112 protein-coding genes, 1 pseudogene and 1 riboswitch (1 of these 114 running past the window's edge) are annotated in these 115343 nt (G+C 30.4%); of the genes and pseudogenes, 105 read left to right on the top strand and 8 right to left on the bottom strand.

Annotated features, from left to right (window positions below):
* The 12 genes from L1S49_RS04405 to L1S49_RS04350 all read left to right on the top strand — a co-directional run.
* On the top strand, nucleotides 1-89 hold the 3' end of the coding sequence (locus L1S49_RS04405) for a TIGR03960 family B12-binding radical SAM protein (RefSeq protein ID WP_238902715.1). 1765 nt of this gene lie to the left of the window's left edge; only the last 89 of its 1854 coding nucleotides appear in the window; its start codon lies beyond the left edge, outside the window; the stop codon is at nucleotides 87-89.
* A complete protein-coding gene (locus tag L1S49_RS04400) occupies nucleotides 73-777 on the top strand; it encodes a TIGR03936 family radical SAM-associated protein (protein ID WP_238902714.1) in 705 nt (234 codons plus the stop codon). The genes L1S49_RS04405 and L1S49_RS04400 overlap by 17 nt, the downstream gene beginning before the upstream one ends.
* A gap of 11 nt (nucleotides 778-788) precedes the next feature.
* Entirely contained in the window at nucleotides 789-2216 is a 1428-nt protein-coding gene (locus L1S49_RS04395; RefSeq protein WP_238902713.1) for an Rne/Rng family ribonuclease, read from the top strand.
* Nucleotides 2217-2373: 157 nt separating this feature from the next.
* On the top strand, nucleotides 2374-2685 hold the full coding sequence (gene rplU, locus L1S49_RS04390; RefSeq protein ID WP_021800629.1) for a 50S ribosomal protein L21: 312 nt from the start codon (nucleotides 2374-2376) through the stop codon (nucleotides 2683-2685).
* A 2-nt stretch (nucleotides 2686-2687) separates the two neighbouring features.
* Nucleotides 2688-3059: a ribosomal-processing cysteine protease Prp gene (locus tag L1S49_RS04385; protein WP_238902712.1), complete on the top strand. Its 372-nt coding sequence runs from the start codon at nucleotides 2688-2690 to the stop codon at nucleotides 3057-3059.
* A 4-nt stretch (nucleotides 3060-3063) separates the two neighbouring features.
* Nucleotides 3064-3363, top strand: a complete 300-nt coding sequence (rpmA, locus tag L1S49_RS04380; RefSeq protein WP_021800631.1) for a 50S ribosomal protein L27 — start codon at nucleotides 3064-3066, stop codon at nucleotides 3361-3363.
* A gap of 190 nt (nucleotides 3364-3553) precedes the next feature.
* Nucleotides 3554-4858, top strand: coding sequence for a GTPase ObgE (obgE, locus tag L1S49_RS04375; protein WP_238902711.1), 1305 nt, complete (start codon nucleotides 3554-3556; stop codon nucleotides 4856-4858).
* A 17-nt stretch (nucleotides 4859-4875) separates the two neighbouring features.
* Nucleotides 4876-5172 (top strand): ribosome assembly RNA-binding protein YhbY, encoded by a 297-nt coding sequence (gene yhbY / locus L1S49_RS04370; RefSeq protein ID WP_073018169.1) that lies wholly within the window; start codon nucleotides 4876-4878, stop codon nucleotides 5170-5172.
* Nucleotides 5172-5783, top strand: a complete 612-nt coding sequence (gene nadD, locus L1S49_RS04365) for a nicotinate-nucleotide adenylyltransferase (protein ID WP_238902710.1) — start codon at nucleotides 5172-5174, stop codon at nucleotides 5781-5783. The genes yhbY and nadD overlap by 1 nt, the downstream gene beginning before the upstream one ends.
* Before the next feature lie 2 nt (nucleotides 5784-5785).
* Nucleotides 5786-6367, top strand: a complete 582-nt coding sequence (yqeK, locus tag L1S49_RS04360; protein ID WP_238902709.1) for a bis(5'-nucleosyl)-tetraphosphatase (symmetrical) YqeK — start codon at nucleotides 5786-5788, stop codon at nucleotides 6365-6367.
* Between the two features lies 1 nt (nucleotide 6368).
* Complete coding sequence (locus tag L1S49_RS04355; protein ID WP_073018176.1) at nucleotides 6369-7628, top strand: LCP family protein; 1260 nt, start codon at nucleotides 6369-6371, stop codon at nucleotides 7626-7628.
* Nucleotides 7629-7646: 18 nt separating this feature from the next.
* Complete coding sequence (locus L1S49_RS04350; RefSeq protein WP_238902708.1) at nucleotides 7647-8540, top strand: RluA family pseudouridine synthase; 894 nt, start codon at nucleotides 7647-7649, stop codon at nucleotides 8538-8540.
* Nucleotides 8541-8564: 24 nt separating this feature from the next.
* Here the strand turns inward: L1S49_RS04350 and L1S49_RS04345 are convergent, their stop codons facing one another.
* The gene (locus tag L1S49_RS04345) at nucleotides 8565-9842 is read right to left on the bottom strand and encodes a D-alanyl-D-alanine carboxypeptidase family protein (RefSeq protein ID WP_238902707.1); all 1278 of its coding nucleotides are present in this window, start codon (nucleotides 9840-9842) and stop codon (nucleotides 8565-8567) included.
* Between the two features lie 130 nt (nucleotides 9843-9972).
* Here L1S49_RS04345 and L1S49_RS04340 point away from each other — a divergent pair, with 130 nt between their 5' ends.
* The 8 genes from L1S49_RS04340 (at nucleotide 9973) to rlmD (ending at nucleotide 16854) form a co-directional block, all read left to right on the top strand.
* The gene (locus L1S49_RS04340) at nucleotides 9973-10608 is read left to right on the top strand and encodes a ComEA family DNA-binding protein (protein ID WP_238902706.1); all 636 of its coding nucleotides are present in this window, start codon (nucleotides 9973-9975) and stop codon (nucleotides 10606-10608) included.
* An 89-nt stretch (nucleotides 10609-10697) separates the two neighbouring features.
* Nucleotides 10698-10901 (top strand): DUF350 domain-containing protein, encoded by a 204-nt coding sequence (locus tag L1S49_RS04335; RefSeq protein WP_073018184.1) that lies wholly within the window; start codon nucleotides 10698-10700, stop codon nucleotides 10899-10901.
* A gap of 202 nt (nucleotides 10902-11103) precedes the next feature.
* Nucleotides 11104-11220: riboswitch (SAM riboswitch) on the top strand.
* Between the two features lie 132 nt (nucleotides 11221-11352).
* Nucleotides 11353-12315 (top strand): methionine ABC transporter ATP-binding protein, encoded by a 963-nt coding sequence (locus L1S49_RS04330; RefSeq protein ID WP_238902705.1) that lies wholly within the window; start codon nucleotides 11353-11355, stop codon nucleotides 12313-12315.
* A 1-nt stretch (nucleotide 12316) separates the two neighbouring features.
* A complete protein-coding gene (locus L1S49_RS04325) occupies nucleotides 12317-12958 on the top strand; it encodes a methionine ABC transporter permease (RefSeq protein ID WP_238902704.1) in 642 nt (213 codons plus the stop codon).
* Between the two features lie 20 nt (nucleotides 12959-12978).
* Entirely contained in the window at nucleotides 12979-13776 is a 798-nt protein-coding gene (locus L1S49_RS04320) for a MetQ/NlpA family ABC transporter substrate-binding protein (protein WP_238902703.1), read from the top strand.
* 638 nt (nucleotides 13777-14414) lie between these two features.
* Entirely contained in the window at nucleotides 14415-15029 is a 615-nt protein-coding gene (locus tag L1S49_RS04315) for a superoxide dismutase (RefSeq protein ID WP_238902702.1), read from the top strand.
* 146 nt (nucleotides 15030-15175) lie between these two features.
* The gene (locus L1S49_RS04310) at nucleotides 15176-15478 is read left to right on the top strand and encodes a hypothetical protein (protein ID WP_238902701.1); all 303 of its coding nucleotides are present in this window, start codon (nucleotides 15176-15178) and stop codon (nucleotides 15476-15478) included.
* 23 nt (nucleotides 15479-15501) lie between these two features.
* A complete protein-coding gene (rlmD, locus tag L1S49_RS04305) occupies nucleotides 15502-16854 on the top strand; it encodes a 23S rRNA (uracil(1939)-C(5))-methyltransferase RlmD (RefSeq protein ID WP_238902700.1) in 1353 nt (450 codons plus the stop codon).
* Between the two features lie 83 nt (nucleotides 16855-16937).
* Here the strand turns inward: rlmD and L1S49_RS04300 are convergent, their stop codons facing one another.
* Both L1S49_RS04300 and L1S49_RS04295 read right to left on the bottom strand, forming a co-directional pair.
* On the bottom strand, nucleotides 16938-18104 hold the full coding sequence (locus L1S49_RS04300) for a site-specific integrase (protein ID WP_238902699.1): 1167 nt from the start codon (nucleotides 18102-18104) through the stop codon (nucleotides 16938-16940).
* A gap of 222 nt (nucleotides 18105-18326) precedes the next feature.
* Complete coding sequence (locus L1S49_RS04295; RefSeq protein ID WP_238902698.1) at nucleotides 18327-18794, bottom strand: helix-turn-helix transcriptional regulator; 468 nt, start codon at nucleotides 18792-18794, stop codon at nucleotides 18327-18329.
* 142 nt (nucleotides 18795-18936) lie between these two features.
* Between L1S49_RS04295 and L1S49_RS04290 the strand changes: the two genes are divergently transcribed.
* From L1S49_RS04290 to L1S49_RS04230, 13 genes are all read left to right on the top strand, one after another.
* Nucleotides 18937-19128: a helix-turn-helix transcriptional regulator gene (locus L1S49_RS04290; RefSeq protein ID WP_238902697.1), complete on the top strand. Its 192-nt coding sequence runs from the start codon at nucleotides 18937-18939 to the stop codon at nucleotides 19126-19128.
* 186 nt (nucleotides 19129-19314) lie between these two features.
* The gene (locus L1S49_RS04285) at nucleotides 19315-19527 is read left to right on the top strand and encodes a helix-turn-helix domain-containing protein (RefSeq protein WP_238902696.1); all 213 of its coding nucleotides are present in this window, start codon (nucleotides 19315-19317) and stop codon (nucleotides 19525-19527) included.
* A 13-nt stretch (nucleotides 19528-19540) separates the two neighbouring features.
* Entirely contained in the window at nucleotides 19541-20338 is a 798-nt protein-coding gene (locus tag L1S49_RS04280; protein ID WP_238902695.1) for a helix-turn-helix domain-containing protein, read from the top strand.
* A gap of 10 nt (nucleotides 20339-20348) precedes the next feature.
* Complete coding sequence (locus L1S49_RS04275; RefSeq protein WP_238902694.1) at nucleotides 20349-21623, top strand: DnaB-like helicase C-terminal domain-containing protein; 1275 nt, start codon at nucleotides 20349-20351, stop codon at nucleotides 21621-21623.
* 13 nt (nucleotides 21624-21636) lie between these two features.
* Complete coding sequence (locus tag L1S49_RS04270) at nucleotides 21637-21885, top strand: hypothetical protein (RefSeq protein WP_238902693.1); 249 nt, start codon at nucleotides 21637-21639, stop codon at nucleotides 21883-21885.
* 12 nt (nucleotides 21886-21897) lie between these two features.
* The gene (locus tag L1S49_RS04265) at nucleotides 21898-22035 is read left to right on the top strand and encodes a hypothetical protein (protein WP_238902692.1); all 138 of its coding nucleotides are present in this window, start codon (nucleotides 21898-21900) and stop codon (nucleotides 22033-22035) included.
* Nucleotides 22036-22070: 35 nt separating this feature from the next.
* On the top strand, nucleotides 22071-22433 hold the full coding sequence (locus L1S49_RS04260; protein WP_238902691.1) for a hypothetical protein: 363 nt from the start codon (nucleotides 22071-22073) through the stop codon (nucleotides 22431-22433).
* A 22-nt stretch (nucleotides 22434-22455) separates the two neighbouring features.
* Nucleotides 22456-22863 carry a helix-turn-helix domain-containing protein gene (locus L1S49_RS04255; RefSeq protein ID WP_238902690.1) on the top strand — a complete coding sequence of 136 codons (408 nt, stop codon included), beginning with the start codon at nucleotides 22456-22458 and terminating at the stop codon, nucleotides 22861-22863.
* Nucleotides 22864-22983: 120 nt separating this feature from the next.
* Nucleotides 22984-23190 (top strand): hypothetical protein, encoded by a 207-nt coding sequence (locus tag L1S49_RS04250; protein WP_238902689.1) that lies wholly within the window; start codon nucleotides 22984-22986, stop codon nucleotides 23188-23190.
* Between the two features lie 404 nt (nucleotides 23191-23594).
* Entirely contained in the window at nucleotides 23595-24428 is an 834-nt protein-coding gene (locus L1S49_RS04245; protein WP_238902688.1) for a hypothetical protein, read from the top strand.
* Between the two features lie 15 nt (nucleotides 24429-24443).
* Nucleotides 24444-25049 (top strand): hypothetical protein, encoded by a 606-nt coding sequence (locus L1S49_RS04240; protein ID WP_238902687.1) that lies wholly within the window; start codon nucleotides 24444-24446, stop codon nucleotides 25047-25049.
* A gap of 82 nt (nucleotides 25050-25131) precedes the next feature.
* Nucleotides 25132-25635, top strand: a complete 504-nt coding sequence (locus L1S49_RS04235) for a hypothetical protein (RefSeq protein ID WP_238902686.1) — start codon at nucleotides 25132-25134, stop codon at nucleotides 25633-25635.
* A gap of 132 nt (nucleotides 25636-25767) precedes the next feature.
* Nucleotides 25768-26124 (top strand): DUF1670 domain-containing protein, encoded by a 357-nt coding sequence (locus L1S49_RS04230; protein ID WP_238902685.1) that lies wholly within the window; start codon nucleotides 25768-25770, stop codon nucleotides 26122-26124.
* Nucleotides 26125-26334: 210 nt separating this feature from the next.
* On the opposite strand, the gene L1S49_RS04225 is transcribed toward L1S49_RS04230, so the two are convergent.
* Entirely contained in the window at nucleotides 26335-26499 is a 165-nt protein-coding gene (locus tag L1S49_RS04225; protein ID WP_238902684.1) for a hypothetical protein, read from the bottom strand.
* A gap of 101 nt (nucleotides 26500-26600) precedes the next feature.
* Between L1S49_RS04225 and L1S49_RS04220 the strand changes: the two genes are divergently transcribed.
* The 6 genes and pseudogenes from L1S49_RS04220 (at nucleotide 26601) to L1S49_RS04190 (ending at nucleotide 31866) form a co-directional block, all read left to right on the top strand.
* A complete protein-coding gene (locus L1S49_RS04220) occupies nucleotides 26601-26816 on the top strand; it encodes a hypothetical protein (RefSeq protein ID WP_238902683.1) in 216 nt (71 codons plus the stop codon).
* A 73-nt stretch (nucleotides 26817-26889) separates the two neighbouring features.
* Complete coding sequence (locus L1S49_RS04215) at nucleotides 26890-27351, top strand: hypothetical protein (RefSeq protein ID WP_238902682.1); 462 nt, start codon at nucleotides 26890-26892, stop codon at nucleotides 27349-27351.
* A gap of 48 nt (nucleotides 27352-27399) precedes the next feature.
* A pseudogene (locus L1S49_RS23180) lies at nucleotides 27400-27873 on the top strand (HNH endonuclease); the annotation flags it as partial.
* A 295-nt stretch (nucleotides 27874-28168) separates the two neighbouring features.
* On the top strand, nucleotides 28169-29410 hold the full coding sequence (locus tag L1S49_RS04200) for a PBSX family phage terminase large subunit (RefSeq protein WP_238902681.1): 1242 nt from the start codon (nucleotides 28169-28171) through the stop codon (nucleotides 29408-29410).
* A 13-nt stretch (nucleotides 29411-29423) separates the two neighbouring features.
* Entirely contained in the window at nucleotides 29424-30923 is a 1500-nt protein-coding gene (locus L1S49_RS04195) for a phage portal protein (protein WP_238902680.1), read from the top strand.
* Nucleotides 30916-31866, top strand: coding sequence for a phage minor head protein (locus L1S49_RS04190; RefSeq protein WP_238902679.1), 951 nt, complete (start codon nucleotides 30916-30918; stop codon nucleotides 31864-31866). Before L1S49_RS04195 ends, L1S49_RS04190 begins: the two co-directional genes overlap by 8 nt.
* A 41-nt stretch (nucleotides 31867-31907) precedes the next feature.
* Here the strand turns inward: L1S49_RS04190 and L1S49_RS04185 are convergent, their stop codons facing one another.
* Nucleotides 31908-32120, bottom strand: a complete 213-nt coding sequence (locus tag L1S49_RS04185) for a hypothetical protein (protein WP_238902678.1) — start codon at nucleotides 32118-32120, stop codon at nucleotides 31908-31910.
* Nucleotides 32121-32308: 188 nt separating this feature from the next.
* On the opposite strand from L1S49_RS04185, the gene L1S49_RS04180 reads away from it, so the two are divergent.
* From L1S49_RS04180 to L1S49_RS04095, 18 genes are all read left to right on the top strand, one after another.
* The gene (locus L1S49_RS04180; RefSeq protein ID WP_238902677.1) at nucleotides 32309-32908 is read left to right on the top strand and encodes a phage scaffolding protein; all 600 of its coding nucleotides are present in this window, start codon (nucleotides 32309-32311) and stop codon (nucleotides 32906-32908) included.
* Between the two features lie 16 nt (nucleotides 32909-32924).
* The gene (locus tag L1S49_RS04175; RefSeq protein ID WP_238902676.1) at nucleotides 32925-33734 is read left to right on the top strand and encodes a hypothetical protein; all 810 of its coding nucleotides are present in this window, start codon (nucleotides 32925-32927) and stop codon (nucleotides 33732-33734) included.
* 40 nt (nucleotides 33735-33774) lie between these two features.
* A complete protein-coding gene (locus L1S49_RS04170) occupies nucleotides 33775-34332 on the top strand; it encodes a hypothetical protein (RefSeq protein WP_238902675.1) in 558 nt (185 codons plus the stop codon).
* Complete coding sequence (locus L1S49_RS04165; RefSeq protein ID WP_238902674.1) at nucleotides 34332-34661, top strand: head-tail adaptor protein; 330 nt, start codon at nucleotides 34332-34334, stop codon at nucleotides 34659-34661. The genes L1S49_RS04170 and L1S49_RS04165 overlap by 1 nt, the downstream gene beginning before the upstream one ends.
* Nucleotides 34658-35098 (top strand): HK97-gp10 family putative phage morphogenesis protein, encoded by a 441-nt coding sequence (locus L1S49_RS04160; protein ID WP_238902673.1) that lies wholly within the window; start codon nucleotides 34658-34660, stop codon nucleotides 35096-35098. Before L1S49_RS04165 ends, L1S49_RS04160 begins: the two co-directional genes overlap by 4 nt.
* Complete coding sequence (locus tag L1S49_RS04155) at nucleotides 35095-35457, top strand: hypothetical protein (protein WP_238902672.1); 363 nt, start codon at nucleotides 35095-35097, stop codon at nucleotides 35455-35457. Before L1S49_RS04160 ends, L1S49_RS04155 begins: the two co-directional genes overlap by 4 nt.
* Nucleotides 35458-35461: 4 nt before the next feature.
* Entirely contained in the window at nucleotides 35462-36067 is a 606-nt protein-coding gene (locus tag L1S49_RS04150; RefSeq protein ID WP_238902671.1) for a hypothetical protein, read from the top strand.
* 41 nt (nucleotides 36068-36108) lie between these two features.
* A complete protein-coding gene (locus L1S49_RS04145) occupies nucleotides 36109-36510 on the top strand; it encodes a hypothetical protein (RefSeq protein WP_238902670.1) in 402 nt (133 codons plus the stop codon).
* A complete protein-coding gene (locus L1S49_RS04140; protein WP_238902669.1) occupies nucleotides 36471-36785 on the top strand; it encodes a hypothetical protein in 315 nt (104 codons plus the stop codon). The genes L1S49_RS04145 and L1S49_RS04140 overlap by 40 nt, the downstream gene beginning before the upstream one ends.
* A gap of 8 nt (nucleotides 36786-36793) precedes the next feature.
* Nucleotides 36794-38434 (top strand): hypothetical protein, encoded by a 1641-nt coding sequence (locus L1S49_RS04135; RefSeq protein ID WP_238902668.1) that lies wholly within the window; start codon nucleotides 36794-36796, stop codon nucleotides 38432-38434.
* On the top strand, nucleotides 38428-39138 hold the full coding sequence (locus tag L1S49_RS04130) for a distal tail protein Dit (RefSeq protein WP_238902667.1): 711 nt from the start codon (nucleotides 38428-38430) through the stop codon (nucleotides 39136-39138). The genes L1S49_RS04135 and L1S49_RS04130 overlap by 7 nt, the downstream gene beginning before the upstream one ends.
* Before the next feature lie 43 nt (nucleotides 39139-39181).
* Complete coding sequence (locus L1S49_RS04125) at nucleotides 39182-39385, top strand: BhlA/UviB family holin-like peptide (protein WP_238902666.1); 204 nt, start codon at nucleotides 39182-39184, stop codon at nucleotides 39383-39385.
* Between the two features lie 18 nt (nucleotides 39386-39403).
* A complete protein-coding gene (locus L1S49_RS04120) occupies nucleotides 39404-39583 on the top strand; it encodes a hypothetical protein (protein ID WP_238902665.1) in 180 nt (59 codons plus the stop codon).
* Between the two features lie 315 nt (nucleotides 39584-39898).
* Entirely contained in the window at nucleotides 39899-40231 is a 333-nt protein-coding gene (locus L1S49_RS04115) for a helix-turn-helix domain-containing protein (protein WP_238902664.1), read from the top strand.
* A 14-nt stretch (nucleotides 40232-40245) separates the two neighbouring features.
* The gene (locus tag L1S49_RS04110) at nucleotides 40246-40383 is read left to right on the top strand and encodes a hypothetical protein (protein WP_238902663.1); all 138 of its coding nucleotides are present in this window, start codon (nucleotides 40246-40248) and stop codon (nucleotides 40381-40383) included.
* A 354-nt stretch (nucleotides 40384-40737) separates the two neighbouring features.
* Nucleotides 40738-42531, top strand: a complete 1794-nt coding sequence (locus L1S49_RS04105; RefSeq protein WP_238902662.1) for a prominin family protein — start codon at nucleotides 40738-40740, stop codon at nucleotides 42529-42531.
* Between the two features lie 244 nt (nucleotides 42532-42775).
* Entirely contained in the window at nucleotides 42776-43261 is a 486-nt protein-coding gene (locus L1S49_RS04100; RefSeq protein ID WP_238902661.1) for a hypothetical protein, read from the top strand.
* A gap of 276 nt (nucleotides 43262-43537) precedes the next feature.
* Nucleotides 43538-44053: a YfbU family protein gene (locus tag L1S49_RS04095; RefSeq protein WP_238902660.1), complete on the top strand. Its 516-nt coding sequence runs from the start codon at nucleotides 43538-43540 to the stop codon at nucleotides 44051-44053.
* Between the two features lie 52 nt (nucleotides 44054-44105).
* Here the strand turns inward: L1S49_RS04095 and L1S49_RS04090 are convergent, their stop codons facing one another.
* Entirely contained in the window at nucleotides 44106-44312 is a 207-nt protein-coding gene (locus tag L1S49_RS04090) for a hypothetical protein (protein WP_238902659.1), read from the bottom strand.
* A gap of 223 nt (nucleotides 44313-44535) precedes the next feature.
* Here L1S49_RS04090 and L1S49_RS04085 point away from each other — a divergent pair, with 223 nt between their 5' ends.
* The 21 genes from L1S49_RS04085 to L1S49_RS03990 all read left to right on the top strand — a co-directional run bounded on the left by L1S49_RS04085 (nucleotide 44536) and on the right by L1S49_RS03990 (nucleotide 63258).
* Nucleotides 44536-44937 (top strand): hypothetical protein, encoded by a 402-nt coding sequence (locus L1S49_RS04085; RefSeq protein ID WP_238902658.1) that lies wholly within the window; start codon nucleotides 44536-44538, stop codon nucleotides 44935-44937.
* A 170-nt stretch (nucleotides 44938-45107) separates the two neighbouring features.
* Nucleotides 45108-46634 carry a hypothetical protein gene (locus tag L1S49_RS04080; protein ID WP_238902657.1) on the top strand — a complete coding sequence of 509 codons (1527 nt, stop codon included), beginning with the start codon at nucleotides 45108-45110 and terminating at the stop codon, nucleotides 46632-46634.
* A gap of 116 nt (nucleotides 46635-46750) precedes the next feature.
* A complete protein-coding gene (locus L1S49_RS04075; protein WP_238902656.1) occupies nucleotides 46751-47242 on the top strand; it encodes a hypothetical protein in 492 nt (163 codons plus the stop codon).
* A 375-nt stretch (nucleotides 47243-47617) separates the two neighbouring features.
* On the top strand, nucleotides 47618-48283 hold the full coding sequence (locus L1S49_RS04070) for a RelA/SpoT domain-containing protein (protein ID WP_238902655.1): 666 nt from the start codon (nucleotides 47618-47620) through the stop codon (nucleotides 48281-48283).
* 15 nt (nucleotides 48284-48298) lie between these two features.
* Nucleotides 48299-49021, top strand: coding sequence for a type II toxin-antitoxin system antitoxin SocA domain-containing protein (locus tag L1S49_RS04065; RefSeq protein WP_238902654.1), 723 nt, complete (start codon nucleotides 48299-48301; stop codon nucleotides 49019-49021).
* A 132-nt stretch (nucleotides 49022-49153) separates the two neighbouring features.
* Nucleotides 49154-49447: a hypothetical protein gene (locus L1S49_RS04060; RefSeq protein ID WP_238902653.1), complete on the top strand. Its 294-nt coding sequence runs from the start codon at nucleotides 49154-49156 to the stop codon at nucleotides 49445-49447.
* 18 nt (nucleotides 49448-49465) lie between these two features.
* Nucleotides 49466-49762, top strand: a complete 297-nt coding sequence (locus L1S49_RS04055; protein WP_238902652.1) for a hypothetical protein — start codon at nucleotides 49466-49468, stop codon at nucleotides 49760-49762.
* Between the two features lie 632 nt (nucleotides 49763-50394).
* A complete protein-coding gene (locus tag L1S49_RS04050) occupies nucleotides 50395-51471 on the top strand; it encodes an HD domain-containing phosphohydrolase (RefSeq protein WP_181601259.1) in 1077 nt (358 codons plus the stop codon).
* 73 nt (nucleotides 51472-51544) lie between these two features.
* Complete coding sequence (locus L1S49_RS04045) at nucleotides 51545-52171, top strand: non-canonical purine NTP pyrophosphatase (protein WP_238902651.1); 627 nt, start codon at nucleotides 51545-51547, stop codon at nucleotides 52169-52171.
* 45 nt (nucleotides 52172-52216) lie between these two features.
* Entirely contained in the window at nucleotides 52217-52780 is a 564-nt protein-coding gene (locus L1S49_RS04040) for a TetR/AcrR family transcriptional regulator (RefSeq protein ID WP_238902650.1), read from the top strand.
* 115 nt (nucleotides 52781-52895) lie between these two features.
* Entirely contained in the window at nucleotides 52896-54074 is a 1179-nt protein-coding gene (locus L1S49_RS04035; RefSeq protein WP_238902649.1) for an acetyl-CoA C-acetyltransferase, read from the top strand.
* A 392-nt stretch (nucleotides 54075-54466) separates the two neighbouring features.
* Nucleotides 54467-54667: a cold-shock protein gene (locus L1S49_RS04030; protein ID WP_021800652.1), complete on the top strand. Its 201-nt coding sequence runs from the start codon at nucleotides 54467-54469 to the stop codon at nucleotides 54665-54667.
* Nucleotides 54668-54835: 168 nt separating this feature from the next.
* Nucleotides 54836-54967 carry a hypothetical protein gene (locus tag L1S49_RS23175; protein ID WP_275299520.1) on the top strand — a complete coding sequence of 44 codons (132 nt, stop codon included), beginning with the start codon at nucleotides 54836-54838 and terminating at the stop codon, nucleotides 54965-54967.
* Between the two features lie 198 nt (nucleotides 54968-55165).
* Nucleotides 55166-57010: an HD-GYP domain-containing protein gene (locus L1S49_RS23385; protein WP_238902648.1), complete on the top strand. Its 1845-nt coding sequence runs from the start codon at nucleotides 55166-55168 to the stop codon at nucleotides 57008-57010.
* Between the two features lie 495 nt (nucleotides 57011-57505).
* Nucleotides 57506-58231 carry an amino acid ABC transporter ATP-binding protein gene (locus L1S49_RS04020; protein ID WP_073018238.1) on the top strand — a complete coding sequence of 242 codons (726 nt, stop codon included), beginning with the start codon at nucleotides 57506-57508 and terminating at the stop codon, nucleotides 58229-58231.
* Nucleotides 58232-58254: 23 nt separating this feature from the next.
* Complete coding sequence (locus L1S49_RS04015; RefSeq protein ID WP_073018240.1) at nucleotides 58255-59055, top strand: transporter substrate-binding domain-containing protein; 801 nt, start codon at nucleotides 58255-58257, stop codon at nucleotides 59053-59055.
* Complete coding sequence (locus tag L1S49_RS04010) at nucleotides 59055-59783, top strand: amino acid ABC transporter permease (protein ID WP_083553444.1); 729 nt, start codon at nucleotides 59055-59057, stop codon at nucleotides 59781-59783. The genes L1S49_RS04015 and L1S49_RS04010 overlap by 1 nt, the downstream gene beginning before the upstream one ends.
* A complete protein-coding gene (locus tag L1S49_RS04005) occupies nucleotides 59780-60427 on the top strand; it encodes an amino acid ABC transporter permease (RefSeq protein ID WP_238902647.1) in 648 nt (215 codons plus the stop codon). The genes L1S49_RS04010 and L1S49_RS04005 overlap by 4 nt, the downstream gene beginning before the upstream one ends.
* A 247-nt stretch (nucleotides 60428-60674) precedes the next feature.
* Entirely contained in the window at nucleotides 60675-61481 is an 807-nt protein-coding gene (gene modA, locus L1S49_RS04000) for a molybdate ABC transporter substrate-binding protein (protein WP_238902646.1), read from the top strand.
* Nucleotides 61482-61511: 30 nt separating this feature from the next.
* A complete protein-coding gene (gene modB / locus L1S49_RS03995; protein WP_034856592.1) occupies nucleotides 61512-62210 on the top strand; it encodes a molybdate ABC transporter permease subunit in 699 nt (232 codons plus the stop codon).
* Nucleotides 62194-63258, top strand: a complete 1065-nt coding sequence (locus L1S49_RS03990; protein ID WP_238902645.1) for a sulfate/molybdate ABC transporter ATP-binding protein — start codon at nucleotides 62194-62196, stop codon at nucleotides 63256-63258. The genes modB and L1S49_RS03990 overlap by 17 nt, the downstream gene beginning before the upstream one ends.
* Before the next feature lie 43 nt (nucleotides 63259-63301).
* On the opposite strand, the gene L1S49_RS03985 is transcribed toward L1S49_RS03990, so the two are convergent.
* Nucleotides 63302-63997, bottom strand: coding sequence for an NAD(P)/FAD-dependent oxidoreductase (locus L1S49_RS03985; RefSeq protein ID WP_238902644.1), 696 nt, complete (start codon nucleotides 63995-63997; stop codon nucleotides 63302-63304).
* A gap of 71 nt (nucleotides 63998-64068) precedes the next feature.
* On the bottom strand, nucleotides 64069-64614 hold the full coding sequence (locus tag L1S49_RS03980) for a hypothetical protein (protein ID WP_238902643.1): 546 nt from the start codon (nucleotides 64612-64614) through the stop codon (nucleotides 64069-64071).
* A 148-nt stretch (nucleotides 64615-64762) separates the two neighbouring features.
* Here L1S49_RS03980 and L1S49_RS03975 point away from each other — a divergent pair, with 148 nt between their 5' ends.
* The 27 genes from L1S49_RS03975 to L1S49_RS03845 all read left to right on the top strand — a co-directional run bounded on the left by L1S49_RS03975 (nucleotide 64763) and on the right by L1S49_RS03845 (nucleotide 114573).
* Nucleotides 64763-64936, top strand: a complete 174-nt coding sequence (locus L1S49_RS03975; protein WP_156337811.1) for a hypothetical protein — start codon at nucleotides 64763-64765, stop codon at nucleotides 64934-64936.
* A 9-nt stretch (nucleotides 64937-64945) separates the two neighbouring features.
* A complete protein-coding gene (locus L1S49_RS03970) occupies nucleotides 64946-65575 on the top strand; it encodes a hypothetical protein (protein ID WP_238902642.1) in 630 nt (209 codons plus the stop codon).
* Nucleotides 65576-65596: 21 nt separating this feature from the next.
* Nucleotides 65597-65968, top strand: coding sequence for a hypothetical protein (locus L1S49_RS03965; RefSeq protein ID WP_073018254.1), 372 nt, complete (start codon nucleotides 65597-65599; stop codon nucleotides 65966-65968).
* A 21-nt stretch (nucleotides 65969-65989) separates the two neighbouring features.
* Nucleotides 65990-68413 carry a glutathionylspermidine synthase family protein gene (locus L1S49_RS03960; protein ID WP_238902641.1) on the top strand — a complete coding sequence of 808 codons (2424 nt, stop codon included), beginning with the start codon at nucleotides 65990-65992 and terminating at the stop codon, nucleotides 68411-68413.
* A 2-nt stretch (nucleotides 68414-68415) separates the two neighbouring features.
* Entirely contained in the window at nucleotides 68416-68967 is a 552-nt protein-coding gene (locus L1S49_RS03955) for a hypothetical protein (protein ID WP_238902640.1), read from the top strand.
* A 66-nt stretch (nucleotides 68968-69033) separates the two neighbouring features.
* On the top strand, nucleotides 69034-69294 hold the full coding sequence (locus L1S49_RS03950) for a GIY-YIG nuclease family protein (RefSeq protein WP_073018260.1): 261 nt from the start codon (nucleotides 69034-69036) through the stop codon (nucleotides 69292-69294).
* A 93-nt stretch (nucleotides 69295-69387) separates the two neighbouring features.
* Nucleotides 69388-71163, top strand: a complete 1776-nt coding sequence (locus L1S49_RS03945; protein WP_238902639.1) for a cache domain-containing protein — start codon at nucleotides 69388-69390, stop codon at nucleotides 71161-71163.
* A gap of 129 nt (nucleotides 71164-71292) precedes the next feature.
* A complete protein-coding gene (locus L1S49_RS03940; RefSeq protein WP_238902638.1) occupies nucleotides 71293-73755 on the top strand; it encodes a heavy metal translocating P-type ATPase in 2463 nt (820 codons plus the stop codon).
* 26 nt (nucleotides 73756-73781) lie between these two features.
* Nucleotides 73782-73985, top strand: a complete 204-nt coding sequence (locus L1S49_RS03935) for a cation transporter (protein ID WP_343073969.1) — start codon at nucleotides 73782-73784, stop codon at nucleotides 73983-73985.
* A 119-nt stretch (nucleotides 73986-74104) separates the two neighbouring features.
* Entirely contained in the window at nucleotides 74105-76129 is a 2025-nt protein-coding gene (locus L1S49_RS03930; RefSeq protein WP_238902636.1) for a sodium-translocating pyrophosphatase, read from the top strand.
* Between the two features lie 128 nt (nucleotides 76130-76257).
* Entirely contained in the window at nucleotides 76258-78480 is a 2223-nt protein-coding gene (rnr, locus tag L1S49_RS03925) for a ribonuclease R (RefSeq protein WP_238902635.1), read from the top strand.
* Nucleotides 78481-78635: 155 nt separating this feature from the next.
* Nucleotides 78636-79538 carry a hypothetical protein gene (locus L1S49_RS03920; RefSeq protein ID WP_238902634.1) on the top strand — a complete coding sequence of 301 codons (903 nt, stop codon included), beginning with the start codon at nucleotides 78636-78638 and terminating at the stop codon, nucleotides 79536-79538.
* Complete coding sequence (locus L1S49_RS03915; protein ID WP_238902633.1) at nucleotides 79538-81529, top strand: metallophosphoesterase; 1992 nt, start codon at nucleotides 79538-79540, stop codon at nucleotides 81527-81529. The genes L1S49_RS03920 and L1S49_RS03915 overlap by 1 nt, the downstream gene beginning before the upstream one ends.
* A gap of 80 nt (nucleotides 81530-81609) precedes the next feature.
* The gene (locus tag L1S49_RS03910) at nucleotides 81610-82752 is read left to right on the top strand and encodes a YibE/F family protein (RefSeq protein WP_238902632.1); all 1143 of its coding nucleotides are present in this window, start codon (nucleotides 81610-81612) and stop codon (nucleotides 82750-82752) included.
* A gap of 186 nt (nucleotides 82753-82938) precedes the next feature.
* The gene (locus L1S49_RS03905) at nucleotides 82939-84954 is read left to right on the top strand and encodes a methyl-accepting chemotaxis protein (protein ID WP_238902631.1); all 2016 of its coding nucleotides are present in this window, start codon (nucleotides 82939-82941) and stop codon (nucleotides 84952-84954) included.
* Between the two features lie 80 nt (nucleotides 84955-85034).
* The gene (gene smpB, locus L1S49_RS03900) at nucleotides 85035-85505 is read left to right on the top strand and encodes an SsrA-binding protein SmpB (protein WP_021800678.1); all 471 of its coding nucleotides are present in this window, start codon (nucleotides 85035-85037) and stop codon (nucleotides 85503-85505) included.
* Between the two features lie 104 nt (nucleotides 85506-85609).
* On the top strand, nucleotides 85610-87094 hold the full coding sequence (locus L1S49_RS03895; protein ID WP_238902630.1) for a hypothetical protein: 1485 nt from the start codon (nucleotides 85610-85612) through the stop codon (nucleotides 87092-87094).
* Between the two features lie 354 nt (nucleotides 87095-87448).
* Nucleotides 87449-94006 carry a glycoside hydrolase family 2 TIM barrel-domain containing protein gene (locus L1S49_RS03890; protein ID WP_238902629.1) on the top strand — a complete coding sequence of 2186 codons (6558 nt, stop codon included), beginning with the start codon at nucleotides 87449-87451 and terminating at the stop codon, nucleotides 94004-94006.
* A 172-nt stretch (nucleotides 94007-94178) separates the two neighbouring features.
* Nucleotides 94179-98363, top strand: coding sequence for a fibronectin type III domain-containing protein (locus L1S49_RS03885; protein WP_238902628.1), 4185 nt, complete (start codon nucleotides 94179-94181; stop codon nucleotides 98361-98363).
* A gap of 331 nt (nucleotides 98364-98694) precedes the next feature.
* Nucleotides 98695-104247 carry an LPXTG cell wall anchor domain-containing protein gene (locus L1S49_RS03880; RefSeq protein ID WP_238902627.1) on the top strand — a complete coding sequence of 1851 codons (5553 nt, stop codon included), beginning with the start codon at nucleotides 98695-98697 and terminating at the stop codon, nucleotides 104245-104247.
* Between the two features lie 191 nt (nucleotides 104248-104438).
* A complete protein-coding gene (locus L1S49_RS03875) occupies nucleotides 104439-105200 on the top strand; it encodes a MurR/RpiR family transcriptional regulator (RefSeq protein WP_275299519.1) in 762 nt (253 codons plus the stop codon).
* A gap of 120 nt (nucleotides 105201-105320) precedes the next feature.
* On the top strand, nucleotides 105321-108737 hold the full coding sequence (locus tag L1S49_RS03870) for a fibronectin type III domain-containing protein (RefSeq protein WP_238902626.1): 3417 nt from the start codon (nucleotides 105321-105323) through the stop codon (nucleotides 108735-108737).
* A 324-nt stretch (nucleotides 108738-109061) separates the two neighbouring features.
* A complete protein-coding gene (locus L1S49_RS03865) occupies nucleotides 109062-110540 on the top strand; it encodes an aminotransferase class III-fold pyridoxal phosphate-dependent enzyme (RefSeq protein WP_073018291.1) in 1479 nt (492 codons plus the stop codon).
* 31 nt (nucleotides 110541-110571) lie between these two features.
* Nucleotides 110572-111705 (top strand): class II aldolase/adducin family protein, encoded by a 1134-nt coding sequence (locus L1S49_RS03860; RefSeq protein WP_238902625.1) that lies wholly within the window; start codon nucleotides 110572-110574, stop codon nucleotides 111703-111705.
* Between the two features lie 5 nt (nucleotides 111706-111710).
* Nucleotides 111711-112361, top strand: a complete 651-nt coding sequence (locus L1S49_RS03855; protein ID WP_238902624.1) for a TetR/AcrR family transcriptional regulator — start codon at nucleotides 111711-111713, stop codon at nucleotides 112359-112361.
* Between the two features lie 46 nt (nucleotides 112362-112407).
* Nucleotides 112408-114006, top strand: coding sequence for an FGGY-family carbohydrate kinase (locus tag L1S49_RS03850; protein WP_238902623.1), 1599 nt, complete (start codon nucleotides 112408-112410; stop codon nucleotides 114004-114006).
* A gap of 126 nt (nucleotides 114007-114132) precedes the next feature.
* Nucleotides 114133-114573 carry a GtrA family protein gene (locus tag L1S49_RS03845; protein WP_238902622.1) on the top strand — a complete coding sequence of 147 codons (441 nt, stop codon included), beginning with the start codon at nucleotides 114133-114135 and terminating at the stop codon, nucleotides 114571-114573.
* Nucleotides 114574-115343: the final 770 nt, after the last annotated feature.

Below are 115343 nucleotides of genomic sequence, written 5' to 3'. Positions count from 1 at the left end.
CTCAAAACTGTAGACTTGGATGTACTGGTTGTGGAATAAATGTAAACTTTAAGGAAGGGAAGTGTTTTGCAGGTGCGATATCTAATTAAGTTCACAAAAGAAGGAAATATAAAGTTCATATCTCATTTAGATTTAATGAGATCTATTCAAAGAGTAATTTTAAGAAGTGAATTAGATGTTGAATACTCTAAGGGCTTCCATCCTCATATGGCTTTATCTATAGCTCAGCCTTTATCTGTTGGAATAAGTTCTGTTGGTGAATATATGGACTTAGTTTTAAAAAATCCGATGGATGAAAAAGAAATTATAGAAAGATTAAATCAAAATACTTTAGTTGGAGTAAGATTTTTAGAAGCTAAAGGAATAGAAGTTATACCAAACACTAAAAAGGTTCCACAATCTATGGCAATGGTTGATCAAGCGGTTTATACTATAAAGATCAAGTACACTGATATAAAATCAGCAGAGGAAGAGTTTAAAGAACTTTTAGGAAAAGATGAATGGATTATAACTAAAAAGAATAAAAAAGGTGAAGAAAAAAGTGTTAATATAAGACCTTTTATAAAAGATATAAAATATTGGGTTAAAGATGATTATTTAGTATTAAATACAAGGATAAGTTGTGGTAGTAGAGAACATCTTAATACAGAGGCATTTGTTAACTATATAAAAGAAAATACTCCAAATGTTAATAATGAAGCTTTTGTAGATATTAACAGAGAAGAGATGTACGCTGAAATTGATGGTAAGTTGCTACCTTTATATAAGATAGTATAGAAGGTGTAAAAATGAGAGCAATATTTATAGAAAGAAGCGAAGACATATTAAGAATTGCTATTAAAGAAAATAGTGAATTAACTGAGTGTTTTGTAGAAGAAGAAACCAAAGAACCATTACCAGGAGAAATTTACAAAGGAATAGTTAAGAGTATAGTTCCAGCTATTAAATGTGCGTTTGTAGATATAGGGTATGAGAAAAATGCTTTTATGAGCTTAAGTAAAGAAGTGAGACTTAAGCAAGGGGATGAAATAGTAGTTGAAGTAATAAAGGAAGCTATTGGAGATAAAGGGCCAAAGGTTATTATGGATTTTTCATTGCCTGGGAAATATTCAGTTATAAACTCTAAAGGAAAAGGGATAAATATTTCTAAAAGAATAGAAGATGAAAATAGAAAAGCTGAATTGCTTAAGAATATAAAATCCTTTGAAGATGCAGCAGTTACGATAAGAACAAGCGGAGCTTATTGTGAAATAGAGAGTATAATAAATGAATTATATGAACTATACGAAGAGTATAAAACAATAAAACAAAAAGCGAAGTATCATAAAAATCCTCAAAAACTATATGGTGATAATCCATTATTACATAAAATTCTAAGAGATAAGATGGATAAAAAAACTAAGAAGATATATGTAAATAAAGAAGAGGATTATAAAGTTGTTTTGAAGTATCTAGAGGAAAAACAAGACATTCAGGTTGAACTATATGATCAAAAAAGAACTCTATTTGATTTCTATGGAATAGAGAGGGAAATACTTTCCTTAAGACATAATAAAGTTAATCTTAACTGTGGTGGATATATAGTTATAGATAAGACAGAAGCTATGCATGTTATAGATGTAAACTCTGGAAAAAACACTAAGGGAAAAAATCGTGAAAAAACTGGAGAAGAAACCAATAAGGAAGCAGCAAAAGAAATTGCAAGGCAGATAAGAGTAAGAAATCTAGCGGGTATAATCCTTATAGATTTTATAGATATAACAAGCGAAGAGTCTAAAAAAGAAATTTTAGATATTTTAAGAAGTGAACTTGAGAGTGATAAAAATAGAACTCAAGTATTCCCGTTTACGGAGCTTAATTTAGTCCAAATATCTAGGAAAAGAAGTGGCAGAAGTATATTCGACATGATTGAAGAGAAATGTTTAACCTGCAATGGTATGGGAGAAAGACTGGCACTTTCTTATGTAAGTATATTAATAAGAAATGATATAATAAAGTTTAATGGAGAGAACTCTATTAGTGATTTTTATATACAAATAAACTCTCAATATGAATCTTTAATAAAAGAAGATTTATTTAAGTTTTTAACTAAAATTGAAGCATTAGATTGCAACATCTACATAAACTATGTACATGAAGTTGAATATTTCAAAGTTGAGCCTCTTTTATTTAAAAATCAGATAGAGAATGTAGAAAAATATTTAATTACCCTATAATATAAGATTAAATGTCCAATATTATGAAAACTTTTCTTTACAAAGTATAAGCTATATGATAGAATTTCATAGTAACCGCACATAACAGGTTTTTAATTAAAACAAAGTTAAATCTTTGTACCTAAAATGGCGAGACCGTAATGAGGAGGTGTTTTTAATGTACGCAGTATTAACTACAGGGGGAAAACAATACAGAGTTCAAGAAGGAGACGTTCTATTCGTTGAAAAATTGAATGCTGAAGTTGACTCAACAGTTGAATTTAACGAAATCTTAGTTGTATCTAACAACGGTGAAGTTAAAGTTGGTAAACCAGTGGTTGAAGGTGCAAAGGTTGTAGCTAAAGTATTAGCTCAAGGAAAAGCAAAGAAAGTTGTAGTTTTCAAGTATAAACCAAAAAAAGACTACAGAAGAAAAGCTGGACACAGACAACCTTACACTAAGATCCAAGTTGAAAAGATCGAAGCTTAATTATGATTAAAGTAGTAATTAAATTTCAAGATGATAATATAATTGCAGTTGATATAAAAGGTCATGCTGTTAGAGATGCTGAAGCTGTTATAATAGGTGAAGCTTACGATATGGTATGTAATTCTGTATCTGTACTTTCTCAAAGTTTACTTATAGGCTTAGAGAATGTATTGAAAATAAATTGTAGTTATGAAATCTATGATGGATACATAAGCTTAGATTTAAGCGATATAGAGAAAGAGGAATTATTAAAGGCACAAGTGCTTTTAAAAACCTTTGAACTTAGCTTAGAAAGTATAATGATATCCTTAGAACAAAGTTTTGGAAAAAATAAACGTGATAAATATATATTTCTTTTAAAAGAGGAGGTGTAACACCATGTTAATAATGAACCTTCAATTGTTTGCTCATAAAAAAGGAGTAGGTAGCTCTAAGAACGGTAGAGATTCTGAATCTAAAAGATTAGGAGTTAAATCAGCAGATGGTCAATTTGTTTTAGCTGGAAACATCATAGTTAGACAAAGAGGAACTAAAATCCATCCAGGTACAAATGTTGGAAGAGGTAAAGATGATACTCTTTTTGCAAAAGCTGATGGACTTGTTAAATTCGAAAGAGTGGGTAAAGATAAGAAAAAAGTTTCTGTTTACCCAGTACAGGTTGAAGAGATAGCTGAATAATTTACTCAGTAGCAAAGCACCCTAAGTTAGGGTGCTTTTTTAAATTTATTACAAAAGTGGCTTAAGAAAAAAATAAGTTATTTGTAACTCTTATGTATTTGCAAAATAAATTTCCATGTTGTAATATTTAAGAGATTAATAAAAAAATACCTGTTAATAATATATATAGAAAATAAGGTAAGGTGATTATATGTTTATAGATACAGCCAAAGTTTTTCTAAAATCTGGTGACGGTGGAAATGGTTCTATATCTTTTAGAAGAGAAAAGTATGTTCCTCTAGGTGGACCAGATGGAGGAGACGGTGGAGACGGCGGAGACATAACATTTGTAGTAGATACCAATATGACTACTCTTTTAGACTTTAAATATAGTAGAAAGTTTATAGCTGAAAGAGGCGTTAATGGTTCGGGTTCTAAATGTTATGGAAAAGATGGAGAGGATTTAATAATTAAGGTTCCAATGGGAACTATTATTAGAGACGTAGAAACTAATAAAATTATGGTAGACCTTTCTCATCCTGGAGATTCTTATAAAATCTGTAGGGGCGGAAAAGGTGGAAAAGGTAATGCTAAATTTGCAACACCTACAAGACAAGCGCCTAACTTTGCAGAACCTGGAATGCCAGGTGAAGAAAGATGGGTATTATTAGAACTTAAACTTTTAGCAGATGTAGGTTTATTAGGATTCCCTAATGTAGGAAAATCAACATTGCTTTCAATAGTTTCTAAAGCTAGACCAAAGATAGCTAACTATCATTTCACAACTTTAAAACCTAATTTAGGTGTAGTTAGTGTACCGGGAATAGAACCATTTGTTATGGCAGATATACCAGGTATAATTGAAGGAGCTTCAGAAGGTGTAGGCCTAGGAATAAAATTCTTAAGACACATAGAAAGAACAAGACTACTTATACATGTAGTAGACATATCAGGAGTTGAAGGAAGAGATCCTATGGAAGACTTCCTAAAGATAAATGAAGAACTTAAAAAATATTCTATAAAACTTTGGGATAGACCTCAAATCGTTGTGGCAAACAAAGCAGATATGTTATACGATGAAGAAGTATATACACAGTTTAAACAAAAACTAAATGAAATGGGATATGATAAAGTATTTAAAATGTCAGCTGCTACTAATACTGGAGTAGAAGAAGTTATAAAAGAAGCTGCAAGAATGCTTCAAAGTATTCCAGTTATGGAACTTGAAATCTCTAAAGAAGACATGTATGTACAAGAGGAAAGAAGATTTACTTATGAGATTAGAGTTGAAGAAGGCGAAGAAAACGAAGATGGTAACAAGGTAAATGTCTATGTAATAGAAGGTAGCTTCGTAGATAGACTATTAACTGCTGTTAATGTTAATGATGCAGACTCGTTAAGATATTTCCACAAAGTTCTGAAAAATAAAGGAATTTTAGATGAACTTAGAGAAATGGGAATAGAGGATGGAGACTTCGTTAGACTTAATGACTTTGAATTTGAATACTTAATGTAATAAGAAGGGATGATTTTATGATAACTAGTAAGCAAAGAGCTTATTTGAGATCTCTTGCAAATAATATAGATCCTATATTCCAAATAGGTAAAAATGGTATAGAAGAAACCTTTATAAAACAGGTTGAAGATGCCTTAGAAGCAAGAGAATTAATAAAGATAAAAGTACTTGAAAACTCAGGATTAGAGACAAGGGAAGCCTCTGACATAATATGTGAAAAAGTAGGATGTGAAGGCGTTCAGGCTATAGGCAGTAAATTGGTACTTTACAAACAAAGTACTAAAAAACCTAAGATAGAGTTAAAGACAAAATAATGAAGAAAATTGGTATATTGGGGGGGACTTTTGATCCTCCTCATAATGGCCATATATATATCGCAGAACAAGCCTACAAAAGATTAAAGCTAGATAAAATTATTTTTATGCCTGCCGGAAGTCCTCCTCACAAAACTCATAAACAGATTACAGATGAAAATATAAGATATAAAATGGTTAAGCTTATTACAGAAGGTTATCCTTATTTTGATGTAAGTGATTACGAAATAAGCAAGGGTGGATTAAGTTATACTTATCTTACATTAAAACATTTAAATGAAGTAAATAAAGATTGTAAGTTTTACTTCATAGCTGGAGCAGATAGTTTACTTCAGCTAAATAACTGGAGAAATGTACAGGGAATATTGGATAATGCTGCCTTAGTGGTGTTTGGTAGACCTGGTTTTCCTAAAGAGAAATTATTAGAAGAGAAAAAGAAAGTTGAAGAAAAATACAATCATGATATTATATATTTGGACTTATTAGAATTAAATATATCGTCTTCTCAAATAAGAGAAGAAATAGAAAATGGGTTGCCTATACCTGATGAAGTGTTAACAGAAGAGGTAAGGGAGTATATTGGATATATGGGATTATATAAGGAGAGATAATTATGTGGAGTAATGAAGAGATACTAGAATATCTTAAAGAGAATTTAAAAGAGAGTAGATATGAACACACACTAGGTGTAGTTAAGACAGCTAAAGCATTAGCAAAAATAAATGGTGTTGAAGAAGAAAAAGCAGAACTTGCAGCTTTAATTCATGATAGTGCTAAAAATATGCACATTAATTCTATGAAGAAGATGCTAGAGGAAAATTTTGAGCAAATAGATGATATAGAAGAGAAAACACCTCAGCTTTTACATGGAAAAGTTGCAGCGATTATAGGTAAAAATATAATGGGCATTGAAGATGAAGAAATATTGAGTGCAGCAGCTTATCATACAACAGGTAAAGGAAATATGACGCTATTAGAAAAGATAATATATATAGCTGATTATATAGAGCCTAACAGGGTTTATCCTGGCGTTGAAGAGTTAAGAAAATTAACTTTTGAAGACTTGGATAAAGGTGTGATAGTGGGATTAAATAATACCATAAATTATATATTAAAACAAGGTGGACTTATTCATCCTAATACTATAGAGGCTAGGAATTATCTTATCATTAATGGTAAGGGAGGCTTAGAATAGTATGGATAACGGTGAAGAATATAGAAACAAAAAGAAAAAAGCCTACTACGAAAAACAAAGAAAAAGACGATTGATGATTATGAGTGGTGTATTGACTGCAATAATAGCAGCAATTGTTTTTACTGTTATTTACTTTTATAATTTCTTTGGGAAATTTAGTACAGATGGGGTTTCAGTAGCTCCAAATGAAGTAAAGGCAAAAGAGCCTGTTAATATACTTGTACTTGGATTAGACATAGGAGATGTTAATCAAAAGGATAATGAAAGCATAAAGAGAACGGATACTATTATGGTGCTTCATTATGAACCTAAAAATAATGCAGCAAGTCTTATTTCAGTTCCTAGAGATATGTTAATAAAGGTTAATAAAAAAAATAACAAGATAAATGCTGCTTACGCTATAGGAGGAGAAAAACTCATACAAAGCGAGGTAGAAAAACTTATAGAAGCAGATATTAACTATATTGTAAAAATAGATTATGAAGGATTTAGAGCTCTGGTAGATGCTGTTGGCGGAGTTGAAATGTATATTGAAAGAAATATGTATTATGATGACGATGCTCAAGATCTTCATATTAGATTCAATAAAGGGGAAACTGTTCTTTTAGATGGAAAAAAGGCAGAAGAATTCTTTAGATGGAGAAAAAACAACGATGGAACAGGTTTTGCAAATGGAGACTTAGATAGAATAGAAAATCAGCATAAGTTCATAAATAAGCTTATAGAAAAATGTACATCACCAGCTATAATTACAAACATAAAAGGAATACTAGATGTGTTGCCTGCCTATGTTAAAACTAATATGTCACCAAGTAAGATTATCTCTTATGGTTTAGGGCTTAAAGATTTAGATAAAAGCAATGTAACTACAGCTACTTTACAAGGAGATCTTAAAACTATAGGGGGAGCCTCCTATGTGGTATACAATAGAAATATGAATATTGAAACCCTTGGATTACTAAGTGGATCAGAGGCTAGTAATGGAACTATAAAGAAGAAAAACTTAAGGATAAATATCTTAAATGGAACTAGAATTACAGGATTAGCATCAAGGATGTCGGAAAATTTAAAAACAAAAGGTTACAGTGCTATAGACACAGGTAATACTCAAGAAAGAAGTAAAACTATTATAAAAACTAATAATAAGGAAATGGGAAAGCTTATAGTAGAGGATTTAGGAACTGGAACCATTCAAGATTTAGATGATAATCCTCAAGGATACGATGCAGTGATATTAATTGGAAGCGACTATAAAGAATAGATTTATTAAGGAGCAAAAATGAGTAAGATACAAAAGACAGTACCAGCTGAGTATGATAAACGAAAAATAAGAGAATATTTAAAAGAAGATTTAGGTTTATCAACAAGGCTAATAAGAGGGGCTGCTTTAGATAAACGAATATTAGTAAATAAAAAAGCGGTAAAAATGAACTATATGGTATCAGAAGGTGAACATATAGTAGTTATATTAGATAAAGAAGAGAGCCAGAATATAGAACCAGAAAAAATGGATTTAGATATTGTATATGAAGATGAGGATATTATAGTAATAAACAAAAAACCATACATGGTTGTGCATCCTACTAAAAGCCATTTTAATGGAACTTTATCTAATGGAGTTATGTATTACTTTAAAGAAACAGGACAAAATTCTATTGTTAGACTTGTGAGCAGACTAGATATGAATACATCGGGGCTTATAATTATTGCTAAAAATCAATTTGCACACATGCAGCTCTCTAAAGAGATGAGAGAAGAGCATTTCCAAAAAAGATATTTAGCTTTAGTTCATGGTAACTTAAAAGAAAGAGAAGGTACCATAAATAAACCCATTTATAGAGAAAGTGATGATGTAATAAAGAGAGTTGTAGACCCTAGAGGGCAGGAAAGTATAACTCACTATAAGGTTTTGGAGAGATATGAAAATGCTGACCTAGTAGAATGTCTTTTAGAAACAGGAAGGACTCATCAGATAAGAGTTCACCTAAGTTATTTAGGAAACCCTATTTATGGAGATTTTCTATATGGGGAAGAGGAAGATGAATTAATACCAAGGCAGGCTCTTCATGCATATGGATTAGATTTTTATAGTCCAAGAACAAGAGAGAAATTAAGTCTAAGAGCAGAAATGCCCGGCGATATGAAAGAACTTATAGAAAAAATTAAAAAATAGAGCATTTGCAAAAAAGCAAATGCTCTATTTTCTCATCTTCTTATTAAATATATTAGGATATTTTGCTTTAAGTTTTTTTCTCTTAATATGATTTTTATATTTAAGAAGGAAAAGAATTCCTAAAAAACTGCCTACTGATAAAATTACAGGAAGTGAATTTTTGTTTAAAATACTTTCCTTTACTGTTGTAGTTACTGGTTTAACTTCTCTATCTTCTCCAGAAGCTAAAGGAAGAGCTATGTAATTTTCGTTGTTTACTTTTACTTCAGAATTTAAAATAACCTCTCCTCTTTTAAAAGAAGTTTTAGATAAATCTTTAGTTTCGCTTTCAATTTTAGAGTTTACATTTTTTTCTTGTCCTTTATCAGTAACGTAATAAACATCTTGAGTAGCTAATAAAGGGATTGTAGTATCCTTATCAACTTCATAACTTGAAACTTCTTGACCTTTAGAATAAAGTTTTACTAAGCTGAAATTATTAAATCCATATTCATATAAATCTTTTGCGTTTAGAAAAAAGGAATTTTTAATATCAGAACGCATAAAAGTAGCTATTAATCTTTGACCGTCCTTTTCAGCTACAGAAGTATAAGAATGTTTAGCGTCTATGGTATAGCCAGTTTTACCAGTAAGAGCATAAGGATAATAATACATACTATTTTTTCTTATAAGACTATTTTTGTTATCCGCCCATTTTTTCTCACCATTTATATTAGATGGAGGAAATTCATAAATAGCCGCTTGAGAAATTTCTAAATAATGAGGTGTTTTAGCAGCTTCTCTAGTAATTAAAGCTAAATCATAAGGAGTAGTTTTATGATTTTCATCATAAAGACCAGATGGATTAGTAAAATGGGAGTTATTAGCTCCTATTTCTTTAGCTTTTTTATTCATCATTTCAGCAAAACCTTCCACTGATCCTCCTACATATTCAGCTAAAGCTACAGCACAGTCATTACCTGAAAGTAGAAGCATGGCATGAAGTAAATCATTTACAGTGAAAACTTCTCCCTCAATCAAACCAAGTCTAGTTCCATCAACTGCTGGAGGATTTTTACCTATAGTTACTTTTGCATTTAAATCAGCATTTTCTAAAACAACTAAAGCAGTCATTACTTTTGTAGTTGATGCTGGAGCTAAAGATTCATTAGGGTTTTTTGAGTACAATAGCTTTCCGGTAGCAGCATCCATTAAAACAGCACCTTCAGAATCAACATTAGGAACTTGAGCGGCTTTTGCAGGATTTCCTAAAAAAATAGTGAAAAAAAACATTAATGCAATAAAATAAACAAATCTTTTCATTTTATCCCCCGTCGGTTAATATCATTTAAAAATAAGTATAACAAATTATTAAACATATTTCTATATTATGTTTAAATTATGTCAATAATCATAAATAAATGAAAGATCTAGTATAAAAGTTGGAGGTCTTATGAGAATTAGAAAAAAAGAAAAGATTATTGGCATAGGAATACTTGTAACTCTATTAGTAGTTATAGGAGGGTTTTATTATTACATAAATAGACCAAAGCCCCTAACTAATGAAGAGATTGAAAATATGTTTGTTGAGGAAAGTACGCAAGATAAAGAGATTAAAACTCAAGAAAAGGTAACTCAGACTGAATCCATAGTTGTAGAAATAAAAGGGGAAGTTAAAAATCCAGAAGTATACACATTGAAAAAAGGAGCTATAATAAAAAACTTAATCGAAGAAGCTGGTGGACTTACTGAAAAAGGAGATACCTCAGCTATTAACCTTGCAAAGGAACTTCAAAACCATGAGTGTATAGTTGTTGGGAATATAGATGATAAAAGCGTTCAAGCTCAAAGTGTATCAGTATCCGGAACAGGTGGACAGAGTACTTCCAAAACAGATGGGAAGATTAACTTAAATTCTGCAACTGAAGCCGAATTAGATACTCTTCCAGGAGTAGGTAAGGTTATGGCAGGAAAGATAATTGAATATAGGGAGAAAAATGGTGGATTTAAAGACATAGAGGAACTTAAAAATATAGATAGGGTTGGAGAAGCTACCTTCGAAAAGCTAAAGGATAAAATAAGTATTTAAAAATAACAAATAATTAATATAAAAAATAGTAGAATATGTATAAATAGTATATTAAAATTATAACTATAATATATAAGGGGGAAGGTTTCATGGATATACTTATTAACGTTGGATTAAGCTTTCTTTTTGGAATAGTTGGAATAGCAATAATGCTTATAGGTTATATACTATTTGATAAAGTTATAAAGGCTGATTTTGATAAAGAATTAGAAAATGGTAACATAGCGGTAGCTATTGTTGTAGCAGGAGTACTTATTGCAATAGGAATAATAGTTTCTCAAGTTATAGCTTAATAAAATCAGCGTATTCTATATAAGAATGCGCTGATTTTATTAAATAAACAATAATATTATCAAGTGTAAACATTTAAATGGTGATAGAAAATTAATAATTATATAAAAATATTAAATAATTCACAAAAAGAGAAAATACCTATTGCATATAGCCTTACTATATATTATAGTTATAAACATAAACTAAATAAAACTTTTTTGTTTCTTATCGTGAGAGGTGGAGGGACTGGCCCTATGAAACCCAGCAACCAACATAAATTCCATTTAATTTATGCATGGTGCTAATTCCTGCAGCTATTTTTTAGCTGATAGATGAGAGGATAGATTTCTAGGGCTGTTATTATCGCGCGGAGTTTATTCTCTAGCGCTTTTTTTATTGCAATCGATGGCTCAAAAGTCGTCGTAGCGATATTTTTCACTTTACCTAGGTATAACAATTTGGAGGAAATAAATGATAGAAATAAAAGGCTTAAGCAAAAGTTTCCATGGAACAGAAGTATTAAAAGATATACACCTTAAAATTCAAGAAGGCGAAATTTATGGGATTATAGGACATTCAGGAGCAGGAAAATCAACTCTCCTAAGATGCATAAATGGACTAGAAACCTATGATTCAGGTAGTTTAGAAGTTATGGGGCAAGAAGTAGCTGAACTATCTCCTAGAGGATTAAGAGAATTCAGAAAAGATTTGGGGATGATATTTCAAGGCTTTAATTTGTTACAAACAAAAACAGTCTTTGATAATGTTGCATTACCTTTAGAAGTATGGGGCTACAATAAGCAAGATATAAAGGAAAAAGTATATAAATTATTAGATTTAGTTGGACTTACAGAAAAAGAAAAAAGTAAGCCAGCAAGTTTAAGCGGTGGTCAAAAGCAAAGAGTAGCAATTGCTAGAGCTTTAGTTTTGGAACCAAAGATACTTTTATGTGATGAAGCAACCTCAGCACTAGATCCTAAAATGACAAAAGATATATTATCTTTATTATTAAAGATAAATAAGGAACTAGGAATAACAATAGTTGTAGTAACACATCAGATGGAAGTTGTTAAAGAAATATGTGAAAAAGTTGCTTTAATTGAAGGTGGGGTAATTAGAGCAGAAGGAAATGCAGAAGAATTATTCTTACGTCCAGGCTTGAGCCTTAAAAAGTTTTTAGGTGATGAGGAAGAAGAAACACTTCCAGAAACAGGAGTAAATATAAGATTATATTTCCCTAAAGATTTAAGTGAGAATTCAATAATAACTGCAATGGCAAGAGAATTAAATATAGACTTCTCAATTGTATGGGGCAAACTTGAAAAGTTTAGAGATGATGTTTTAGGAAGTCTTGTTATAAACATCAAAGAAGAGTATAAAGATATAGCAATAAATTATCTAAAATCTAAAGATATAATCTGGGAGGTGCTATAGGATGTGGAATGATATATTACTTAAAGCTATAAATGAAACGCTAATAATGGTTTTTGTTTCAACATTCTTTGCTGTACTCATAGGATTTATACCAGCGGTAGTATTAATTCTTACTGCACCAGATGGATTAAAGCCAAACAGTATTATATATAAAACTTTAGATGTAATAGTAAATGTCTTAAGAAGTATACCATTCATAATTTTAATGGTAGTAGTTGTTCCTATTACAAAATCAATAGTAGGAACTAGTATAGGAATCAAGGGGGCAATTGTTCCATTAACTATAGCGGCTGCACCTTTTGTAGCTAGAGTATTAGAATCTTCCTTAAGAGAAGTTGATAAGGGAGTAATAGAAGCTGCAAAGTCATTTGGAGCCACAAACTCACAAATAATATTTAAAGTTATGCTAAAAGAGGCCATGCCAAGTATAATTTTAGGAATAACACTAACAATAATAAGTATAGTAGGATACTCAGCAATGGCAGGAGCTGTTGGTGGAGGTGGACTTGGAGCTGCAGCAATCCAATATGGATATAACAGATTCCGAGGAGATGTAATGTTTTATACTGTATTAATTTTAATTGTATTTGTTCAAGGATTACAGTCTTTGGGGAATTATATTTATAAAAAGAAAACAAAATAAAAAATTAGGGGGTTCTTAATATGAAAAGAAAAGGATTATTATCAATATTATTAGTAGGGGCATTAGCATTTAGCTTAACTGCATGCGGAAAAAAAGACGATAAAACTATAAAAATAGGTGTTACACCTATACCACACGAAGAAATAGTTAATGAAATTAAACCATTAGTAGAAGCAAAAGGTTACAAACTTGATGTAGTGGAATTTAATGACTATGTTACACCAAACACTGCATTAAATGAAAAAGAATTAGATGCAAACTTCTTCCAACATGTACCTTACTTAGAGAATATGAATAAAGAAAAAGGATTAGATCTAACTTGGGCAGCAAAAATTCACATTGAACCAATGGGTTTATATTCTAAAAAAGTTGCAAAATTTGATGATATAAAAGATGGAGCAAATATAGCTATACCAAATGATGCTTCTAATGGAGCGAGAGCACTTAAATTATTAGCAGATAACGGATTATTCAAAGTTAAAGATGGAGAATTAATAACTCCAAATGATATAACAGAAAATCCTAAAAATATAAAAATTACTGAATTAGATGCAGCTCAACTTCCAAGAACTCTAGATGACGCGAAAGTAGATGCAGCTGTTATAAATACAAACTATGCATTAGATGCAGGCTTAAATCCAGTAAAAGATGCTCTTGCTATTGAATCAAAAGATTCACCTTATGCTAACATTTTAGCAGTAAGAAAAGGTGATGAAGAAACAGAAAAAATTAAAGTTTTAAAAGAAGCTTTAACATCTCCAGAAGCTAAAAAATTCATAGAAGAGAAATATGATGGAGCAGTAGTTCCAGCATTTTAATAACTAGAAATACAAAAAGCTATCATGAATTTAATTTGTGCACCTTGTTGCTGTAGAGGCTGCTCCTAAAGCCTCATTAAATTCATTATTTATAAAATATAAGACTGAAACTAGGAACCACTTCTACCGCAACCTTACTGCTGTAGAAGTGGTTCTCAGCTTTATTAAATTCATAGCTTAGTATTATTATGTTTAAAAAAGTTAAACACTTTAATACTGTAGAAGCGTTCCACAGCTTCATTAGAGTCATTTTACTTAAATATTATGTTTAATAAAAAGTTAAACACCTTGTTGCTGTAGAGGCTTCTTCTCAAGCCTCATTAGATTCATTAAATACTATGTTTAATAAAAAGTTAAATGTTTAAATGTTTAAATGTTTAAAAAGAAAAACATTTAAAAAGAAAAATGTTTAAAAAGTGTTATTTGAGAGAAGTTAAGGTAATTCTCTATAAAAATGAGCTCTTGATAAGACGTTTAAGATGTTTGAAAAATTTGTGCAGGATATAAAAACGCTAAAGCGGGAATAAAAATAATGTCGAGAGAAATGACATAATATAATTATTAAATAATATTGATTATTAATATCAACTATGATAGAATAAAATCATAGAAATTAAGAAACACGGAGGATTTTAATTATGAAACATGAATTACCAAAACTAAAATATGAATATAACGCGTTAGAGCCATATATAGACGAAACAACAATGACTATACACCATACTAAACATCATGCTACTTATATAAACAATTTAAATGCAGCACTAGAAAAATATCCAGATCTTCAAGAAAAATCAGTTGAGGATTTAGTTAAAGACTTAAATGCTGTACCAGAAGACATAAGAACTGCTGTAAGAAATAATGGTGGAGGTCACTATAATCATTCGCTTTTCTGGCAACTTATGGGGCCTAATAAAGGTGGTAACCCAACAGGAGATTTAGGAAAAGCTATTGATGATAAATTTGGAAGCTTTGATAAATTTAAAGAGGAATTTGGCAAGGCAGCTGCTACAAGATTTGGTAGTGGATGGGCTTGGTTAATTGTAAATAAAAACAATGAATTAGAAGTGGTATCAACAGCTAATCAAGACACTCCAGTAAGTGATGGAGCTAAGCCTGTATTAGCATTAGATGTATGGGAACATGCATATTACTTAAAATATCAAAATAGAAGACCAGATTATGTTGGATCTTGGTGGAGCGTAGTTGATTGGGATTACGCAGCAGAATTATATAAAGATGCAATAAAGTAAAGTTATTTCTTTCCCTTAAAAATGTCCCCTTTTACTACCTAAGTTTTATACTTAGGTAGTTTTTTATTTACATTAAGGTTAACTTTATTTACATAAAAAGCTTTTTATAGTATATTAAAAGAATGTTATGAAGTGGAGGTATAAATATGGACAATAACGAGGGAATTGTTAAGGAAGTTGCTAAAGAAGAAAACAGTAATAAGAAGAATGGTGAAATAGGTTTCTTTGGAAGATTAATAATATCTATAGCAGATCAAACCATAGTGGCATTTTTAGCATTTATATTATTTTTTATAGTTAGTTTAATCTTAAAAGTTATAGGATATGAGATAGTGGTTAAGATAGGAATATATTTCTTCTCATATGTTACTTCAAATATACTATATTACACAATTACAAAAAATAGCTTAGGAAGAACATTAGGAGAAAAAATATTTAATGTTCAATAAACTTACGGAGGAAAATCTAATAGATGAAAAAAGGTAGTGAAATAACCTTAACGATAGAAAAAACTGAATTCCCATCTAAAGGAATTGGATACTTAGAAGGAAAAAAGATATATTCTAAAAATTCTTTTCCAGGGCAAGTGATTAGGGGGAAAGTTACTAAAAAGAAACAAGAGTATGGAGAAATAAAACCTCTAGAGGTTGTTGAGAAGGCATCTTATGAAATTGATGCTAGATGTTCGGTATTTAATATTTGTGGAGGTTGTTCTTCACAAAATCTTAATTATGAAAAGCAGCTAGAACTTAAAAAGGAAGAAGTTAAAGAGTTGTTCCTTGATGCTGAAGTTGACATGGGAGAATTCTTAGGAATAGAAGGAAGTCCAGATCAGTGGAAATACAGAAATAAAATGGAGTTTACCTTTGGTGATGAGGAAAAAGGGGGAGAACTAACCCTTGGAATGCATATAAAAGGAAAACCATTTGGAATTGTAAATGTAGATGTTTGTGAGATAGTTGATGAGGATTTTAGAGAGATTTTAAAAGCAACCGTTGAATATTTTAGAGGAAAAGACCTTCCTTATTATAGAGTAATGAAAAGAGAAGGATATCTAAGACATCTTGTAATAAGAAAAGCTTTTGAAACTGAAGAAATAATGGTTAACTTAGTTACAACAACTCAAATAGATTTTTCTTTAGATGAGTATGTTGAACTTATAAAATCATTAAATTATAAAGGAAAATTAAAATCAGTACTTCATACAGAAAATAACTCCTTCTCTGATGCAGTTATACCTGAAAAAGTTAATTTATTGTATGGAGAAGACCATATAACAGAAAATCTTTTAGGGCTTAAGTTTAAAATATCACCTTTTTCATTTTTCCAAACTAACTCTAAAGGTGCTGAGAAGTTATATTCTCTAGTAAGAGATTTTATGGGAAGTGGAGAAGATAAAGTAGTTTTTGATTTATATTGTGGTACAGGAACTATAGGTCAGATAACAGCTCCTAAAGCTAAAAAGGTTAGAGGAATAGAGCTAATCGAAGAAGCTGTAGTTGCTGCTAATGAGAATGCTAAACTAAATGGACTAGATAACTGTGAGTTTATAGCTGGAGATGTAGCTAAAGTAATAACACAGTTAAAAGATAAACCAGATATAATAATATTAGACCCTCCAAGAAGTGGAGTACATCCTGTTGCACTTAAATATGTAGTGGATTTTAAAGCTAAGGATATCATATATGTAAGTTGTAATCCTAAAACTTTAGTTGATGATTTAAAATATTTAATAGCTTCTGGATATAAAGTTCAAAAGACTTTATGTATGGATATGTTTCCTAACACTCCACATTGTGAAACTATAGTGAAGCTATCTAGGTAAAATCAAGGGTTAAAAGAAATTTAATATATTAAAATGTAGATTTACTACTAATTTGCTACCAATGATTTGAGATTGGTAGCAAATTATTTTTTTGCTACTAAAGATTCAAAGATGTTAACAGTATCGTTTTTCATCTTCTGAGTTACATGAACATAGGTGTCCATAGTAGTAGCTAATTTAGAATGACCTAATCTTTTTTGAACATCTTTCATGTTGGCACCATTCTCCAGTAGTAAAGTAGCATGAGTATGCCTTAAAGCATGAAAATTGAAATCTATACCTAAATCATAATTAACAACTCTACTCAAATATTTAAGTGAGTTTGTGGATATAAGCTCACCATTCTCTTTAGTGCATAATAAATCAATAGCTGAATAAACTCTTTTGCCAAACTTGTACGTGGTTTTAGAGTAGTATTCACCATAACGTAATTTATTCTCTTTTTGCCATACAATATGTTTTTTTAGTATATCTATAAGCGTAGCACCTATCGATATTGTTCTAAAAGAACTATCTGTTTTCGGGGTGTCAAAACACCATTCAAACTCATCATTTAATAAATTCTTTTCTACTTTTAATGTTCTATTAACAAGATCTATGTTATCCCAGGTAAGTGCACATACTTCCGAAGCCCTTAAACCAGAATGAAAAGCTATTTGTACTGGAAGAAAGAAGTTAGATCCTTTAGGGAATCTATCAAGTATTGTGTTAACCTGTTCTATAGTTAATACCTTTATTTTTTCATCTGTCTTATTTAACTTAAATTTAGGCATTGAAACATAATTCATAGGATTTTCTTTTAGATGTCCATATGGGTATACAGCAAGTTTTAAAGAACCAGATAAAACACCATAGAAATTAGTTACTGTGTTCTTTGTATAACCTTCAAGTTTTTTACTGTTTAAGAATTCTTGAAGAGTTGATGGGTCCAAAGAGTTCAATTTATGCTTACCAAACTTAGGAATTATATGAGAATCAACTATCTGTTTGTATTCATTGTATGTTCTATGTTTTAAGTTGACTTTTACATATTGGTCAAGCCAAAAGTTAAAATAATCACTAACACTTATGTTACTTAAAGCTGTAGATCTTCCTGTATTCTCATACTCTGTCATAGCCTTTCTAAGAGCTTTTTCAGCTTCTACCTTAGTTTTGCCACCTACTCGGCATATCTTCTTGTATTTCCCGTCTACCTTACTTGTATTGAAGTAATAGTACCACTTATCAGCACGTTTATATACTCCAGGCATTTATACCACACTCCTTTATTTTTATAAATAAGGGTTAACAAATAAAGAAAACCCTTATTGTAAATTATGGTCTCATCATTATGATAAATACTTTAAAATGTAAATCAATCAAATTTATTAATTGGTTATAATCTACATAAGTTTTATTGTGAATTATTTATATCAGGATGTTTATTAAAAATAATAATAGTTTTTATATATTTAAAATTTAGCATATAGTAATTAATCTCTTTTCTTATATTTTTCAAAAGATTGATAATGATTTAACCTGTTATCAATAATTGTAGTCAGTAAAGACATTAAATCAATAAAACTATCGTCATACACTAATTCTTTTACATCATGATTCAAGAGTTGCTTCACATTATATTTGGAATTTAGCCTTCTTTTATTAATGTGTTCAATAAAAGGGATGATAAATTCTTTTTCTTTTAAAGTTTCCTCCAAAACATAGGAACCAGTAATTGCTTTAAACTCTTCTCCGTGTATATCAATATTATCTGATAAAAATTCTTTAGAAGGTATATTAAGAGCTTCTGCTATAGAGTAGAGCGTATCTATAGACGGTGAACTTTTACCTTGCTCTATCAGTGAAATAAACTGTCCAGTCTTTCCAATTCTTCTTCCTAATTCTCTTTGACTAATGTTAGATTCGATTCTAAAGTCTTTAATTTTATTACCAATTTGCATAATTATATCAACCTCCTAATAATATTATGAACTAACAATTCATACTTGTCAAAAGAAAAAGAAAAATGAATATTGACAAGTATGAATTGTAATTATACAATTAAAGTGACAAGTATGAATTGTCGAAGGCGAGGTGAAGGTTATGATTAAATATAAGATTAAGGCGTTTAGGGTAGGACAAGGTATAAAAGCCAATGAACTATCAAGGCGAATAGGAATAACTAGACAGTATTTAAGGCTCATAGAGAATGGTGAGGCTAAGAATCCATCAAGAACTATTATGAAAAAAATAGCGGATGAGCTTGGGACATCAGTTGAAGAATTATTTTTTTAAATTAGTATCTAGAATTTTATAGAATGTTAAAAATTGTCCTAAAATAATATATAGGGTTTTTTAAAACTTTATTAGAAAACACTCTTTTCGACTATTGACAACGCAGTGAAGCTTTAAAATGGAGCAAATCCATAATCATAAAGAAAGTATCAGATCAATTAAATTCAAGAGTGGGGGATGTTAAAAATGAGTAAAAATGTAAAAGAGGTTACGCAGTTATTATGTACAGTTGAGGAGACTTCTAAGATATTAAAAACTAATACTAACACAATATATAAGCTTATCAGAGAGGGGAGATTGAAAGCATTGAAGCTTGGGAGATTAAAGGTACCTATATTTGAGATAGAGCGATTTTTACATGATAACTTAGGTGAAGATTTATCAGAGTATATTTGCTGAGTAGGTGGGTTATTTGGCATACACTAGCATAGATAACGACTTATTTGATGATGAGTTCTTATGTGGTCAAGAGAAGTTGCTATTAGTAGTTTTAATTAGGTATTGGAATAATGAAAAAGGATATGCGTATCCAAATTATGAGACCTTAATGAGAAAAACCGATATGTCAAAGGCAACTCTAAGAAAACATTTAATGAACTTAGAGAAGAAGAATTATATAGAAATTATAAAACATAGAAGCAAAACTATCGAGAATAACACCTACAAAATTAAGAAATATCTTTGTTTAGAAAATGAACTTTGTATAAATGATGAAAAATTAATAGCTAAGAGCAATCAAGGTACAAAAACTAAACTAAGTCAAGGTTTAAAAACTAAACCTCTCTTAGTTCAAAAACTAAACACTACAAGTACTATATATACAAATACTAATAATATATATATGTCTGTTTTTGATTATTGGAATGAGAAAAACATAAAGAGACATAGGGTTTTAAACAATGATATTAAGAAAGCTATAGATAAGGCATTAAAGATAAAAGTTGAGGATGAATTTATAAAGGAGGCTGATATAAAGAGTGCAATAGATAACTACAAAGAGGTTTTAGATAGTGACTATTTCTTTAACTACAAATGGGGACTAGCTGAATTTCTCACTAGAAAACAAAAGGATAGTAGCGCAAACCAACTTGTATTGTTTTTAGACAATGGAGCTACTTATGAGAATTATAAAAGACAGTGTAAGAAACCACAGGACAAACCACAGGAACAGGCAATATACAAAACAAAAGTAAATAATGAAAAAGTATAGGGGGAATGCTATGTACTTTGATGTTGAACTAGAGAAGAACTTATTAGGGGCTATCTTATTCAGTAATGAGTTAATGGATGAGCTCAGGGTTAAGCCAATACAAATTTATAATAATAAAAACAGAAAATGTCTTGAAGTAATGTGTAGCCTTCATAGTAAAAACAAAGAGATTAATTATGTGACACTTGCAGAAGCTTTAAAGGGTATATGGACCATTACAGAAATTGCTTATCTAACAGACAATGGCTCACTTTATTTAGGATCATTTAACAGTATACAGGATAAAATAATAAGCCTATATGAGAAAACTGCAACCAATAATGCTTTAGTTAAAGGAATTGAAATGTTAAGTGAAGGAAAAGAACCTGTACATGTTTTAACAACGATAAATGATTGTCTTAGCAAAGATATAGATGATAGCACAAGCAGTATAAAACATATAAGTGAGTTTGTAGAAGATGCTTTAGTTACAATAGAAAATGCCTATGCAGGTGGTGGCAAAATAACTGGTATGGAAACTGGATTTAAGCTTTTAGATGATACCTTAAATGGTATAGAGAAAGGAAAGTATATAATAATCGGCGCAAGACCAGGCGTAGGTAAATCCGCGATGGCTCTGGAAATGGCCAAAAGGTTATCAAGAAAAAACACAGTTTTAGTATTCAGTCTTGAGATGCAAGGAGAAGAAAATGCCCAAAGGTTATTAAGTAATGAGGCTAGACTTCCTATGATGAATGTAAAACGTGGGAACTTAATGCCAGAATCATTTTCTAATCTTATTAATAAAGCTGCAGTATTAGAAAAACTTAATCTAAGCGTTGATGAAACAGAAGGGTTAACCATTGAAGAGCTTGAAAGAAGGGCGAGAAGATTTAGAAAATCTAATGGATTAGATGTTATAGTAATTGACTATTTAACACTACTAAATGCAGAAGCTAAATTTAATGGAGTTAGAGAGAAGGTAAATTATATATCTACAAAGATAAGGCAACTGGCGAAATCATTAAATGTAGCAGTAATAGTCTTATCACAGCTTAAAAGAGAAGCAGAAAGTAATTCAAATAATGATACTCCTAAGCCTGTTACAATGGCTGACATAAGGGAGAGTGGCAATATAGAACAGGATGCACACGTAATTCTATTACTTCAAGAGAAGATATCAGTGGATCCTAGCAATAAGGACAAGTTGTTAGTATATGTGGCTAAGAACAGGGGAGGACAAAAAGGAGAGACAATAGAGTTTAACTATTACAAGAGAACACAAATAATTGATGAAATAAACTAATGGAGGAATGGAAATGAATAGAGAAGATTTAAGAAAAGTTGAGTGGAAAGAAAAAGCGGCTCCTATGTATGGCAATAGTGAAGTATCTAACGAGCATAAACAGATAAATAATACAGGGTATTTTCATATGTGGATTAAGGATAAGATCGTTTATTTAGATGGTGCTGAAGAAATGAGAGTTAACGCCTTAGTAGAAAAAGAAAGTGGTGAAATGGTCTATGTCAATTCTATTGATATAAGATTTTGTGAAACCTGCATATAACGGGTATAGCGTATGAGCAATGAAAAAGAATTAAGGGTTGTAATTCTAAGTGTAAAAGATAAGTATATCAAGTGCAATGATTTAAATTTAAAGAAGCTCATGGGAAAAATTATTGCAGGAGATATAAGTATAAATAATAGAAACATGTAGAACAATAAGAAAAATATATGAAAGAAGGAATGTTTATGCAATTAAGAAAAGAATTTGTTAATGGGGAACACAGAATAGCTGTAACTAGTACAACTTTTGGTATGAATGGTATGACTACTACTACAGGATATGTAGAGTTTACTGAAAAAGATGAGGAAAAAGTAGATGAGCTAATAGCTACATGTAACAATAGAAAAAGTTCTCGAATCGAGAGAAACTTAATTAATTCTTATAATTATGTAAAAGAATGTATTGATAAAAGTGAATGGGTTCAAGAAATGATTAGAAATAATATACCACAAGATCAAATCAATAATAAGATAATGGAAAGATTCGAATATGGTATAGAGCAAATGAATCTAAAGGAGCAAAGTTCTAAACTATATCAAGTTAATTAGCATATATGGGGAGGTTAAAGGCATGAATCTAAGAGATATTAGAGAATCAAAAGGATTTGATCTAGTATATGTTTCAAAAATGACAGGTGTTACTAAAGGGGCTTTAAAGAAATTTGAAGAAGGACAATATGACTTAAAACTAAGTGAGGCTAAAAGCATAGCTAGGTTCTTCAAGATAAATGTATACAGCTTAATTGGCAAAGAAACATCAAGTAATAATAGATTTAATGTCAAATTTGAAAAGAATCTATTAAAGCTTAGGAGAAAAGCCATGATGTTTAGAAATAATGAATTTGCTAACTCAATAGGCATTTCAACAAAGATTTTAGGCGAAATTGAGAATAGAGATTATGACATAAGAATTAGTCTATTATTTAAAATATGTGAGAGTTTAAAACTAGATATAGAAGAAGTACTAATATGTGCTTGATTCAATATATGTATCCAAAAGCAGTAAATTAAGAATTAAAAACTAAAGTGCAATATATGCACATTAGTGATAGAAAAGATTAATAGGCAGTGTAATGCTAAAAATTAGGAGGAAAAGAAGATGACGGATAGACAAAAGCAAGTATTTAAATATAAAAATAAATTTTTTATATTGATGGAACGTGATTATGGATTTGATATTTATGTAGGCGATTTTGATGGGATAATAGTAATATATATTAACGAAAAACTGCCTAAATGGAAGAAGCAAATGTGGACACATAAGGCAATGAAAGCAGTTTTAAAGAGGGATCGTAGATGTGCTTAGCAATAGTGGTTACAGCAAAAGATATAACTAGTCTAGAAGAGAAAATAGCTAGAAATAAAAATGATCAGAAGAAGTTTTTAAAAGATAGTAAAAATAATATAAAAAAATAGAAGCCCATTTCCAAAGGAAATAGACCAAAACTCGCAACTTTAGTTTATCCTTTGGAGATGAAAATGTCAAGGAGGATACTTATGGCAGTAGCTATATTACAAGCATATTTAGATTACTGTAAAGAAAATAATGTTATTCCAAATGTAGTTGAGCTTAATGAATGGAAGAAGAAATATAATCATAGATAGTTAATTGATAATGTAGGAATCTTCTACATTAAGAAGTAAAAGGTCAGGTGTAGTTTTTCCTACACCTGAAGTACACTTATAATTCTCAAATAAGGAGAAAATACAATGGAAAAAATATATACAAAAGGAATAGATGAATCAATTTCATATAAATTAATTTTAGATAAATTTTTAGTACAAGTTATCAAGGAATATAAAAAGAAAATTTATCCAAGGATTCATAGGAAGTTACTTATCAGGGATGTAGTAATAGTAGCTGATAAGTTAACAAGACCTACTATAGGAAGATATAAAGCTATTGAAAGTGAGGAATATGACTATACTCATAAGATTACGGTGAGCACAAGCCTCTTAGATAGCTATTTATATACGCGTTCACGCAAAACATACTACAAGAACATGATAAAACACACTATAGCACATGAAATCTTGCATGCAATTGTTAAAGAAAAATATGAGCGCTTTTTTAAAACCTCATTAAATGATGGTAGTCCTATTTTTCTAAGTTTACTTACGTTTTTTAATGTACCTAGCGGTCATAGAGCTATGGGAAGTTTTATGAGAACTGAGTTATATAAAAAAGTAAAAGAATTTAATAGCTTTGATGAGCTTGATGATTTTATATTCGAAAAGCTAATGGAGTACAAAGATATGTTTAGAGAATTAGAAAAAATAGGAGATGAAAAGAAGGAAATCATTTATTTAAATGACTTTATTTTTTCAAGTGGTGAAGTAACAGGAATAAAGGGATATAGTACTATTACTGGAGAAGACAATGGAGTAAGATGTAAAGCTAGTATATTTGAAATAGGACCATATACTGAGATATCAGATATAAGAAAACTTGTAATTAAAAAAATTAAAGCAAATAGTTTTGAGAATAAGATTATAACAATTGATAAAAAGAGTGCTTTAAAAGTGCAGCATATGGACGTATAGAAAAAGGAGAATAATATGATAAATACTAATAAACATAAACTATATTTAAAAGCTTTTGATAATGCTTTAATAGCTTATGAAGAAGCTTTTAGAGATAATAAGAAAAATCTCAAGGAGATTATAAGGAAAATAATTGTATATGGAGTTAAATCAATAATTACTAAAGAACAAGATGATTCTCAGTCAGAATTGAATTTTATTATGGCAGAAGGAATAACACAATTAATGGGATCTCTAACGCCTGGAGAATTTATTTCACTTTATCCTATTAAAAAAGAATATGACGGAGATAAATCGGGCTTCAAAGATTATTACTATACCAAGGACTATATGGACACTTTAAATGCTGATGAGCCAATAGGACAAGAAATAATTAATCTTTTATGGGAATACCACAATATAGAAATAAAATTATTTAATGTTAAGTTACTTGGATACATGAGTGATGTTAGGGTTCTAAATGGAGGAAGAAGTTTAGAAAAAGAATTTTCAGATGATATGGGATTAAAAACTATTAGGATGTATAAATGTAACAATGGAAAACAATTTATGATTAATGAAAATGGAAGGACAACTAAAATAATAAATAAAAGGCCAAGCTATTTAAAGTTAGTTAAATAAGATTTTATATAAATAGTCTAAAGAGAATTTAGAGTTTTTGTGGATAGTAAAACAAAACTTATCACTAATATTGGAGGAATAAATGGATAAAATTTTGAAAAAAGAAATAGAGAATTCATTATGTAATTATTTTATTAAAGAAAAAGTTATTTACAACTTAAATAAAAAAATAAATTTTCTTCAAGAACAAATTAAGGTCATAGAGAATGAAATAAATGACGATGAAAAAACTTTAGAAAATTACAATTTCAATATAAAACATCCATATATTAAAAATCACACTAAGGAATCAATTATTTCTATAATAGAAAAAAAACAATTAGAAATATCTAATATTGCTGCTCAAATAAATAATACTAAAGAAAAAATAAGAAACATTGAAATAGATTCTGAAAAAATTAAAGTTAATATTGAAGAGCTCAAAGAAATAAATAAGGATTATATGGAACTACTTAGATTGAAGTATGGATTATGTAAATATAGCGAGAAGCAGATAGCTTTTAAACTTCATTCTAGCCAACCAACAATAAATAGAATGAAGGAAATTGCATTAAGTAATATAGCTAAATGGAATCAACTGATGTAAAAATATATATGAATAGAAATTGAATAATAGTTGCATAAATTACAGGAAGTTAATATGTTATAATATAATTAACAGGTGGTATTAGTAAATGTGTCCAGCCTAGAGTTGTAGGTTAACTATACCTAAAACGAGGTGATTTTATTGATAGATAAGGCAAGAGTTAAAGAATTATATGTAAAAGGACATAATGCAGTTGAAATTGCTAGGTTAACTAATAATAAGATAGATGCTGTTAGAAAGTGCATACAAAGAAATTTTGAACATTTAAAATATAGCCATGAAGTAGCACTAACACAAAGAAGAGAAGAAATTAGGGCAGTTAATTACGGATCTAAAAGATATCTTAGCGATAAGGCATTTATATTAAAAAATAGGTCTATTTATAAAACATTGCCTAATGGAGATATTGTCCTTGATAATGAGGTAGCTGGAACAGTTACATGGGATACTCCAAGAAGGTTAGTAAATGAAAATAAGAGTATAGTATAGATTATTCTAGGCGCTCAATTGTGAGCGCCTTTTATATATGTAAGAGAAAAAGAGAGACCGGTTAGGATAGATGATTATATTAAAATTATCCTAAACCAGTCTAGATATAATTGATGAGAACAATCAATCATCGCTTATATCCATAATTTTCACTTAATTTAATATAAAGCTTGTACAATAAAATGTACACTTACATAGATTGTAAGAATATCATATGTTCTTTTCATTTTCAGAGTTAGTATGTTCAGTTTCTTTGGGATTATTATTACTTTTCTCACCACTATCCCTTCTTTCAAATTTGAGTTTAAATGGTGGAATATTAATAGTAAACTCTTCTAAACTCCAATCATCTAACCATGTAAAATGCTTTGACATTTGTAAATCACTCTCCTTTGTAAATAAAAATTTAATATAATTGTATTTTAATAAACTGGATAATATTACTATAGGATGATAGAAATAAGGAGGTAATTAACATGGAGTATATAACCTACATATGTAGAAGCTGTAATAAAGAATTTATATTATTAACTCATGAATTAGAATCTAACATAAGACAAGGGCAGCATATTTTATGTTGTTACTGCGGAGATAAACAGGTGAAGAAAGTTAATGAATCAGACAGTATTAAGGAGTGTATGAGGGAAAGAAGATATATGAGGAATAAACATGGAGCTTTAGTACAAAAATAAGGAAATTTTTATGTGAACATAGAGGAAAAAATGTATTAAGATAGAATTTATAACGTAGAGAGGATGTGGTTAAGTGGAAGAAAAAGATCTACAAGAAATTCTTATGGAAAAACATAATATTATAAAAGAGTTGAGAAAAGGACATGAAGAAGCTATAGAAAGTAAAATTAGAATTTTTAATAAGTACATGGAAAAGTTATTGCCTACTTTTAAATTTATTAGAGAGCGAATGTATTTTTTTGGGCATCCAGCAACTCACTATATTACTAAGATAGGTCCTATAATTGGGCATAACAAAGAAGAAGGTTTATTATTTGCATATGAAGTTGAAAAAGAGAGAATAGTTGTCATTAACACACATGATACTGAAGATGTCAAACCAATAAGTACATATAAATTTTTTAGAGAAAGAAGTTTTAAAGATGTCATTGATGGCTTAACTTATAATGAAAAGTTACTTGATATAATAATTGATGAATTGAATGAAATAAAGAATAAAGATGAAAAAGAAATAGAAAATTACAATATTGATTAATGTAGAGCCTTATTAAAAGGGCTCTTTTTTATACTCAAAATTAAAGAGGTGAGTCTATTGGCAAAATCTAAATGGGAAGATATTAAAGATAAATTAATACTTATTGAAGGTTGGGCACGTGATGGGCTCACTGATGAACAAATAGCTGCTAATTTAGGAATAGGGAAGACAGCATTTTATAAATATAAAAAAGAACATGTGAACTTTGCGAACGCCTTAAAAAAGGGAAAAGAAGTTATTGATTTTGAAGTTGAAAATTCACTTCTTAAAAGAGCTTTAGGTTATAAATATGAAGAAGTTACTAAAGAAAGAATTATTGATGGTGGACAAAGGAGTAGGCATACTGAAGGTAAAGTTGAACTTACAGAACAGGATTGGTTATTTGCGTTAGCATATTTTAATAATCAATGTTGTTATTGTGGAGATAGTACCAATTTAACTAAAGATCATATAGTTCCACTTAAAGCAGGAGGTCAATATACTCGCAATAACATAGTTCCTTGTTGTAAAAGCTGTAATAGCTCTAAACATACTAATGACATGCTAGAGTGGTATGAAAAACAAGAATTTTATAGTCAAGAAAGATTAGATAAAATATATAACTATATTGGCTTTATAAATAGGCTAATGAGTGTTGAGAGTAATGCTTCTACAAGTTTAACAGTAACTAAGATAGTAGAAAAAGAAGTTATTCCAGATGTTACGGCACAAATATTCTGGCTTAAGAATAGAAGACCTGATAAATGGAGAGATAAGCAAGAAATGCAGCATAGTGGAGATATGGGATTAAATATAGTAGTTGACTATGGTGATGATGATGAAGGAAGTTAAAGTTCAATTCAATGCTATTTTTAAAGAGTTCAATAAGTGCAAAAAAAGATATAGACTAGCTAAAGGTTCAGCAGGTTCCGGAAAGTCCGTTAATATAGCTCAAGACTTTATTTTAAAGCTTGTAGATATTAGATATAAAGGAGCTAACCTACTTGTAGTTAGAAAGATTGAATCAAGTAATAAGGATTCAACCTTTGCTGAGTTACAAGCAGCTATTTATAAAATATATGGCGAAAATACTCCTATGTATTGGGATATCAAAGAGAATCCATTAGAAATAACAAGTAGAGTAACTGGAAATAAGATAATATTTCGTGGTATGGCTGATGCAAGACAAAGGGAAAAGGTTAAGTCTATAACATTTAAACAAGGAAAATTAACTTGGATATGGATTGAAGAATCTACCGAACTATTTGAATCTGACATAGATATCTTAGACGATAGACTTAGAGGTGATTTATCATTTAATCCTAATTTATATTATCAAATTACTTTTTCTTTTAATCCAGTATCGGCTTCACATTTTATAAAGGCTAAATATTTTGATATACAGAACCAGGATATATTTACTCATCAAAGCACATACAAAGAGAATAGATTTATTGATGATGCTTATTCAAGACGTATGGAGATGAGAAAAGAAAGAGATCCAGAAGGTTATAGAGTATATGGTTTAGGTGAATGGGGAGAAACTGGTGGATTAATATTAACCAATTATAAGGTTCATGACTTTGACATAAAGCCTAAATTCTTTGATAACATGGTAAACTCTCAAGACTTTGGTTTTAATCATGCTAATTGTATAGGAGAGATTGGATTTAAAGATGGAGATTTATATGTATGTAGGGAAATATACGTATTTGAGAAGGATACTGAAGAAATTATAACACTTGCAAATACTAAGAACTTTAATAAGAGTTTAAGTATGCATTGTGATAGTGCTGAACCAGATAGGATAAAAATGTGGAAGAAAGCAGGATATAGAGCTAGAGGGGTAAAGAAGGAATCCGGAAGTGTTAAAGCGCAAATAGATTATCTAAAACAAAGAACTATACACATACATCCTTCATGTGTAAATACAATAAAAGAAATTCAACAATGGAAATGGAAGAAAGACGAGAAAACCAATACTTATCTAGATGAACCTGTAGAGTTTATGGATGATGCTATGGCAATGCTTAGATATAGTATTGAAGATATAAGAAGAAATAGAAAATGGTTAGTTTAAGGAGGTGGTATAAATGCTGTTAGATATCTTATCAGACAATGAGATTATAGCTGCTAAAGCATTAGAAAAAGCATTAGCTAAAGATAGAATTTCAGATAAGAAAAAGAAAGCCAGGGAAGGGTTAGCTTATTACAAAGGTGAGCATGAAATCCTAAACTATAGGCTTTTTTATTTTGATTCAAATGGAGTACTTAAAGAAGATAAATATAAAAGTAATATTAAGATACAACATCAATTTCATACTGAATTAGTAGATCAAAAGGTCCAGTACTTATTGTCCAATCCCTTGGAGGTAATAACTAAAGATGAAAAGCTTCAGGAATATCTAAAAGAGTATATTAATGAGCAGTTCCAGGAGTTATTACAGGATACTATAGAAGGTGCTGCTAATAAGTCTTATGAATACGTATATGCTTATAAAGATTTTACTGGAAAATTATCATTTCAGATAGCTGATTCATTAGGGATAATACCTATTTATGATGAATCAGATAACTACAGTTTAAAGGCAATAGTTAGATATTATGATATTACTGTATATGATGATAATCTAAAGGAATTAACTATTACTAAAGTTGAAGTATGGACAGATACACATACAACTTACTATATACAAAGAAAAGATAAATCAGGTTATGAACTTGATAAAGGTATACAGATAAATCCTAAACCTCATATAGTTTTAGAAGATGATACGGCTATATATGATGGGGGAGGACTTGGATATATACCTTTCTTTAGGTTAGATAATAATAAGTACCAGAAGACAGATCTAGAACCTATAAAGGCTTTAATAGACGATTATGATTTAATGGCCTGTGGATTATCAAATAATCTTCAAGATTTTCAGGAAGCTATCTATGTTGTTAAAGGATATCCAGGAGATAGTTTAGATGAGCTTACACAAAATCTAAAGACGAAGAAAACAATAGGTGTAGATGGTGATAACGGAGGTCTTGAAGTAAAAACTATAGATATTCCAGTAGAAGCTAGAAAGACTAAATTAGAGCTTGATAAAAACTCTATATATAAGTTTGGTATGGGTTTTGATTCATCTCAAATAGGTGATGGTAATATAACTAACATTGTTATTAAATCCAGGTATGCACTTTTAGATCTTAAGTGTAATAAAGCAGAAACAAGACTAAGAACATTAGTAAGGCAGTTATTAAAGATTATAGTAGATGATATTAATTCTAGATATGGTACAGCTTATAATTATCAAGATATTGAGATCAATATCGTAAGAGAAACTATGGTAAATGAGGATTCTGTAGTAGCTAATGGAAAGGTTGAAGCAGAAACACAAGCAGCATTAATAAACAATGTCTTATTAGCTGGTAATACAATTAGCAACGATACTAAGCTTAAACTTATATGTGAAATACTAGAACTTGATTATGAAGAAGAGAAGAAAGCTTTAGAAGGTCAAGGTCCATATGTTGATATAAATAAGCTTAGTGATGAATTAATAAATAAAGCTAATAATTCCGGTGGTGATGTAGTTGAGTAAGTATTATGATGAACTTTTAGCTCTAGCTGAAAAAGATGAAGAAAAAATAAAGAAGACACTTATTCAAAACTATGTAGAATCCATAGCTGAGATGAAAAAGAAAATAAAAGATTATACTCAAACAACTGAAACCTTAAGTTTTGCTAAACAGATGGAACTTAAAAGATATGATACTTTAATAGAACAAATGAATTCTATATTAAAAGGGTTATATGATAATAACTATGATGCAATAGTAGATTATGATATTACTAATTTTGATAGAGAGTATTTTGGAGTATTTTATCAAGCTGAAAATATAGGTAAAGTAAACCTTCAATTTAGCCTTTTAAACGAAGATTATATAAGACAGGCAATAGAAGCACCAATAGAAGGTTTAAAGCTATCAGAAAGGCTATATGTTAAGAAGTTGAATGATATGAAGTTAAGAGTTAAAGGTGCAGTTACTCAAGGACTAATTAATTCTAGTGGATATCCTTCAATAGCTGAAAATATTTCAAGTATAGGCTGGACAGACTTTAATCATGCCCTTACTATAGCAAGAACTGAAGGTGGAAGAATGAAATCATTAGGTAGACAACAAGGTCAGCAAGAAGCAGTAAATAAAGGTGTAGATTTACAAAAGAAATGGTTATCTACTCTTGATAAAAAGACTAGACACTCACATAAAAAATTAGATGGTCAAATAGTAGCTATAGATGAAGAGTTTGAGATTAATGGACATAAGGCTCCTCAACCTAGATTATTTGGAGTAGCAAGTGAAGATATTAACTGTAGATGTGATACTGTAACAATAGTTGAGGGTATCTCATCACGCTTAAGACGAGATAATATAACAAAGGATACAGTTACTTATAAGAACTATGAGAACTGGTATAAAAACAGAGTAGAGCCGAAAGAAGAACATAAAGGAAAAATTAATAAAATAAAAGGCAATAATTAGAATATATAATAATGAGGTGAAAATGGAGCCTGTCCAATAAATTAGTCTAAATTATTATTAGTTGAATTATCAGGGTTAGATGCAGGTGTTTTTACACCATCAACAATACGTACATGATATTTAGGATAATTACCTAATTCAATTTCCTTTACAAATTGATTGAGGTCCATATCCTTACCAGTATAATTGTCATGAAAGTTAGTATTTCTACCAGTGTTTGATTCATTAGTAACAGATATTCTTTTTCTTGCCAATTTAATCACCTCAAAAGTGACAGGCTCCAAGAATATTTTAACATATAATTACAAATGTTGTCCTAATGAAAAAGCTTTACTATTAAGGCTTTTTTATTATGCTCTTTTTACACGTTTGCAGAGCATAAAGAACAAAGAACTCTTAACAGGGACAGACCTGTATAAAAATGTATTGGAGGAATAGAAAGATGGAATGGTTAAGAAAATTATTAGAAGGCGCAACAATAGCAGATGGAAAATTAGATATAGAAGCTTTAATGACTTCTATAAACACTGAGTTTCCTAAAAATGCGGTACCAAAGGATAAATATAATGACATTAGCGGTGAACTTAAAACAGCTAATGCTACTATCAAGGATCTAAAGAAAAATAACTCGGATAATGAAACACTACAGAATACAATTAAGGAACACGAGACGACAATAGCCACTTTAAAGGCTGACTCAACAAAGAGAGAAAAAGAGTATTCAGTTAAAGGTGCTTTAGAGAAAGCCGGAGCTACTGATATAGAGTATTTACTGTACAAGCTTGGTGGAGTAGATAAACTTGAAGTGGATTCAGAAGGTAAGATAAAAGATTTAGATAATAAAATAAAGGATTTACAAGCTACTAATGCTACATTCTTTAAAACTATAGAAAGTAATGAAAATAAACCTAAGGTAATAGAAAATAAATTACCTGGAGGAGAACAAACAAAATCATTTACTAAAGATGAAGTTGCTAAAATGTCTCCACAAGAGATTAATGCAAATTGGGATGTAATAAAAACAATAGATTTAAGTAAATAAGAGAGGATGATGTTAAATGTCAGTATCAAATTTTATACCAACAATATGGGAAGCTAGATTAGTAGAGAACTATCACAAAACATCTATAGCAGATGTTATCACAACTCCACCAACCAAGATAGAAGGGAACAAGCTTGTATTTAATAATGTAGGTGCTGTAGCTATTAAAGATTATATAGGAGCTGTTGAATGGGATGAATTAGACACCCCTAAAGTAGAAATAAACATGAATCAAAAGAAGTATTGGGCAATAAAGCTCGATGATGTAGATGCGATTCAAGCTGCTGGAGATTTAGTAGATGCTCATACAGCTGAAGCATCAGCAACACTAAATGAGGTTATAGACACTCATGTTTTATCACAAATGGCAACAGGAGCAGGTAAGAAACTTGGTGCTAAAACAGTGAATAAAACTAATGCTTATGATCTAATTGTAGATATGGGAACAGAATTAAATAAGAAAAAAGCACCTAAGATTAATAGATATGTAGTTATTAACTCAGACTATTTAGGACTATTATCAAAGGATGATAGATTTACTAAGCAGCCTATAATACTTCAAAATGGAGTAGTTGAAGGTCAAGTTATAAATGGATTCCAAGTAGTAGTTTCTGAAGAAGTTCCAGTTGCATCAGGAGCAGCGACTATAATAGGCCTTTATAAAGGTGCTACAGGACACGGTAAGCAACTACAAGAGACAGAAGCGTTAAGATTACAAGATGCTTTTGCAGATGGTATGAGAGGACTTTGTGTTCATGGAACTGGGGTTATTAAGGCAGATGGATTGGTAACAGCAGTAGTTACTATAGGAGTTGAAGGAGCATAGAACTAGAGGGAATCTCTAGTTCTTTTTAGGTGGTGGTAATTTGATAATCACTTTAGAGAAAGCTAAACAGTTACTAGGAGTAAATGATACTTCTAAGGACTTTGAGATAGAAGAAAAGCTTAAAGGTTTAGAAATAACAGTAAGAAACTTAACTAACAATAAATTCTTAGATATTAGAGTTAGAAGTCATAGAAAGCTTGCATTTGATTCTGATAGTAAAACTATAGCTGGAGATAACTTTCTTAAATTAGGCTTTAGAGTAGGAGATTCCATAGATATAGATGATTGTTTATTGAACAAAGGTATATTTACTATAGTAGCTGCTGCCGATAACTCTATCACTGTTAATGAGGATATATTAGATGAAGAATATACAAGCCTTATAACTAAGATAGTATACCCTTATGACATTGTACAAGGAGTAATTAAGCTTATTAACTATGACTTCAAGATGTCAGATAAAATAGGAGTAAAACAAGAATCTATATCTAGATATTCAGTTACTTATTATGATTTAAATTCAACTGAGAGCATAGAAGGTTATCCAGCTGCTCTTATGAAGTTTTTAAATAAGTATAAGAAGTTGAGGTGGTCTTAATGGATACTTCTAAATGTCCTGAATACTCAGTTATGGGAGTAATACAAACCGATAATGGAATAGGCGGGTTTGTAGAGACACAAGAAGAATTATCTAAAGTTAAAGGATTTTTAGATCTATTAACAGGAGATGAAAAGACAACTAATAATACTTTTATGGAAGAATCCACTCATATTCTATTAATGAATTATAGAGCTGGGATAAAGGCTAAAGAGAATTGGTTAGTTGATGAAATAGGTAATAGATATGATATTACGCTTGTAGATGATCCTATGAACTTCCACAGGCATTTAGAGATTTACCTAAAGTTTGTAGGTGATAAGATATGACTTTTGTAAATAATTCTAAAGCATGTAAAGAAGCCATAAGAAAAGCTCAAGTTAAATGGTTATATGCGGCAGGTGAGCTATTAGTAAGTACTATAAGACCTTTAATACCAGTAATGACTTCTAATCTTAAAACTTCACTTGATTATGTGGTAGATGAAGATAAGATGACATTAACAGTAGGTGTTGGAGAAGAATATGCTGTATATGTTGAGTTTGGAACTGGTGAATTTGCAGAGAATGGCCAAGGGCGTAAAGGTGGATGGACTTACAAAGATCCTATAACAGGTGAAACAGTATTTACATGGGGGCAGGACCCACAACCGTATATGAGACCAGGTTATAGGAATCAGAAAAAGAATATTGAAGCTTTACTTGCAAAATATTTAAAAGAGCTTGGGACTTCAGCTAAAATAACCATGAAGAAGGTGAAGAAATGATACCTTTTTTACAAGAATTAAATAAAGAATTTAAGAAGGTATGTACTGAAAGTTATTTTGAATATAATACAGCTAAAACAGTAACATACCCATACTTAACATATACCCTTTCTAGTGAAGATTTAGAGCACCAGGAAGGATTTTATATTGATGTAGATATATTTGATAACTGTGGTTCAAACACAGTAAATTTGGAGCAATTAACACAAAATCTTAAGCGGCATTTTAAACGTAATGCTATTCTTACAGATGAGTTATTAATTCAATTTGAATATCAAACAGCTAGGAATATACCTACTATGTCAGAAATGATAAAAAGAAGATCTGTACAGTTATATTGTAAAGTAGATTGGAGGTAATAATATGGTGAAGCAAGCATTGAAAACAAGTGGATATAGCGCTAACACTTCAAAATATTATCTGCTAAATGCAGGAGCTATATTTAAGAATGTTGAATATAATGCGACCAGTGGAAAATATGAGGGTGATCCGATTGGAGCTACTACGGAAGGAGCTAAGCTAAATATAGCTATAAGCTTAAGACAACCAGAAGTTGATGGGGTTCTAACTAAAGTAAAAGGTAATGATGTTATAGAAAACATAGAAGCTACATTAGAATGTACTCTAAAGGAATGGAAAAAAGAAAATATAGCTAATGCTTTATTTGCAGATGTAACAGCAGGTAATGGAACTACAACTCCTACTGGATACAAAATAATCAAAGGAAGAAATGAAATTCTTGATAGTGACTATATAACTAATATAGCCTATGTAGGTAAGATATCAGGAGAAAATGAACCTGTAATAATCTTTCTAAAGAATGCTTTAAACACAGCGGGTCTATCTATAGAAACAGCCGATAAAGGTGAAGCTGGAATACCTTGCAAGTTTGAAGCGAGGGCCGATGCAGATAAACCAGAAGATTATAATAGCATATGGGAAATAGTATACCCAGAAACAACACCTTAAGCTAGGAGAAATCCTAGTTTTTATTTTTAGGAGGAACTTATATGGAAGATGAAAAGCTAGTAATGAGAAAACTTACAGGACAAGATTTATTTCCAATGCTCAAGATTTTGAGTAAGGTCAAAGTAAAAGATATGGTAATGGAGTTTATTAAGAAAAGAGAAGAGTTTATTAAAAATGCTAAAGAGTATACAGAAAAAGAGCAAATGCAAATAGGTATGGAGCTATTTGGAGAAATAATTAACACAACTCTAGCTAATTTAGAACTAGCTAAAGATGATATCAATAAGCTTCTAGCTAACCTATGCAATGTAGAAATATTTGAAATTGAAAAACTTAATATGATCGAATATACAGAATTAATTTTAGGCTTTTTTGAAAAGGATGAATTAGCCGATTTTTTCAAATGTATTTCTTCATCCAAAAAGTTAAGGAATTTAATATAAAGGATTTACTATTTAAAAGATACTCCAATGTTAATGAACTCTTAGGAACTTTTAATGATTTTAAGGACCTTAAGGAGTACTTAGAAGATCTTTTAGATAAATCCATGGATGAAGAAATGTACGAGTACTATATTCATAAATCAATTCTAAGTGATGTTAGTTTCGAAGATTTCAAAAATAGTATTATACAGCAAGTTAAGGCAAGTCAAATGACAGATAAAGAAGTAGATACAATTATGAATGATGCATTCCAATACATTGAACCAAGGAGGTGAGAATAGATATGGCTATGATGGATTTATTTACTATGGCTGGTCAGATTGTTACTAATGCAGATGATGCAAATAAAGATATTGATAGTGTAACAAATAAAGCTGAAGAATCAGAGGGGCGTATGGTAAAAGCATTTAAAGGAATAGGAGCAGCTGTAATAGCTGCCTTTGCAGTAGATAAGATAATCGGATTCGGAAAGACTATGGTTGAAACGAGTGCTAAATTACAGGCATTAGATTCTCAGTTTGACCAAACATTTAAAGATAATCAAGGTCAAGCAATGGAACTTATAAATAAACAAGTTGAGGACCAGGGAATACATGTAGATAGACTTAGAGGGGCATGGAGTTCATTCTATGGTACATTTAAAGGTAATGGAGCAGATGCTAACCAATCTTTAGATTTAACCTCTAAGTACATGACATTAGCAGGTGATGCATCAGCTTATTATGACACTTCACTTGAAGATGTAGTTGGAAGACTTAAATCTATTACTATGGGTAACTTTGAAGCTGGAGATGCTATAGGAATAAATATTAACGCCACTAAAATGGATACTATAGCAAAACAGCAATACAATAAAGCTTGGCAAAATTTAAGTGATACTGAAAAAGAGTATTTACTTATAGATACTGTAGGAAAGATATATGAAAATAATGGAGCTATGGGACAAGGTGCTAGAGAAGCTAATGGTTACGAGAATGTAATGGGAAATTTAAATGCTTCATGGGATAGATTTTTAAAAGTTATAGGATCACCGTTTCTTGGTGGAGCAATTGTAGTTGTACAAGGTATAACAAATGCTGTTACTGGATTAACTGAATCTATACAAGAACATCCTGTATTATTTGGGACAATAGCTGCAGTGGTAGGTGTTTTGACAGCAGGAATAATTACCTACACTATATCAATGAATGCAGCAGCTATATCAACTTTCTTAATGACTACAGCAACTACAGCCTTTGGAGCTGCTATGGCATTTGTGACAAGTCCAATAGGTATAGTTACACTAGTTATGGCTGGACTTATTGCTGCAGGTGTAGCGTTATATCAAAATTGGGATTTTATAAAAGCAAAAGCTACTGAAATATGGGGATCTATAAGTAGTTTTGTATCAGAGAGACTTAATGCTATGGGAATAGATACAACATCTTTTTCAAGTGTTGTTAATAGCGTATTTAATAAACTTTTCGATATTATGACTACACCATACAGAAAAGCTTATGAGTTTATAATGGGAATTACGGATAAGATAAAGGATTCTATCAATAACTTGTTTGGAACCAATATAAAGCTGCCGCATTTTAAATTAGATGGAGAATTTAGTTTAATGCCGCCTAGAGTTCCTAAGCTAGGAGTAGAATGGTATGCAGATGGTGGAATCATGACTAAGCCTGGTATATTTGGAGTTAATCCAAGCACAGGAAAGCTCATGGCTGGGGGAGAATCTTCTACAGGCGGTGAAGCTATAATGCCTTTAAATAAGCTTCCAGAGATTATGGCAGAAGCTATGAGGAGAGTTGGGTTTGGCAATCAAGTAGTACAAGTTGTACTTCCAGATGGACGTATTTTAGCAGAGCTAGTGGCAGAAAATCAAAATATAATAGATAGATACCAAAGTAGAGATGTAGGAGGAAATTTAGCATGGTAACAAGTGTATTCTTTAATAATAAAGATAGTGTACTAGATTTTGAGTGTTATCTATCTAAAAGACCAGCTATACCCTTAACAATAGAAGATGTAGAAAATATAAAAGTTGAAGGTAGAAGTGGAACTCTAACAAGAAGGCTTGGGACATATCAGGATAAGATTATTAGATGTAATTTTGTGTTATTAAGTAAAAAGGATTTTGCAAGAAAAGTTGATAGTATAGCGGAATGGTTAAATAATATAGAAGACAATTCATTAATATTTAGTTTCGATAGAGATAGAATTTACAAAGTAAAATCTATTGCTATTAGTGATAATATTGAAGAAGAACTAGACTATTATGGAAGTTTTGAAGTAACATTTGTATGTGAACCATTCAAATATCCAATATATGAACCTACAATGATACTAGAAAGTTTTCCAACAACTATATATAACAATGGTTCAATATATACTGACCCATACCTTAAAATCTATGCTAGTGGCAACATAACATTAACCACTAATGATGACACTATAACAATAAATAATGTAAATGAGTATGTAGAATTAGATTCTACATTTTTTTTATGTAAAAAAGGCAGTACGAATATGATGAATAATAAAAATGGTGGATTCCCTCAATTGCAAAAAGGTGAAAATACTATAGGAGTTACTGGTTCAGTTAGCAAAATAGAAATTGATATAAGAACTTGTTACTTGTAGGAAAATAACTAGTTCTTTTTCATTTTTGTAAGAGAGGTGTAGAATGAATAATTTAATTAGTGAAGCAGCTAGCCAAGGATTTGGGTATACACTCTTTGTTTTTCTATTACTATATGTACTAAAGACTACAGGAGATAGGGAAAGAAGATACCAGGATCTCTTAGATAAATTAACAGAAAAGTTCAGTATAATTGAGGATATTAAATCAGATGTAAAAGAAGTAAAAGAACATATTTTTATGAAATAGCTATATGAAGGTTTACAAATGAAAGAATTAAAGTTTTTATTACAAGTGAAAAGGTTAATGGCATTACTACTAACTATAGTATTTTTTATATTAAGCATTAAAGGGAAAGTTACTTTAGTGCAATTTTCAACTGTTTTTAGCTTAGTAATAACATTCTATTTTGGTCAATCTACAGCAAGACAATCAGCTAAACAGTGACAAAGAGATTAATAAATATTCGCTTAAAATGAATTATATACAAAATCTTAAAAATGCCACTATGGCGCTTTGTATTTTTACAATAGAGTACAAAACGCCATAGTGGCGTTTTTTATTTATCAAAGTTAATTCAATATTTTCAAGAGTTAAAAATGGTAAATAAAAAAACTCTCATGGAACCTGATAAATTATTTTTGAATTTTATAGGAATAGAAAGTAATATTTATACACATTATCACATTACATAGAAATAAGATGTTTTTATTGTTATAATTTAATTACAGATTATGTAAAGTTAGATGTTAGGAGAAAAAGATGGATTCTTTATTAACGATTGAAGACCTAGCTAAGAAATGGAACTATTCTAAACAAACAATAATGAGTTTTATTGAAGATGGGAAATTACAGCCTTGCAAAATGCCAGGAAAAAAACTTCAATTTACTTTATCATACATAGAAAGCATAGAGAATAGTGGGTTAGCAGATAAGCTTTCTCCAGTAGAAAGATTAAGATTGGAAAGAAAGATATTAAAACTAGAAGAAGAAAATTCAAATAAAAATAAACAAATAGAAGAATTTAAAAAAAAATTAAAAAGAATAAATGGAGAGCTTAGAATACTAATAGAAGAGATTGAAATTAAGATATAGGAGGGTAAGTAAGAATGAGGATAATAGAGTTAAATCCTGAAAGGAGAAAAATAGCGCAAAAAAAGTTGGCTAGATTTTATGTGAAAAGATATTTAAAAAGCCTAGGGATTAATGAATTAAATAGTAAATATAAAGATGATAAAAAGCCTTAATTACTTATTAAAAGAAGATTATATTTTAAAGAGTATTAATACAAAGCTCCTGTATCAAAAATATACAGGAGCTAAACTTATATTTCACTAGTAAAAATGGAGCACTTGTTGCCCCTTGTTCAGCAAAGAAATTTAGCACTATTATTTATGGAACATTCAATATAATATACGCTTATTAAAAGATTAGTGCTATAACTAGGATTAAATTTTCAAGGTATGGGTTTTATGTTTAATAAGAGATATTTTTTAAGCATTTATTCCATTAAGAAATTATATATACTTATTTGTAAAATCATGGTATATTAAGATGTGATGAAAAATTTTGTGTTTATTATTAGAATATAGGAGTTAGACATGAATATTAAATTTATTGGTACAATTATAAAGCAAGATTACGAAGAAGATTTTATGAAATTAATTGGTGAAAATATACAAAAAAAGGTAAATGAAGAATATGAAAAAACAAATTTGATTTTCAGCTATCTTTATTTAAGCAATAAGATACATGATATACAAATAAAAGAGCAAGATGAAGTATTATCTACTCATATAAGTTTTAAAATTAAGAAAAATGAAGTATATTTAGTCATTAAAAAAAATAGTTATAAAGAAGATAGGGTAGTTGTGTTTGTTAATATAAATATTAAATCTGAAGAGAATGAAAATGATATTTTAGACGAATTTATATATAATGTTAAAGTTATTATAAGTAGAGCAGTATCAAAATACACTGGAAACATATATTGGATTATGGATGAGCAAAATGAAGAAATATCAAAATTTTTATATATAAAAGTTCATAGCTTAGAAAATAAATTTAGAAGTATAATAAATATGTATATGTTAAATAAATATGGTGAAGATTGGTTTAAAAAGAAAATAATTAGAAAGTTTGATGAAAAAACTCAAAAATATAATGGATGGTACAACAAAAATTATGAAAGATTAAATTACATAAAAGGAGAATTGTTTAATTTACAAACAAATGACTTAATAGAAATATTAAAAAGTAGTTATGAAAATGAAGAAACAACAAAGATTATAGAGAATATAAATACTATAAAATCTTTATTAAAAGAAAAGGCAACAAAAGTAATAAAAAAGGAAATTTTAGATGAAGAGAATTTATGGAACAGGTATTTTGTAGATATTTTCAATTCAGATATTGAACAAAAGTGGAAGAAGTTTTCTGAAATGAGAAATACCATTGCACATAATAAAATTATATCTAAAGAATTTTTTAATGATACTGTACTATTAATATCAGAAATAGATGAAATTTTTGATAATACAAATATAATATTAGAAAAAAAGATGAAAACATTAGAAGACGAAAAAATAAATGATTATATTAAAAGACTTGATTTAGAGTCTAATTTAAGTAACATAGACTTTAAAGATTATAATAATGAGAAACAGGTTATAGAAGACATATTTAGTAATGGTGAATTAAATAGTTTATATAGTTTACTAGAAGAAAAAAATAAAAATTTAATCGATGAATATAAAGAACTTATAAAAGCATTAAGAGAAATTAATTTATACTATGAAGAAGAAAAAGTAGAAATAAAACTAAGGACAATAGATGACGAAGAAGAAAAAGAAGAATATCTTAATTCTGTTATAGAAGATTTTTCTGATAAATTGAAAGTAATAAATAACAAAGTAAATTATGAAAATAAAGAAATAATAAGTATACTGCTAAGAAAAAAGAATGACATTAGTGAATTGAATGAAATAGGAGCCTATTTAATGGAATTTATTAATAAGATGATTGATAAAATATATTCATGGATTAACGGTACAACCTATTCTAATGATTTCAAAGATGGCATAAATATATTGGAATTTTATAATATGGATAATGATATTTTTAATCTCAGTATAGAAGGTTGGTTTGTTATTGAATTAGGTTCTGTAGATGAAATATTTTTTGAATATAAAAAAAATCAAGTTAGGATAGATATTGGGAGAATAGATATTTCATTTGGTGATTATAGTATGCATGAAGATGGATATTCATTACCAGAAAAAGAACAATCTATAAAAATACGCATTGATAATATTTATGAAGCAATAGAAAATGATGTAGATGATATAATTTCAGCAATAAGAAAATATATAGATGATATACAAGTTGTATTATGATAGATATTCAATATAAAGAAGCAAATAAAATCTTAATGAAAAATAGAAGGTAAAATTAAAATAATTACTAAAGATATAATTACTAACTTCATAATAAAGTCTATTTTAACGCTACTAATTTATTACTATAGAATATATCTATAAAATTGTATTAGATATGGACAAACGGGATATTTTATATACAAATTTCAATATATTATGTTAATATTTACTTATATAAAATGTTTAAGGGGGATAGTATTTAATGTTTATAGTTTCCATGCTAATGATTTTAGGTGGTGTAGTAGGTATAGTAGTAGGTTTTATTAGAGCTATAATTAAAAGAAGAGTGCGAAAATCAATTTTAATCTTTGTTTTAATAGCTGTAATAGGATTAATAATTTTTGGAATCTCTATACCAAAGACTAAAGATTATCAAGTTATAGTCAATGGTACTGATGTATCTATAAAATATAAAGTTACACTCCCATTAACTGAGGATAATATAATAACAGATTCTTTAAATAAGTTTAGAGATATTATAGAGAAAGAGGATTTAAAAAAATATGAATTAGTAACTTATAATGTATCAGCCGATAATTCAGATAAAAAAGAGGTAGTAGCTATTAATTTAGTTTTTGAGGGCAGCAAATTATATAACGATTTAAATGATAGTCAATTATTAAATGTAGCTCAAAGCATTGGTTCAGATCCTATATTAAGAGATAAAATAGAAGAGTTGAAGAAATAGATAAACATTATGCATCAAGAAGAATTATAAACTAATATAGAAGACTCCTTAATTGGAGTTTTTTTTATATAGAAAATCACATGAAAAATTTAATAATGATATAAATATGTACAGTCGCTAAAGTGTAAAAGTAACTACTTAATAGGATTTATAGCTAGATAATAAAGAATATAGTTTAAGCTATAACCTATAAAAAATGCAATTACAAGGAATGTTAGTTAAATAAAGGAATTTATCTCTTTTTGTAGAATTAACTTATAAAAGGAGATGGTATTTATGGATTTAAGTAAAAAAGAGAGGTTAATACTGTGGAATCAATATGAGATATTAAAAGCCTTGTATCCAGAGAATAAAGACGTGTATGATGTTGAGCAAAAGATAGTTCTTAGTGGATATAAACATAATTACGATGAATTAATCTCAGGAATGTTTGATGAAACGCCAGAAGATGTTTCAAAATTTGTTATTGATGTTTTTTCTATGTTTAGATCTCTTATTGGCTCTTATAAAAATCTAAAAAGAGAAGAGAAAGAAGAGATTAAAAATGAGAAAATATTATTTAAAGGATATGATGGTAATGATGAGTTAGATTACTATGATTATTCAAAGTTCTTCTTAGATGATTTTGATAAATTCGGAGAAATAAAAGCAATGAAGGATTTTGAATATAATTCACATTGTGCTATGGTTGGAAGATACTCTGAGATGTTAAGAAAATGGAAAGAGGTTAGAATCTCCAAATATGATGATTTAACATTAGAGCAAATAAAATATATTACCGAGGAATATTAGTAATTGAGTAATTAAAGAAATTTCATAGAGGAGATTCAATATCTCCTCTATTTTACACATTAACAGAGGTTATAACTGGAGTAATATACTCTCTATTTACATTAATATAACCACCATTTTCAAGTGAATCGATGATGCTATCAATGTCTTCGAATTTAAGTTCTTTAATTAGTAAATCTACAGCCGCTAATTCTTTGTCACTTTTTTCAAAATGATTTTTTATTTGGGCTAATATAAGTGGAGATTTATCGTCTAACATAACAATCACCCACTTTACAATATGTTACTATATTGTGGTATATATGTGAAATATATATGGCAAAAAAGTTGATAAAAATACGTTTAATGATAATTTGATAGTAAAAAGTTGGAGTTTTAATAATAAACCCAATATTTTAAAATGATATTAGTTTGAATTACGTCATTTTACTTTTTTTAGTATTAAAAACTAATGGTTAGAGTAAAGAGAGGAGGGGATAATAATGACAAATTTACTTGATTATAATGATTCAAAAGCAATCATCAATTCTAACAATGGAGCTAATAGAAGTTTCGGAAATATAGAGAAATTAATTGATGTTTCTAAGGTAAAGAAATGCTATGTAAAAAACATATTTAATAAAGTATCTCCGAAAGAAATGTACATGCTTACAGAAGACAAGATTATAATAAGTTCTTTTAACCCATTAAATTTGACTGTATATAGATTACAAGAAATTCAAAACGTGAAAGTCAATTTTCAAGGGCAGTATGAACTTTCATTAAATATAGTACTAAAAGATGGTATAGTAATAGAATTTAATAATGTTAAAGATTCTAATGAAGATTGGCAAAGTGACTATTTTAATTATATTATTGATATAGCTAATTTTTTAATGAATTAAAAATTAATACTTTTTATTAGAACCTAAGTAATATATATTTATTTTAACTTAAGATATTATAATAGAGACACTTGAAAAGGTGTCTTTTTATTTTATATACAATAAAAAAATGTAAGTATATAGCATATATTTGAGAGATATTGTATAATTAGTCAATATGGAGGGGGATTATGTTAGATACAATAAGCAAATCATTGACGATAGTCACTATAGTAGGAACATTTTTAGGATTTTATTTTAAAGCAGCATCGAGCCTTCAAATGGAATATATTAAAACTAAATATAAAAATGTCCCAGGAGAAAGTTCTATTTTTAAAATTATTCTAATGATGAGTGGATATATATTTGTAATTATTTATATTTTTGTAGTTATAGGATTAGGAGTTTATTTTTTTGAAGAAAAGGGGAATGCGCTTTCTGTAGATATAAAAAAATTAACAAGCTATAATGGGATAGTATTTTTATTAATAATTTTAATGTATTTTAATATAATATGGACTACACATTTATTTTTTAAGGTAAGAGAACTTTATTTAAGAAGATTGACAAGTGATAAAGAAGCCATAATACCTAAATCACTGAAAATCATAAATATACTCAATACAATGCTTTCAGCCTTATTTTTTTTAGTACTTTCAATAGATTTATTTTCTAGAATTAATGACAAGTTAAAAGGTGGAACCATAAGTGGAGTAAATGATATTGCACAAATAGTAGCTTTGTGTATTTTCTTCGCATCTATTTTTATTATAGGATTGAGTATAAATGAATTATGTGAGATATTAACAAAGGAAAGTAAATTTCTTCTTAAGATTGGAGAAAATACTATTGAATGTAGTTGTTATTTAGAATATAAAGAATATTATCTCATAATTAAAGATTCTAAAGAAACTTATATTAGAAAAAGTGATGTTAAGCAGATTGAGAAAAACTTAATAGATATTCAGAAAGAAAATGTTAACAAAAAGGCTAATTCGAAAGTTAGAGTATGCTATAAAAGATTCATTTCATTAATTAAAGAGGTAAGTAAAATGAAAGAGAGAAAAGCCAATAAAATAATTTTATTTTTTATAATATTTTGTTTTATTTTCCCAGTAATTCTGTGGATGATATATAAACCTCCATATAGTGATTGGTATACTATATTGGCTAGTTTTATAGGCGGAGTTATAGGAGGAATAACTACATTAATTGCATTACATATATCAACAAGCGAAACTAGAAAAATTCAAAATGAAAATTTAGAACATAGCAATAAAATATTAAAAATTCAAGCATTAAATGAAAAAATTAGTGATTATAATAAATTCTATATATCTATTAATCCACTGATAGAATATCTAAAAAATCTACTAACTACCATACAAATAATATATGAAAATAGATTACCTGCAGCAGAAAGCTCTAAGACAATTTTAGATTTAGGTAAATATATAGATGAAATAAGAACATTTAGCCGATGTATGCATAGTAATAAGAGGGCGATTATTGATGATTTATTTAATGAAAATACTAGGTTGATGGATATGTTGTATAAGATGATTCATAAAAATATTGAATCAAAGGAAAAGTTAGATTTATTGAATGAGATAATAAGATTTTCTAATGATTATCAAATGAAATGGATTGAATTTCAAGTAGAAATAGATATAGAAATCAAGAGTTTTTATAAAGAAAAGTATGATATATATAATTAAAAATTTAGTTATAAGGTATAAAGTTATTTTTATTAATTCTAGATTAATAAAAATAACTTTAAAATATAATAATTAATCAACGATTTAAATAGCTTAATATTAAAGGGAATATATTTATGAGAGTTTTCCATGGAACACCAGAAATAAGATCTAAAGAAATAAACAGAGAGAAGATTATAAAGGCTACAACTAACAAAATAGCAATACATAATAATAGGGGTAGAGATACTGATACAACCAGAGGTTATGTATATTTATCTTCAGACAAAAATGCAGCAGGATTTTTTTCAAAGTCAAGCTTACTAAGGCTTAATAGTAATGAGACAGATTTATTACAAATGGTATGCATATACGAATTAGAAATAGATGAAGATAAATTAGAATGTGATCAGGATCAATGTAAGTTGATGAAAGAGATGAATATTAATAATTGTCCTAACTTAGAAAATTATGATAATTGTCAAGCTCAATATTGTATTAAGTACATAAAGTCTATAAGGGTAAAAGGAGATATTAGCTTAGAAAAAAATCTTATTAAGAAAGATGTTATTAATATAAATACTTTAAGTAATTATAAATATCATTTTGAATTAAAAAAAACGAAGTAGATATAAATACTAACAAGTAAATTATAAATACATATTTTATTAATAAACAGAGCACCTATTTTAATGTAGGTGTTTAATTTTTTTATTAAAAATATGAATTGTTTATAAATCTAAAAATATAGAAAGAAACTGAGTTTAAAAGAGATAAATATAGAAATATAGAGTTAGACTAGGATCATTGTGTTTGACAAAATGAAAATCTCCGTAAAAGAGAGAAAAATAAAGAAAGGTTGTCTTAAAAGTTATCTATAATAGTACTATAGTACTAAATGACATTATGAAATATATTGATATACCGATATAATTAGAATAAGAAAAAGTAAATTTGTTTACCATGTATGAGCTAAAATATTTAACTAGGAGAATATCTATAGTATGAGTTCGGATAGTGTTAATAAATTAAGTTTAGATGAATATAGAATAATATTTAGAAGCATACATGATAGATATATTCAATATTGTAGTGAATGGGAAAAAGTACGAGAGATAGAAATCAATTTAAAAAAGAAATATATATGCGATATTTATGATTCACAAAATCAATTAAATTTAGAATTTCAAAAATATTTATATAGTTTTAAAGAAAATCTAATTAGTCTTCAGGTAATGTGTACCGCGGATATAAATCGTGAGATAAGCCTACACGAAAAAGCAAAATTTATAGGGCGAGTAAAGACAGAGGATTCTATATACAATAAAATATATAGAAAGGCAAATGAATCCAATGGTAAATTCCCTATAAATGGATATATGAATGATTTGTTGGGATTTCGTTTAATAGATCCATACTATAAAGAAAATTATGAAGTATTCAATAAATTATTAAGTGATTTCAAAGATAATGGATATAATTTGAAACTTTTGGATAGAAATAATAATGGATACAAGGCATATCATATATATTTGAAAAAAGACAATAGGACATTTCCGATAGAATTACAGATTTGGGACCAAGAAGATGAAAAAGAGAACATAAGTTTACACAAAGAATATAAACAAAGTTATGTGGATAGCATAATTACAAATTACAATAATTTATAAGAAAGGAGTGTTTTTATGTATCAACATATTATTTTAATGTGTAGTGATTATAGAATGGAAAGAAGAATTGCTTTTCATAAGAGTTACACAGATGTATTAGGAATATTGGAGTTTGAAAAATTAGTTAAATCTGTTAAAGGTGATTTTAGAAATGTAACTTTTAGTTTTCATCATATAATTACAGAAAGTGTTGCAACAGAATCAATAGCGGATTATGATGCATATTTTAAAGATGTTTATTTTTATTCAGATATAGATGCATTTAAAAAAGATGTGGCTCAAAGCATAGAAATAACTCCAGAAGATATAGTAAAAGGTATTTTAGTAAAAAAAGACTTTGATCAGTTACAAATTCAGAAATTATTATATTTTGTTTATTCAGAGTACGCTAAAGAGCATGATGAACCCTTGTTTGAAGAAGCTTTTGAAGCATGGACATATGGGCCAGTTATACCGAGTGTATATGATCAAATAAGTAAGTATAAAAGAAAAAAAATAGTATTTGAAGACAAAGAATTAGAGAAATTGAAACTAAAAATTAAGTTATCGAGGGTTTATGATAGTCAAAGCATATTAGAGTGTATAGATAAGGTAATAGAGCAATATGGGAATAAAACTGGAATGAAAATGGTTGATGAAACTCACGTTGAAGGATCACCATGGTATAGAGTATTTCATGAACAAGGTACTGGGTGCGAAATTCCTTTGGAAATGATAAAAGAATATGTTAAAGGGTAAATATTATAATTAATAAAAACACTTGCTAAGGTAGGTGTTTTTATTTTGCAAAATATAGGGGAATTTGACGAATTATAAATAAAGGATTTTGTTTTAGTTTGTATAAATATAAATACAGAAGGAGGTGTTTATATGTCATTTGAGAGCCACGCTTTAGCAGTAAATATAGAGCATGATTTAAGAAAAGTATTAAATTGTGATAGAAGCGAATTTGGTGGATATGTAGATGCAGATGTAATAGAAAGCAATCTAGTACAGGCATATAGTATAGGCTTAGCGATAAGCTATGCTAATTCTAATCAAATTAAAAGAAAGAAAATTGATGACTTCTTGGAGAAGGTAACTCAGTATCAAGATAAATCCATAGAAGAAATAGGAATATCTGTTGCTGAACAATTAACAGACGAATTTGAAGCTTTATTATAAACAAAAGGAGAACTAATTATGAAAATAAGTATTTCACAAGTACTATCATTAAAAACTTTTAGTAATGGGAGCATTACTATGAGAAAAGAATTTGAATCTAATATTATACCTCATAAGGGTGATATGATAGGAGATCCTGTTTTTAGTAGTCCATATGAATATGAAGTTGCTGATGTTATAATAGATTATGAAAATAACACTTGTTATGTAACATTAGAAATGGTCAATATGGATCATAATAATGTAGAAGTGTTAAAAGAGTGGAAAGAAGTATGTAAACTACATGGTTGGGAAGCTAGTGGATATTTAAAATGATGCAGAAGATATATTCAAATGCTTTTTATAAATGAAAATATAATTATTTACAAATCATTAGTAGCAACACTACCAATTTGCTACTAACGAGTAGACAAACATTATAATTTAGAATAATTAAAGATAATTTAAATTAAGTACAAGTTTCCTTTAGCCCTTGAAATTACAAAGCTGAATTGAGGTGATGTGATTTCAAGGGATTTATTTTAAGCTATTGTTTTGATAAACGCCACACTGTGAGGTGGTAACACATCTTGTGAAGAAGTGAAGCGACTGAAGAAGATGATGTTCCACCCATGCAAGGACTGCTCAAGAATACGAGCGTAAGCGAAGTGTGATTGGTAGCAGTCTACTGCTGAGACTATTGTGAAGTTAGTTAAGAAGTAGATAATAAGCCATGTCTTATATTAAAAGTAAAAATAGTAAAAGATTTTAAAAATCCTCCAAGCCATAAGGTTTGGAGGATTTTTATATGAAAAAATCTCCACATATTTAAGAAAATTATATACTTTTAAAACATATAACTATTAAAAAATAATAATTATTTGATATAGTTTATAATAAGTAAATATGATAAAATTTTAATATAAGATGATGAACTTTTTAGTCAACTAGGTTGGGGGAGGAGAATAATGGAGAGTTCTAAGCCGAAAATATTAATAGTAGAAGAATCAGAAGGTAGTGAATCAGAGGTTTACTTATCAAAGGATTTATATGATGTTAATGAAGCAGATAATTTAGAAAGTATACTTAAATTAAGTAATTTATATTCTCTAGATCTTATTTTATTGGATTTGACTATGGTGAGCTTAAATGGATATGAGCTTTTAGAAGAATTAAAGTTTATAAATCAAGTTAAAGATATACCAGTTATTTTAATAACTGAAAAAAGTGATGAGAATTTACATAAAGGCTTTGAATTAGGAGCTGTAGACTATGTAGTTAAACCTATAAACTCAATCCTTTTAAATGCTAGAATTAAAAATAATATAATTGTAAGACAATCACAAAATTTTCTTAAAGATAAAAATAAGTATCTTGAAATGGAAATAGATAGACGTACTAAAGAGGTTGCTTTAATACAAGAGGTTTCAATTATGGCAATGGCGTCTTTGGCAGAGACTAGGGATAATGAAACTGGACAACACATATTAAGAACAAAGCTTTATGTTAAGGAATTAGCTAATTTACTTAGTAAAGATGAAAAATATAAAAATTATTTAACTAAAGAAACTATAGATCTTATGGTTGCATCTTCTCCATTACATGATATAGGGAAGGTTGGTATTCCAGATGATATTTTGTTAAAAGCGGGACCTCTTACAAAAGAAGAATTTGAGATTATGAAGACTCATACTATGATTGGAAAAGAAGCAATAGTAAGAGCAGAAAGGATATTAAATAAACCAGAAACCTTCTTAAAGTTAGCTAAGGAAATCGCTCACTACCACCATGAAAAATGGAATGGTAGAGGATATCCAGAGGGATTAGCTGGTGAAAACATCCCTATTTCTGCAAGAATTATGGCAGTTGCGGACGTGTATGATGCATTAACAAGTAAGCGTGTGTATAAAGAAGCTTTTTCTCATGATGAATCGGTGGAGATAATTTTAAATGATAGTGGTATACATTTTGATCCAGGAGTAGTAGAGGCCTTTATACAATTAAAGGACAAGTTTAAAGCTATTGGAGAGAGATGTAGAGATTAAAAAATGAGAAAATCCTTCTAGGTCTTAAAGGGCTTAGAAGGATTTTTATAACAATATTGAGAGGAGAATAAAAGTGAAAGTATTATATGGTACAACTAATCCAGCAAAGATTCAATATATGAAGGAAATTCTTAAAGGATTAGATATAGAGATTGTTGGATTAAAGGATGTAGATTTAGACATAGGAAGTGTAGAAGAAGTAGGTAATAGTCCATTAGAAAATGCAAGGATAAAAGCTATCAATTATTCTAAATATGTTGATATGCCTGTATTCTCCTGTGACACAGGATTATATATTAAGGGACTTGAAGTAAATAAACAACCTGGAGTTTATGTTAGGAGAATAGATGGAGAAGAATTAAGTGATGAAGAAATGATAACATATTATAGCCATCTTGCAGAAAGTTTAGGAGGACAAGTTGCTGCTAAATATATGAATGCTATATGTTTAGTGGTAAATGGAAGTAAAATTTATGAGTATGATGGAGAAGATATAACTTCAAGGGAATTTATAATAACTAAAGATCCTCATAATATTAGAACTAAGGGATTTCCTTTAGACTCAATATCTATAGACATGAAAACTAAAAAATATTTTGTTGAATTAGATGAAGAGAATGATGATGAATACATAGAAACTAACACAGATGCATATAGGAGTTTTTTTAGAACATCGTTAAAAATAAAACAAAGTTATTGACAAAATAGACAAAGTGGTCTAAAATTTAATTAAAGGAGAGATTTTATGGTAAAACTTACAAAAGGAGAACAATCTAAAAATAGAATAATAGAGTGTGCTGCAAATCTCTTTATTGTGAAAGGCTATAATGCAACAGGCGTTAATGATATCTTAGAATTAACTAAATTGCCAAAGGGATCTTTTTATTTTCACTTTGCTAGTAAAAAAGCATTAGCTATTGAGGTATCAAAGTATTTTGATGAGAAAATAAATGGATGGGTAGAAAATCTTTCTAAAAAAAAAGATTGGAAGGAATTTATAGAATCTTTACTTAACGAGATGATTAGAGGTGCAGAAGTGGATAAACATTTTGGATGTCCATTTGCCGTACTTGGGTTAGAAATAGCATTTTCTGAACCTGATATATCAGAATATTATTTAGAGGCTATGAAAAAACTTATAGATAATTTCAAGAATATCTTTATATTTTCAGGATTAGATGCATTTAGGGCGGATGATTTAGCCAATAAAGCTTTTTCAATATATGAAGGTTACTTAGTGTATTATAGAATAAGTAAGGATATTGATGTTTTAAAAAAAATGAAGACAGATCTAAAAGAATTGTATTAATTAATAAAGATTATAAAAGTAAAATTTTATAATCTAATTTTTAAAAATAAAAATAGACAAATCAGTCTATTAGCAATTGTTAAAAAAATAACTAAATATTGAGGAGGAGTTTAAAATGAAAGAAGTAGTTATTGTTAGTGCAGTAAGAACAGCTATTGGAGCATATGGAAAAAGTCTTAAGGATGTTCCAGCAGTTGAGTTAGGGGCTAAAGTTATAGAGGAGGCAGTAAGAAGAGCTGGAATAAATCCAGAGGAAGTTAATGAAGTTTTTTTCGGTAACGTACTTCAAGCTGGATTAGGACAAAATCCAGCAAGACAAGCTGCTATAAGAGCAGGTTTGCCTGTAGAAGTTCCAGCATTAACTATAAATAAGGTATGTGGATCAGGACTTAGATCAATAAGTCTAGGGGCTCAAGTAATTAAAGCCGGAGATGCTGAGGTCGTTGTTGTGGGTGGAATGGAAAACATGTCTCAATCGCCATATTTATTAAATAATTCTAGATGGGGATATAGAATGGGTAATGGTGAGTTGATAGATGAGATGTTAAAAGATGGTCTAACTGATGCTTTTAATAATTATCATATGGGTATAACTGCTGAAAATGTAGCCGAACAATGGGATGTAACAAGAGAGGAACAGGATAGATTTTCACTTGAGTCACAATTAAAGGCAGAAAAGGCTATAAAATCTGGAGAATTTAAAGAGGAGATAGTTCCTATAACAATAAAAACTAAAAAAGGTGATATTGTTTTTGATACTGATGAATTCCCAAGATTCGGGAATACTATAGAAGCATTGAACAAATTAAAGCCTATATTTAAAGAAAATGGAACAGTTACAGCAGGAAACGCTTCTGGAATTAATGATGGTGCAGCTGCTTTGGTATTAATGAGTGCTGATAAGGCAAAAGAACTAAATATAAAACCTTTAGCTAAAATTGTTTCTTATGGATCAGCTGGACTAGATCCGTCAATCATGGGATACGGGGCTTTTTATGCAACTAAGATAGCTTTAGAAAAAGCTAATCTAAGAAGTGAAGATATAGATTTAATTGAAGCAAATGAAGCATACGCATCTCAAAGTATAGCTATTTCAAAAGACCTAAACTTCGATAAATCTAAGGTGAATGTAAATGGAGGAGCAATAGCACTAGGACATCCAATAGGTGCATCTGGAGCAAGAATAGTAGTAACTTTATTACATGCTATGAAGAAAAGGGATGCTAAAAGAGGATTAGCTACTTTATGTATAGGTGGGGGAATGGGAACAACATTAATTATAGAAAGTGTATAATTAATAGAAGAAATGTGCATATTAATAACATGCACATTTTATTATTTCAACATAAAAATTTAGCATACAATCATTCAATAAAATTGTCAAAACAATTATACATTAATTATAAGGAATATTAAGTTAAATATACGTTATCTTAAAAAAGAATAGAAAAACAGTTAAATATTAGATAAAATATTAGTAGTTATATTAATAATTTTAAAAAATAACTTGAAATAGGATAATAGTAGTGATATAATCAATATATATTCTTTAAATGGTAAGTAAATAATTGAACAACAATATTTTCGGTAAGTACTTAATTTAAATGTACTATACTATTGAAGAAATTTTATTGCTGAATTTTTACAAATATTTTAAGAAAATAAAATTTTGGAGGTACTCATCAAATGAATGGTACAGTTAAATGGTTTAATAGAGAAAAAGGATTCGGTTTTATAACTGGTGAAGATGGAAAAGATGTATTTGTACATTTTTCTCAAATAAAAATAGATGGTTATAAGACACTTGAAGAAGGTCAAGAAGTTTCTTTTGACGTTGCAGAAGGACAAAAAGGACCACAAGCAGAAAACGTAACTATAGCTAGATAGTTAAATTCAAACCTTTAAGAAATTATTCTTAAAGGTTTTTTTATTGCAATTAATTAGTCTTTTTTACTTTATTAAGGTAAGAGAGACCTTTTTTTTATACATTCATATATTAAATTAAGAGAACTAAATTGATAAAACTAAAATAATAAAAACATTGGAGGAATTAAAATGATTAAAATTAAACATATTTTAGAAACAATATCATTATGTATAGAATTGATGTTTTTTTCAAAAGTAACTTTAAATAAAGATAAAAGTTTATTTGAAGAAGTAGAAAATTGCGGTGTTAAGATAAGATAGAAAATGAAAATGTTAATTTAGGAATTAAAAATATAATTAAATTATTTATAAGAGAAAAAAAGAATAATTAAATGTTAAAATTCATAAAAAATTATGTGTAATGTGTCAAATAAATCCTAAATATGGTATTGTATTTATATCGTACATTTAGGAGATGCTGATATATCTATAAGGCCTCTCTATGAAGGGGAGATTAGGGTGCGGTTATTAAAAACTCGGGGTAAGTTTAAAAATAAATTAACTATTCTATTAGTTTCGGTAGTTATAATGGTTTCAACATTTCTAGGTGTTTTTCAATATATTTTAATTAAAAATACCTTAGAAGATAATTTTGTGCAGAGTAGGAGATTAGTAAGAGAAAGAGTGATGAACATACTGAGTTCATCAGATAAAATGCAATCAATATTGGAAAGTCAGTTAGAAGAACAAGGAAAACCTATATTACAAATGTTAAACGAGGCTTATGTTGACAGAGGAAATGTTGACTTTAATTTAGAAGATTATCTTGATAATAGATCAGATATAGATTTATATATAATAGATGTTAATGATACAGTAATTAGAAGTACTGACAGAAATGATTTAGGGTTAAAGTTTAAACCATGGTCAGATTTTACTTTGTTTTTAGAGAAGGTTAGAGCGGAAAAAAAGTTTGTTTCTTCAAGAGTAAGCTTATCAATAAAAAAGTCTGAAATGAAGAAGTATTGCTATTTACCAAGTGAGGATGGAAAATATATATTTGAGATTGGCTTTTCCATGGAGGAAGAAAATAAAAAATTGGATGGTATGGGACTTGATAACTTTGAAGAAGCTGTTGTTAAGGATAATAAATTTGTAGATAAAATAATTTTATTTGATTATCAGGGAATATCTTATAAAAAAGATAGTGATAACAATAATATTTATGTAGGAGAAAAGAATTTAGCCTACTTTGAAGAATCAATTAAATCTATGAATGTAATAGAGGTTGTAGCAGATTTTAATGGAAGAAAATCTTATTATGATTATGTACCCTATGAAATAGTTGGAGCAAAGGGTGCAAATGAAAGAAATGTTGTTCAAATTGTTTATAATGATGCGGAACTCCAAAAAAGTCTAACTAATAGTAAATTGATTGTAATAGCGGTAGTTATATTAGGAACAATTATGGTGGCGGCATTTGGTTTTGTAAGAGGAAAGAAACTCATACATCCTATAGAACAAATTATAGATAGTGTAAATGAAATTTCTAGAGGTAATTTTAATATTAAGATAAATATAAATTCTGGAGATGAAATGCAGATACTAGGAAATAATTTGGAAAAGATGTCAATAGAAATTAAAAATCTACTAGATGAACAGTATAAAGATAAAGAAAATTTAGAGAAACAGAACTTTGAAATATTATCTCAAAAAGAAGAGATAAATGCATTATATGAAGAAACAACAGCCATGAATGAAGAACTTACTGCTTTGCTTAAGGAAAATGAGAATAGCTATTTTGAAACAGTTAGAGCCTTAGCTAATTCTATTGAAGCAAAAGATTCTTATACAGGTGGACATTGTGAAAGAGTTATGAAGTATTCTTTAGGAATAGCGGATCAATTAGAGCTAAGTGATTATGAAAAAAATAAATTAAGATTTGGTAGTATTTTGCACGATATTGGGAAAATAGGAATACCAGAAAAAATACTTAATTACTCAGGCCACTTTTCAGAAGAAGATTATGAAGTTATGAAAAAGCATCCTGAAATTGGTGCAAATATTTTAAGAGAATTAAGTTTTCTTGATGAAAGTGTAAGAATAGTATATGAACATCATGAAAGAGTTGATGGAAAAGGATATCCTAGAGGATTGAAAGATGAGGAAATTGATATGTTAGCAAAAATAGTTTGTGTAGCTGATGCTTATGATGCAATGACAAGCAGCAGACCTTATAGAAAGCAAGCTATGACAAAAGAAGTTGCTATAGATGAATTAATTAAAAATTCAGGAACTCAGTTTGATAAAACTGTAGTTAATGCATTTGTGGAATATTTAAAGGATGAAAAATCAGATAAATAAAGGTGGCTGTGGCACTAATTACTTAGTGCTACAGCCATTTTTATGTAATTTATTAGTTTGTAGCTCTCTTTCTTCTTTTTGTTAATATATATACACCAAGAGTGGATTTATATGCAAATAATAAGCAATTAATGGTAAAAAATGAATAAATATAATTAAATTTTAAAGCAAACTAACAACATATAATGGCAAAAATGGTCAGTATTATAACGCAGGTCTTTATTTAAGTACTATTTTTATATTTATTTAAATTTATAAATCGGTAGAAAAAATATCATTATAGATTAAATTTTGCAATAAAACTTGCAAGAAAATATATATTTATTAAAAAAACTTGAACAAAACTATCATTTATGATATTCTATGAATAAATATAAAATAGATATGAGACAAAGGAGTCGAATTATCTCTGTGAGGTTTTAGGCTCCTTTTTTAAATATGTATCATAATGTATATATATTTATTGAGGCAGTAATGAATAAGGGGGAGTCATATTTGATTAGTTTAAAGAAAGTAAACAAACACTTCGGTAAACTTCATGTATTGAAAGATATAGATTTAGAAGTTAAATCAGGTGAAAAGTTAGTGGTTATAGGTCCAAGTGGTTCTGGAAAAAGTACTCTTATAAGATGTATGAATTATTTAGAAGAACCTTCTTCAGGAAATGTTATAGTCGATGGGGTAGACTTAACAGTAAAAAAAGCACCTGTTGCAAAAGTTAGACAATCTGTAGCAATGGTGTTTCAAGGATTTAATTTATATCCGCATAAAACGGTTTTAGAAAACTTAACTTTAGCACCTATTAAAATACAAAAGGTACCTAAAGCAGAATCAGAGAAGACAGCTCTTGAGTATCTTGATAGGGTTGGGTTAAAACATAAAGCGAATGCTTATCCTTCACAACTATCAGGTGGACAACAACAAAGGGTAGCAATAGCAAGGGCATTAAATATGCATCCTAAGGTAATACTGTTTGATGAACCAACATCTGCTCTTGATCCAGAAATGATTCAAGAAGTTCTAGATGTTATGGTTGGGTTATCTCATGAGAATATAACCATGGTTGTAGTTACTCATGAAATGGGTTTTGCACGTGAAGTTGCAGACAGAGTTATATTTATGGATGGTGGAGAAATAATTGAGGAAGGAAGTCCTGAACATTTCTTTAAAAATCCAACACATGAAAGAACAAAATTGTTTTTAAGCAAAATATTAAGATAATAATTTTAAAGGGGGATTAAAAAATGAAAAAATTATCAACTATTCTTGTGCTAGCTTTATCAGTAGCACTTGCGGGATGTTCTACTGGAGGAAAAACAACTGGAGATGGAGGCACAAAAGACGAGGTACAAGCTATAAAGGATAAGGGAACTTTGAAAGTTGGGGTAAAGGTTGATGTTCCTAACTTTGGATATAAGGATCCTTCAACTGGGAAAATAGAAGGTTTTGAAATTGATATAGCTAAAGCAGTAGCTAAAAAAATTCTTGGAGATGAAAATAAGGTTGACCTTCAAGCTGTTACGGCTAAAACAAGAGGTCCTTTGCTTGATAGTGGAGAAGCAGATATGATAGCGGCTACTTTTACAATTACTGAAGAAAGAAAACAAAGTTACAACTTCTCTGAACCATACTTTGTAGATGCTGTTGGATTACTTGTTAAAAAGGATTCAGGAATTAAGTCTTTTAAAGACTTAGATGGTAAAAAGATAGGGGTTGCTCAAAGTGCTACTTCAAAAACTGCTCTACAAGCAGAAGCTGATAAACTTGGAATAAAAGTAGAATTCTCAGAATTCGCTAGTTACCCAGAAATAAATACTGCATTAACTTCTGGTAGAGTAGATTGTTTCTCTGTTGATGGATCTATCTTATCTGGATATGTGAATGATAGTACAGAAATATTGCCAGACAAATTTTCACCACAAGATTATGGTATAGCCTCTAAGAAAGATAATACTGCACTTGCAAAAGTTATTGACGATACAATTAAAGAATTAAAATCAAATGGAGAATTAGATAAGTTGAAGACTAAGTGGGGTCTTAAGTAATGACAGGACCATTTGCGTGGTTTAAATGGGAAGCTCTTTTTAAAGATTGGACAATATTTAGAGATGGTTTCCTAACAACATTAACAGTATCTCTCTTAGGGTTAGCTTTAGCTCTGGTATTAGGAGTATTTTTTGGTATATTATCAGCTTCTAAGATTAAAATTTTAGAAGTAATAAGTAGAGTGTATGTAGAATTTATTCAAAATACACCATTAGTAATTCAAGTATTCTTTTTATTTAATGCGTTACCTTTAATAGCTAATATAGTGTTGCCAGTAAAAACAATAGGAATATTGGCAGTAGGAATATATCATGGAGCATATATTGCAGAGGTTGTTAGAGCTGGTATATTATCTATAAATAAAGGTCAGCTAGAGGCTGCTTTTTCTCAAGGATTTAACTATTGGGAAGCTATGAGGTATATAATATTACCTCAAGCTAAAGTGGTTATGTTACCTCCATTAACTAATCAGGCTGTTAACTTAGTTAAAAATACTTCAGTTTTAACTATGATAGCTGGAGGAGATTTAATGTATAGATCTGACTCTTGGGCTAATGAAAAAATGTATTATGGACCTGCTTATGTAATAACAGGATTGTTATATTTAGCAATATGTCTACCTTTAGCGACTTTAGCAAGAAAGCTTGAGTCGGCTGATTATAATAATGTTCAACATGTAGTAGAGGATGAACCAGAACTAAGTTATAAGAGGGAGGCGACAGCATGATAAAAGAAGTGTTAAATCCTGTTAATATTAAGTTTTTACTACAAGGTTTTTCGTTAACTCTCTATATATCTGTAATATCAATACTTTTAAGCATAGTTTTTGGAACTATTTTAGGTGTTTTAAGAAGTTCAAGTAAGGGTATATTAGGAAAGTTATCTTCAATATATATTGAAGTGGTTAGAAATACCCCTCTTCTTTTATGGATATTTTTTATAAGGTTTGTATTTAGAATGCCAGCTGTAAATGCAGGAATACTAGCATTTACAATCTTTACTACAGCTATAATAGGTGAGGTGGTAAGAGGAGGGTTAAGTTCAGTTAAAAAAGGTCAGTGGGAAGCTGCCCAGTCTCAAGGATTTAACACCTTTCAGACCTTAAGATATGTAATACTTCCGCAGGCTTTTAAAAATATGATACCAGCAATACTTTCTCAGTTTGTAACGGTAATAAAGGATACATCATTTTTATGGGCTGTAGGCGTTGAGGAGATAACAGGTAAAAGTATGATTTTAATGGGAGCTTATGCTACACCTACACAAGTATTTACATTATATACAACAGTGGCTTTAATATACTTTGTGGTTAATTATTTTATATCAATTGTGTTTAGAGCGCAACATGCTAGATTATCATTGCAAGGATAGTGTATTTAGTATAAAAAGAGTGATTATTAATTTATATAAATTAATAATCACTCTTTTTCTTGACATTTTATTCTAGTTTAAATATAATTTAAATTAACAAAACGTGATAAAAGATAACATCACGTAACATTAATAAGTTAATTATAAGCACGGAGTTGTGTTATGTTATTTTTCATATACAACAAGGTGCTTTTTTTGTTTGTAATTAGCTAAAGCTATTTATATATAAATTAAAGGGGGCTATAAAATGAAAAACAAAAAAATTATTACTACTACAATTTTAGTACTAGCTATGCTTTTTTCAGTAATAGGGTGCAGTAAAAAAGATGATTCAGCATCTAAAGAGCAGGCAAATGAACCAGAAGTAACAATTACAGTATCCGCAGCAGCAAGTTTAAAGGATGCTATGACAGAATTACAGACACTATATAAAAAAGAAAAATCTAATGTAACTATTACATATAATTTTGGTTCATCAGGTTCATTACAACAACAGATTGAACAAGGTGCGCCAGCAGATATATTTATGTCAGCTGCTCAAAAACAAATGACTGCACTAACAGAAAAAGACTTAATACTCAAAGATAGTAAAAAAGATTTATTAGAAAATAAGGTTGTACTTATAACGGCTAAAGATAATACTAATATTAAGGATTTTAGTGATTTAACTAGTGACAGTGTTAAAAAGGTTGCACTAGGAGAAACAAAAAGTGTTCCAGTAGGGCAATATTCAGAAGAAGCTTTAAAAAAGCTTGGGATATTTGATAAAATCCAAGGTAAAACAGTTTATGCTAAGGATGTAAAAGAAGTTCTTGCTTGGGTAGAAACAGGTAATGCTGACGTCGGAATGGTATATGCTACAGATGCTAAAGTATCTGATAAAGTTAAGGTAGTTAAGGAAGCGGAAGAAGGAAGTTATACTAAGGCTATTTATCCGGTAGCAGTTTTGAAAGATAGTAAAAATCTTGATGCAGCAAAAGCTTTTGTGGATTTTATATCTAGCGATTCAGGAAAAGCTATATTCGAAAAATATGGATTTAGTGCTTTGAAGTAATTAATGATTTAAGGTGGTGTAATAGTGACTATGGATTTAACACCTATATGGATTTCTTTAAAAACAGCATTTGTTTCTACTATAATAACATTTTTTATAGGAATTTTAATTGCGCAGCTTATGAATAAATATCAAGGTAGGCTTAAAGGTTTATTTGATTCAATACTAACATTGCCATTAGTATTACCACCTACAGTAGTTGGATTTTTTCTATTACTTATATTCGGGAAAAACGGACCATTTAAAACAATACTTGAAAAATTAGATACTCAGATTATTTTCTCATGGTCTGCAACTGTTTTAGCAGCTGTAGTTGTAACTTTTCCACTTATGTATAGAACAGCAAGAGGAGCTTTTGAACAAATAGATTCAAATGTTTCTAATGCAGCAAGAACTCTTGGTGCATCTGAATGGACTATATTTTGGAAAGTCACAGTTCCACTTGCTTGGCCAGGAATAGCAGCAGGTACTATACTTTCCTTCACTAGAGCTTTAGGAGAATTTGGAGCAACATTAATGATTGCTGGTAATATACCAGGGAAAACTCAAACTATACCCGTTGCTATATTTTTTGCAGCAGAAGGTGGAGAGATGGACAAAGCTTTGATGTGGGTATTACTTATAGTAGGAATATCTTTTACGGTAATAATTTTAATGAATTATTGGTCTGAGTATCAAAGTAAATACCTGTCTAAGAAAAGAGGGAAAAATTATGGCGTTATTAGTTGACATAGAAAAGATCCTTCAAGGGTTTACTTTAAAAGTTAAGTTAAATATAGGTAATGAAACACTTGGCTTATTGGGGCAATCAGGATGCGGGAAAAGCATGACCTTAAAATGCATAGCTGGAATTGAAACTCCTACAAAAGGAAAAATAATATTAAATGAAAAAACATTATTTGATTCAGAAAAAGGAATTAATGTACCTATAAAGAATAGGAAAGTGGGTTATTTATTTCAAAACTATGCATTGTTTCCCAATATGACAGTTTTGCAAAACATTCAATTTGGATTAAAAGATTTATCGCAAAAAGAGAGAGAAAAAATAGCTCAAGATAAAATCAATATGTTCCAGCTTAATGGATTAGAAAATAGATATCCATCACAATTATCAGGAGGACAGCAACAGAGAGTAGCTATTGCTAGGGCTTTAGCTGTTGATCCAGAGATTTTGTTATTAGATGAACCATTTTCAGCTTTAGATAATTTTCTAAAAAGTCAGGTTGAAAAAGAATTAATGGATGTGATTAATTCTTATGGAAGAACAGTAATATTTGTGTCTCATAACATGGACGAGGTATATAGGATATGTGATAACATTAAGATTATCTCTAATGGTAGAGAAGAAGCAAGTGGAACTAAAAAAGAAATATTTGAAAGACCTCCAACAGTAATTTCAGCTAGGTTAACTGGGTGTAAAAATTTCTCTAAGGTAAAAATAATATCAGATAATGAAATAGAAGCATTAGATTGGGGATGTAGAATATATACTAAAGAAAAGATAAAGGAAGACATATCCTACATAGGGATAAGGGCTCATCATATAAAGATAGCAGAAAATAATTCTGAAAATAATATATACAGAAGTAAAATTGTAGAATTTAGTGAAACACCCTTTAGTACTACAGTATATTTAGAAATTATAAGGGATGGAAGAAAAAATAAATTTTTACATTGGGAGATATCAAAGGATTTGTGGGAAAAACTTCAGGGAAATACAGAAGAACTTAATATAATAATACCAGATGATAAGGTTATTCTTATGAGAGAAACCTAAAGCAATAAGGATGTTTAACCAATATAAGTTAAACATCCTTATTTTATGTTAGAGAAAATTTTTTGTTATAATCGAAGTCATCAGAATCTTGTTTAGTAGTACCTTCTTTAAACTTATCTAATCCTATTCTAAGAATAAAATCACTAGCCTTTTCACCAAAATTAGCATTAAGTTGATAATAAGTAATAGCTTTTTCAAAAAGACTATATGCTTCGTCTTGAGGTAAATCTATTCCTATAATATCAGCAACCCTTGGATGAAATCCAGAAGAACCACCAACAGTTACTCTAAAGCCTGTAACATCTGCTATTATTCCAAAATCTTTAGAATATACACCACCACAAGCATTTCTACAGCCTGCAATTCCTATTTTTGTTCTGTTTGGCATAGCTGCTCCATGATATTTTTTAGATATTTTCATACCTATACCCATGATATTAGATTTAGACCTTTTGCAAAAAGCAGAAGGACATATCTCAACATTTTTAACGGAATAAATATTTTTTACAGCAGGCTCCATACCGAGTTCAGCCCAAATATAAGGAAGATCTTCTTCCTTAAGATTAGTGATTAAAATTCTTTGACCAGAAGTTAATTTTAAAACTCCCTTATATTTTTTAGCTACCTCACCTATTTTAATTAGATTATCAGGAGTTATAAAGCCTCCTGGAATATGAGGAGTTATACCAAAGGTTCTTACACCATTTCTAACTTTTTGTAAATTACCGTAATAAGCCATAAAAATCCCCCATAAAAAGTTCTTTATGTATATATTTTAATTTAAAATATAGGTTTTGTAAGTATCTTAGGTTACAGAACTTCAACATTGTCTTTATACTCTATATTAGTAACTTCACCAGTTTCACTTATTTTTAGACCTTTGCCATGTTTCATATCATTAACCCAAGTACCCAAGTACTTATCTCCTTCAACATATGACAAAATCCCATATCCGTGACAAGCATCATTTAACCATTCCCCTGTATAACTATCACCATTTTCCCAGTTATATATTCCTTGACCAGACTTAACATCATCTTTCCAACTACCTATATAGCTTTCTCCATCAGGCCAAGTATAGATTCCATATCCATCTTTTAGATCTTTTTTCCAAGAACCTATGTATTTTTCTCCATCAGCCCAAGTTAAAGTTCCTTCACCATCCATTAAATCGTCTTTCCAGAAACCTTCGTATTTACTTCCATTAGAAAATATAAATGTTCCAAAGCCATGTTTTTTACCATCTTTTCGTTCGCCTTTATAAACGCCAGAAGTAACGTGATGACCACCATTGTTTTTAGTAGGTACAAAGTTCAATTTTGATGTATTTAAGTTTTTTATATTAATAGATTTCATGATATCAATCTCCTTGTAATCATTTGTTTTATAATCTATAGTATAGCATATTATTTGTAGATATATAAATGATTATATATTTCAATATTTTATCAGTTATGGTATTATATTTTAGTGAAACAAATAACAAATAAATGGGGGATATATTATGATGAGTTGTTATATTTACTTAACACCGGCAGCATATAATTTGGAAAAACCTGATGTAGAATTAGAAGCTTTTTCAGTTAGAAGAGATGGAGATTATCTTATGATTGAAGATAAGGATGGTTATAGCCATATAGTGAATTTGATAGATGTATTTGCAGTAACATATAAATAGAGGAGTCCTATGATTAATATTAACATGTATGAGGTCTATGAAAATTGGAGAAGTGGATTAGGTAAGTTTAAGTGGAGTTTAGTTTCTACTCCATTTGCATCTTCAAAACATATGGTTAAGAATTTAATTTTGGATGATGATTTAAAAAAGAAAACCATTGATGATATATTGGATGATTTTTCTAAAGATTTAATAGTAAATCAGAAAGAAGATGAGATTATTATTTTTGATTTTGATGGAGGAAGGTCTTTAGATTTAGCTTTTAATTTAAATAAGGAATATATGATTAATCCAATACTCATATTTGCTCATATATTTCATTCAAATGGAATTGTTGGAAGCAAGGATATGCTTAATAAACTGATTAAATACTCTTATGGATTAAAAAATGAAAGTAGTAAGTATGGAATATTTTTAGACTATGATAGATTTAGTGATAGAGAATATAATCCTAGAGAGTATTTTAACAATCAGTACAGGCTCACAGAGGAGGAAATGCCTTACATTGAAGATTTTATCAGGGCTGGAATAGATAAAGTCATAGTGATTTCTAAAGCGCCAATAAAGATAGATATTAAGGAATATATAGATTATATTAAAAGTAGTGAACTTAAACTTGAAGTACACTTAATAGAGTAATTTATATAATGAGGAGAATTAATGGAGAAAAAGTGGAAGAAAAAAGCTATATCACTTACATTGATAACTACTGTAACAGTAGGAGCACCTAGTATTTTTCTTGGGTGTAATGATCCTAAGATTCAAGAGACTATAGGAGAAGATACAGAAGACACTGCATATCACGGAACTGGAGACACACCTTTCATTTTTCCTAAAAACTCAGAAATAGATGAACAAAATAATAATAGCAGTGGGGGTTCTTCTACCCATGTTATAGGGTATAGAAGCACAGGATGGCTTACATGGAAAAATGCATCAACAAATAATGATGATACTAAATATAATTCAACAGATAAGAATTCAAAATCTAAAGGATATTCATCATTTATTAGAGAAAGCTCATCTTCTTAAAAGCCTAGGAAGGATATTATTATGTATAAAGATTATTGGGACAAACTTCTTTTTCACTATAAACTTATTCATTCTAAGAGCTTTAAAAATGTATACTCAGATATTCCTTATTTTATGAAGCCTAAAATCTATGAAGAGTTTATAGAAACTGCTAAACATATAAACAATATAGCACTAAGGGTTCAAAATGGAATCAATTCTGAGTTTAGTGATTTTAAAAAATATATTCCAAAGTTTAACTACATGGAGGAAATAATATCTCTTACAAGAGAACCTATACCTGTTTTTTGGAGTAGATTTGATGGATTTATAAGAGCGGAAAATAAGGATAAGCGTATATTTTATAGTGAATTTAATTATGATAAACCATGTGCTGAGAGAGAATGTATGGTAGCAGAAGAAACGTTAAAACATAATAATGTAAATAACGGCTTCTATAACAAGATAATAGGGAATTTCTATGATATTAAAGATAAGTATTATGGATCTAAAAATATAAATGTTGCATTTTTAGTAGATCCAGCACATTATGAGGAGGCACATTTAGCACTATTATTTCAAGAACAGTTATATAGAGATGATATTAAAATTATTATAACTGGAGCTGAAAATATATATATGGATAATGATGAGACTTTTTGTTTTGATAACAAAATAGATATAATATTAAGGCTTTATCCAACTGAATATTTATATGAGATAAAAGATATACGCAAGTTGCTAACTTTATTTAATGATAATAAGATTTTAATATTAAATGATCCAAGAGTAATAATTTCTCAGTGTAAAAATCTTTACTCATACCTTTGGAAGTTAGTTGATAATAAGGATACTAGATTAAATGAAAAAGAGAGAGAAGTAATAATTAAAACCTTCCCATATACAGAAGAATTAACAAACTTTAATATAGAAAAAGCAATAAAGTACAAAAATGATTTTGTTATAAAACCTATATACGGAAGATATAGCGAAGATGTTTTTATAGGTTCCTTACATAGTGAAATAGAGTGGGAACAGTCAATTGAATATATTAAAAATGAAATGCATATTAAACCTTTTATTCTTCAAGAATTTTGTAACCAAAAAAGAGAATTGAGTTATTATTATGATGGAAATTTTAGAAGAGCAACTAAAGGTTATGGGAATTATGGAGTTTTTTTATCTAATGATGAAGTTATAGGTATGTGTGTTAGATGGAATCCAGATTACTTAACTGTAGACGACTATACTTGGTTTACACCTATAGGAGTAAAAGAGGAAGTTTTTAAAGAGAAAGATACTGATTTATATATAGAAGATATAGAGACAAAGATAGTTATAGATGGAGAGTTTACAGGAATATACTCTCATGATAAACCTTATATAAAAACATCACTTGCAATTTTAGAAGAAGAAAAATTTGATGAATTAAAGTATGCTTCTGAAAAACTTTTAAAGATATTTAAGAAAACTAGAAATCATCTATTAGATAATATAAATTTATATGAGGATATTTTAAGTATTAATGGGCTTGGTCAATTAATGAAAAAAGAATTATCCAGTGAACTTTCTTTTATAGGAAGAATGGACTGGATATTAGACATACACGATAATTGGAAGGTTCTAGAGATTAACGGAGAGACGCCAGCGGGAATATGTGAAGCTGTATATGTGGAAGAGATTATCCTAAAAGAATGCGATATAGATGAGGGCTTTGAAAGAATTAATAAAGACCTAAAGAGGAAGATAATAAGTCAAGGAAAGAGGCTTGTAGAAAGATACGATGTAGATAATCCTACCATTGCCTTTGTAGCTTTAACTTATTATGAAGATTGGGTAAATACAAATGCTCTTTATAGGATTTTTAAAGAAACATCTGATTATAGTTGTATTTATGGAAATATAGAAGACTTAGTAATTGAGGGAGAGAAGGTATATCTCTATGGAACTGAGGTTGATATAATTTTCAGGTATTATCCACTTGACTGGTTTATTAAAGAAGATAATGCTAATTTAAAAAATCTCATAAGCTTAGTTAACGACAAGGTTTTTTTCTTAAATCCTATTAACACTATAATTATGCAATCAAAAAGCTTTTTCTCAATAATATATGCACTTATAGAAAGAGGTTTTTACACAATAGAGGAACTCGGATTTATAAAAAAATATATACCTTTTACTACTTTCGATTTTAATGAATTAAAGTCAAATGAGTTTTTGATTAAGCCCATTTTAGGAAGAGAAGGCAAAAAGATTACGCTTAGTCATGATTTGGAGAAAATTCCTGATGAGGATATAATTTTTCAGGAGAGAGTTTTTCAAAAAGGGAATGAAGATGGAGAATTTGTAGTTATAGGTACATATTTTACTGGAGATGAGTTTGCAGGAGTTTACACAAGAATAGGGGGAGAAGTCACCTCAAAAGATTGTACTTTTATTACTTTAATGAAAGGGATTAAAGACTAGGTATGAGAAGAAAACTGAAAAAATTAAGAAGATTAAACAAACTTAGAAATCATAAAAAGTATAAGTATGACAAGAAACCTATAATAGCAACTAGATCACCAAGTATTAAGAAAATAGTAGGGGCTGGTTTTGTAGCAATAGGTTTATTAGTAATTATAACTATTGTTATAGGAATTGTTACAAGTAAACAAACAATATCTGTTTTTAGTGGAAAAGCGTATCTAAAATATTTAGGCGTAGATTCAAGTTCAAAATATGAAGATAATATACTAGAGACTTATAATCTTGAGGTTTTTGAAGGAGTGGTATTAGGGAGAAGCGAATTAAATGGAGAGAAGAGGTTTATATTTTGTGTAAACAAAGATGGAGTAGTATCTTATGATACTGAAATAACTGAAGTTCAGGGAGAAATAGTACTATCTAGTGAATATTTAAATAATGGAAAAGTTACAGTTTATAATAGGTTTTATGAAAATAACGAAGGAAAAAAGGTTAAGACATATTATTATAAAATCTATTGCGATATTACTCAAGTTAAGGATATGAACATTTGATTTATAGGGGTTAGTAATGAAGATAAATTACTAACCTATTTTAGTGAATTTGGGCTGGGGGAAATAATGAATTATACATATATATTAGAATGTTCAGATGGAAGTTATTATACTGGATGGACAAATGATTTAAATAAGAGAATAGAAAAACATAATGGTGGAACAGGAGCTAAATACACTAAAGGGAGGAGACCTGTTAAGCTAAAATATTATGAGGAGTTTGAAAGTAAACAAGAAGCTATGAAAAGGGAGTATGAAATAAAAAAACTACTACGCAAAGATAAAGACAAACTTATAAAGGATTATAATGGAAGGGAAAATATTTAAAAAAAGTATAAGTATTTTTAGTTTACATTCGATAAATAAATAAGAATAATTATTATTTGTTAATTATACGTAGAATTTTACGGGAGGATAAAGATGAAAAAAATAGGGACAAAAATAGTGTTACTTACAATGTTAATAGCAATAAGTACAGGTATAATAACAGGATTAACATCAGTACTACAAATAAATTCCATAAAGCAAGGATTTCTAAATAGTAAAAAAGAACAGATGTTAAATACATATAATCAAACAATAAAAGAACAAGTTGAAACAGTTATAACAATGTTAGATGGAGTAAATAGTAAATATAAAAAAGGGGAAATAACTTTAGAAGAGGCTAAATCAGAAGGTGCAGCTCTACTAAGAACCATAAGATATGGTAAAGAGGGTTATTTTTGGGCAGATAATGTTGATGGAACTAATGTAGCTATGTTAGGTCAATCTGTAGAAGGAACAAATAGATATGAATCTAAAGATGCAAATGGCACGTATTTCATTAAAGAAATAATTAAAAATGGACAAAATGCTGATGGTGGATATACAGAATATTATTTCCCTAAAGCTGGGGAATCAGAAGCATCTGCAAAAAGAGCATATAGTAAATATTATGAGCCTTTTGGATGGGTTGTAGGAACAGGAAATTATATAGATACAATAGACAATACTATAGCAGAAGAATCAAATATAATTTCTGAAATGATATCAAAGCAAGTTGTTACACTCATAACAATAATAGGAGCAATCATTATTGCGGCAATAGCAATAGGTTGGATTGTAGGAAAGAGAATTTCAAAACCAATATTAAAGGTTACTGAATTAGTTAATAAAACATCTAAGCTTGATTTAGCTTATGATGAGAGTTTTGAAGTTATTAAGAATTATAAAGATGAAACGGGTATTATGGCAGAAGCGGTTATAAACCTAAGAAAAGAAATTAGAGAAATAATAGAAAATTTAAAGGAACATGCAGAAAGTTTGTCTACTAACTCAATAGTTTCTTTAGAGGGAGCTGAAAATACCTCAAATGGTATACAAGCTATTTCAGCAACTATGGAAGAGTTAGCAAAAGGATCAGTTGAACAAGCGAAAAATTATCAGGATATAGTAGATATATTTAACAACTTTACTGATAAGATATCACATGTAGTTAGTGGGGCTGAAGAACTTAAAAACATATCGAAGAATACTAAGGAAGCTAATACTAAAGGAAGAGATAGTTTAGATATATTAGTTAATAAATTTGAAGAGAATAAATTAGCTTTAGAAGATATAGGACAAAATATATATGCGCTTTGGAATCAATCAACATCCATAGGTAGCATAGTTAATAAAATAGGTGAAATCGCAGAACAAACTAATCTTTTAGCTTTAAATGCAGCTATTGAAGCAGCGAGAGCTGGGGAGCAAGGAAGAGGTTTTGCTGTAGTTGCAGATGAAGTTAGGAAGCTCTCAGAAGAAGTAAACAATGAAACTAAAGAAATAGCAGCTGTTATTAAAGAAATTCAGCTTGAGGTAAACAATTCTCAAAAGAGTATGGATAAAGGTAGAGAATTATTAGTGGCAGTAAACTCTGCAGTTAATGATACTACTGAGGTATTTAACTTAATTGAAAATAGTACAGATAACTCATTGGAGAAAATTAATAACCTGTATACGAATATAAATTCAGTGGATAAAGATAAAAATGGAGTAATGGATTCTATTCAATCAGTATCAGCAATAACAGAGGAATCCGCAGCTGGATTGGAAGAAGTGTCGGCTTCTATGCAAGAACAAAATGCTACAACAGAAATTGCAGTAGTATTAGCAGAACAGTTAAAGGCGATTTCTTCAGATTTAGATGAGATAATAAATAAATTTAATATTTAAAAAAGAGGGTATTATGAAGTGGATATTGAAATCATTTCTCATAATACCCTCTTTACATTTGGCTCATTATATGATAATTTAAATATATAGACCTCCCCCTGGGGGTGGGTGTGTGAATAGGAGGGAATTATGAAAGAAAAAGTTTTTAAAATAGAGGGAATGACCTGTGCTGCTTGTTCAAATGCAGTAGAAAGAACTTCAAAAAAGCTTCAAGGAGTTTCAAGTGCATCTGTTAATTTAGCAACAGAGAAATTAACAATTTCCTATGATGAAGGAGTTTTATCAGAGAATAACATTATTAAGGCTGTAGAAAAAGCAGGATTTAAAGCTATAGACTTAGAGTCAGAAGTTAAAGTTGAACTTATAAATAAAACTTTGGATATACAAGGAATGACTTGTAGTGCTTGTGCTAAAGCTGTAGAAAGAGCTGTTAATAAACTAGATGGAGTAAATAGTGGAAATGTTAATTATGCTACAGAAAAGCTTACTATAGAGTATGATATTTCAAAGGTTAGAACTGCTGAAATAGTAGCAGCTATAGAAAAAGCAGGATATAAAGCAATAGAAAAGGAACAAAAAATAGAAGAAAAAGAAGATACTAAGTTAAAAGAATCTAAAGCATTGTGGAAAAGGTTCATAGTTTCTACTGTATTTACAATACCTTTATTGGTTATAGCTATGGGACACATGATGGGACTTATGCTTCCTAATATTATAGAGCCTATGCATAATCCCATGAATTTTGCTATTATTCAATTAATATTGGTTATTCCTGTAGTAGTAGCAGGACAAAAGTTCTTTAAGGTAGGATTCAAATCCTTATATTCAGGACATCCTAATATGGATTCATTGATTGCTATAGGTAGTTTAGCAGCAGTGTTATATGGATTATTTGCTATATATCAAATATCTCAAGGAAACCATGATTATACTATGGATTTATACTTTGAATCTGCGGCTACTATATTAACCCTAATTACTTTAGGAAAATATTTAGAAAGTATAACTAAAGGAAGAACTTCAGAGGCTATAAAGAAGCTTATGGGCCTAGCTCCTAAGACTGCAACCATAATAAAGAATGGGAAAGAGATAGTTATTCCTATAGATGAAGTTATAGTAGGAGATGTAATATTAGTCAAACCAGGCGAAAAACTTCCTGTAGATGGAGAAGTAGTAGAAGGGTTAACTTCTATAGATGAATCTATGCTTACTGGAGAGAGTATTCCGGTTGAAAAGACTATTGGCTCAAAGGTTATAGGAGCATCAATAAATAAAAATGGTTCCATAAAATATAAAGCTACTAAGGTTGGAAAAGATACAGCATTAGCTCAGATTATAAAACTAGTAGAAGATGCTCAAGGGACTAAGGCGCCTATAGCAAAACTTGCAGATATAATATCAGGATACTTCGTACCAGTAGTTATAACTTTAGCTATATTATCAGCGGGAGTATGGTATTTTGTAGGAAAAGGACCTATATTCTCTTTAAGTATATTTATATCAGTTTTAGTAATTGCTTGCCCTTGTGCATTAGGACTTGCAACACCTACAGCAATTATGGTAGGTACAGGTAAAGGTGCAGAGAATGGTGTATTAATTAAAGGTGGAGAAGCACTAGAAACTACTCATAAAATTCAAACTATAGTATTCGATAAAACAGGTACTATAACTGAAGGAAAACCTAAGGTTACAGATATAATAACCAATGGATATGATGAAAATGAATTATTAATATATGCTGCAAGTGCAGAAAAAGGATCAGAACATCCTCTAGGAGAAGCTATAGTAAAAGATGCTGAAGAAAAAAACTTAGAATTTAAAAAGGTAGATAAATTCAAAGCTATTTCAGGAAAAGGTATTGAAGGAACTATAGATGGAAAGAGATTTGTACTAGGAAACTTAAAGTTAATGAATGAAGAGAATATACACCTTGATAGTTTTAGTGAAGCTTCAGATAAATTAGCTAAAGAGGGGAAAACTCCTATGTATGTAGCAGAAGAAGGAAGGCTTATAGGTATTATAGCTGTTGCAGATACATTAAAGGAAAGTTCTAAAAAAGCAGTAGAAACTCTTCATAAAATGGGAATTAAGGTTGCTATGTTAACTGGAGACAATAAAAATACAGCTGAAGCTATAGCGAAACAAGTGGGCATAGATACAGTAATAGCTGAAGTTTTACCAGAAAACAAAGCACAGGAAGTTGAAAGGCTACAAAATCAAGGCTTAAAAGTTGCTATGGTTGGAGATGGAATAAATGATGCACCAGCTTTAGCTAAAGCAGATATAGGAATCGCAATAGGTTCGGGAACTGATGTGGCTATAGAATCAGCAGATATAGTCTTAATGAGAAGTGATCTTATGGATGTACCAACTGCTATTCAATTAAGTAAGAAAACCATAAAAAATATAAAAGAAAATTTATTTTGGGCATTTGCCTATAATACTTTGGGAATTCCAGTTGCTATGGGAATATGGTATGCTTTAGGTGGAAGACTATTAAATCCAATGATAGCAGCATTAGCTATGAGTTTTAGTTCAGTATCAGTGTTATTAAATGCTTTAAGACTTAAGGGATTTAAACCTGTTAAATAGTAATATACATTTTTAAGGAGGAATAAATTATGAAAAAAATAACAATAGAAGGAATGTCTTGTGGACATTGTAAAGCAAGAGTAGAAAAGGCACTAAGTGAATTAGATGGAATAACTTCAGCAGTTGTAGATTTAGAAGCTAAAACAGCTACAATAGAGGGAGAAACATCAGATGAAGTTTTAAGAGAAGCTATAGATGATGCAGGATATGATGTTATATCAATAGAATAATCAATTTTTCTAAATGTAGAGATGCTAAACTATTTTAATAGTAGCATCTCTTTTTCTGTATATATTGGAAAATAAAATAATAATAATGTAGAGAATAATAAATGTTTGGAGGGATTTTTATGAACCCACTATGGGCTACAAGTGGAATAGGCATTATTGCCTTAATATTTTCATTCTTAACTGCAAGTTGGATTGGGAAAAAGGAGGTAAAGGATAAAAAATTAAACGAAATTTCATCTTATATTCAGGATGGAGCTATGGCGTTTTTGAAAAAGGAGTATAGATACTTAGCTGTATTTATTGTAGTAGTATTTATAGCTATTTCTATTTTTCTAAACATAAACACAGCTATTTGCTTTTTAACAGGAGCATTATTCTCTATATTAGCAGGTTTTATTGGGATGAAGGTAGCGGTAAAGGCTAATGTCAGAACTACAGAGGGTGCAAAAGAAGGGATAAGTAAGGCTTTATCTTATGCATTTTCTGGAGGTTCAGTAATGGGGTTATCAGTAGTAGGATTAGGTATACTTGGATTAAGTTTATTGCTAATTATATTTAAATTTAATGGAGAGTATGTAACCGGATTTGGACTTGGTGCTTCTTCTATAGCGCTTTTTGCTAGAGTTGGAGGGGGCATATATACAAAAGCTGCAGATGTTGGAGCAGATCTAGTGGGAAAGGTTGAAGCTGGAATTCCAGAGGATGATCCTAGAAATCCAGCTGTAATTGCAGATAACGTTGGTGATAATGTTGGTGATGTTGCTGGGATGGGTGCAGATTTGTTTGAATCTTACGTAGGAGCTATTATTTCAGCTATAACATTGGGTCTAATAATTAATATAACTAAAGGTAATGAAGAGGCACTATATCCTATTGCATTATGTGGCATAGGGGTAATAGCTTGTATAATAGGTTCTATTTCTATAAGATACAGTAAGGGCGATAATCCGCAAAAGATTTTAAATAGGGGAACATATATTGCATCAGCTATAACCATGGTAGCAGCAGCTTTTTTAAGTAAATATTATCTAGATAGTTATAAAGGATTTGTGGCTGTTTTGTCAGGGATTTTAGTAGGAATATTGATAGGTAAAATAACTGAAATTTACACATCTTCAGACTACAGATCAGTTAAAGAAATTGCTAATGAATCAAAAACTGGAGCAGCTACTAATATTATAGCTGGTCTAGCTGTAGGTATGAAATCAACTGTGGTACCTATAATTTTAATATGTATAGGTGTGTTAGTAGCATATTTTTCTATGGGTGGAAATACTACAACATTAAATGGATTGTATGGAATAGCATTGTCAGCAGTAGGAATGTTATCTACAACTGGGATTGTAGTTGCTGTGGATGCCTACGGGCCAATAGCTGACAATGCAGGTGGAATAGCGGAAATGGCAGGAATGGATAAATCAATTAGAGATATAACAGATAAGTTAGATTCAGTAGGGAACACTACAGCTGCAATAGGGAAGGGATTTGCAATAGGTTCGGCAGCACTTACAGCCTTAGCTCTATTTGCTTCTTATGCACAAAGTGTAAAAATAGAAAAAATTGATTTATTAAATCCATTAACCTTGGTGGGGCTTTTAATAGGTGGAATGATCCCATTTTTATTTGGTGCGCTTACGATGGAATCTGTAGGAAAAGCAGCAGTAAAGATGGTTGAAGAAGTTAGAAGACAATTTAGAGAAAAACCAGGGATAATGGAGGGAAAAGATGATCCGGATTACTCTACCTGTGTTGAAATATCGACAGAAGCTGCTTTAAAGGAAATGATAATACCAGGAATATTGGCAATAATCATACCTATAGCTACAGGGTTATTGTTAGGTAAGGATGCTTTAGCTGGACTATTATGTGGAGCTGTTTCCACAGGTGTATTAATGGCAATATTAATGGCTAATGCAGGTGGTGCTTGGGATAATGCTAAAAAATATATAGAGTCAGGAGAACTTGGTGGTAAAGGTAGTGATGCACATAAAGCTGCTGTTACTGGAGATACAGTGGGAGATCCATTTAAAGATACCTCAGGACCATCTATGAATATATTGATAAAATTAATGACTATAGTATCTTTGGTATTTGCACCTTTGATTGCAGAATATGGAGGAGTTTTGTTAAATTTATTTAAATAGACCTTAAGATGGCATGTATTCTTTTATTCCATAGTTTTGTGATATAATGAACTAGTAAATATTTCTTGAATTATAATAATTTATAATGTGAAGAATATAAACAAATCCAAGTATACGGAGGACAATAAATGGGAATAAAAGAAACAATATTAAATTTCATGAAAGAACAGGCTTACAGGCCAATGGATATACAAGAATTAAGCCAAGTTTTTGATATACAAAGAGATGAGTATAAAGCATTTAAAAAATGTATTAAATCTATGGAAAGAGAAGGCTTAATTATTAGGAATAAAAATGATAAGTTAGGCGTTCCAGAAAGAATGGGTTTAATAACTGGTAAACTTCAGGTTCATCAAAAAGGCTTTGGATTCTTAATACCTGATGAAGAAGGCAGACAAGACGTGTTTATTCCAAGTTCGAATATGAACGGGGCCTTAAATGGAGACAGAGTAGTAGCAAAGATTCTTAAAGAAGATGTTGGAGCTAAAAAATGTGAAGGTGAAATAAGAGAAGTAATAGAAAGAGCTAATAGAAGCTTTGTAGGAGTATATGAAGATTCTAAAAATTTTGGATTTGTAGTTCCAGAAGATAAGAGAATTCAAAATGATGTTTTTATATCTAGAAAGGATAGAAATGGAGCCGAAACTGGAGATCTAGTTATAGTTGAAATAGTTAAATGGGCAGATCAAAGAAGAAATCCAGAAGGCGTAGTTACAGAGGTTTTAGGTAAAAAAGGTGAAAAAGGGCTAGATATACTAACGATTATTAAAAAATATGGACTTCCGGAAGAATTTCCAGATAAGGTTCTTAACTTTGTAGAAGGTATAGAAGAAGAAATCTCAGATAAAGATTTAAAAGGAAGAAAAGACCTTAGAAATATAAAAATGGTAACTATTGATGGAGAAGATGCTAAAGATCTAGATGATGCTGTATCCATTGAGAAATTAAAAGATGGAACTTATAAATTAGGAGTCCATATAGCAGACGTTACTCATTATGTTAGAGAAAAAAATCCTTTAGATAAAGAAGCCTTAAAGAGAGCTACATCTGTCTACTTAATAGATAGAGTTATCCCTATGCTTCCTAAAAAGTTATCTAATGGAATATGTTCATTAAATCCTAAAGTTGATAGATTAACATTAAGTTGTAGCATGATAATAAACAAAGACGGTAAGGTTATTGATCATGAAATATATGAGTCAGTAATTAAAACATCTGAAAGAATGACCTACACTGATGTTACTAAAATACTTAAAGATGGAGATAAGGATTTAATAGAAAAATATGAGTATTTATATGAAGACTTTAAGGCTATGGAAGAGCTTTGTCATATCCTTAATAATAAGAGGTTAAAAAGAGGAGCAATTGATTTCGAATTTGAAGAATCTAAAATAATATTAAATGATCAAGGAAAACCAATAGATATAAAACCATACGACAGGGAAATAGCAAATAGAATTATAGAAGAATTTATGCTTGTATGTAATGAAACAGTAGCTGAGCATATGTTCTGGACTAAACTTCCGTTTGTATATAGAATACATGAAGACCCGGATACAGAGAAGTTAGATAAATTCAAAGAGTTCATATATAACCTAGGATATCCAGTAAGATGGACACAAGAAGTTCATCCAAGATTATTACAGGATGTATTAGATGAAGTAAAGGGTAAAAAAGAAGAAACTGTAGTAAGTACATTGTTACTACGCTCTATGATGCAAGCAAGATATTCTCCAGAATGTACAGGACACTTTGGATTAGCAGCTAAATATTATTGCCACTTTACATCACCTATTAGAAGATATCCAGATCTTCAAATTCATAGAATAATAAAAGAACATCTTCATGGAAAAGTTGATGAGGGAAGAAGCACTAAACTTGTTAATATTGTGGATTATGCAGCTAAACAATCATCAGAAATGGAAAGAGTTGCACAAGAAGCAGAAAGAGAAGTAGATGATCTAAAGAAAGCAGAATATATGTTAGATAGAATAGGGGAAGAGTTCGAAGGAATAATATCCTCTGTTACAAGCTTTGGAATATTCATACAATTACCTAATACAATAGAAGGCTTAGTTCATATAAGCGATTTAGATGATGATTATTATATATATGATGAAAATCACTTATGTTTAATAGGAGAAAGAACTAAAAACATATATAGATTGGGTGATGATGTTAAAATTAGGTGTGAAAAGGTAGATATTCCTAACAGAGAAATTTTCTTTAAACTTATTAAAGATGAAGAAAAAACAGAGGAAAATTTTGACGTTAAAGACTTTAATAAGCAGGGTTTAGAGGAATATGTTGACACAAATGAAGAATCAAAAAGTGAAGAGGAAGTTTTTTAGGTAGGCATTAAGCCTACCTTTTTTATGTTAAAAAATCAATTGGAAAATTATATAAAGTTTACATAAATGCAATATAAAGTTTACTTAGATGATGGTAGATTTTACATTCTATATTTATAATTTAGGAGAATTTATAAATAGGTGGAGGGGAATACATGAAAAAAATAATTACTAGCCTTGTAAGTATGGTGTTAATGCTTGGAATATCTTTAAAGGTATATGCGGCTGATACAAATTGGGCAAGTACAGAAAGTGTAAATCTAACAAAATCACAAAATCAGTTTAAGATTGAAGTTTCAGTAGATAATAAAACTCCATATGCTGGTGGAGAGTTTGGTATTCAGTGCGGAGAAGGAGTTAACATTAAGTCAGTTACATATAGTAACAATTCATCTAAAGCTGGCCCAACTTCAGCTAGAGGACTTACATGGTTTAGTTTCTTTTCAGGAAATAATGATTTTTCAGGCGAGGTAAAAGCAGAAGTAACATTAGAATACACTGGAGAAAAAAATACAAGTGTTGTAATTGATAATATTAGCGTCTATACAAAAGATGGAGCTAAGATAGAAACAGAAAAATTTACACCAAGAAAATTAATAAAGGTAAATCGTGAAGGTGCAAATAATCCAGTAGAACAACCTAATCCTCCTGAAAACGGAGAAAATCCAGGGACGAATCCGAATACCCCTAATGAAGGAAATAATGGAGGGGGAAACAATACTGGAGGGAATAATAATACGGGTTCAAATACGGGAAGCAATGGATCAAATTCGCAAGGGAATGTAGCCGCTAATGCAAGCAATCAAAATAAGGATAACAACGAAGATAATAATAGTTCAAAAAATGAAGAAAACACATCAGATGATGAATCTAATAATAACAAAGGTTCAACAAAATGGAATGATACAAAAAATTCAGGAGATAGTAAGGATATTCAAAATGACAAGAATGCGACCTTAAGCCCAGTTATCATTGTTTTACTAATAATAAGTATAGGTGCAAATGGAGTTTTAGGATATCTTATTATAAAAAATAAAAGTAAAAAGGGGAATGAATAATGTTTAGAAACAAAAAAATACTAAGTTTAGTTCTAATGACGGCAATAGCAACGACAATGTTTTCAACAGCTGTAAAGGCTAGCCCGGAAGAAGAAAATGTTAACCAAACAGTTATTATGGCAGCAGATGGTGATTCAGGAGTTAATGAAAATCAGATACCAAAACAAGTGAATGTTCATGTAGGGGATGATGCTTCAACATCAGCCAACTTCACATATACTACAATAGAAGAATCGCCTTCAAAAGTAGTTTTAAACAAGGTTGGAGATTCAAATAAAATAACTTTTGAAGGAACAAGTGGAGTAGGAACTGGGAATAAATATTTTCATGGAATATCTGCAACTGGTTTACAACCTAATACTAAATATGAATATACAGTTGGAGATGGAGTAAATACTTTTAATGGCACCTTTAAAACAGCTCCTGCTAAAGGAAGTAAAGATAGCTTTAAATTTGTTTATTTAGCTGATACACAGGTTTCAAATGGAACTGATGCGAAGGCTTTAGGGGCTAATTTTGAAGAAATAAGCAAAAGAGATGATATTGATTTCGTATATCTTGCTGGAGATCAAACTAATACAGCTACAGACGAGTCTCAATGGCAGCTTTTATTTAATAATTCTGGAATGTCTCCAAATGGTGGACAAAACATGTTTGCAAATAAGTTAGTTACCATAGTTCAAGGTAACCATGATAATAATACTATGAATAGACACATAAATGCACCAGCTCAAGAAGGAAATATAGTCTATTCATTTGATTATGGTCCAGCAAAATTTATAATGTTGAATCTTGAAGCAGCTAGAAGTGATGCAAATGCAAGAGATAAACAACAAGCCTTTTTAAGAGCAAAAGTTGCAGAAGCAAAAGCTTCAGGTCAATGGACAATTGTAGGATTCCATAAGTCACTATATACTGGTGCATCTCATATAACAGATTCTGATATAGTAGATGCTAGAAAGTATTGGTCTCCAATATTTGCAGAACTTGATGTTGATTTAGTTTTACAAGGACATGATCATGTTTATTCAAGAGGATTCGTTACAGCTAATGGGCAAAAAGGTGAAGTAACTAAAAATGCAGATGGATCAGTTCAAGATCCAAGAAATATTCCACTATATATGGTTGGTGGACATGCTGGTGGATTAAAATGGTATTCTAAAAAACCTAATTATACAGTAACTCTAGGAGATCCAGTAGCCCCTAACTATTCTTTCTTAGATGTAAATTCAACTGATGATCAAAGTGATGTTAAGCAAGAACAATGGTCTACAGAAATAGAGGTATCTAATAATAAAATTTCTATAAAAAGTTATGCATTTAAATATAACACAAGTTCAGATACTATAACTACTAATAGATATTTATATGATTCTTTGGATCTAGCAAGAAATGTAGCATCAGCAGGAATTACAGGTTCAGAACTTGGTGTAGCAGATGTTAATCAAGAAGTAAGTTACACAGCATCATTAAAAGATGTTAGAAATACAAATGCATTTAATATGCAAGTAGAATATGATCCAAATGTAATGGAGTTTGTTAAAGCTGAAAGCTTATTAGAAGGAACTATTTTCTCAGATGTTAAAAATGAAAATGGTAAAGTTTCAATAATTGTAGGAACTCAAAATCTTATAACTAATCCAGCTAATACCAATATAGCTAAGTTCACATTCAAGATGAAAGAAACGGCTGAATCAGGAAATACAAATGTGAAATTGACAAAGGCAGATAGTGCACAAGCTGTTATAGAAGATGGTAAAGTTGTAGGAGCGTTTGATACAACTCCAATATATGATTCAGATAAAGTTGACACAACAATATATACTTACACTAAAGCTTCTGATATAAATGGAGATGGTAAAATAACATTAGCTGACTTATCTATAGCTCTTGGGAATTACCAAGGAACAGATAAAAAGTATGATATAGATCTTGATGGAGTAGTAAATGCAAAAGACTTTATCATAATTTCAAGTAAATTAGCATCTTAATAATAAAAACAGTTTTATGAAGAGTAGGGTGGAGTAATATTCCACCCTTAAAATCTTAATTAGAAAATGGAGATAAGTTTATGAAAAAAAAGAATTCAAATTATATATCAGCTGCTTTGTTAGTTATATTTTTTATATTTCTTTATATCTTTAATTCAACGCTTACCTATAATAAACCAGAAGATATTCAAACAGGAATTGTATATGAAAAAGCGAAAGTAATAAAAATAATTTCAGAGGATATGGGGAAAGATCCAGAATTTGATTATATAGTAATTGGGAAACAAAAGTTAGAATTAGAAGTTTTAACAGGGAAGAATAAAGGAAAAGTAGTTACTGCAATGAATTTTGTAGAGCGTGTAGATAATAAACCAGCAAAAGTTGGGACAAAATTCATTGTGTACACTTTTGATGATTTTGCAAGCACGGTTATATCAAATTATAGCAGAGAGAATTCAATGTACGTATTGCTTGGTATATTTCTAGCAATTGTGCTTATTTTTGGAAAATCAAAAGGATTAAAATCAATATTTTCTTTAGGATTTACTCTTGTTTGTGTAATTTATTTGTTTATTCCTATGATACTAAGAGGGGTAGAGCCTATATTAGCTGCTATAATAGTAGTGATATTGTCAACTCTTGTGACCTTATTATCACTTAATGGATGGTGCAGAAAAACAATAATAGCTTGCATAAGCTGTATATTATGTACATTATTTGCTGGAGTTATAGCAACTATCTTTGGTAGAATATCACATATATCAACACTTAACACCACAGAAGCTGAAAATCTATTATTTATAGCAACCAATACATCTTTGAAAATAAAAGATTTATTTTTTGCAGGGATACTTATAGCTTCTGTAGGGGCTATAATGGACACTACTATTTCTATAGCATCCTCTCTTTCAGAACTTAAAGAACTGAATCCAAATATACAAGAAAAACAACTTTTAGTATCTGGTATGAATATAGGTAAAGATATAATGGGTACTATGACAAATACACTTATTTTAGCATTTACAGGAGCAAGTATAAATATATTAATTATGCTTTTTATGTATAACATTCAATACATCCAGCTTATAAATCTAGATATGTTAGTAGTAGAAGTAATTCAAGGTTTGTCAGGAAGTATAGCAGTAGTATTATCTATTCCTGTTACAGCATTACTTTCAGCTAAAATATTAGGAGCTTCTACAGTGAAAGAACTTGAAATTTAGGTAGGCATTAAGCCTACCTTTAATTATTGTTTTAATTAAATTTAAAATTTTATTATAAGTTTCTCTAATCCTACATAAGCAAGACAAATATTGACTTCGTTGTTTAACAATTAACAATACTATATAATTATTCTTGTAGTTTTTGAAAGAGTATACGTTTTAACTTGATTATTAGGGGGAGAAATGATGAAGGATAAAAAAAGAAGAAAGAAAAGCATTAGGGCAAAGCTATTAGTGTTTTTCTTACTTGTTGCACTTAGTTCATCGATAATTTTATCAATAACAAACTATATATTGGCTAAGAATGCTGTAGTTAATACTGCTAATAATATGTTGGTAGAATTAGGACAACAAACTTCGGAAAGAATGAATGGAAAGTTAGAAAATATATCTGATAACATAAAAAGTCTAGCAAATAGTGGTAGGCTAATTGATGTAACAAATGAAGAAAGAAATGAAGTTCTGAAAAAATATTCTGAAGAGAATGAGTATTTTTCTATGGGGGTAGCAGATTTAGGTGGGAATATTATTTACACCAATGGAGAGGAAGATAATCTTTTAAATAAGATATTTTATGAAAGATCGCTTCAAGGATCAGCTGCAATAGGAGATCCGTATTTTTCTATGCTAGAAGGAGATGTATTTGTTGTGCCATTTTCAGCTCCTATTGAAAGGGATGGAGAAATAGTTGCTATCTTGGTTGGGTTAATGAGAAGTAATAAAATAAGTGATTTCATAAGTACAATCAAGATTGGTGAAAATGGAATAGCTTATGTAATATCAGATCTTGGCGATGTAATCGTACATCCAGATAAAACTCTTGTAGACCAAAAAGAAAATATAATTAGAAAAGCAGAGGAAGATCAATCATTAAAACCTTTAGCAGAAATTCATGAGAAGATGATTAAAGGAGAGATAGGTACAAGTTCCTATTTATATAAAGGGGTAGAGAAATATGTAGGCTATGCACCTATAGCTAAAACTGGATGGTCTCTTGCAGTTGCTATACCTAAGGAAGAATTGTTAAGCCAGTTAGATGAAATGAAAGAAGCATCACTAATTACTATAGCTTTGGCAATGATAGTAATAATAGTGCTAGGATACTATATTATAAACTATATTATAAAAATAATTAAGAAAGTAGAAAACAATGTAGTAACACTATCAGAAGGAAATTTTGTTTTTGAGGTTGATGGTAAGCTACTTAAAAGAGAAGATGAATTTGGAGAAATAGCTAGTTCAATACTTAATTTAAAAAATTCCCTAAGAGAGATGATTAAGGATGTTATAGAAAGTTCAGATAGAGTTGGTGGAGAAAGTGAATCATTAACTAAAATAGCTAAAGATTTTAGTGAAACTACTACTAATATTGCTAAAGCAGTTGAGGAAGTTGCAGCAGGAACTAATAATCAAACACTTTCATTAAGCAATATGGTGAATATATCATCTGAATTCGAAAATACATTGGATGGAATATCTTCAAAGTTTAAAGACGTAGCAAAAATGGTAAATGACATTCATGGAAAGTCTAATATAGGGAAAAAAGACATAGAAGAGGTATCGCAAGAGTTTGGTAAAATGCTTAATACCTTTAACGAATTTAGAGAAAAACTAGAAGCCATGGGTAAAAACATAGATGAAATAAATGAAATTACATATTTAATAAAAGGAATATCAGAGCAGACAAACCTTTTAGCACTTAATGCAGCTATTGAGGCAGCTAGTGCAGGGGAAGCCGGGAAAGGCTTTTCAGTAGTAGCTGAAGAGGTAAGAAAACTTGCTGAAAGAAGCAAAGAAGCCTCTGAAAATATACAAAAAATAAGCAGTAAGGTATTAAATGATAACAAGAATATATCAAGAGGAACAATAGAATTAAATAAAGAGTTATTGACGCAAAAAGATATAATAATAAAAACATCAGAAGCCTTTGAAGAAATAGCTTCCTCTCTAAATAATGTAGCGCCACAAATAGAAAACATGGTAAAAGCTACGGATATATTAGATAAAAAGAAAAAAGAGCTAATAGATGACATTAATTTAGTATCATCAATATCACAGCATGTATCCTCCTTTGCAGAAGAAATTACAGCATCTGCAGAAGAGATGAGTGCAGCAAGTCAAGAGATATATGCATCATCAGAACTTTTACATGAATCTTCAGAAAAGGTTCAAGAAGAACTTGAAGTCTTTAAAATAGATTAATTAAAGTATAGAGCTTTATTGTTATGGACAGAGTTATATATTATAATAGTAAAAGATAATAAAACCAAGTAGGTGATATAATGGTTAGAAAAAGTAACAATAAAACTTTAGCAGAAAATAGAAAAGCTCATCATGATTATTTTGTAGAAGAAGCTATGGAAGCAGGAATAGAACTTGTAGGAACAGAAGTAAAATCTATAAGAGCAGGAAGAGCTAACCTAAAAGAATGTTATGCAGAAGTAATAAATGGAGAAGTGTTTATTAAAAATATGCACATAAGTCCGTATGAGCAAGGAAATATATTTAATGTAGAACCACTTAGAGTTAGAAGATTACTTTTACATAAAGAAGAAATAAGAAGACTTATAGGTTTAGTTCAACAAGTAGGATTAACACTTATCCCTTTATCTTTATATTTAAAAAATGGAAGAGTTAAAGTTAACTTAGGAGTTTGTAAAGGTAAAAAGAATTACGATAAGAGAGATTCTATGTTAGAAAAAGCTCATAAAAGAGATGTAGAAAGACAAATGAAAGAAAGAAGTAGATACTAATTTAAGGAAGTTATTACAAAAATGTTTTGTGATGGCTTCTTTTTTATTGGAAATTTGAGGTATAATTTATTTATGTCAACTAGTGAAAGAAGGTAAATAGAAAAATGGGAGAGTACAGAGAAATTACAAGAGGACAATTATTTATACGAATGATGATTAATCCAATATTTATAGCAGTTTATTGGTTTTCTTTTTATAATCTATACACCTTGTGTAAGTTTGGAAGAATGAATAACAACCTTACAATGCTGCTTTTATGCTTAGCATTTTTTGTTGTATATTTAATAATTTTTATAGTAAGGAGTCTTAAGAAGCCTATAACAATAAAATCAGGTAGATTGATTAAAAATAGAAATATAAGACTGACTTATGGTGTTATTACATTAATTTTTATGGTTTCATTGTTTATATTTTATGGAGGTAAGATATATAAAACCAGCATGAATTTTAATGGGAAACTTTCATGGATCTTAAAGGATTTGAAGGATAAAAAAACGGTAGAGCTTAAGCATAATAATATATATGAGGATGGAATAGAAGGAATACTACAAGATATTAATAAAAAAGTTCCTATGGCGTCAAAACTATATATAGCAAACAATGTTGACCTTAAATTCGATAAAGAAGGAACAATAACCTCCTTTAATACCTTTTTGTATGGAGAAAATAAGAAAGGAAAATTAGAAACTTACTTAATTTCCTATAATAAAACCAAATCAAGTAAGATAACAATATATCTACATGGAAATGCAAATGCGGACTTTAATGATGATAAACTTTTAGAACCTTCTATAAATACAATGAAGGTTATTCCACTTAAAGAAACTATAAGCAAATGGGACGAAAATCAATATGGTATTCTTTATTCAGGAAAAAGAAGCTTTGGATATAATGGAAGCGGAGTTCTTTATATAGATTCAGAAGGAAAAACAAGGTCAGTTAGAAATAGGGATCCAGAGATAATAGGGTATGCAGTATCTGTATATGTACCAGGAAAAGAAAGTACACTTACACCCTACAGATATATACTAGTAGAGGATTTAAATAATATCAAAAGTGAAACTCTAAACAAAGGAAGTAAAGATATTCCTAAAGAAGAGAGCAATGGAGTAGATAAATTTTACTTATCAGAAAAAACCGGATATAGATTAGAAGTAACAGATGCAGCAGCTGGAAGTAGAGCTTATGCACTAGAGAAAACATTAGATGGTGGAACAAACTGGTCACTTGTAAATGGTGATCCATTTTTAGGGGAAATAGGGGCAGCAGCGGGTATAACTTTCTTAGATGATAGACTAGGATTTATATGTTTAGCGCATAGTGGTGGTGCACGTGGAGAACTATATAGAACAGAAGATGGAGGAACTACCTTCACAAAGATAAGTTTTCCAGAAGTAAAAGTACCATTAAATGGAGCAGAACCATATAATCCTTTTGACCTTCCTGGAATGCCAACTAAAGAAGGAGAAGATCTTAATATATTAGTTGGGCAAGGTTCAGATGGGGATTATAATGGAGGAATTAAGGCTCTTTATAGATCAAAAGATCAAGGAAAGACATGGGAGTATGTAAAAGAAGATAAAAATTAAATAATTATAAAGATGCCAGTTAAGTAAAATAAATATAAATTTAACTGGCATTTTACTTTAAAGTTTTACAGTAATAATTGAATAATTAATTAGTAGCTAATAAATTTGAAGATTTATCCAATAAAATTATATGTAAAATTATGGTAAATGATATTATAATTAGTTATGAAGTTATTTTAATAAACATATCTGCTATGTAAGGTTCTGGAATTATAAATTTTGAAGTAAATAATTTACTAAAATTTTTCTTAAAATCTTATATATTAATGCTCTTAAAAACAACTATACATCTTTATTTGGCCTTACTAAAAAAGTTTATTTTAATAATTAATAATAAGGTATAGGGGGTAAAACATGTATCGAAAAGGAAAGAGAGCAATATCACTAGGTATATTGGTTACTTTAGCGCTGAGTGCTATAGGCCAAGCAATACCAATCAAAGTTTCTGCGGCTGAAACAGTTAATCGTAAAATTGAGGCATGGAAGGGTGAAAAAAGGTCAGAGATAATACAAGCTGAAACAAAGCTTGGAGTAAATGAGAAAAAATTTACTCACAAAGAGTATATGGGAGTAGATTATACAGATCTTAATGGTAAATCAGTTAGGGCAGTTGATATTTTTGGAATAAATAGAGAAGAATCCACTACTTCAACAGTAGCATATCACGATGTTGAATCAGCTCGTCTAGGTTCCTTAAATTATGAGAAAGAAAGATCAAATTATTATCAACCATTAACAGGTGAAAATAATAATTGGGATTTAACAGTAGTTCAAAATGCTAGTAAGGCACAAAAGTTTTTAGATGGCGGTTTCATGAATAATAGCTATAAATTAAATAGTGAAGATGGATGGAAAAATGTAACTTTGCCAGCAAGTTGGACAACTTATGGATTTGATTTCCCAATATATACAAATGTACAAATGCCATGGCAGAGTAAATATGATCAAAATGTACAGGTACCTAAAGCACCAGTGAACTATAATCCTGTTGGTCTTTATCGTAAGGCTTTCAAGGTAAACGATAACATGATTCAGGAAAATGGTAGAGTATATATATCATTTCAAGGTGTTGAATCAGCATACTATGTATATATAAATGGTAAAGAAGTAGGATATAGCGAAGACAGCTATAGACCTCATGACTTTGACATTACGGATTATTTAAATCCTAAAGGAGAAGAAAATCTATTAGCAGTTGAGGTTCATAAGTTTTGTGATGGTACTTGGATGGAAGACCAAGATATGATTTATGACGGTGGTATATTTAGAGATGTATATCTTAGATCTACACCAGATACTCACATATATGATTATTCAGTAGTAACAGACTTAGATGAAAATTTCGTAAATGTAAATTTAGATCTATCATTAAAATTAAAAAACACATCTTCAAGTGATATATCAGGTTATAAAGTAGATGTTAAGTTGTTTGATGGAAATGGTACTAATGTACTTGAAAATAATGAATTTAGTATTCCCGTAGCAAGTATAGATTCTAATAAGACGCTAGAAGTAAAAGGGGATAAAAATGTATTATCTCCAAAGTTATGGTCAGCAGAAAATCCAAACCTTTATACTTTAGTAATGACACTAAAAGATAATGATGGAAACCAGTTAGAAAGTTTATCTCAGCAGCTTGGATTTAGAGAAATAACATTTACTAGATCAGAAGTAAATAATAGAACTGAGTATAAGAGAATAACACAAGACTATGAAACCATGAAGATTAATGGACAACCACTACTATTAAAAGGAACGAATCGTCATGATACAGATCCTGTATATGGGAAACATGTTCCAAAAGAAGTAATAGAGAAAGATGTACAACTTATGAAAGAGTACAACATCAATGCAATTCGTACATCTCATTATGGAAATGATGAATATCTTTATTACTTAGCTGATAAATACGGTTTATACATGATGGGAGAAACAAACGCAGAATGTCATGCGTTAATGAGCAATCAAGGTGCAGTAGGAACTTACCTAAAAGCACTTACTATGGATAGAACCAATACCTCCTTCCAAACATTAAAAAATCAAACAGCTGTAATTATATGGTCTATAGGAAATGAAATGTCTTACGACAGAAATGGTGCAAATAATTTATATCCAGAAATGGTGTGGTATTTTAAAGATCGTGATAACACTCGTCCACTCCATAGTGAAGGTTTAGGATCAGATGGAGGAGTAGATGTAGACAGTAATATGTATCCAACAGTAGATACAACTTGGTCTAAGGCTACTAAGTCAATGCCTTACGTTCTTTGTGAGTATTCTCATGCTATGGGTAATGCAGTAGGAAACCTAAAAGAATATTGGGATGGTATAAGAAGTTCAAAAAATATGATAGGAGCTTTTGTATGGGATTGGGTGGATCAATCTAGATTAACTGATCTTCCAAAACAATATAGTATCAAAGACCAAAGTAGCATAGGGGCTACAGGAACAGTATATGGAAGTGGTAAGACTTCCGATGCAGGAAATGGATCAATAACAGGTAAGTCTTACGATGGATATACCATAATGAAATCAGAAAATAATGATGTATACAATAGAGAGTTATCTGGAAGCAATGCTTCATTTACCTTTGAGGCAATAGTAAAACCTGCTTCTACTAACTTAAATAGCGTACTACTTTCAAAAGGAGATAATCAAGTTGCATTAAAAACTCAAAGTTCGGGAAGTGGATTAGAATTCTTTATAGTAACAGGTGGAAGCTGGAAGAGTTGTACTGTAGCGTTCCCAGACAATTGGGTTGGAAACTGGCATCAAGTTGTTGGAACCTATGATGGAAGTGTATTAAGGATATTTATTGATGGAGCTGAAAAAGGAACTAGAACAGAAAGTTCAGCAATAGATTCAACAGAAGCACCAGTAGCAGTTGGATATGATACAGTAAGAGGCAGAAGTTTTGATGGTGTAATTTCAATGGCACGTATATATAAAGATGCTTTAACAGCAGATGAAATAAAAGCACAATACAGCGCAGATCCAGCAATCAAAGCTGACTCAGAAAAAGTATTATTATGGATAGATTATTCAAAGGAAATAAGTGAGAGTTCAAATAATGTTTGGGACTACTACGCTTCTTCAGATGCACATCAAGAATTCTATAATGAAGAAGCAAACGGAAAGTTCTATGGATATGGAGGAGATTGGGGAGATACTCCAAATGATGGAGACTTCTGCAATAATGGATTAATATCAGCAGATAGAGATGTTCAACCAGAGATTTATGAAGTGAAATTTCAATATCAAAGTTTTTGGTTTAAGGCAAATGATAAGGAAATTGCTTCAAGGAAGGTTAATGTATACAATGAAAACAATTTTAAGAATTTAAATGAGTATGCTCTTAATTGGAGATTACTTGAAGATGGAAAAGTAATCGATAGTGGAGTAATGAATGATGTAAATGTGGCACCTAAAGAAACTAAGGCAATCACTATACCTTATAGTATGCCAAAACAAATAAAAGCAGGTGCAGAATATTATTTAAATATTTCAGTTAATTTAAAAAATGATACTTTATGGGCTAAAGCAGGTCATGAAATTTCATATAAACAATTTGCAGTGCAGACAAGTGTACCAAAAGCAGATACTGCTATATCTAAAGAAGAAGTTACAGTAGATAATAGTAATACGTCAGAAATTTCAGTAGCAGGAAAAAATTTCTCCTTTAATATAGACAAGACAACAGGATTAATGAAGAAGTATGTTTATAATGGAGAAGTATTGATTGAAAATGGTCCTACTCCAAACTTCTGGAGAGCACCAGTAAGTAACGATAATGGAAACTATGATGGCACATGGAAAAATGCAAATCAAAATATTACAGTTAGTGGAATTGATATAAGTAAAGGTGAAGATGGAAGAACTATAATCACAAGTGACTTAGTATTAAATAACGCAAAGGGTGCAAAAGAAAAAATAATATATACCATAAATGGAACTGGAGAAGTAACAGTTAATCTTACTGTAGATGCAACAAAGACAAGCATGGGAAGATATTTAAAGGTAGGTTCAACAATGACCTTGCCAGAAAACTACGAAAATGTAACTTGGTATGGAAATGGACCAGTTGAATCTTATCAAGATAGAAATACTTTCTCAACAGTTGGCGTATACGAAAATTCAGTGTCAGATTTCTTCTATCCATTCTTAAAGACACAAGATGCAGGTAACTTAACAGGAGTTAAATGGATTAGTGTTAATAATAAGGATAAAAATAATGCTTTATTAGTAGCAGGAAAAGATCTATTAGAAGCTAGTGCACTTCACTTTACTGCTCAGGATTTAAGCAATACAAGACATCCATATGAGCTAGGTGCACCTAAAAAAGAAACAATATTATCAGTAGATTATGTGTCTCAAGGTAATGGTAATAAGAGCTGTGGACCAGATACTTTGCCTCAATATAGAGTAAATAATGATAAGGCGTATAACTATGAATATACAATTATACCTTATACAACAGATAAGTCTCCAATGGAATTAAGCAAGGCATGGAGAGATTCTCAGGGATTTGATGAAGATGAAATAATATCAGCAATTCAAAACTTAATAGTATATTCTTACTCTCAATATGATGCAGTAATGGAACTTAAGTTTAAATATGATAATTTAACAGAAGAACAAAAAGCAAAAGTTGGCGAAGAACTTAAAAACAAACTTCTAAAAGCTGTAGAAGATGTAGCTAGAACTAAAGGTGCAGATCCAGCATATATAGGAGATAAGAGTAAAAATGGAATAAATCCATTAATAACTACTAGTTCTAAACTTATTTCAGATTCATCAAGAGGAGTTAGATTAAGTGGAAGATTAGAACTTGCAAATAATAAAGGTACAAACGGTGAAGACATATTTGACTCCTTATTTAAAGGTAGACAGGCATTTACAACTGAAGTTTGGGTGAAACCAACTAGTACAAGTAAAGACTATAATATGATTATAGGTAAGGGAGACAGCAACTTTGGATTAAGAACAAGGCCTTCTGGTTCTAGTAAAATGTCAGTAGATATATTTGTTAAGTCTACAGATAATAGATGGTACACTAAGGAAGCTATAATCGATATACCTAAGGATTGGCTTGGAAACTGGCATCAAGTAGTTGGAACCTATGATGGTAGCACATTAGCAGTATATGTTGATGGAACCTTGCTTGGAACAGCTCCTGTTGCTGCAAGTGGACTAGCAGCAAATACTCAATCATTATGGTTAGGTTATTGTCCTGAAACTGGTAGAACAAGTGATTATGAATTTGGTAGTGCAAGAGTTTACTCAAAGGCATTAACAGTTGAAGAGATAGTTGCTCAGAAAACTGCGTTTGGAAAAGAAGAAACAGAATATCTAATTAAACCACAAGATGATTCTGTAGTTACTTGGTTAGATATTAATAATTTAGTTGTACCAAAAGTAGATTTACCAGAAACTGATAAAACATTATTAAATGATTTATATAATGGAAACTTGAATATAGAAAAGGGAAATTACACTGAGCAAAGTTGGACTAACTTCATAACTTCACTATATAAAGCAAAAGAAGTTATTGATAATGTTCTATCTACACAAACTGAAATAAATGAAGCAGTTGATAAATTAACCTTAGCAAAAGCACAGTTAGAACTTAAGGTTAATAAAGAAATATTAAAATCACAAGTTGAAATTGCGAAAGAAAAACTACAAAATGAAGAAAAATACACTCCAGCCTCAGTAGAGATATTAAAAACTGCAATTATAAAGGCTGAAGGAGTAATAGGAAATCCTGAAGTAACTCAAACAGAAGTTGATAATATGCTTAAGGAATTACTTGAAGCAACAGTTAAGTTAACTGATAGAGCTGATAACTTAAACTTAACAACCCTTATATCTACAGCAGAATCAATATTAGAATATAAAGACAAATATACAACAGCATCATGGGAAAACTTCATAAACAATTTAAATATTGCAAAAGAAGTATCTAAAAATGGTGATGCATCAGAAGCAGAAGTTAAAAAGGCTTATGATGATCTTGGTTCATCAATAGTAAACCTAGTATTTAGAGCAAATAAAACATCACTTAAGACTGTTTTAGAAGTAGCAAATGATGTTTTAGCAAACAGTGATAAATACAGACCAGCAAGCATTGAAGGATTAGAAGAAGTAGTTAATCAAGCTAAAGCCGTAATGAACAAAGACGATGCGAAACAAGAAGAAGTTGATAAAATAACAAAAACATTATTAGAAACAGTTTCAAAAGCTTCTTTAAAAGCTAACAAAGAAAAATTAATAATGACAGTTACTAATGTTAAACTATTAAATCTTGAAATATACACTAAAGAAAGTACAAAGCCATTAATTGATTTAATAGCTAAAGCAGATGAATTGTTAAAAGATGATAATGTAGAACAAGCACCTGTAGATGAGTTAAGAACAAGCTTAAATCTAGCAATAACTCAATTAGTAGCTAAGGGAGACAAGACTAAACTTAACGAAAAAATAAAAGAGGCAGAAGAATTAAAAGAAGAAGCTTATACAACCCCAACCTGGAAAGTTTTATCTGAAGCTTTAACTAAAGCTAAAGATATAGCAGCTAATGAAGAGGCAGATCAAAAGATGGTTGATGAAGCTATAAGTAATTTAGATAAGGCAATAGAAGGCTTAATTAAGAAGACAGTTGATGAAGAACCAGGTAATGGTGGCGGAAACAATGGTAATGGCGGTGGAAATAATGGAGGCAACAATGGAAATAACAACGGCGGAACTGGTAATAATGGCAGCAACAATAATGGAAGCAACAACGGTAATGAGGGTGATCTACCTCAAACAGGTGGAGTAAATCCTTCTCAAGCAGTGGCACTAGGATTATTAACAATAGCAGCTGGAGCTATTATTATAAGGAAGAAAAAGCAGAACCCCTCTGATGAGTAAAAATATATAACAGAGAAAAGGAGCCATAGTGCTCCTTTTTTCTATATGCCTAATTATGTGTTGTTTCTTTTTTTGGAACATGTTTCTATAATTTGGAAAATATATAATTAAATGTAAACATTTTTTATAATAGTATTGTAAGCTTACAGAATAAATGAGGGAGAATGGTGTAATGTTAAAAAAGATTTTAACAGGGGTATTGGCTTTAAGTATGGTTTTTACAAGTGCCAACATAGCATTTGCAAAAGAAAACTCAATAGTAGATAAAAATAACTACCAATCAAATGATGCATATTCCTATATAGTTTCAGCCACGTCAGGGAAAGTGATAAAGGTTGACGAAAATGGAGCATTAATTGACATGGTAGAAGAAACCGATGGAAATAAACTAGCGGATACAGCATTATTTACAGTTAATAAATATGAACAAGTTAATCGAATTCAAATAAGTAGAGTGGACAAACCTAATAATGTTTGGGTAAGTAACAATGGAAACTTGTTAGCTAACGGTACAAAACAAAGTAATATTTCTGCTGGAAGCTGGGAAGGGTTTCAACCAGAGATTATTGATGAGACTTCTGGTTTATTAAGATTAAAAAACTTCGATGGAAAATATATTAATAAAAATGATAACAAACTGGTTATTGGAACAAGTGATCCTAGCCAAGCAGAAAGCTTTTATATTATATCACCTAGATATAATGACACTACTGTATACATTGAGCATAAGAAATCAGGAAAATATGTAAAAGCTGATGGAGTAAATGGGAATCCAATAACAGTTAATGGTGATAAAGCAGGAGATGTTATTGGAGACGAGTTGAGATTTTCCACATTATATGGGACTTTTAATGAAGTACCTGTAATGAATTTTGTTTCCAAAGCTTTTAAAAATTTAGCATGGAAGTCTGGCGGTTCAGACTATGTTTTTCAAAATACTGATATAAAAGCAGGGGGATGGGAATCAATCATTGTTGTACCAAATGGAGATGGAACTATTTCCTTTAAAGATTCAGAAAATAAGAGCTATATAACAGTAGCTGATCAAAAAATGAAACGAGGATATACAGGAGAGATAACAGATAATGAAAAATTTATAATACATGCTGTTACTCAACCTAAGAAAGCTTCAAATGTAAGATTAATTAATTCTACGGCTGATTCATTAACTATTTCTTGGGATGGAGTTAATAATAGCATATATACTGGCTATCAGGTTATAGCTATCAATAAGGGGACCTTAGAGCAAATTAAAAGCGAAGAAACTAATAAAACAGAGTTAACTATAAAAAAATTAACAGCTGGAACTAATTATACAATAAAGGTTCGTACTGTAAATGGGAATAGTCCATACTCTGAAAGTGAAAGTATAGACGTTCAAACTAAGAACGGCCCAGTACCAGCTAAGGCAACTGAATTAACTGTAAAAGAAAGTGATAAAGGAATAAACCTTTCTTGGAAAGCAGTTGATGGTGCAAGCAGCTATGACATTTATCGTGCTAGAAGTGCTTATGATAAAGATGGATATATAAAAATTGGAGAAGGCATAACTGATACAACTTATGTAGATACTGCTGAAAATGAAGGTAAATACAATAATTATTATAAGATTGTCTCAAAAAATGAGAACGGTGAATCAGATTTATCAGATGAATATACTTCATTAGAGAAAGAATTATTTGGCGATAATATTATATTATTTTCACCTTTTGATGACACACAAAAAATAGACGAAGTTATAAAGAACATTTTTACACTACAAAACGATATTGAAAATAATGCACAATTTAATGAAAATCGTTTCTCAATTTACTTTAAACCTGGGGATTATACAAAAACAAAAACTATTCCTGTAGGTTATTATACACAGATTGCTGGACTAGGTAAAACTCCGTATGAAGTTAAACTTAATAATCTAGAAGTACCTTCATATTTACCTAACAATAATGCAACCTGTAACTTCTGGAGGTCAGTAGAAAACTTCTCGGTTATAAAGACTGGGGACAATACATCTTATTTTGGGGGATGGAGACCAGATCAATTTAACTGGTCAATAGCTCAAGCTGCCCCAATGAGAAGAATTTATTCAGAACGTTCAGTTAGTTATGATTGGAACTATGGATGGGCAAGTGGTGGATATGTTGCCGATAGTATCATTGAAGGAACATCTGGTACTTATTCAGGTCAGCAATTCTACACAAGAAATTCTGAGATTACAGGAAGTGCATATGGAACAACCTTAAATGCATTTTATCAAGGGGTTATAGCTCCTAACCTACCAACAGCTGCAACTGGAGTAGAGCTTTTAAATGGTAATGGATATAGCAACTGGGCAATTCCAACAGCTGATAACACCCAACAAGTGGATACCAGTATTACAAATACTCCAGTAATTAAAGAAAAACCATTCCTATTCTTAGATGATGATGGAGAATATAAAATATTTGTTCCTTCACTTAACAAGGAAACCAAAGGCGTGTCATGGTCAAAAGATAGCATGGGTAGTGGAGAAGTTCTTTCTTTAGATGAGTTCTATATAGCAAAAGAAGGAGATAATGCTTCTAAAATTAATAAGGAATTAGAAAATGGTAAAAATATATTCTTTACTCCAGGCGTTTATCATGCAGAAGAAGTTATTAAAGTGAATAAGGCAGATACTATACTTTTAGGTACAGGTATGGCATCAATTATTCCTGATAATAGTGAAACCGCTATGAAGGTAGCAGATGTAGATGGAGTTACAGTAGCAGGATTAATATTTGATGCAGGAGAACACTCAAAATCATTACTAGTTGTTGGAGAACAAGGAGAGCATAAAGACCATTCATCAAACCCAACACTTTTAGCAGACCTATTCTTTAGAGTTGGTGGAACAACAGACAAATTAACTAAAGCAGACGATGCATTAATAATAAATAGTGATGATGTAATAGGTGATCATTTCTGGATATGGAGAGCTGACCATGGTGCAGGAGTGGCTTGGGACGGAAACAATTCATATCATGGATTAATAGTAAATGGTGACGATGTAACTTGTTATGCTTTATTCAATGAGCATTTCCAAGACTATGATACTTTATGGAATGGCGAAAATGGAGCAACCTACTTCTATCAAAATGAAAAAGCTTATGATCCAATAAGCCAAGAAGCATGGATGTCTCATAATGGTAATGTAAAAGGTTACTCTGCATATAAAGTATCAAACAAGGTTAATACTCATTATGCTGTTGGACTTGGAATCTACAATGTATTTATCTATACAGGACCAACTTATGACTCCTCAGAAGAGCAGATAGAGCTAGAAAATGCTATAGAAGTTCCTAATAAGGAAGGTGTGGTTATAGAAAATGCATGTATTCAAACTTTTGCAAAAGCAGATGGAGTAATGCAGAAATTTAATCACATTATAAATGGAACTGGGGAAGGTGTAAGCAGCGGTATAGATAAAGAAACAGGTGAAGTAGGAGAAGGCTGGTCACGTAAATTTATATTAAGTTACAAAAATGGAGAAGCTATTAGAGGATTTAATGGAAGTATAATAGAACAAGGATATCAGCCGACCAATGAATATAAAACAGATAAATCTAATTTAATAAAAGCTGTAGATTCAGCTAATGAAATTTTAGCTAATCTTGAAAAATATAAACCTGTAAGCATTAAAGGATTAGAAGATTTAGTAAATAAAGCTAAACTTATAATTGATACAGAGGATTTTGAACAAGATGAAGTTGATAAAGTAACAACTGAGCTTCAAGATGGGGTTTCAAAAGCTTCTTTAAAGGCAAATAAAGAAAAGTTAACAGCAACATTAAATAACGCAAAACAACTAAATCTTGATATTTATACTAAAGCAAGCTCAAAAGTATTAGTTGATTTAATAGAAAAATCTCAAGTAGTATTAAAAGATGATAATGTAGAACAAACAACAGTTGATGAATTAGAAACTAATATAAACTCAGCAATAAGCCAGCTTATACTTAAGGGAGATAAAAGTAAACTAAACTCAAAAATAGCAGAAGCAGAAGGTCTAAAACAAGAAGATTACACAAGTGCAACTTGGGCTACTTTAAAAGAAGCTTTAACTAAAGCTAAGGATATAGTAGCTGATGAAGAAGCAGATCAGAAGATGGTTGATGAAGCTATAAGTAATTTAGATAAGGCAATAAAAGGATTAATCAAGAAGACAGTTGACGAAGAACCAGGTAATGGTGGCGGAAACAATGGCAATAACGGTGGAAATGACAACGGGAACCAGGGTAATTTACCTCAAACAGGTGGAGTAAATCCTTCTCAAGCAGTGGCTCTAGGATTATTAACAATTGCAGCTGGAGCTATTATTATAAAAAAGAAAAGGTAGAACCCCTCTGATGAGTAAAAATATATAACAGAGAGAAGGAGCCATAGTGCTCCTTTTTTCTGTTATACCAGCCTTCAATATATTTAAAGATGGCTATATTAGCTGATCTACTAGATTTCTAAATGTAGAAATTTGATGAAAAAAAGTGAGAAAAGATATAGTTTGTGAGAAGTTTGTGAGAATGATGTAGTAAAATAAAGAAAAATTGTGTGATTTATAGGTGGGATATGGTATATGGTTAAAAATATTTTATATGCTTGATGCCCTCCATCATTTGTAATATCAGTATAAAAACATACAAAATAAATAAACAACTTACAAGGAGGTTTTTATGGGGAAGAATAAAAGGCGCGCAAGCCTAACTATCGTATTATTATTCATTTTCAATCTATTATTTACTAATTCAATTAGGGTTTATTCCGCTACCGATAACACGTTAGGTGGCAGAGGAGCAGCAGATCCTTTAAAAATAGTAGTAAATGAGCAAGGTTCTTTAGAACTTTATTATTGGCAGTTAACGCCTCAGAGCAACTTTACTACTTACGGATATGTTAATCAATATTTCGCAAATAATGCATGGGGAACTAATGTGTTTTTCACAAGTAATGGTTCTCAAAAACATTTTGTTACACCATATTATTCTGAATGGGATTCAAATCCTCAACAATTTGGACAAGGTGTTCAATCAAGAAATGGAAATACTATAACTACAGTTTGGTCTTTAGGTAACGGCGAACTTAGTTTAAAACAGCAGATTACATATACTCCAGGTGCTGCTTATTATGAAAAGAAGTGGTCATTAACTAACACTAGTGATTCTACATATTCAAATTTAAAACTTATTCATGGTGGAGACACATATTTTGGTGGAGATGACTCAGCAATGTCTTACTATAGTCCAGTTACAGGAATGGTTTATGTGAGAAATAGTGACATGACTAAATTTGGACTTATGGGCTTTACAGGAAGCTCAAGTACTCCAGCTAATAGATATTTTTCAGGAAATTATAGCACCGGTGGAATGGAAGCTATATCAGGAAATCTTTCCAATACCTTTAATTCCAGCTATCAGGATGCAGGATATCAACTTCAATGGAATAATAATTCCTTAACTCATGGAGAAACTTGGACCATAGTTTCAAATGAAAGATTGACTCCACCAGGAGTATTACAATCATTAGCTCCAGCTGAAAAAACAGCAAGACCAGGATATTCTGTAACCTATGAATTTATAGTGCACAACTTTGAAAGCAGTGCAAATGATTATAAATTAGAAGCATCCTCATCAAACGGATGGAATACCACAATACAAGAAGGCTCAACTGTAAATATTCTTGGCAATGGCGCAGCTAAAATAATTCATGTAACAGTTAATATACCAGAAGATGCGATAGATGTAGCTTCAGATGTAGTAACATTAAAATCTGAAAAAATAAGTAATCCAACTATTAAATCTGAAACATCCACAGCAACTACTATTGAAGTAATAACAGGAGTAACTCCAGAAGTTAACAGAATACTTCCTACAAGAAGAAATCTTAAAGTTGAAGTAAATACTGTTCATGTAGATGAAGGTACTCCAGTTACAGTTTCTCTTTTAGACGCTGCAAGGAATCCACTTTCACCAGCAGTAGTAACTACAGGTGTAGTAGGAGAAAATAACACAACAACAATTCCATTACAATTACCTGGAAATTTAAAACCTGGAGAAATATATACTATTCAAGTAGCAGTACAAGGAGTGGCAGGAGTAAATACATCAGCTACAATTTCAATAGATAAAGTACCATATATAAATGCAGTAATATCAGGTAGCGATGAACTTTACGTAAGTAACACTAAGATAAATAAAGATGTTATTTTATCTTCAACTGATAGCGGTCTTCAGTACACAACAAATAATGGTGGTATTTGGACAAATTTTGTGAATCCAATGACTGTATCGTCTTCTGGGGAATATACATTTAGATTTATAGGTGAAACTGATTCACAAAAATATACTCATCTATCTGTAGATATAAATAAGGTATTCCAAGGAACTGTAAGTGGTATAGAAAACAACCATGTTTATACAGATAAAGTTAGTCCTGTTATTACAGGAGACAATGTAGTTACTTTATCGAAAGATGGTGGACCAGAAACTAACTATACTAGTGGTACAGAGATTTTAGAAGATGGAAAGTACATCTTAAAAGCAGTAGATAGTTATGGAAATGAAGTTGTTTATAACTTTACAATAGATAAGACTTCTCCTACTTTAGAAGTTACAGGGAATCCATCAGAGTGGACAAACAGTAATGTTGTTTTAGATATAGCTTCTACTACAGGAGTATCAGGAGTTAGTAATTTAACAGTTTCAAAAGATGGAGAAAACCCTATAGATATTAAAGGAAATACTAATTATACAGTTTCAGCTAATGGAACATATACATTTACTTTAACAAATGGTGCTGGTGTCTCTGTAACTAAAACAGTTGAAGTAAATAAGATTGATAAAACTATTCCTGAATTAGTAGTAAAAGATATACTTGTTTCAGATAAAGTTTATAATTATTCATCATCTGTACCAGCAGAAGATGATGTTGTTATTAAACTTGGAAACTCAAATGATGTTTTATCAGGAACAAAATATTACTATACAACAGATGGAACTACTTGGAATGAAATAGATGGAGACACTCTAACTATATCAGATACAAATAGTGAAACTGTAAACTATAGATTTAAGTCAGTAAGTAACTCAGGTGTTGAAAGTCAAGTATCTAATCCTATTCCAGTATATATTTCAAAACCAACTTATACTGATGATATAAAAGTTGGTGGAAATGTTACAGATGGAAAATGGAGCAATAAGGATGTGACTATCACATTAGAAGGTGGTATAAATTCTGAATCCTTCTTAAAATATCAATACTCAACAGATCCAGAGAATGAGGATAGTTGGACTGATATGGAAGGAGAAAATCACAATACATTATTAATATCTTCTGATACAAATGATAAGTATTACTTTAGAGTAGTATCTAAAGGAGGAAGTACTGGTTCAGTTACAGAAGGAGTAGATGTTAAAGTTGATAAAACTGCCGCTACAGACTTAACAATAAGCTTTGATAATAATACTTTTAAAGAGTTTATAAATAAAATAACTTTTGGGCTTTTCTTTAATGAAAGTGTAGATGTTAATATTTCAGCTGAAGATGAGCTTAGTGGAATTGACTATTATGAATATCAATTAGTAGATATAAATAATGGAGAAAGCTATGACGAAAATGGAACATGGACTAAGCTAACTAATCTTTCAGTAGATCCAGAATTTAAAGGTGCTGTATATGCAAGAGCTGTAGATAAAGCAGGTAATGTTTCTTCAGTTATTTCAACTAATGGATTTATTGTGGAAAATCAGCAAGCAAGTTCAATAAGCCTTGACGCTAAAACCTTAGATTCTACTTACAATGGAAACTGGACAGGTGATGATATAGTAGTTACCTTGGCTGATGGAAATACTTTAGCTGGTATTGATAGATACGAGTACAAAATAGGTGAAACTGGTGAATGGGTAACTATGCCAGAAACAACTGGTGCTAAGGATGAGGTTACTGGTAATGAATTGAAAAATAAGATTACCATAAGCAATAATGTAAACTCAACCTACTACTTTAGAGCAGTAAGTAACTCAGGATTATACAGCAATGAAAGCAGCCTTCTAGTTAGACATGACAATGAAACGCCAGTTATAAAATCAGAAACTAATATAGTAGATGGTTGGACAAATAAACCTGTTACATTTACATTTGATAATACTAATTCTGGAACCTTATCTCCAGTAACATACTATATAAAGATAGGATCAGGGGAGTGGACTCCTATACAAGGAAATTCCTATACATTTAGTAATGATGTAAATACTACAGCTCAATTTAAAGTAGTTAATTCATCAGGCTTAGAGGACGTCTTAGATACTGTATACAATATAAAAATAGACAAAACAATACCTGTTATAAAAGGTGCTGATAACAAAGAAAGTTACTATATTGGAAGAGTAATTAATTACGAAGATGCCTTTGGAGAGATAGAAAAAGCAACTTACCAAAAGAATGATGGTAGTGAAGTTAATCTAGCTAATGGAGCATTAATCAATGAAGCAGGAGAATATTCTATAAAGGTTAAAGATAAATCAGGCAATGAAAGTACAATATCATTTACTGTTAAAGCACTTCCTTTAGTATCAGATGTTATATATTCAGAAGAATATAAGGAGTTTATCTCTGATATTAGAAAAGAGTTTAGCAGCCATGATGATTTACCAGAACCTTATAAAACAAATACTGATAATGCTATTAAAGCATTAGAGGATAGATATGCTGCTCTTGATAAAGAAGTAAAAGATACAATTCAAGATAAAAATGAAATAGAAAATACAGTTGATTCATTACCAGGTAAAACTGATGGATTAATTTCAATGAAAGACAAAATTAATGAAGTTTATAATAGAACTATTTCTGACACCTTAACACCAGAACAGAAAGAAGCTCTAAAATCAGAGAGCGATTATTTAAAAGGATTATTAGATGCAATTGATGCTTTAGAAAAAAATATTTCAGATGTCAAAGTTACTGTTAATAGCATCCCAAAATCTGATGACGGATTAATAGCTCAAAAAGACAATATATTAGAAGCTCTTGAGGAAATAAATAAGCTAACTGATGAGCAAAAAGAAATCTTAAAGGATCAAATAGCTGAACTTAATGAATTGTTAGGTAAGATTAAGGTTCTTGAAGAACAGGTTTCTACAAATAAAGAAGCAGTTAATAGCATTCCAAAATCTGATGATGGATTGATAGCTCAAAAAGCTTTAGTTCAAAATAGATTAGATGAAACAAATAAATTAACTGATGAGCAAAAAGAACTTCTAAAGGATCAAATAGCTGAACTTAATGAATTATTAGGTAAGATTAAGGTTCTTGAAGAACAAGTTTCTACAAATAAGGAAGCAGTTAATAGAATTCCAAAATCTGATGATGGATTGATAGCTCAAAAAACTTTAGTTCAAAATAGATTAGATGAAATAAATAAATTAACTAAAGAGCAACAAGAACTTTTAGTCAAAGAAATTCAAGAATTAAAAGATATCTTAGGAAGAATTGAAACTTTAGAAAATGAAGTAGATAAGGTTAATAATGCAATTGATAGCTTACCATCACCTTCAAACGTTAAAAAGAGCGATTTAGAAAGTGTTAACAACGCTTATGAATTGTACAGTAACCTAAACAAAGAACAAAAAAGCCTAGTTAAGGATACTTTAGTTAATAAATTAGCGGATTTAAGAGATAGGTTAAGTAAATTACTTCTTCATGATAGTCCTACTGGAGTTACAATAACAGGCATAGATGGTACTGTATTTGATGAAGATGCTTACATTGTAGTTGATCCTATTAATGATGAAACTAATACTGAGAAAATTACATTTGCAAAAGATAGTGTTAAAGAAGCTTCAAAAAGTAATGAAGTATTAAAGGGAAAAGAACTACTTACACTATATGATATCTCAATTTTTAAAGGAAAAGTTAAGATTCAGCCAAATGGTAAAGTTCAAGTAAGAGTTGAAATTCCAGAAGATTACTTAGATAAAGAAGGATTAGATATAATATACATTTCGGATGATGGGAAAGTAGTCTCAATGAATGCTGAAAGGGATGGAAAATATCTAACTTTCATAACAGATCACTTTAGTATGTATGGAATAGTAGCAAATGAAGAAAAGAATGACAATCTACCTAAAACAGGTGGAATGAACCAATCTTATTTAATAGCATTAGGAGCATTAATCATAGCAACTGGAGCTATTCTTGTAAAAAGAAGAAAAAAAGAAGCTTCAAGTAAATAAAGAGTTTTAAAGTAAAGAAGAAGTCTTAGCACTTCTTCTTTTTTTATGCATGAAGTAATACATTTCATGTAAACGTAATAACAATCATTGATGGGTCATTTTCCTTGAGATATAATTATTGTATAGGAAAATAAAGTAAGTAGATTTGCAAAATCAGATCAATATCTATTAGTTTGCTGGGGGGAGTAAATATGATTTTTGATCCTAAAAAAGTCAAGACATTAAATGATTTAGAGATGGTTGTGTATCAATATGTTGTAGATAATTTAGAAGAAGTATCAAAAATGACCATAAGAGAGCTATCAAATGTGTGTCATGTATCTCCATCAAGTATTCTACGTTGTTGCAATAAATTGGGTTTCTCTGGCTATGCCGAATTTAAGTATAAGATTAAACAAAAGGCTCAAGAATACAACTCACAAACAATTGAAGAGTTTTTTGATTTAGGTTCACATATAAAGGGGTTTTTAAAGGATGTAAATAAACAGGACTATAGAAAGGTTTTAAAACCTGCCATAGATATGATAGTAAATGCTCGTCATATAGCTTTCTCAGGAATAGGGACCAGCGGTATATTAGGGGAGTATGGAAGTAGATATTTTACAAACATGAAGATGAATGCCTACAGTATATCAGATCCTTTTTACCCAATTCCACCTAGAGGACTTGAAAACACCTTAGCTATAATTATTTCTGTATCAGGAGAAACCGTACAGATGATAGAGAAAGCTGAGGATTTTAAGAGATATGGAGCTAAGGTTCTAAGCATTACAAACAATGAAGAATCAACTTTAGCTAGAATTGCTGATTATAATTTGTCCTATTATATGCCAGAAGTGAAAAGCAAAGAAGAGACATACTTAAACCTAACAACTCAAGTTCCTGTTGTAACCTTAATTGAATTATTAGCCCATCAAGCTTATATAAGAATGAACAAAGAACAAGAAGATTAATTTTTCTTGTTTCTTTTTTTGGAATACGTTCCTAGGATTATGTAAAATGTATAAATTTATGTAAATGTTTTTTATAATATAAGTGTAGGCTTACAGAAAAAAATATAGGAGGGAAGGATAATGTTAAAGAAATTTCTAACTGGAGTTTTAACCTTAAGCATGATTTTTACAAATGCTAATCTGGTATTTGCACAGGGGAACGCGGTAGTTGATAAAAATAACTACCAGGCTAATGACGCATATTCTTATATAGTTTCGGCCACATCAGGAAAAGTCATAAGCGTTGCACAAGATGGCTCACTGCTTGAGAATGTTGATCAAACCAATGGAAATGACCTTGGAGACAATGCATTATTTACAGTCCAACAATACCAGGCTGTTAATCGTATTCAAATAAGCAGAGTGGATAATCCTAGTAATGTTTGGGTAAGCAACAATGGAAACCTATTAGCAAATGGTGCAAAACAAAGCGAGATGACAACAGGAAAGTGGGAGGGCTTTGAGACAGAAATAGTTGATGGAAGCTCAGGGTTATTAAGATTAAAGAATTTTGAAGGAAAGTACATTAATGTAGCTAATAACAAATTAACTATTGGTACAAACAGTTCAGATCAGGCAGAAAATTTCTATATAATTTCACCTAAGTATAACGATGTTAGTGTATATATTGAACATAAACAATCAGGAAAATATATAAAAGTAGATGGGGTTAATGGTAATCCAATAAAGGTTACTGGAGAAAAAACAAATGGAGCTGTTGGAGATGACTTGAGATTCTTCCCTTTATATGGATCATATGATGGGGTTCCAGTAATGAACTTTGTTTCTAAAGCATTTTCAAACCTAGCTTGGAAATCAGGTGGAGCAGAAGAAGTATTCCAAAATGCAGATGTAAAAGCATGGGGATGGGAATCCATAATAGTATCACCTAATGGAGATGGAACAGTATCCTTTAAAGATTCACAAAATGGTAGCTATATTACTGTAGTAGATCAGAAAATGAGAAGAGGCTACACAGGTGAGCTTACTAACAATGAAAAGTTTGTTATCCACTCAGTTACAAAACCAAAGAAGGTTTCAAATGTACAAGCTACTAATACAAACGACACATCATTCAATGTTTCTTGGAGCGGTGTTACTAATAGTATACTTACTGGATATAAGGTTGTTGTAATTAATAAGGCAACCTTGGCGCAAGTATTTAATAAAGAAACAAGTGGAACCTCACTAAACGTTACGAACTTAACACCTGGAACTAACTATACAGTAATGGTTAGTACAGTAAATGGAGATAGTCCACAATCTGAAAGCGTAAATATTGATGTTCAAACCACAAATGGTTCAGGACCAGTTACGACTAGTAATTTAAGTCTTAAGGAAGTTCAAGGAGGACTTCAGCTATCTTGGAAGGCAGTTAATGGAGCAAACAGCTATCAAATATATCGTGCTAGAAGTGCTTATGATAGAGATGGTTACAAGAAAATAGCAGAAGGAATCACTGGACTAACCTATACAGATACTAATATAAATTCAGGCAAGTACAATAACTACTACAAAGTTGTAGCAGTAAATTCAAATGGAGCATCAGGATTATCTGATGAATTCACATCTTTAGAAAAAGAGATGTTTGGTGAAAACATGATTTTCTTCTCCCCATTTGATAATATAGCAAACATTGACAAGGTAGTATTAGATATATTCAAACTACAAAATGACATAGAAAAAGATGCACAATTTAATGAAAATCGTTTCTCACTTTACTTTAAACCAGGAGATTATACAAGCACAAGAACTATGCCTGTAGGATTTTATACTCAAGTTGCAGGACTAGGCAAAACACCTTATGATGTAAAATTAAACAATCTAGAGGTGCCAGCATATTTAGCTAATAACAATGCAACCTGTAACTTCTGGAGATCAGTAGAGAACTTCTCAGTTATAAAAACCGGAGATAACAGCTCTTACTATGGAGGATGGAGACCAGATCAATTTAACTGGGGAGTAGCACAAGCAGCACCAATGAGAAGAATATACTCTCAACGTGCAGTAAGCTATGACTGGAATTATGGATGGGCAAGTGGTGGATATGTTGCAGATAGTCTTATTGAAGGAGTTACAAGTGACGGTAACAGCTCAGGAACCTTCTCAGGACAACAATTCTATACAAGAAACTCGAATGTAACTGGAAAAGTATACGGAACAACCTTAAATGCCTTTTATCAAGGAGTTATTGCACCTAACTTACCAACAGCACAAACAGGAACACAACTACTAAAAGGCAACGGCTATAGCAACTGGGCAATTCCGACCTCAGATAACCAACAACAAGTTAATACAAGTATTACAAATACTCCAAAAATAAAAGAAAAACCTTTCCTATTCTTAGATGATGATGGAGAATATAAAGTATTTGTTCCTTCACTTAAGAATAACAGCAGAGGAATTTCATGGTCTAGAACTAGCATGGGCAGCGGTAATGTTATTTCTTTAAATAACTTTTATGTAGCAAAAGAAGGAGATACAGCAAATGAAATAAATCAACAATTAAGCAGCGGAAAAAATATATTCTTTACGCCTGGTGTATACCATGCAGAACAAGTTATAAATGTTAATAATCCAAACACTATTGTTTTAGGAACTGGTATGGCATCAATTATTCCTGATAATGGAGATGCAGCTATGAAAATCGCAGACGTAGATGGAGTTACAATAGCAGGATTAATCTTTGATGCAGGAGAACACTCAAAAGCATTATTAGTAGTTGGACAAGATGGAGCAAATAAAGATCATTCAGGAAATCCAACACTTTTATCAGACTTATTCTTTAGAGTAGGTGGAACAACAAGCAGCTTAACAAAAGCAGATGACGCTTTAATAATAAATAGTGATGATGTAATAGGAGATCACTTCTGGATATGGAGAGCAGACCATGGTGCAGGTGTAGCTTGGAATGGAAACACATCAAAACATGGATTGATAGTAAATGGTGATGATGTAACCAGCTATGCACTATTCAATGAACATTTCCAAGATTATGATACCTTATGGAACGGTGAAAATGGAGCAACTTACTTCTATCAAAATGAAAAGGCATATGATCCAATAAGCCAAGAAGCATGGATGTCTCACAATGGTACAGTAAAAGGCTACGCAGCTTATAAAGTAGCAAACAATGTAAACAACCACTATGCAGTAGGACTTGGAATCTACAACGTATTTATATACACAGGTCCAACCTATGATTCAACAGAAGTACAAATAGAACTTGAAAATGCAATTGAAGTACCAAACAAAGAAGGCGTAGTTGTAGAAAATGCCTGCATGCAAACCTTTGCAAATGAAAATGCAGTAATGCAAAAATTTAATCACATCATAAATGGAACAGGTGAAGGTGTAAGCAGCGGTATCGACAAAGTAACAGGTGAAAAAGGAGAAGGCTGGTCACGTAAATTTATCCTAAGCTATAAAAACGGTAGAACTGTTAGAGGCTTCAACGGAAGCATAATAGAACAAGGGTATCAGCCAACAAATGAATAAGAGTTAGTATGAAGAAGGAGTCTTAGGGCTTCTTCTTTTTTTGAAATAATACCTAATATTAAAATATTTTTTAGCCTTAGATTAGCTAATAAAACTTAAGAAAAACCAATATCTTTGAGGAATTGAACAATTAGAACCCCTCTTAATTTATATATTGACATAAATAAAAGTTCGGAATTGAATTATTATTAAAAATAATAAAATATTAATAATATGTTAAGCAAAATAAATATTATATTACATATTGACACTAATATAAATATAATATTAAAATATTATCAAGACGTGAGTTGTAACTCACGAGATAGAAAGGGGGAGTTTATAATGGCATATAAGGGATTTGCAATTGATAATTATCTTGATGCAGAAAAAGTTACAAAAGAGCTGGATGAACTTATAAAAAAGCCAGTGCATTCAATAAAAAAAGAGTATTTAGATGAATATATAGAAGAATACTTTAATAAAAAATGTACTAAGTCAAAAGAAATGATTGATGAGGCAAAGAATATTATTCCAGGGGGAGTTCAGCATAATTTAGCCTTTAACTATCCATTTCCAATTGTTATAACAAAGGCTGAAGGGGCAAAATTATATGATGTAGATGGAAACTGGTATTATGACCTTTTACAGGCAGGTGGACCTACTATACTTGGAAGCAATCCTCCTAAGGTTAGAGAACAGGTAATTGAACTTTTAAATACCTGTGGACCATCAACAGGACTTTTCCATGAATATGAATATAAGCTTGCAAAAAAAATATCTGACATGGTTCCATCTGTAGACATGTTCCGTATGTTAGGTTCAGGAACAGAAGCTTGCATGGTTGCAGCTCGTATTGCTAGACTTAAAACAGGGAAGAAAAACATCTTAAAAATGGGAGGAGCTTATCATGGATGGTCAGATCAGCTTGCCTATGGCATAAGAGTTCCAGGAACAAAGGGAATGATGTCAAAAGGGGTACCTGGTTTTGTATTTAAGCATACCGATGAATTTTTCCCTAATGATTTAAATGATTTAGAAAGAAAGCTTTGGAAAAATAAGTTCTATGGTGGAACAGCAGCAATATACATAGAACCAATGGGACCAGAAAGTGGGACAAGACCTGTATCTAAGGAATTTATTAAAGGAACAGAGGAATTAGCTCACAAATATGGAGCACTTTTGATATTTGATGAGGTTGTAACAGGATTTAGAATAGGTAACAGCGGAGCACAAGGGTATTTTGGTGTAGACCCTGACTTAACTGTATTTGGAAAAATCATAGCAGGAGGATATCCAGGAGCTGGAGGAGTAGGTGGGCACAAGGATTGTATGGCTTACCTAGGAGCAGGACTTGATTCTTCTGGTAAAAAAGTATCTAAGGCTATGTGTGGAGGAACCATGGCAGCAACCCCAATTTCTTGTGTAGCAGGATATGTTGCTCTTTCAGAAATAGAAAGTACAAATGCCTGTGAAAAAGCAGGACGTATGGGAGATAGACTTACAGCAGGACTTCAAAAATCAATAAAAAAATATAACCTACCATTTGTTGCATTTAATCAAGGATCAATCTGTCATTTAGACAATGCAGGAACTATGCACTTTAGTGTTAATCTAATGAAACCATGGAAGATTCCAAACGTATTAAAAGAAACTGGTATACGTCAGAAAGAAATGGAGCACATGGGAGCAGCATATATGGCTGAAGGAATAGTTACCCTAGCAGGTTCAAGACTTTACACAAGTGCCGCTTACACAGAAGAAATGGTTGATGATTTGTTAGTAAGATTTGATAGAGTATTCTCTAAGTGTGGACAGATTTAAAAAGGGGATTTAGCCTTGAAAGGAGGGTATTATGGCATATTCTATAAAAGAGGGTAAAGACTTAGTTATAAAGGCGGGTAAGATCTTAGTTCAGAGTGGACTTATTGCAAGAACTTGGGGAAATATTAGTGCAAGAATATCTGATACACAATTTGTTATAACACCAAGTGGTTTAGCTTATGAAAATCTAACTCCAGATGAGATAGTAGTTGTAAACATAGAAGACTGTTCTTATGAAGGAAATATTAAACCTTCAAGTGAAAAGGGAATTCATGCAGATGGTTATAGGTTAAGGAAAGATGTAAACTTCATTATTCATACCCATCAAGTAATGGCATCAGCTATTAGTATAGATGGAAAAAGTATAGAAGTTTATGATGAAGAATTTAAAAAAGTACTTGGAGAAAAAGTGCCTTGTGCAAGTTATGGAATGCCTTCCACAAAAAAACTTAGAAAAGCTGTTGAAAAAGTCATAAGTGAAAACAAAAATAGCAACGCTGTTTTAATGAAATATCATGGAACAGTATGTTATGGCAAAGACTTAGAAGATGGGTTTAATATTGCAGAAACTCTTGAAAAACTTTCAGAAGATAAGTTTAATAAGATATTCTCTGAAAAAGAGGAAACCATAAATCTACTTAAGGATTATGGGAAAAGTTATCGTAAAGGGGTAAAATTCGTTCTAAATTATGAGGGGAAAACTGAGGAATATACAGTAGGAGAGGTAAAAGAGGAAGCTCCTAAGGTAGTAAAATTACATGAAGCTATATATAAATATAGTAAGGTGAATAATATTATTCATGGAAAAGAAGAAGCTATATTAAAAGTCTGCAGAGAGGGCCATGTGCTTAAGCCCTATCTTGATGACTTAGCTCAAATAGCTGGTGTAAATATAAAGTGTTTAAAAGATTCAGAAGATAATATAAAGAATATAGCAAAGGAATTAAAAAATAAAAATGCAATTTTAATAGAAGGAATAGGAGCTTTATGCACAGGAATAACAGAAAGTGAAGCCGAAGCTGTGGATATGGTGTTAAATAAAGGGTGTATAGCAGATATTTATGGAACCAAGTTAAATCTATCTCCTTTAGGCTCCCTAGATGCGAATATTCAACGCATTATATATGTAAAAAAATATTCAAAACAGAAAGATAAAGAGGTATAAAAGAAATGCTAAGAAAATTGACAGAAGAAAAAATAGAAGAAATTCTAGAAACAGGAATAGCAGAGTTTGCTGAAAAAGGTTTAGACAGAGGCAACGTTAATGTTATTGCAAAAAATGCAGGAATAAGTGTGGGGGTATTATACAAGTATTATGGAGATAAAGAAACCTTCTTCCTAGCTTGCCTTAGAAAAAGTCTTAATGTTTTAGAATCAGTGCTTAAAGAAGTAGTTGATAGTGAAGATAAGATTTTGGTTAGGGCTGAAAAAATGATACGTGCAGTACAGGCTTATTCAAGAAAACACAGCAACTATATAAATATGTATAACGAAATAACCTCAGGTGGAAGTAAAAAGTTTGCAGAGGTTCTTGCAAAGGAAATAGAAACAGTAACTTCAAAAGCCTATAGTGAATTAATAGAAAAAGCCATGAGAGATGGAGATATAAGAAGTGATATAAATCCTCGTATGTTTGCCTTTTTCTTCGATAATTTACTAACCATGATGCAGTTTTCCTATAGCTGTGATTACTACAAGGAAAGAATGAAGATTTTCTGTGGTGAAGATGTGGAAAACAGAGATGAAGAGATGATATCACAGTTACTTAAGTTCCTAGAATCTGCATTTACTTTCAATCAGTCAGAAGTAATACACAAATAAAAATTAAATAAATTGGGGTGCAATTGCACGAAAAGTAGGTGATGGTATGATATATGTAATTGCTTATGACATTGGGACAACTGGTGTAAAAACTTGTCTTTTTAGTATTGAGAAAAACATAGAATTAATAGCTCATGCCCACAAAGGATATAATCTTTATATGATGGAAAACGGCGGTGCTGAGCAAAACCAAGAAGAGTGGTGGGAGGCTATGTGCTTAACCACCAAAAAGATATTTGAAAAAACCTCAATAGAACCTTCTGAAATATCAGGAATCTCCTTCTGCTCCCAAATGCAAGGGCTGGTGCTTGTAGATAAGGATGGAGAACCTGTAAGAAGACCTATGAGTTACATGGATCAAAGGGCAGAAAAAGAAATAAAAGAGTGTATGGGAAATGGTATTCAAGTGTCAGGTGCAAATGTCTTTAAACTGGTAAGAAGTTTAATGATTTCAAGAGCTGCTTCAACAAGTGTAAAAGATCCTGTATGGAAATACAAATGGGTTCAGAATAACGAACCAGAGAAATTTAAAAAGGTGTACAAGTGGTTAGATGTAAAAGAATACCTCATAAATAAGTGTACAGGAGAATTCATAATGACTGAGGATTCAGCTTTTTCAACTCTTTTATATGATACAAGAAAAGATAAAGAAGGTTGGAGTCAAGCTTTATGCAAGATGAATGGGGTAGATATGAATCATCTGCCGAAAATAATAAAGTCTACTGACATGGTAGGAGGACTTAGGAGAAAATCTGCTGAAGAATTAGGTTTAGTAGAAGGAACACCTGTATTTGGAGGAGGCGGAGATGCTTCCTTAATAGGACTTGGAGCAGGTTGTGTTGAACTTGGAGATACTCACATATATTCTGGAACATCTGGATGGGTATCAACAGTTGTGGACAAGCAAAAGGTTGATATAAAAAGGATGATAGCCTCAATAGTTGGAGCACAAACAAGATATTATAACTACTTTGCAGAAATGGAGACAGCAGGGAAGTGCCTTGAATGGGTAAAGGACCATCTAGCCTTAGATGAGATTGATATATATCTTGAGAAAAAGCAGATAATAGAAAGTGACGAGGCCATTTATAAAAGTCTATATGAGTATCTAATCAAAACCATAAATGAAATAGGCCCAGGTGCAGGTGGAGTAATTTTTACACCTTGGCTACATGGAAATAGATGTCCCTTTGAAGATCCTAATGCCTCAGGAATGTTTTTTAATATAACCTTAGAAACAGGAAAAACAGAACTTATACGTGCTGTACTAGAAGGGATATGTTTTCACCTAAGATGGATGCTTGAAGGACAGGAGGAAAAAATAAAAACCTCAAAAACTATTAGGTTTGTTGGAGGGGGTGCCTTATCAGAAACCACAGCTCAGATATTAGCAGACATTACAGGGCATAAGATTGATATAGTAAAAAATCCTCAAAATGTAGGAGCAGTTGGAGCAGCAGCCTTAGTTGGGGTAGGACTTGGGGTTATCGAAGATTTAAAAGCCATAAAAAACTATATACCAGCAGTAAAAGTATTAGAACCTAATAAAGAAGCAAAAAAGATATATGATAGAAACTTTGAAGTATTTAAAAGATTATACAAAACCAATAAAGATAATTTTAAGTATATTAGAAATAGTATTTAAAAGTAATTTATATGATACAATCACCTACAAAATGAAATATAAATTAGAAGACAATGGAGTCATCTTAAAATAGATGGCTTCTTTTTTGTTTTGTAGGTGAAAAAATTAATAGAAAGGGATGATAAAATGAAAAATAAAGATGATAACCTAAAGAGAGAAATCATTCGTGGAATTAAATTTGGTATATTCTCAATATCAGCAGGAATTATAGAAATAATATCTTTTTCAATCTTTAATGAATTAACAGACTGGCCTTACTGGCCAAGCTATGTGATAGCAGTAATATTATCAGTAATATGGAACTTCACATTAAATCGTAGATATACCTTTAAATCCGCAAACAATATAGCAGTAGCAATGACAAAAATCCTTGCCTTTTATTTAGTTTATATACCAGCATCAACCCTAATAGGAAACTATCTAGCAGATACTCTGCACTGGAATGAATACCTAGTAACCCTCATAAACATGGCAGCAAACTTTATATTAGAATTCCTATATGACCGCTTTTATGTTTTCAAAAAATCCATAGACACAAACCATCTAGCAAAGAAAAGCTCATTATAACTTAGATCCTCTTAATTACTATAGTTAATTAAGGGGATTTTGCACTGCTGTTCTGGGTAGAAGTATTCCCAAGCATTATGGAGCATATATAGTGAAATGGGCACTCTATATAATATTTAAATAGTGGGATTTATGTCACAAGTTATTGAAAAAATTTTAATTTTAAGGTTTTAAGAGGAGTCTAATGGAGCTTGGGAAGAAGCTCATACAGTGCAGAAGTTAAAAGGAATTTAATGGAGCTTTTGAAAAGAAAAGCTCCTACAGTGCAGAGGCTAGAAGGAATCTAATGAGACTTGAGAAGAAGTCTCTACAGAGCAGAGGTGCGTAATGTCTTAATGTCGCAATGTCTTAATGTCGTAATGTCTTAATATCGCAATGTCTTAATGTCGTAATGTCTTAATATCGCAATGTCGTAATGTCTTAATGTCTTAATGTCTTAATGTCTTAATGTCTTAATGTCGTAATGTCTTAATATCGTAATATCCTAATGTCGCAATGTCCTAATATCGTAATGTCGCAATGTCCTAATATCGTAATGTCCTAATATCGTAATGTCGTAATGTCTTAATATCGCAATATCTTAATATCACAATGTCTTAATATCCTAATGTCGTAATAGCGCTATATCATAATATAGTAATTATATTGAATTATGTTGAGATTAAAAGGAATTTTATTAAATTAGTATCCTTTTAAGTGTTGATTTATACTTAAAACTGACCCACCTTTAACGAGTAAAGTTGACCCACCTATAATGGATAAACTATCCT

Origin of the sequence: Clostridium sp. YIM B02506 (assembly GCF_022324845.1) — a bacterium.
In the GTDB taxonomy this organism is placed as follows: domain Bacteria; phylum Bacillota; class Clostridia; order Clostridiales; family Clostridiaceae; genus Clostridium_T; species Clostridium_T intestinale.
Note: the sequence above shows the minus strand (reverse complement) of the source record. Positions and strands in the feature narration are given on the sequence as shown.

Bases quoted from the DNA above. Each gene is read 5' to 3' on its own strand.
- L1S49_RS04395 (WP_238902713.1), top strand. From the start codon at position 789: ATGAGAGCAATATTTATAGAAAGAAGCGAAGACATATTAAGAATTGCT.
- rplU (WP_021800629.1), top strand. From the start codon at position 2,374: ATGTACGCAGTATTAACTACAGGGGGAAAACAATACAGAGTTCAAGAA.
- L1S49_RS04385 (WP_238902712.1), top strand. From the start codon at position 2,688: ATGATTAAAGTAGTAATTAAATTTCAAGATGATAATATAATTGCAGTT.
- rpmA (WP_021800631.1), top strand. From the start codon at position 3,064: ATGTTAATAATGAACCTTCAATTGTTTGCTCATAAAAAAGGAGTAGGT.
- obgE (WP_238902711.1), top strand. From the start codon at position 3,554: ATGTTTATAGATACAGCCAAAGTTTTTCTAAAATCTGGTGACGGTGGA.
- yhbY (WP_073018169.1), top strand. From the start codon at position 4,876: ATGATAACTAGTAAGCAAAGAGCTTATTTGAGATCTCTTGCAAATAAT.
- nadD (WP_238902710.1), top strand. From the start codon at position 5,172: ATGAAGAAAATTGGTATATTGGGGGGGACTTTTGATCCTCCTCATAAT.
- yqeK (WP_238902709.1), top strand. From the start codon at position 5,786: ATGTGGAGTAATGAAGAGATACTAGAATATCTTAAAGAGAATTTAAAA.
- L1S49_RS04355 (WP_073018176.1), top strand. From the start codon at position 6,369: ATGGATAACGGTGAAGAATATAGAAACAAAAAGAAAAAAGCCTACTAC.
- L1S49_RS04350 (WP_238902708.1), top strand. From the start codon at position 7,647: ATGAGTAAGATACAAAAGACAGTACCAGCTGAGTATGATAAACGAAAA.
- L1S49_RS04345 (WP_238902707.1), bottom strand. From the start codon at position 9,842: ATGAAAAGATTTGTTTATTTTATTGCATTAATGTTTTTTTTCACTATT.
- L1S49_RS04340 (WP_238902706.1), top strand. From the start codon at position 9,973: ATGAGAATTAGAAAAAAAGAAAAGATTATTGGCATAGGAATACTTGTA.
- L1S49_RS04335 (WP_073018184.1), top strand. From the start codon at position 10,698: ATGGATATACTTATTAACGTTGGATTAAGCTTTCTTTTTGGAATAGTT.
- L1S49_RS04330 (WP_238902705.1), top strand. From the start codon at position 11,353: ATGATAGAAATAAAAGGCTTAAGCAAAAGTTTCCATGGAACAGAAGTA.
- L1S49_RS04325 (WP_238902704.1), top strand. From the start codon at position 12,317: ATGTGGAATGATATATTACTTAAAGCTATAAATGAAACGCTAATAATG.
- L1S49_RS04320 (WP_238902703.1), top strand. From the start codon at position 12,979: ATGAAAAGAAAAGGATTATTATCAATATTATTAGTAGGGGCATTAGCA.
- L1S49_RS04315 (WP_238902702.1), top strand. From the start codon at position 14,415: ATGAAACATGAATTACCAAAACTAAAATATGAATATAACGCGTTAGAG.
- L1S49_RS04310 (WP_238902701.1), top strand. From the start codon at position 15,176: ATGGACAATAACGAGGGAATTGTTAAGGAAGTTGCTAAAGAAGAAAAC.
- rlmD (WP_238902700.1), top strand. From the start codon at position 15,502: ATGAAAAAAGGTAGTGAAATAACCTTAACGATAGAAAAAACTGAATTC.
- L1S49_RS04300 (WP_238902699.1), bottom strand. From the start codon at position 18,104: ATGCCTGGAGTATATAAACGTGCTGATAAGTGGTACTATTACTTCAAT.
- L1S49_RS04295 (WP_238902698.1), bottom strand. From the start codon at position 18,794: ATGCAAATTGGTAATAAAATTAAAGACTTTAGAATCGAATCTAACATT.
- L1S49_RS04290 (WP_238902697.1), top strand. From the start codon at position 18,937: ATGATTAAATATAAGATTAAGGCGTTTAGGGTAGGACAAGGTATAAAA.
- L1S49_RS04285 (WP_238902696.1), top strand. From the start codon at position 19,315: ATGAGTAAAAATGTAAAAGAGGTTACGCAGTTATTATGTACAGTTGAG.
- L1S49_RS04275 (WP_238902694.1), top strand. From the start codon at position 20,349: ATGTACTTTGATGTTGAACTAGAGAAGAACTTATTAGGGGCTATCTTA.
- L1S49_RS04270 (WP_238902693.1), top strand. From the start codon at position 21,637: ATGAATAGAGAAGATTTAAGAAAAGTTGAGTGGAAAGAAAAAGCGGCT.
- L1S49_RS04265 (WP_238902692.1), top strand. From the start codon at position 21,898: ATGAGCAATGAAAAAGAATTAAGGGTTGTAATTCTAAGTGTAAAAGAT.
- L1S49_RS04260 (WP_238902691.1), top strand. From the start codon at position 22,071: ATGCAATTAAGAAAAGAATTTGTTAATGGGGAACACAGAATAGCTGTA.
- L1S49_RS04255 (WP_238902690.1), top strand. From the start codon at position 22,456: ATGAATCTAAGAGATATTAGAGAATCAAAAGGATTTGATCTAGTATAT.
- L1S49_RS04250 (WP_238902689.1), top strand. From the start codon at position 22,984: ATGACGGATAGACAAAAGCAAGTATTTAAATATAAAAATAAATTTTTT.
- L1S49_RS04245 (WP_238902688.1), top strand. From the start codon at position 23,595: ATGGAAAAAATATATACAAAAGGAATAGATGAATCAATTTCATATAAA.
- L1S49_RS04240 (WP_238902687.1), top strand. From the start codon at position 24,444: ATGATAAATACTAATAAACATAAACTATATTTAAAAGCTTTTGATAAT.
- L1S49_RS04235 (WP_238902686.1), top strand. From the start codon at position 25,132: ATGGATAAAATTTTGAAAAAAGAAATAGAGAATTCATTATGTAATTAT.
- L1S49_RS04225 (WP_238902684.1), bottom strand. From the start codon at position 26,499: ATGTCAAAGCATTTTACATGGTTAGATGATTGGAGTTTAGAAGAGTTT.
- L1S49_RS04220 (WP_238902683.1), top strand. From the start codon at position 26,601: ATGGAGTATATAACCTACATATGTAGAAGCTGTAATAAAGAATTTATA.
- L1S49_RS04200 (WP_238902681.1), top strand. From the start codon at position 28,169: ATGAAGGAAGTTAAAGTTCAATTCAATGCTATTTTTAAAGAGTTCAAT.
- L1S49_RS04195 (WP_238902680.1), top strand. From the start codon at position 29,424: ATGCTGTTAGATATCTTATCAGACAATGAGATTATAGCTGCTAAAGCA.
- L1S49_RS04180 (WP_238902677.1), top strand. From the start codon at position 32,309: ATGGAATGGTTAAGAAAATTATTAGAAGGCGCAACAATAGCAGATGGA.
- L1S49_RS04175 (WP_238902676.1), top strand. From the start codon at position 32,925: ATGTCAGTATCAAATTTTATACCAACAATATGGGAAGCTAGATTAGTA.
- L1S49_RS04165 (WP_238902674.1), top strand. From the start codon at position 34,332: ATGGATACTTCTAAATGTCCTGAATACTCAGTTATGGGAGTAATACAA.
- L1S49_RS04160 (WP_238902673.1), top strand. From the start codon at position 34,658: ATGACTTTTGTAAATAATTCTAAAGCATGTAAAGAAGCCATAAGAAAA.
- L1S49_RS04155 (WP_238902672.1), top strand. From the start codon at position 35,095: ATGATACCTTTTTTACAAGAATTAAATAAAGAATTTAAGAAGGTATGT.
- L1S49_RS04150 (WP_238902671.1), top strand. From the start codon at position 35,462: ATGGTGAAGCAAGCATTGAAAACAAGTGGATATAGCGCTAACACTTCA.
- L1S49_RS04145 (WP_238902670.1), top strand. From the start codon at position 36,109: ATGGAAGATGAAAAGCTAGTAATGAGAAAACTTACAGGACAAGATTTA.
- L1S49_RS04140 (WP_238902669.1), top strand. From the start codon at position 36,471: ATGTATTTCTTCATCCAAAAAGTTAAGGAATTTAATATAAAGGATTTA.
- L1S49_RS04135 (WP_238902668.1), top strand. From the start codon at position 36,794: ATGGCTATGATGGATTTATTTACTATGGCTGGTCAGATTGTTACTAAT.
- L1S49_RS04130 (WP_238902667.1), top strand. From the start codon at position 38,428: ATGGTAACAAGTGTATTCTTTAATAATAAAGATAGTGTACTAGATTTT.
- L1S49_RS04125 (WP_238902666.1), top strand. From the start codon at position 39,182: ATGAATAATTTAATTAGTGAAGCAGCTAGCCAAGGATTTGGGTATACA.
- L1S49_RS04120 (WP_238902665.1), top strand. From the start codon at position 39,404: ATGAAAGAATTAAAGTTTTTATTACAAGTGAAAAGGTTAATGGCATTA.
- L1S49_RS04115 (WP_238902664.1), top strand. From the start codon at position 39,899: ATGGATTCTTTATTAACGATTGAAGACCTAGCTAAGAAATGGAACTAT.
- L1S49_RS04110 (WP_238902663.1), top strand. From the start codon at position 40,246: ATGAGGATAATAGAGTTAAATCCTGAAAGGAGAAAAATAGCGCAAAAA.
- L1S49_RS04105 (WP_238902662.1), top strand. From the start codon at position 40,738: ATGAATATTAAATTTATTGGTACAATTATAAAGCAAGATTACGAAGAA.
- L1S49_RS04100 (WP_238902661.1), top strand. From the start codon at position 42,776: ATGTTTATAGTTTCCATGCTAATGATTTTAGGTGGTGTAGTAGGTATA.
- L1S49_RS04095 (WP_238902660.1), top strand. From the start codon at position 43,538: ATGGATTTAAGTAAAAAAGAGAGGTTAATACTGTGGAATCAATATGAG.
- L1S49_RS04090 (WP_238902659.1), bottom strand. From the start codon at position 44,312: ATGTTAGACGATAAATCTCCACTTATATTAGCCCAAATAAAAAATCAT.
- L1S49_RS04085 (WP_238902658.1), top strand. From the start codon at position 44,536: ATGACAAATTTACTTGATTATAATGATTCAAAAGCAATCATCAATTCT.
- L1S49_RS04080 (WP_238902657.1), top strand. From the start codon at position 45,108: ATGTTAGATACAATAAGCAAATCATTGACGATAGTCACTATAGTAGGA.
- L1S49_RS04075 (WP_238902656.1), top strand. From the start codon at position 46,751: ATGAGAGTTTTCCATGGAACACCAGAAATAAGATCTAAAGAAATAAAC.
- L1S49_RS04070 (WP_238902655.1), top strand. From the start codon at position 47,618: ATGAGTTCGGATAGTGTTAATAAATTAAGTTTAGATGAATATAGAATA.
- L1S49_RS04065 (WP_238902654.1), top strand. From the start codon at position 48,299: ATGTATCAACATATTATTTTAATGTGTAGTGATTATAGAATGGAAAGA.
- L1S49_RS04060 (WP_238902653.1), top strand. From the start codon at position 49,154: ATGTCATTTGAGAGCCACGCTTTAGCAGTAAATATAGAGCATGATTTA.
- L1S49_RS04055 (WP_238902652.1), top strand. From the start codon at position 49,466: ATGAAAATAAGTATTTCACAAGTACTATCATTAAAAACTTTTAGTAAT.
- L1S49_RS04050 (WP_181601259.1), top strand. From the start codon at position 50,395: ATGGAGAGTTCTAAGCCGAAAATATTAATAGTAGAAGAATCAGAAGGT.
- L1S49_RS04040 (WP_238902650.1), top strand. From the start codon at position 52,217: ATGGTAAAACTTACAAAAGGAGAACAATCTAAAAATAGAATAATAGAG.
- L1S49_RS04035 (WP_238902649.1), top strand. From the start codon at position 52,896: ATGAAAGAAGTAGTTATTGTTAGTGCAGTAAGAACAGCTATTGGAGCA.
- L1S49_RS04030 (WP_021800652.1), top strand. From the start codon at position 54,467: ATGAATGGTACAGTTAAATGGTTTAATAGAGAAAAAGGATTCGGTTTT.
- L1S49_RS23175 (WP_275299520.1), top strand. From the start codon at position 54,836: ATGATTAAAATTAAACATATTTTAGAAACAATATCATTATGTATAGAA.
- L1S49_RS04015 (WP_073018240.1), top strand. From the start codon at position 58,255: ATGAAAAAATTATCAACTATTCTTGTGCTAGCTTTATCAGTAGCACTT.
- L1S49_RS04010 (WP_083553444.1), top strand. From the start codon at position 59,055: ATGACAGGACCATTTGCGTGGTTTAAATGGGAAGCTCTTTTTAAAGAT.
- L1S49_RS04005 (WP_238902647.1), top strand. From the start codon at position 59,780: ATGATAAAAGAAGTGTTAAATCCTGTTAATATTAAGTTTTTACTACAA.
- modA (WP_238902646.1), top strand. From the start codon at position 60,675: ATGAAAAACAAAAAAATTATTACTACTACAATTTTAGTACTAGCTATG.
- modB (WP_034856592.1), top strand. From the start codon at position 61,512: ATGGATTTAACACCTATATGGATTTCTTTAAAAACAGCATTTGTTTCT.
- L1S49_RS03990 (WP_238902645.1), top strand. From the start codon at position 62,194: ATGGCGTTATTAGTTGACATAGAAAAGATCCTTCAAGGGTTTACTTTA.
- L1S49_RS03985 (WP_238902644.1), bottom strand. From the start codon at position 63,997: ATGGCTTATTACGGTAATTTACAAAAAGTTAGAAATGGTGTAAGAACC.
- L1S49_RS03980 (WP_238902643.1), bottom strand. From the start codon at position 64,614: ATGAAATCTATTAATATAAAAAACTTAAATACATCAAAATTGAACTTT.
- L1S49_RS03975 (WP_156337811.1), top strand. From the start codon at position 64,763: ATGATGAGTTGTTATATTTACTTAACACCGGCAGCATATAATTTGGAA.
- L1S49_RS03970 (WP_238902642.1), top strand. From the start codon at position 64,946: ATGATTAATATTAACATGTATGAGGTCTATGAAAATTGGAGAAGTGGA.
- L1S49_RS03965 (WP_073018254.1), top strand. From the start codon at position 65,597: ATGGAGAAAAAGTGGAAGAAAAAAGCTATATCACTTACATTGATAACT.
- L1S49_RS03960 (WP_238902641.1), top strand. From the start codon at position 65,990: ATGTATAAAGATTATTGGGACAAACTTCTTTTTCACTATAAACTTATT.
- L1S49_RS03955 (WP_238902640.1), top strand. From the start codon at position 68,416: ATGAGAAGAAAACTGAAAAAATTAAGAAGATTAAACAAACTTAGAAAT.
- L1S49_RS03950 (WP_073018260.1), top strand. From the start codon at position 69,034: ATGAATTATACATATATATTAGAATGTTCAGATGGAAGTTATTATACT.
- L1S49_RS03945 (WP_238902639.1), top strand. From the start codon at position 69,388: ATGAAAAAAATAGGGACAAAAATAGTGTTACTTACAATGTTAATAGCA.
- L1S49_RS03940 (WP_238902638.1), top strand. From the start codon at position 71,293: ATGAAAGAAAAAGTTTTTAAAATAGAGGGAATGACCTGTGCTGCTTGT.
- L1S49_RS03930 (WP_238902636.1), top strand. From the start codon at position 74,105: ATGAACCCACTATGGGCTACAAGTGGAATAGGCATTATTGCCTTAATA.
- rnr (WP_238902635.1), top strand. From the start codon at position 76,258: ATGGGAATAAAAGAAACAATATTAAATTTCATGAAAGAACAGGCTTAC.
- L1S49_RS03920 (WP_238902634.1), top strand. From the start codon at position 78,636: ATGAAAAAAATAATTACTAGCCTTGTAAGTATGGTGTTAATGCTTGGA.
- L1S49_RS03915 (WP_238902633.1), top strand. From the start codon at position 79,538: ATGTTTAGAAACAAAAAAATACTAAGTTTAGTTCTAATGACGGCAATA.
- L1S49_RS03910 (WP_238902632.1), top strand. From the start codon at position 81,610: ATGAAAAAAAAGAATTCAAATTATATATCAGCTGCTTTGTTAGTTATA.
- L1S49_RS03905 (WP_238902631.1), top strand. From the start codon at position 82,939: ATGAAGGATAAAAAAAGAAGAAAGAAAAGCATTAGGGCAAAGCTATTA.
- smpB (WP_021800678.1), top strand. From the start codon at position 85,035: ATGGTTAGAAAAAGTAACAATAAAACTTTAGCAGAAAATAGAAAAGCT.
- L1S49_RS03895 (WP_238902630.1), top strand. From the start codon at position 85,610: ATGGGAGAGTACAGAGAAATTACAAGAGGACAATTATTTATACGAATG.
- L1S49_RS03890 (WP_238902629.1), top strand. From the start codon at position 87,449: ATGTATCGAAAAGGAAAGAGAGCAATATCACTAGGTATATTGGTTACT.
- L1S49_RS03885 (WP_238902628.1), top strand. From the start codon at position 94,179: ATGTTAAAAAAGATTTTAACAGGGGTATTGGCTTTAAGTATGGTTTTT.
- L1S49_RS03880 (WP_238902627.1), top strand. From the start codon at position 98,695: ATGGGGAAGAATAAAAGGCGCGCAAGCCTAACTATCGTATTATTATTC.
- L1S49_RS03875 (WP_275299519.1), top strand. From the start codon at position 104,439: ATGATTTTTGATCCTAAAAAAGTCAAGACATTAAATGATTTAGAGATG.
- L1S49_RS03870 (WP_238902626.1), top strand. From the start codon at position 105,321: ATGTTAAAGAAATTTCTAACTGGAGTTTTAACCTTAAGCATGATTTTT.
- L1S49_RS03865 (WP_073018291.1), top strand. From the start codon at position 109,062: ATGGCATATAAGGGATTTGCAATTGATAATTATCTTGATGCAGAAAAA.
- L1S49_RS03860 (WP_238902625.1), top strand. From the start codon at position 110,572: ATGGCATATTCTATAAAAGAGGGTAAAGACTTAGTTATAAAGGCGGGT.
- L1S49_RS03855 (WP_238902624.1), top strand. From the start codon at position 111,711: ATGCTAAGAAAATTGACAGAAGAAAAAATAGAAGAAATTCTAGAAACA.
- L1S49_RS03850 (WP_238902623.1), top strand. From the start codon at position 112,408: ATGATATATGTAATTGCTTATGACATTGGGACAACTGGTGTAAAAACT.
- L1S49_RS03845 (WP_238902622.1), top strand. From the start codon at position 114,133: ATGAAAAATAAAGATGATAACCTAAAGAGAGAAATCATTCGTGGAATT.